The following is a 114,274-nucleotide window of genomic DNA, read 5'->3' as shown; positions in this document are numbered from 1 at the left end:
CCATGCAGCCTGAACCTGGGTCTGCCGACCTTCGGCGCGCTGCTCGAACGTCACTTCCTTGCCTGCGTCCACGCGATCCCACATGCGATCGACATTGGCCAGCAGAGTATCTCGCGCCGCGCGAATATCGGCTGTTGCCTGGCCGATGGCGAAGAGCGTGTACGGATCATCCTTGATCGCGGTGCCCTGGGCATTGATGCGATCGGCCTGGTATTCGTTGGCGTGGAACAGCATTCCCTCGCAGATGCCGATGGTCGCGGCTGTGATCCCGAGTGGGAACATGTTCGACCACGGCATCAGGTACAGCGTTTCGGTGCGTCCGTACTTGCGCACAGCGGTACCGTCGATGACCTCGTCGCAATCCATGACGCGGTAGTCGGGAACGTATGCGTCCTTGACCACAAGATCTTTCGACCCCGTGCCGCGCAAACCCATGACGTCCCACGAATCTTCGATGATTTCGTAGTCGGTGCGCGGAATGATCACGTGCAGCATGCGGGGCGGCATCTCCATGTTGCCGTCCTTGTCGCAGGCCATAGCGCCGAGGAACGCCCAATCACAATGGTCGGTGCCGGAGGAAAACTGCCAGCGGCCGGAGAACTTGTACCCACCGTCGGTGGGAATACACATGCCGCCGGGCATATAGGGAGAGGCCATCCAGGTATCAGGATCGGAACCCCAGATTTCCTGCTGAACCTTCGGATCGGCAAACGCCAACTGCCACGGGTGAACTCCGACGATCCCGTGGACCCAACCAGCCGACGGATTCAGCGACGCCATCCGCATTACGGTTTCCGCGAACTCGCGCGGATGTGCCTCCATGCCGCCGTATTCCTTGGGCTGCAACATCCGGATCGACCCGGCGGCCTTCATCTTCTTGGCGGTATCGTCTGCCAACCGTCCGATTTTCTCGGCCTCGATACCTTCTTGGAAGATGTCGTCGGCCATCAAGTTGATCTGTTCGAGCACTTCGTAACTCATGGTCACCCTATGTTGTGTTGTGTCGTGTGGTCTCGGTCAGCACGGGCTCTGATCAGGACGTGGTCTGAGGTGCCTGGGCTTCCCGGGCTGCGACGTTCTCGGCAACTTCCTGCTTCCAGCTCGCCACCGCTCGGGTGGTGTCGATCTCGAACTCGAAGCGCTTGGTCATGTCTTCGGTGACGTCCTCGACATCGGTGTAGAACTGGTTGTACCAACGCCGCAACTGATATACCGGGCCGTCTTCTTCGGAGAGAAGTGGATTGTCGATGGGGGCCTTGTTCTTCCAGATCTCCACGTCCTGAAGGAATCCCGTCTCGACGCCCTCGGTGAACTGCGCGGCCATGGCCGCAGTGTCCTCGTCGCTCATTCCGGGAAGCTTCTTCACCATGGCGCCGTACTGCAGCACGAAGGCGTTGTTCGAGATCGGGTAGTGGCAGTTGATCAGAACGGTCTCGATGATCTGACCGTTGGCCTCGCTCTTGAGCCAGTCGATCATGTACGACGGACCGAAATACGACGCGTCCGAACGAAGAACAGCGTTGGGATCGCCGTAGTTCGTGCCGCTGATGACATCCTCACGTCCCACCGACTCCATGTACTGGCTCGCGACATGACCTTCGAAGATGTTCTTGAAATACCGGGGGAAGGAGTAATGGATGTAGAAGAAGTGCGCCATGTCCACGACGTTGTCCACGATCTCGCGGCAATGCGAGCCTTCGATGGTGAGCGTGTTCCAGCTCCAGTCGCTCCACTCGCTGCTTCCGAACCCCTCGATCTCGGGGATGGTGACTTCTGCGGGCGGGGGATTGCCCTGGGGATCGTTCCAGACGAACAGCTGGCCGTTGCGCTCGAGTGTCGTCCATGCACGGGTCTTGGCCAGCGGCGGAACGCGTCGTGCGTACGGAATATCCGTACATTTTCCGTTACCGCCCCAACGCCAGTCGTGGAACGGGCACGCGATCGAATCGCCCTTGACCGTGCCCTGCGCCAGGTTGCCGCCCATGTGACGGCAGTAGGCGTCGAGGATCTTGATGTCGCCCTTACTGTCGGCGAAAACAACCAGGCTGGTGCCGAAGATTTCGATCTGGTGTGGCGTTCCGTCGCGATACGTCTTGCTGAGTCCGAGGCAATGCCACCCCCGAGCAAATCGCGCCGGGGGAGCCGCCGCCTCGATTTCGCGAATTTCCTCGTCTGCCGTTGTGGGTGAGTCCGTGCTGAGCGACATGTCTTCCTCCGAGCCGCGTCCGACGACGCTGTCAGTGATGTGATCCACCCCATAGAACCGTTGGCGTGGTTGCCTCGGATACGGGCATTCCCGCTGGATGGAACACTTACTCTCGGGACCGGAAACTCGCCCCGCGTCGCATGATGTGGGAGCGATCGAGTTCGGCGATGTCACGTACGCCCATGAGCGTCAGAGTCCGAGCGATCTCCTCGCGGAAAATCTCGAGAACGTGCGCGACGCCGTCCTCACCGCCAACCGCCAATCCATAGACGTACGGTCGGCCGATTCCGACCGCGGTCGCGCCGAGTGCAAGTGCCTTCACCACATCGCTGCCACGACGAATGCCGCCGTCCAGGTAGACGGGAACGCCGCCGGATCCGCCCACTCGATCAACCACCGCAGGCAGTGCTTCGATGCTCGAGAGCGCGCTGTCGAGTTGGCGTCCACCGTGATTCGACACGACAATTCCGTCGGCACCCAGTCGGACAGCAGCAGCGGCATCATCCGGATCGAGAATGCCTTTGACGTACATCGGACCGTCCCACAGATCGCGGATCTTCGCCAAGTCGTCCCAGCACAGTTCCGGTCGCAGGAGACTGACCTGCTTCTGCGCCGATCGCACTGCGGCGGCGGCGCCTCGCTCGTCGACCAACATGCGCGACGAGATTCGCTGGTGTTTCAGGAAGTTGTAGGCCCAGCGGGGTTTGCGGGCCGCGTCGAGGACGCGGGACGGCGAGAGAGTGGGCGGAATCCCCATGCCTCGCTTACGTTCTCCCTCCCGGTTTCCGGTCACCGGAACGTCAACCGTCACGAACAACGCGCTGTACCCGGCGTGGTGTGCGCGGTCGATGAATTTCTTCGCCAACGATTCCCCGGTGCGGACGCTGGTCCACGGGTAAAGCTGGAAGAAATGGTTCTCGGAGGTCGCGTCCGCGATCTCCTCCACTGTGTAACTGGATGCCGTGGAGATAACCGCGCGCGTGCCAACGCGTTCGGCTGCCCGAGCGGCAGCTCGTTCACCGGTCCACTGGATAAGTCCGGTCATTCCGGTGGGAGAGAGGAAAACCGGGAGATCGAGCGCTGTGTTCCCCACTTTGGCGGTCAGCCCTTGACCTTCGTTTCCGGTCAAAACCCGTGAGCGAAGCGCCCACTTGTCGAAATCATCGACGTTGGCGCGCAGCGTCAGCTCGTCCTCGGCGCCGCCGTCGACGTACGCCCAGATCATCGCGGGCAGTGCCTTGCGGGCACGTTCGCGGTAGTCAGCGACGGTTATCGGTGACGTACGTGAGGACAGAGTGAATGCAATGGCCGACATGGAGACACTCAATCACCGGAGAATCGCCCGGTTACTGCCTGATCCCGCTCGGTGGAACTTACCGATCCGAGTGAGCAGTCTCCGCCACGGTGACCCACGCCCTGCCCGCGGTTACGCCTGCATCATCGGTTGCACTCACGATGAAATCGGAAACATACTCCGAATCCTTGAGATACCGGGCGACGGCAGTGCGGGTAAACGTGAGACGCGAGGCATCCGAGACGAAGATCCGGGTGCGGAATCGACGGACGCTGTCGGCATCGAACGAGGCGTCGACGTGCGCGGCCAGCGCGGACGAAGTGCTCGCGGCGACAGGACCTTTGATGTCGCAGGCGATTCCCGACGCGTACACCTCGGCAACCAAGTGCCCGTACACGTCGCGGTAGTCGATGGTCCGGGCGATCCGCGACGGGCCGCCGTCGGTGGACGGGATTCGTTCGAGTGAACGGATACTTCCCACAACAGTGTCAGTCGGGCGTGGCGGGCCGAAGAACACCACATCCTGTTCGTCTGTCGACGCGTCGATCAAGCCGGCGGATGCGTCGTACAGCGTCGAAAATGTCGGCAGCACCGCGTGCGCCAAGGGATTCTCGTCGACAAGCATTGCAGTCACGATAACCTCCGTTTCCCCCGGCCAGTCGGCCGTTCGAGTGGGTGATGGCAACGCTAGTGACCATCGCGGCTACCACAGCATTTGCTCCCGCTGATCGGGAATATGTGCAGAAGTGCCCTGTAGTGCGGCTGGGACGTGGCCGTGGTTTCGGTGGGCGAGACATCAGTTTCTGGTGGTATTGCGCTCGTTCCACCGTGCGGGAGATCCTCTGTCGAGCGGGGTGTAGGCCGAATAGTGTCACCCGAAAATTCGACAGAGCAACGCGTCACTGCAGGTTGCGAAGGGAATGTGATGAAACTCGAAGAATTGCGCGACGGAACGGCAGTGATCACGGGAGCCGGAAGTGGAATCGGCGAGGGTCTGGCCCGCGAAGCTGTCAACCTCGGAATGAATGTCGTCCTGGCGGACATCTCCGCCGAGCGCCTCGAGGCTGTGGCGACCGATCTTCGGGCAGACGGAGCCCACGTGCTGACCGTCCCGACCGATGTCACCGTCGCCGCAGATGTGGACGCACTGGCCGACGCGGCCTTCGCGGAGTTCGGTGCCGTGACACTCCTGGCCAACAATGCAGGCCTCGAATCCGTCGGGTTCACGTGGGACATTCCGGCGGACGAATGGCGCCGCGTCATCGACGTCAACCTGACCGGGGTTTTTCACGGCATCCGCTCGTTCGTCCCCAGAATGGGAGCCGACCCGCGGCATTCCCACGTCGTCAACACCGTCTCGGTCGGCGGTGTGGCGATCACACCGAAGATGACTGCGTACGCGGCCTCGAAGCACGGTGTGCAGGCGCTCACCGAAAGCCTGTATCTCGAATGTGCCGAACAGTTTCCACAGATCCGCGTCTCGGTGTTCAGTCCGGGACAGGTTGCCACCAGGATTTTCGAGGACGTCGCGGTGCGCCCGCAGTCCGGGTCGGATACCGAGTTCTGGCGCGAGAACATCAGAGAAGGTATGTCGCCCGCGGCCGCAGCCAAAATCTACTTCGACGGTGTTGCGCAGGAAGAGTTCTGGATACTCACGCACCCCGATTCGTTCGACCGTCTGGCCGCAAAGCGGGCCCAGGTTCTGACCGGAAAACTACGTCCGGACGCACTTTTCGACGGCCGGAACTGAAAGGTATTGCTATGACGAACAAGGCACCTAACGTACTGATCGTCTTGGTCGATGACATGGGATTCGGCGCCACCTCGCCGTTCGGTGGGCCGATCGACATGCCCACGGCGCAGCGGCTCGCAGATGACGGCCTGAAGTACAACAGGTTTCACACCACCGCACTATGTTCGCCGACCAGAGCGTCGCTGCTGACCGGCCGAAATCCACACGCGGTGGGGTTCGGTACTGTCACCAACTTCGAGAGCACAGACCCCGGATACAACTGCACAAGGCCAGACAGTGCCGCAACGCTCGCGATGACTCTGCGTGAGAACGGATACAACACAGCAGCATTCGGAAAATGGCACCAAACTCCGGGTGTCGAGACGGGGCCGGCCGGACCGTTCGATCGTTGGCCAACTGGGGAGGGGTTCGAGCACTTCTACGGATTTCTCGGCGGATCCACCGACCAGTACTACCCGGCTCTCTACAACGGCATCACCCCGGTTGACGCCCCAGCAGGTCCGGAGGAGGGCTACCACCTCTCCGAAGATCTCGCCGATCGCCTGATCGACTGGGTGGGCCACCAGCAGGCGGCCGCGCCGGACAAACCCTTCTTCACGTATCTGGCTCTGGGAGCGACACATTCACCCCTTCAGGTCCCGGCGCAGTGGAGAGACAAATACGCCGGGAAGTTCGCGCACGGGTGGAACCGTCAGCGCGACATCACCGTGACACGCCAGCACGAGTTGGGCGTCGTACCGGAAGACGGACAGCTGACGGCGTGGCTGGATTTCATTCCCCAGTGGGATTCGATGAGCGACGAAGACCGTCGCGCGGCGGAATTGCTCATGGAACTGTACGCAGGTTTTGCCGAGCACACCGACGCTCAGGTCGGACGGGTGATCGACGCACTCGACGACATGGCCGCGCTCGAAAACACCTTGGTTTTCTACATTCTCGGCGACAACGGTGCGGCCGGTGAAGGCGGCATGCTCGGCACCGCCAACGAGGGCATCCTGTTCAACGGTCTGAAGGACACGTCGGCGCGGATCATCGACAAGCGTGCGGAATTGGGTGGACCGACCACAGCTCCGCAATATCCGATCGGGTGGGCGCTGGCGATGGATACGCCCTACCAGTGGGTGAAGCAGGTCGCGTCGCATTACGGCGGCACGCGAAACCCGTTGATCGTGCACTGGCCGTCCGGCATCGACTCGGGTGGCGAGATTCGCGAGCAATGGCACTTTGTGTCCGACGTCGTTCCCACAGTTCTCGAGGCTGCGGGAATTGCTCAGCCAGGGACTGTCGGCGGCGTGGCGCAGCAGCCGATGGACGGAGTGTCGATGCTCTACAGCTTGAACGACCCGTCGGCGCCCGATCGGCGAACCACGCAGTATTTCGAAGTATTCGGCAACCGCGGGATCTACCACGAGGGGTGGGTGGCGTGTACCGCTCACCGCGTCCCGATGCAGGCGGCATCCGGTGACAAGCCATTCGAAGACGATGTGTGGGAGCTGTACGACACGAATACCGACTGGACCGAGGCCGCCGACCTGGCGTCGACCCGGCCGGACAAACTTGCCGAGCTTCAAGCGGTGTTCGAACGCGAGGCGGTCCGAAACCAGGTCCTGCTCGACAACACTCGCATGCAGAGGATGCGCAAGGGGTCGGTGAAGCCGGCGCCGAGTTCGCACACCTATCCCGGGTCGATGCCACCCTTGCTGCCGGACGCGGCACCCAAACTGTTCAATCGTTCGCACGCGATCACGGCGAACGTCGAACTGTCGGAGGCGGGGCGGACCGGCGTTGTCGTGGCTCAGGGTGCGCGCGCCGACGGCGGATGGAGTCTCTATGTGCACGACGGTGCCCTGACGTACTGCAACAACGTCGCCGATCTGCATGTGCAGCACGTTCGTAGCCGGATGGTGATCGAACCCGGCCATCACGACCTGCGGATGGAACTGCACTACGAGGGCGACGGATTGGGCTCCGGCGCGCAGATCGTGCTTCTGGTGGACGGCGCCGTTGTTGCGTCGGAGCGGATCGAGCGGACGACACCGTTCTACATCGGCGGAACCGGCCTGCTGACAATCGGGCGATGCCACGGCGTCGCAATCAGTTCCGACTACACCGACCGAGATCGTTTTGTGGGGACGGTGCGATCCGTTCGGGTCGATCTGGATGACCTGCCGCCGCGCGAAACGGAAGCGGATCTCGCGCGGATTGCATTTGCGGTGCAGTAGGGCCTTCGGCCCTGTGCGCCTTTTTGGTAGTCGGGCCTACCAGAAAGGCGCACGGGAGACGGAGGCCCCTCTGGAACCTGTTCCAGTTTTGTGCGATTGTGGATAACGTATTCGTGACCGGGAGCACATCTCGATGACGGCAGGCCAAGCAGAAGGAAGACCAGATGACAGACGAGTTTGCTGACCTCCACCGACCGATTTACGGTCCGGACCTGCTCATCACCGCCCTCGAACGGAACCACGACAAGCCGGCGCTGTACATCGGCGACGTTGTTCTCACCGGCGGACAGATGCGCGATCAGATCAGCTGCTTCGCCCAGGCACTCGCGTCGCTCGGAATCACCCAGGGCACCAGCACGGCGATGCTCTCCAAGAATCGACCCGAAGTACTCATCAGCATGGGCGCCACCATGATCACCGGTTGTCGCGCCAGCGCTCTCAATCCGATGGGCTCCCTCGACGACCACAAGTACATCGTCGACGACGCCGAGATCGAGACCCTCATCTTCGACCCCAACGCTTTCGAGGACAGGGCCGCCGAGTTGAAGGCGTCGTCGCCGTCGTTGACCACGATCCTGTCGATGGGCCCGTCGGAGATCGGCATCGACATTCTGGCTCTCGCGGCAACTTTCGAGCCGAAGCCGCTCAAAGCCGCACACGTCGACGCCGAGGACGCCAGCAGCATGGTGTACACCGGCGGCACAACCGGAAAGCCGAAAGGTGTTATCGGGTCGTTCCGTTCGGGCGCGGCGCTCAACCAGATCCAGATGTCGGAATGGCAGTGGCCCGAGGAGAATCGCTTCCTCATCTGCACGCCGCTGTCCCATGCCGGCGCCGCGTTCTTCACTCCGACGCTCCTGCGGGGCGGCGCGCTGATCGTGCTGCCCGCCTTCGAGCCCGGAGCAGTTCTCGAAGCGATAGAAAAGTACAAGATCACGGCAACCATGTTGGTGCCCACCATGATCTACATGCTCATGGACCATCCGGATTTCGAGAAGCGGGACGTCTCGAGTCTGCAGACGCTCTTCTACGGCGCATCCGCGATGTCACCGGCCCGCTTGCAGGAAGGAATCAAGAAGTTCGGTCAGATCTTCTTCCAGTTCTACGGTCAGAGTGAGTGCGGCATGACCATCTCGGTGCTCCGCAAGGAAGAGCACCTCGCCGACGACCCGGTCCGACTTGCCACGTGTGGCCGCCCGGTGCCGTGGCTCGACGTCCGGCTGCTCGACGACGATCTGAACGAGGTGCCGCAGGGCGAACTCGGTGAGATCTGCGTCCGAGGTCCTTTGGTCATGAAGGGGTACTGGAACAAGCCCGCCGAGACTGCAGAAGCCTTCCGCGGTGGCTGGCTGCACACCGGCGACATCGCGCGCAAGGACGTCGACGGGTTCCTGTCCATCGTCGATCGCAAGAAGGACATGATTGTGACCGGCGGTTTCAACGTGTTCCCGCGCGAGATCGAGGACGTGATCTCCGCGCACCCGTCCGTCGCGTCCGTGGCCGTGGTGGGTGTACCGGACGACAAGTGGGGCGAAGCCGTCAAGGCGTGCGTGGTCTTGCGCGGCGGCCTCACCGTCAGTACCGAAGAGTTGGTCGAGCGGGTGAAGGCGGCCAAGGGATCAGTACACGCACCCAAGAGCATCGACTTCGTGGACAGCCTGCCGCTGACACCGCTCGGCAAGCTCGACAAGAAGGCTCTGCGTGCGCAGTACTGGGAGACCAGCGACCGCGCTGTGTAGTCGTAGGAGTGAGCTGGCAGTAGGAGTGAGCACAGTTTTCCTCGAGTGAGCAGCCCCTGTAGCAGGAGGCAAGGGCTGCTCACTTCGCAAAACCTGTGTCAGCTTCGAGTTGAACTGCACTCCGACACGCTGCACTCCGACACGCTGCACTCCGCCAGCGCTTTCCGGACGGCGCTTGGAATAGGTTCGATCACCGTGGCGTCGGTGCGCAGCGAGAGCACTTGTGCGGGTTCGCTCAACGGTCCGCCGCCGATCACCACGGCTCGCGCGCCCGCCGCGACTGCACCGTCGATCGCGCTCCCCAACTGGCTGACACTGGCCGTTGTGTCTTGCGCCAGGGTCAGGGGATCGCCTTCGGTCAACCACAGTCCGGCGTAATCCCCTGTCGGGCAATACCACTGGACAAGGTCGTTCATCGCGTCCGCGAGCAGTCCCGTGGTGGTGGCGATGGCGAATCGTCGACCGTCTTGCGCGGCTTCCAGTATCGAGGCCTGTCCGATGCCTATGACGGGGATCTCGACGCGAGAACGTAATTCGTCGGCGCCGGGATCGCCGAACGCGCTGACGATCACCGCGACCGGTTGATACCGATCGATACCCACCATCGCTGCGTCGACCGCCCACCGCGCAGAGTTTTCCAAAGCCTGCGGTTCGACGATCATCTTCGGACCGCGCGCCGCAGTGACACCGACCGTGCGGAAACCCGTGCCGGTCAATACCGTGTTGGCTTTGGCGACCATGCGATCGGTGGTGTCTGCGTTGGTGTTCGGATTGACGAGCAGGATGGTGCGACGGCGATCGGTATCGGTGGACATGATCAGTCATCCTCCGGCATGGGCTGACCCACGGTTTCCTTGGGGAACTGAACGGCGATGGCGCAGACTGCGAACAGGCCGGCGAGCATCGCGAACATGGCTCCGACACCGGATGAATCGAGAACCGCACCGGCGATCAACGGGAACAACCCGCCGGACAGTGAACCAAGGGCGAGGATGACCGACGTGGCCAGGCCGCGGATGCGGGTGGGGTACTGCTCCGGCGCAAACAGCCAGATGGTGGTGTTGAGGACGATGACGCAGAAGTTGAACAGTGCTCCGAAGATGAGGACCAGTGGCATATTGACTGCAAAGAACCCGAACCCCAGACCTGCGACGACACCGAAGATCGCCGCCGCGGTCAGCGTGACTTTACGAGGTAGCCGACGCGCGATCATGGCCGCTGTCAGCGCACCCACCAATGAACCGGTCTGCATGACCAGCGTGTACCAGAGGGCGCTGGTGATCGACATGCCGCGCTCGGTGAGAATGACGGGGATCAAGGTCAGCATCGAGATCTGAGCCGCGTAGGACATGCAGACTGCAGTGCCCAGTGAGAGTGTTGCGCGGCGGAACCGCTTCCCGAACATCTCGGTCCACCGCGTGGTCGTGGTCGTGGTGACTTCTGCAGCCGTCGACGCGTCGAGGTACTGGTCCTGAACCTCGATTTCGCCCCGAAGTTTGCCCTGCGCAAGGCGATTGATCACGATGTTCGCTTCGTCGATCCGTCCGGTCGCGGCAAGGTAGCGAGGTGTTTCCGGCAAAGCCCGCCGATAGACGACAACTGCTAGGGCCGGCAGGATCAGCACACCGAAGAGCCAGCGCCACGCGTTGTCGCCGGAGAAGATGGCAAAGACAATGACTCCGAACAATGGGGCAAGCATATTTCCCAAACCTGCTGCGGCAACGTTGATCAGGCCGACAGCGGTGCCGCGGTGCTTTGCCGAGAAGAACTCGGACAGCATGATCACAGCAGTGGCTATTTCGCCGCCCAGGCCCAGTCCGACCAAGAACCGCGCGCCAACGAGGACTTCGTAATTCGGTGCCAGCGCACACAGCAACGAACCGACGGCAAACACCAACAGGTTGGCTCCGAGCAGGGTTCGGCGTCCGAAGCGGTCCATCAACGCCCCGGCAAGCAGGCGGCCCAATGCGACTGCGGTGAATGTCGCGGTGTTCAGCAGACCGATCTGGGTTCCACCGATTCCCCACTGTTCCTTGAGAGCCGGACCAGCGATACCAACGGTGTTCTGCTCGATCGCGTCGAAGAAGACGCCGAACAAGACCATCGCGACGATGCCGATATGGGCGGAGGTGATGCCGATCCTGCTGTACGACGCCTCGATCTGGTTGCTGAGGCTGGTGCGTTCGATGGGTGTTTCGCCGTGCGGTTTCATGTGTGGATCAACAGTCACCATTGCGGTGCCTTTCGTTGTTCAAGGACGGTAAGAATGGGTTGATTGGTATACCTGAGCTCGTTCAGGAATCTATGTCCAGATTTCGGCGATGCGATTGCTTGGCGGTAAAGATTGTGTTTCCAAGTGCGTATATTCAACGAAACTGGACCGTCCGGCGGAGTTGGCCGCGGGTACCTATATGGAGCACAGAGAGGAATTGGTATACCAAGAACGCTGAGTTGGGGTGCTGGATATCGTGTGAGGGAACATCAACGAAAGAGGAGTCGTAACCACGTGGGCGCACCAGAGAGACCGGAAAGCCTGTCACGTGTTGTGTTCGACGAAATCCGGGCGCGGATTCTCGACGGTCGCTTGCGCGCTGGAGAGCCGCTACCTGAACGTGACATCAGCGCAGAACTCGACGTTTCCCGGGTTCCGATCCGTGAGGCGCTTCCATTACTGGAAGCCGCCGGTTTGGTGAAGCTGTCGAAGCGTCGTCCGGCAGTGGTCACCTTTGTCACGCGCAGCGGAGTCGACGAACTGTACGACATCCGATCGGCGCTCGAACCGTTGATCGCAAAAAAAGCGGCCGCAGCGGTGGTGCGTGGCGCGGACGCGTCGTTGTTGCTCGGGGCGCTCGAACGGGCAGGCGTCGCCTTGGACGTCGGTGATCTCGACGCATTCCATTTCTCGAGTGGGCAGGTGCACAAGGGAATCGAAGCGCTGGCAGGCAACACGCTCTACGTGACCATCACCGAACCCTTGCGAGAACGTAGCGAGCGACTGAACGTGGCAAACATGGAACGGGATCCAGCCAAGCGTCACGGCGAGCACGTCGCCTTGGTCGAAGCCATTGCCAACGCCGACGTCGAACTAGCTGCGGCAGTTGCTTACTCGCACGTGGAATGGGGGAGGGCGCGCACCTTCGAGACGTTATCCTCGGTACCGGGATACGATCCGAATCAGTAGCCCAGACCTCAGCTTGTCCAGACCTCAGCGTGTCCAGGTCTCAGCGTTTCCAGACGTAGCGTCGTTCCGGGCGGCCCACCACTCCGTACTTCAGGGACGTGGTGGACTGCCCGCTCGCGCACAGGTGCTCGAGGTAGCGACGCGCGCTTGCCCGCGAGATGCCGACGCGTTCGGAAATGTCTGTCGCCGAGGCAGGTTCCGCTTCTCCGCGCAGTGCGGTCTCGACCAACTGCAGGGTCTCGGGACTCAGGCCCTTCGGCAGGGGTGCTGCCACAACACCGGCTACACCGAACGCTTCGTCGACGGCGGTCTGCTCGGCTTCACCCGCGCTGTCGAGGTTCGCGTACGTCGATCGGTACCGCTCGAGACGGTCACGGAGAACGTCGAATGTGAACGGCTTCATCAGATAATGCACGACGCCGCTGCGTAGTGCCTTCTTCACCGAGCCTGCCTCGCGCTCGCTGGTGATCACCAGAACGTCGAGTTCGGGCACCAGTTCCCGGAACGGAGCGATCAGATCGAGCCCTGTTGTTCCGGGCAGGTGGACGTCGAGAAGCACCAGATCGGGAACCAGGTCTCCGACGGCAGCCAGCGCGGCCTCGGCGGAGTGCGCAACACCGCATACCTCGAAACCGTCTATCCGCGAGACAAATCCGCTGTGCACACGCGCGACCATGAAGTCGTCGTCGACTACCAGAACTCGGATCATTCGCTCTCTCCGTCATGTAGGACTGCGGTGAAGACGGTCCACTCGAGACCCTCCGCAGTGTGAGTGCTCACGGAGACGTCACCGCCGCGCCGCCGACATGTCAGGCGCACCAACGCCAACCCGAATCCGTGACCGTCGCTCGATTGTCCCTTGGTGCTCCAGCCCTGGCTGAACACCCGCTCTCGATTTTCGGGCGCGACACCGGGGCCGGCGTCCTCGACACGCACTTCGACGGCGGCGCCCAAACCGCGAATGGACAACCGAACCGTGCGCCGCTCCGTTTCCGACATTTCAGCGACGGCATCGACGGCATTGTCGACGAGGTTTCCGACCACCGTCGCCACATCGCGCCCGAGCGCGCGTTCGAGAGTGCCCAGATGCGAATCGGCAGACAAGTCGACGGTCACAAATCCCTGTGCCGCCGCGCCGATCTTGGCAATGACAAGCGCGGCGGTGCCCACATCGGCGATCTTGTCGGTGACCGCCGCGCTGATCTGCGCCCGCTCCATGGTCAAGCCTTCGACGTAGCCGACAACTTCGTCGTATTCGCCCAGTTGGATGAGGCCGGAGATGGTGTGCAGTTGATTGTCGAACTCGTGAATGTGAGCGCGCAGTGCGTCGGTGCTGGTTTTGGTGACGTCGAGTTCTTCCTCCACAGCCCGCAATTCGGTGCGATCACGGAACGTGGTGACCGACCCGATGGTGCGGCCTTTGGACTCGATGAGCACGGTGTTGAGAACTAGCAGCCGATCGCCGACCAGAACCAACTGATCGGATTCCGTTGTCCCGGAGGTCAGAACGCTCTGCAAGCGATCGTCGAGTCCTAGATCTCGGACGGATTTGCCCGCGCTGCCGTAGGCGATGTCGAGAAGTTGGTGGGCGCTCTCGCTCATCAGCACTACACGCCCCTGCGCGTCGAAGGCGATGACTCCCTCCTTGAGGCCGCGCAGCATTGCCTCGCGGTGGCGGACAAGATCGAGGATCTCGCCGGGTTCCATGCCGAGCGTCTGCCGTTTGACCCTGCGGGCCAACAGGATCGAGCCGACTGCGCCGATCACCGAAGCAACTGCGAGATACACCAGGAGGTTCGGCGCCGACTGCAGTAGGCGGGTCCAAATCGACGGGTACTCGATCCCGACTACGGCGCTGCCGATGATCGAACCCTCGTTGCCGAGAATCGGAACCTGCGCTTCGACGGCCTTGCCGGAGGACGTGTCGACCAGTCCCGTCTCGGACCGGCCCTGAGTCTGCGGCATGGCAGTGCCGACATCGCCGGGGCGGGTGGAAATGACAACGGTGCCCTCTCGATCGGCAAGAGACACGTACGTGACACCGGAGATTGCACGCACCGAATCGACAGATCCCTGCAGCCCCGAGCGGATACGGGTCTGAGCCCCGGGGAGTAGTTCTCGCACTGCCGGATTGGCGGCAAGCGACTCTGCTGCCGAGAGTGCGCGGCGCCCCTCCTCGCGCTGGAAACTCGCCGACGACTGCGCAAGCGAGAGTGCGGTCACGCAGAGAAGAACCGCCACGACGATCAGGAGTTGCAGTTCGAGTAGCTGTGTCGCCAATGTCTGTCGTCGACGACGGAAGCGAGCGCGCAGCGGTATGCGTTCGGCCTGCGCGTTTCCTGTGGACACCTGCCAGACCATAGCGCGGTAGTCGGGCGCCGGGAAAGTGGCTGTTTGTGAGCACAATGAGCACAAAGCACTTTGCGTTCCCAATGGTGACTCCAGTCACAAAGTGCGCCAGTATGAAATCTGTTCACACATCGAACCAGGCAGGAAAGGGCAACATCATGAGTGCATCGACGCGGCTGAGCAGGCGTATCGCCCTGCTGGCTGCTTGCGCGATGGCTCTCGCGGCGGCGATCGGATGCACTCCGGTCGAGTCCTTCCTCGCTGGTGGCCAGGCAGGAGCCAGTTCCGAGGAATTGCGCATCCTGGTGCCGTCGGTTGCCGGTGGTGGTTACGACCTGACCGCCCGAACCATGGTGCAAGCCCTTGCCGACGAGGGAACCGCCACCGCCGACGTCGTGGTTCTGCCCGGATCGGGTGGCATCGTCGGACTCAACCGACTGGTTCTCGAACGGGGTAACTCCGATCTCCTCATGGTGATGGGGCTCGGTGTGCTCGGATCCGTGGAAATTCTGCCGTCCCAGCACACGCTTGCCGACGCGACCCCGATCGCGCGGTTGATGGACGAACCGGAAGCTGTTCTGGTTCCGGCAGATTCGCCGTTCACAACCCTGGCGGATCTGACATCGGCGTGGACCCAAGACCCGTCGTCGATCTCGATAGGCGGGGGATCGAGCGAAGGTGGACCGGACGGGCTGTTCCGGCTTCTCCTGGCGCGGGCCGTCGGCGTCGATCCTGCGCTGTCCCCGTCGCTCACGTACGACGGCGGCGGTGAACTGCTACCAGCGCTATTGACCGGGCAGGTCGATGTCGCGGCAACCGGTCTCGGTGAATACCTGGATCAGATTGCGGCAGGAACGGTTCGGGTTCTTGCGGTCAGTTCACCGCAGCGCTCGCCGGCGGTGGACGCGCCCACCTTGGCTGAACTGGGCGTCGACGTCACCTTCACGAACTGGCGAGGCCTCATGGCGCCGCCGGGGCTGACCGACGATCAGCGACTGCGTCTGCAGACGCTGGTGACGGACTTGACGGCCAGCCCGCGATGGAACGAGCTTTCCCGCCGAAACGGTTGGAACAGTGCAGTTCTCACCGAACCCGAGTTCTCCGAGTTCCTGCAAGATCAATCCCGGTTTGTTGCTGCGACTTTGGACCGGTAGGGCGTCAACACAGAAGTTTCGTTTCACCCTCAGTAGGACATCAGCTGGATTTGCTGTGCCTTCTTCTCCTCGTTCCGTACGCAAAGGAGCTCACCATGCTCGTCACACTCGGCTTCCTCATGGTTGCGGTGTTCATGTTTCTCATCCTCACCAAACGTGCAACACCGGTGGTGGGACTGACACTGGTTCCCGTGGCCTTCGGATTACTTGCCGGAGCGGGCCTCGGGATCGGCGACATGATCACCGACGGCATCAAATCGCTTGCCCCCACCGCGGCGCTGTTGTTCTTCGCGATCATCTTCTTCGGCATCATGATCGACGTCGGGTTGTTCGATCCGCTCGTGAAGTTCATTCTCCGGTTGGTGCGTGACGATCCGATGCGCTTGGTGGTCGGCACCGCAGTTCTGGCGATGGTGGTCTCCCTCGACGGCGACGGTTCCACGACGTTCATCATCGTGACGTCCGCGATGTTGCCGCTCTACCTCAAACTCGGAGTCAGTCCGGTGGTGCTGACAGTGGTCGCCGGGCTGTCCAACGCGACGATGAACATCATTCCGTGGGGCGGTCCTACCGTCCGGGCCGCCAGCGCCTTGGGACTTTCGCCGTCCGACGTCTTTGTTCCGATGGTGCCGTCGCTGATCGTCGGATTGATCATGGTGCTCGGGTTTTCGGTTCATCTCGGGATCATGGAGCGTCGCCGGATCGGGACTTTGGTCCTCACTTCTGAACGCATCCTCGAAAAGGTCGGAAACGGAGGAACTTCCAGCGCCGACAGCGATAACAGTGGCAACGCCGACAACAGTGACGACGGCGGCGACACCGGACGCTTCATCGACGGCCTCGACCCCAAGCGGGATACTTTGCGGCCGAAGCTCCTGTGGTTCAACGCCGCGCTGACGACTGTCCTTCTGGTTGTTCTCGTCATGGATGTGCTGCCCATCCCGGTGCTGTTCATGATCGCGTCATCGATCGCTCTCGCGGTGAACTTCCCGGCCGTCAAGGATCAGGGTGAGGCGATTGCCCGGCACTCGGCGAGCATCGTGTCCGTTGTCGCGATGGTGTTAGCGGCAGCTGTGCTGACCGGCGTTTTTCAGGGCACCGGCATGGTCGAGGCAATGGCCGAATGGCTCCTGCAGGTCATTCCCGACGCGATGGGCTCCCACCTGGCCGTCATCACCGGCGTCCTGAGCATTCCGCTCACGTTCTTCATGACCAACGACGCCTTCTACTTCGGCGTACTGCCGGTGCTGTCGGAGACGGCGGCGCAGTACGGAATCGAGCCGGTGGAGATGGCTCGGGCGTCGATCACCGGGCAGGCAGTACACATGCAGAGCCCGCTGGTCCCGGCGATTCTGCTGCTCGTGACGTTAGCCGGTGTGTCTTTGGCGGATCACCACAAGAAGGTCCTGTGGCGAGCCGGCCTCATCTCGATCACGATGCTCGTGGTCGGAGTTGCGTTGGGGCAGATCCCGTTCTGAGCGTGATCACGTGTGGAAGGGGCATCGACCTTGGTCGGTGCCCTTTTTCTTCGTCACGAAGTTGGGGCGGATCGAGAGATCTGGCTCGTCGTAGAGGCGATGGAACGTCGGAGTGAGAGAACTGGACATCGGCGGGTTCACCCAGGACCAGTCCGTCGGGCACTTGCGTCCCGCCTTCTCTTCGCGCGCGATGTGGTCGATGAATTGTTTTGCGACAGTGTGGTGGTCGACCATGATGACGCCGGCCTTGCGATAGCTGTGAATAACTGCGCGGTTCAATTCGACCAGAGCACGGTCCTTCCACAGAGTGCGGTCGTGGCTCGTATCGAGTTCCAAATGCGATGCCACGGCGGGAAGCATGTTGTAGCGATCGGTGTCGCTGAAGTTGCGGGCGCCCACTTCGGTACTGACGTACCAACCGCTGAACGGAGTGCAGGGGTAGACGATTCCGCCGATATCGAGATTCATGTCCGAGACTGCCGGAACGGCGTGCCATTTAAGGCCCAGGTCAGCGAACCATGGGTAGTCGGGATGCTCGATGGGTACCTCGAGGACAAGGTCTGCAGGCACGTCGAAGTACTGCAGTGGTTCGTCCGGAACCGAAATGAGCAGGGGTAGAACGTCGAACGGCGTTCCGGCGCCCTTCCATCCCATCGACGTAACCTGTTCTGTCAGGTCGACGTGCCACGGGTCGCCCAGAATTGTGCCGTCCGGCTGCCGGTAGCCGGCGTAGCGGATCAGTTGCGGGCTGAGGATGCGGTACTCCTGCCCGTCCTCGCGGGGAAGTGGTCCGACGGTGACGACGGACTGGAGTGCGCCGCCGTTGGTCGAGAGTCGCAGGTGTTCCCAACAGGCTTCCGCCAGTGCGTATGCGGTGACGGCATCGCGGGCGTCTATGAGCTTGAGGGTGCGCCAATGTGCGCGTCCGACGCACCGTGCGTGGTTGCGCCACGCGAGTTTGGCTCCGACCAGAAGTTCTTCGGCGGTGTGGGTGTACGTTCCGGTCCGATGCAGTTCCCGCAGCGCTTCGTGTCTTCTCGACGTCGGCAGGTGGCTCAGTTCCGGAGAGTCGAAGAACTCCACGCACTCGAGTTCGCGGCGTTGAAGATCGGTAGGCACCGGAGGATGTGATGCGAGCGGAGTTGAAGGAGCGCTACCTGTTGGCAATGCATCCGGTCGAACAATATCCACGGCACGACTCCTGTTTGGCTGGTTCGGATTTCGCTGGACGTTAGCTCAACTGTCGAGCGTGTCGAAACCCTTGCTTATTTTGCACCCCCCGGCGAAAAAGGGACGGGCGTACCGAAAAAATCGACGTGACGTGTGACATATACGGCCAAACATTTACGAGTTGGACATTTGTGACATAAGCTCCCCTCGGAAAGTTTGCGGCTGGTCTGCCGCGAAAAATCGGGACGAGGATAAGCGTGGATTCGCAAGCAATTTCTCTGGTCCGGTCGAGCTTCAAGTCCATCGTCGCTGAAGAAGGCGGCCCGGAGCGGCTTGCCCGGACCTTCTATTCGCTGCTGTTCGCGCGCTCACCGGAGACACGCGAGTTCTTTCCGGCTGCAATGGACGTGCAGCGTGACCGTCTGTTCACGGCGATAGCTTACGTTGTCGAACGACTCGACGAGACCGATGAAATTCTTGAATATCTCGCGCAATTGGGCCGCGATCATCGCAAATACGGTGTAACGGACGAGCATTACCAAGCCGTCGGCAATTCGATGATCGAAGCCTTCGAGCTGTTCGGCGGCGCCGAGATGTGGACCGACGAGGTCGACAGCGCCTGGCGCAACGCCTTGGCTGTCATCTCCGCAGCCATGATGGACGCGGCAAACGCAGAAGACGGACCGCCCGCCTGGAGTGCCACGGTAATCGAGACGCGCACCGCGATCAGAGGAGTCGCGATCGTGCGACTCCAACTCGATCAGCCCATGGACTACCGACCCGGTCAATACGTCAGTGTGCAGGTTGGCGCGCGGCCCCGGATGTGGCGATACCTTTCCCCGGCCAATCCGCCGGACGGATCGGGAATCATCGAGTTCCACATCCGTCAGGTAACCGGCGGCTGGGTCAGCCCCGCAATGGTCACGCAGACCACCGTCGGAGACATCTGGGTGATCGGGTCACCGATCGGCGGCCTCGGAATTCCGGAGAACACCAAAGACCTCCTGATGATCGCGTCGGGAACCGGCGTTGCACCGCTGCGCGCACAGATCCTGGAACTGATCCGTCGCGGCAATACTCGCAAGGTTCACTTGTTCTACTCCGGTGCGCATCCGTGCGATCTGTACGACCTCCCACATCTGTGGGCCCTCGCCGAGCGACATCCCTGGCTCACCATCGTCCCGGTCTCGGAAGACGACACCAATCCGTGGTGGCACACCGAGACCGAACCGCTGTCACCGATCGGAATGCCGAAGCGGATGACCGGAAAAGTCGGCAAGGTCGTCACATCGTTCGGGAAATGGGCGGGATGCGACATTCAAGTCGTCGGAAACGAATCCGTCGTGAACAGCACCAAATTCCGGCTCCGGGCCGTCGGCATCGACGCCGCGACCGTCCGCAGTGATCCCACGTACTGACCGTCAGTAAGGGTCGAAGCTTATGGCCTCGGCCGGCGTTCCCGTCGCAATCAGCCGATCTCGCGTCGAACGCACCATCGCAGCCGACCCACACACCAACACCTGGTGCTCGGTGAAGGCCCCGTACGACGAGACGACGTCGGCAAGCGTTCCCTCTACCAGATGATCCTCGCCGAAACCGATGTCGACGCCGAGCCTGTCGGCCCAGCCGTCGGGTGGGCCGGCGTCCGTGAGATCTTCGACGACGGGAATCGGTTGCAGCCACGGCAGTTCGTGGGCGAGTATCCACAGCATGTCCGCCGCGTACAGATCGCGAAGCGTTCGACCGCCGAAAAACAGGTAGACCAGCGGCGGATTCGGCGACTGGGCCAGATCGAGGATGATCGACCGCATCGGCGCCAAACCGGTTCCGCCCGCGATCATGATGACGGGCGGACCGTTCTCGTCGACGGCAAGATTGCCGCGCGGATCGATGATCGTCCACATGTCGCCGGGTTGAGTGTCCTTGACTATCGCACCGCTCACCCAACCGCCGGGAACCGTCTTGACGTGGAACTCGAGCTTCCCGTCCTGCGACGGTGGCAGCGCGGGGGACAGCCGGCGAAGCAAGCGGGCATTCTGCGGCACGCTCACATCCACGTATTGACCCGGCCGGAACGGCACGACGTCGCCGATCAGGCGAACCACGGCCAGATCCTCACGCAGGCGGTGATGTTCGACGACAGTGCTGGTCCAGGATCGTGAAGTCATGGATGTCTCCTGAAAGTCAGTAGAGCGGGTCGTGCAGGATCTGGTCGATCGGAGTGCCACCGGCCCGCAACGCGTAGATCGTGGTCTTGATCATCGACGGTGACCCCGAGATCTGGATCTGACGGTCCGCCCACGAACCGAACCGCGCAACGACCCGACCGATAGGGCCGGTCAGGCGTGAATGCATACCGAATGGCGGCTCGAGTGCCGGCCCGCTGTGCCACCACGGATTCTCGGCTTCCTCGGACACCGGTACGACGGTCAGCCACGGGTTGCTGAGCGAAATGTGCCACAAGGTCTCGAGATCGTAGAGATCACACGGGTAGCGTCCGCCGACAAAAAGATGAACACGCGGATTCTGCGCTCGCTGAGACATTTCCATCACCTGAGCGCGCAGCGGCGCGATCCCGGTGCCCGAACCGATCATCAGGACGTCGCGGTCGTGTGTGAAGTCCACTTCCAGGCCGCCGAGCGGAGTGGACATGACCCATTGGTCGCCCACATTGGTCTCAGTGACGATTGCCGGGCTCACCCAGCCGCCCGAGACCTTGCGGACGTGGAACTCGAGTTGGCCGAAGGGATTGGTCGGAATGGCGGGGGAGTAGTACCGCCACATTCGGGGGCGTTGGGGTACCTGCACCCCGACGTACTGACCAGCGCCGTACGGAATGGGCGGGTCGGTTTCGAGGCGCACTATCGCAAGATCGTCGAGCACCCGTTCGTGACTGACGACGGTTCCGCCCCACAGCGCCGGGGTGGTATCGGACTCGGCGCCTTCCGCCATCGTGCTCACGACGAACTCGGTGAACTCGGACCAGGCCTCTTCGAGTTCGGGTGTCCACTTGTACCGACTGTGGGCGCTGGTCCCGTGCATCGACTTCACGGCGCGCCTCATCGCAACTCCGGCAGCCCGGTAGTGCTCGCGTTCGACACCGTAGCGACGATGGTCGAGGCCGAGTTGAGTCAGGAATTTCCGGATCCTGCGCTGCTGCGGCAGGTTCTTCACGACAAATTCGATAGCGGTCACAAACCTGTGGCCTTGGGATTCCATCCCGGCCGGGAACAATGAGCGGTACAGAGGATGTTCGGCAAAGAGGGCCGTGTAGAACAGAGCTGAAAAGTGGGCGCGAGAGTCGTCGTCGTCGGCCAGAGCGTCGAGGCTGGATTGCAGGCGGGCGATCACCGTCGGATCCAATCGACACCCCTTTCGCAACAGCTGCAACTCTCGTCCCAATTCTAGTACGGCTCGAATTGTTACAAACGATGGCGAACCCGCCTGGCCAAATCAAACTTGAGCGGAATAGACTCAAGTTTGTCCGCGTTGAGCATATTGACACGGCCGCACCACCACCCGGAGCGGCCCACAACTTCGACTTCGACGCGCTTGTGGCGACCGGAGCCCGGCCAGAAAGGTGACAAGTGGACTCGTTCACACCAACAACCAAGACCCAGGCTGCGATGACGGCTGCACTGCAGTCGGCGTCGTCGGCGGGTAACCCCGACATTCGACCGGCACACCTGCTGGTCGCACTCCTCGACCAAACCGACGGCATCGCCGGCCCGCTGCTCAAAGCAGTGGGCGTCGATCCCACCGTCGTGCATCGCGAAGCTCAGAGCATGGTGGATCGCCTGCCGAAAACCACCGGTGCGAGCTCGACGCCCCAGCTCGGGCGTGAAGCACTCGCGGCGCTGACCTCCGCGCAGCACCTCGCCACCGAGATGGACGACGAGTACGTCTCCACCGAGCATGTGCTGTACGGACTTGCCGACGGTGATTCCGACGTCGCGACCCTGCTGAAGAATCACGGTGCGACACCAATCGCGCTGCGTGAGGCGTTCACCACAGTTCGCGGGAGCGCGCGTGTCACCAGCCCGGAGCCGGAAGGCACCTACCAAGCGCTGGAAAAGTACTCCACCGACCTCACCGAAGCCGCACGCAGCGGCAAGCTCGACCCGGTGATCGGCCGCGACACCGAGATTCGACGCGTTGTGCAGGTGCTCTCGCGTCGCACCAAGAACAACCCGGTACTCATCGGTGAGCCAGGCGTCGGCAAAACCGCGATCGTGGAGGGCCTTGCCCAACGCATCGTCGCGGGTGACGTCCCGGAATCGCTGCGCGGAAAGACCGTCATCTCCCTGGACCTCGGGTCCATGGTGGCCGGTGCCAAGTATCGCGGTGAGTTCGAGGAGCGCCTCAAGGCAGTTCTCGACGACATCAAGAACAGCGCCGGACAGGTCATCACCTTCATCGACGAGCTGCACACCATCGTCGGCGCCGGAGCCACCGGTGAATCCGCGATGGACGCAGGCAACATGATCAAGCCGATGCTCGCCCGCGGTGAGCTGCGGCTGGTCGGTGCCACCACGCTCGAGGAATACCGCAAGTACATCGAGAAGGACGCCGCACTCGAGCGTCGCTTCCAGCAGGTACTCGTCGGTGAGCCCTCGGTCGAGGACACCGTAGGCATCCTGCGCGGCCTCAAGGAGCGCTACGAAGTGCACCACGGCGTGCGCATCACCGACTCCGCGCTGGTAGCAGCCGCTTCGCTGTCCGACCGCTACATCACGTCGCGGTTCCTGCCGGACAAGGCCATCGACCTCGTCGACGAAGCAGCGTCGCGTCTGCGCATGGAGATCGACTCGCGTCCCGTCGAGATCGACGAGGTGGAACGTACCGTCCGCCGACTCGAGATCGAGGAAGTGGCACTCGAGAAGGAAACCGACGACGCGTCGAAGGCGCGGCTCGAGAAGTTGCGCCAAGAACTTGCCGACGACCGCGAGAAGCTCAGTCAGCTCAGTACTCGCTGGCAGAACGAGAAGCAGGCCATCGACTCGGTGCGCGTGCTCAAGGAACAGCTCGAATCCCTGCGAGGAGAGTCCGAACGCGCTGAGCGTGACGGCGATCTGGGCAAGGCAGCCGAGCTGCGCTACGGCCGCATCCCCGCGTTGGAGAAGGAACTGGAAGCCGCAGCAGAGGCTTCCGGCGCCGCCTCCGACGGCGACGTGATGCTCAAGGAAGAGGTCGGTCCGGACGACGTCGCAGACGTGGTCGCAGCCTGGACCGGCATTCCGGCCGGCCGAATGCTGGAAGGCGAAACCGAGAAGCTGCTCCGAATGGAGTCCGAACTCGGCAAGCGCGTCGTCGGACAGACTGATGCCGTCGTCGCCGTCTCGGATGCGGTTCGCCGCGCCCGAGCAGGTGTCGCCGACCCCAATCGGCCCACCGGTTCGTTCCTGTTCCTCGGCCCGACCGGCGTCGGTAAGACGGAGCTCGCCAAAGCCTTGGCGGACTTCCTCTTCGACGACGAGCGCGCGATGATCCGCATCGACATGAGCGAATACGGTGAGAAGCACTCGGTGGCCCGACTCGTCGGTGCCCCTCCGGGATACGTCGGTTACGAAGCCGGCGGCCAGCTCACCGAAGCAGTTCGGCGACGCCCGTACTCGGTGGTCCTCTTCGACGAGGTCGAAAAGGCACACCCCGACGTGTTCGACGTCCTGCTCGCAGTGCTCGACGAAGGCCGACTCACCGACGGTCAAGGCCGCACGGTGGACTTCCGCAACACCATCCTGATCCTGACCTCCAACCTGGGATCCGGTGGAACACGCGAGCAGGTCATGGACGCGGTACGCCACGCGTTCAAGCCCGAGTTCATCAACCGTCTCGACGACGTGGTCATCTTCGACTCGCTCTCCGAAGAGCAGTTGGAGCACATCGTGGACATCCAGCTCGAGCAGCTGCAGAAGCGTCTGGCTGCGCGTCGACTCACCCTCGAGGTGAACGGGGCGGCTCGGATGTGGCTCGCGGTGCGCGGCTACGACCCGCTGTACGGCGCTCGGCCACTGCGTCGACTCGTCCAGCAGTCGATCGGCGACCAGCTCGCCAAACTGCTCCTGGCCGGCAAAGTCCAGGACGGAGACACCGTGAACGTGGGTGTCAGCGAGGACGCGGACCAGCTGGTTCTGTCCTGACCGTTCTGCCGCTGATGCGGTAACTGCAATGCCCCGTCGATCCATGCGGATCGGCGGGGCATTCGCGTTTTCTCTACCCTGGTTTTGTCGACGCTGGTTTTGTCGACGTTGTTTTTGTCTACGCTGAACGGCTGGATGCTCGTACGGCAGATGTGCGCACCCGTACGTCCGAAATGAAGGTGGCCAGGAATGACTGATCAGAACGATCCGCGTAAGTCGGACCAGCCGACCGAGCATTTCGAGATTCCCGAGCAGTACCAGAACCCCGAGCAGTACCAGAACCCACAGCAGTACCCCTACGGTGGGCCGGATCAGAACACCGAGTACCTGGGTCAGCCGAACCAGCAGGGCCAGCAGGGTCAGCCCAACCCGACGCAGGCGTTTCCGCCCTATAACCCGCAGTTCGATCCGCAAGCCCCACCGCCCGGCGCGACGCAGGCGTACCCGACATACAACGCGCAGCAGTACGGGCAGACGCAGCAGTACGGGCAGACGCAGCAGTACGGACAGACTCAGCAGTATCCGGTTGGCGGCGGAAGTGGCGGCGGGGTGCCGCCGGAGCAACCATTCTTGGACAGTGGGTCGCCGGATGGTGGGAAGCGACGCAAGCTCGGGACCTGGATCGCGGCGGGAGTTGTCGGCATCCTGGTTGCCGTCGTCGCGATCATCGGGATTTCGTTGTTCGGTTCCTCGGGTGAATCGGGAACGCAGACGGCATTTGTTCCGCCAACCAGCACGGTGGCGCCGACGACGCCCAAACCTACGACCACCGCACCTGCGCCGTCGCCTACATCCTCGCCGCTCGAAAACCTGCCTGGCGGACTCGGTGATGTCATCGGCCAAGCCGGCGGAGCTGTCGGCACAGTGGTGTCCAATGACGGCGGCACCCTGGTCATCAACTCGATCGGTGGATCTCAGACCACCATTCTCACCACACCTGAGACGACGCTGATCGCGTTCAACCGATCATCTGTTGCTGACCTGCAACCGGGTGACAACATCGTCGTCGACGGCACCCCGGTGGAGAACGGCACGATGACCGCAAAGACGATTCTCGATACTTCATTGCCGTCGTTCGGCAACTGAGCCAGCGTGTCGTCGCGCTTATGAGACTTGGATCGAGGGGTTTCGCAGCACCGAAGGTAACGCCGCCACACCGATCAGGTGACAGTTCTCGGGGTGTTGCGGGAGGTTGTCGTCGGAAGTCGCTAGGCTGGCTGTGATGACTGGAATGTGGTTCGGACTCGCATTAGTGGCACTCGCAGGCGCGGGTGCGCTTCTGTACGTCGATAGAACAAGACGTGATCAATCCGGCCGCGTACGTCAGATTTGGGCAAAAGCGCAGGGCTACACGTACACCGGTGCTGATGATCAGCTTGCCGGCGAGTGGCATCGCGCAGCGATGGCCAAGCAGGACTACCTGACCGCAACCGATGTTGTGCGTGGCACAAGACGTGGTGAGCAGTTTGTGCTCTTCGACCTCGAGGAAACAGCAACCATCGTGGCGGTTCGACGCGAAGTCGGGTCTGACGTCGACATTGATCTACGGCTCAAATCGACGGCACCGCCCAAGGACGGCGACCTCAATCTCCTGGGCGCAATCGGTCCGCGCGTCGTGTTTGCAACCGACCTCGAAATCGCTCGCCGGGTCTGTGACCAGCGCATGGTCGCCTTCACCGAATCAGTACCCCCGGCAATCAGCATGCTGTGGAGCGAAGGTCGCTGGACCCTCGGCTCCCTTCCGGTCTCGAGCACCGGCCGCGATTGGGATGCTGCCATCGAAGCTGTCGCACGGCTGTCCGGCATCCTGCACGTACTCCCTCCCGTCACGGATCCGCGTGAACTCGAAGTCGATCACGACCCGACCCGGCCCCGCCCCCGCAGCGACAAATCCGATGCACCGCTGAACCGCGAAGCGCCGCAGGCCGTTCGTAGTGCACCGCAGGCACCGCCGGTCGTTCGTGGCGCGCAGCAGGCACCACGCCGGGAGGCTCCGGAGTCGCAGCGTCGAGAGGCTCCAGAGTCGCAGCGTCGCGAGGAGTCGGACGTGCCCCGTCGAACCGCCCCGGAATTGCCCCGCCGGGAGTTTCCCGCCCCGTCGACCACGCCGAAACCCAACCCCGGCACACAGCGCTCGGGAACCGTACGCCCTGTCGATTGAGCCGCGTGTAAGCCCACCTTTCGAGGCCTGACGCACTAGCGTGGCCGGTATGTCGTCATCGAACTCGGATCGCCCTGCGCGTCCTGTAGCCCTGGTCACCGGTCCCACCTCAGGTCTGGGTGCCGGGTTTGCCAAGAAATATGCGTCGCTCGGCTACGACCTGGTGCTTGTCGCCCGAGACGAAGTGAGATTGCGTGATCTTGCCTCCGAGCTGTCCGCGATGTTCGGTACCGAATCCGAAATTCTGGTGTCCGACCTCGCCACGGAATCTGGCCGTGACGCGGTCGCCGACCGATTGGCCCGCGGCGTCGACGTTCTGGTCAACAACGCCGGGTTCGGTACCTCCGGTGAATTCTGGACCGCTGATCCAGCACTTCTGCAAGCTCAACTCGACGTCAACGTCACCGCCGTCATGCGCCTGACCCGTGCGGCGTTGCCCAGCATGATCGCGTCGGCGAACGGAACCATCGTCAATGTCGCAAGTGTGGCGGGATTGCTGTCCGGGCGCGGTTCGACGTATTCGGCCAGCAAGGCGTATGTGATCTCGTTCACCGAAGGTTTGTCCGGCGGCCTGGCCGGAACCGGCGTTCGGGTTCAAGCGCTGTGCCCGGGGTTCATCCGCACCGAGTTTCACGAGCGAGCCGGAATCGAAATGTCATCGATCCCGAAGCCGATGTGGTTGAGCGTCGATCAGGTGGTCGCGACGTCGATGAAGGATCTCGGCGACAACAAGGTCATCAGCATTCCCGGGATTCAGTACAAGATTCTCACCACTGCCGGGCGTCTGGTTCCGAAGGGCTTGGTACGTAAGATGACCAACCTTGTCGGACGTGGGCGGGGTAGGACGTAGATACAGGTCGCGCGGAGATTATTGCCTCGGCGCTGTGGTCGGTAGGCTGAGCACTCATGAGCGATCGTGAGGATTTGGCTGCGCTGGTGCGCGAACTGGCTGTTGTGCACGGAAAGGTGACGTTGTCTTCGGGCAAGGAAGCCGACTACTACGTGGATCTTCGCCGCGCGACGCTTCACCACAAGGCAGGGCCGTTGATCGGCTCGCTGCTGCGTGAACTTGTTGCAGACTGGGATTTCGACGCCGTTGGCGGTTTGACGATGGGTGCAGACCCGGTCGCGATGGCAGTGATGCACGCGCCCGGCCGTCCAATCGACGCGTTTGTCGTCCGCAAGGCTGCCAAGGCCCACGGAATGCAGCGTCAGATCGAGGGACCCGATGTGGTCGGCAAGCGTGTTCTGGTTGTCGAGGACACCACGACCACGGGCAACTCTCCGCTCACCGCGGTGAAGGCACTTCGTGAAGCGGGCGCCATCGTGGTCGGTGTGGCAACCGTGGTGGATCGCGCGACCGGCGCCGACGCCGTAATCGGTGCAGAGGGCGTGGAATACCGCTCGCTTCTGGGCCTGGACGATCTCAACTTGGGCTAGCGCCCCGTGCGCCTTTCTGGTAGTTCGCGCTACCGGAAAGGCTCACAGGGCCGAAGGCCTTGCCGACGTGATCATCGATCGCAGCTCGGCCAACCCCACGGTCAGGCGTTCGATCTGCTCGGGTTCGAGGTCCGCAAAATGCGGAATCAGGGCATCAGCGATGGCATGTCGACCGTCGGCTAGGGTCTTTCGTCCCACATCGGTCATCGCGACCAGTACGGCGCGGGCGTCGTCCGGATCCGGGCGCCGCTCGACCAACCCTCGCTCACCGAGTGTGCGCATCACCGCAGTTGCGGAGGGTTGTGAGCAGTGATCGATCTTGGCGAAGTCGCTGATCCGCATTTCGCCGTATTCCTCGAGCAACGCCAATGCGCGGAGCCAGGTCCGGGGGTAACGGTCGGCAGCAAGTGACGTCGCCATTTTTGTGAAGCGATGGGTATTGCTCACCAAGTCGACCAGTAGGTCGTGCAATCTCTGTTCCTGATCGGGCACGTTCGAATCCTTCCATAAGGTAATGATTGTGTAAACGAGTCTTTGGCGACAGTTGGTATTCGTTCAGGGGAGATGTGCAACCACAGTCGACCTGACCAATTCTTCGATGACGAGGCCAGGGGTCACGAGGCTCAGACTGCGGTTCGCGGCCAACACTGCAATTCCGTGCGTTCCCGTCCAGATCTTCAGTGCAGTCGCGTTCGGATCCGAGGCTTGGTCTGCTTCGGCCAGAGTCCGCAGAGCCTCGAAGAGTGGAAGCGACGTTGCCCGGAGGTTCGCGCCGGCGCCTTCGAGTAGATCGTGGCGGAACATCAGCTCGAACATCGCCGGTCGCTCCTGCGCAAAAGCGACGTATTCGATTGCGGCAGAGATCAATCGGTGTCGCGCAGGCGTGGGGGCGTCGAGTATCGGTGCGAGCCTTGCCCCCAAGTCACGTAGGCCCTGTGAGGCAATTGCCGCAAGTAGGCTGTTGTGTGTCGGGAAATAGCGTCTGGGCGCCCCGTGTGACACGCCGGCTCGACGGGTTATCTCTCGTAACGTCAGGGCGGCGAGGCCGTTGGTGTCGAGAATGTCGACGCCCGTGGCGACGAGGGTGTCGCGGAGTGTGGTGGCAGACATGGGAGACAGTGTCTACCATCTAGGTGCGTAGACAGTGTCTACTCTCACTGATTGGGGTGTTGGCGTGCTGTATCGACTGTTCAAGTACATCTTGATAGGACCGGTTCTGTGGGTCTTCGGACGCCCCACGATCGAGGGGCACCGCAACATCCCGCGAAAGGGGCCGGTGATACTTGCCGGTAATCACCGGGCTGTTGTCGACTCGTTCTTCCTGGTTCTGAAAGTGCGCCGACGGATCACCTTTGTCGCCAAGAGCGAGTACTTCACCGGTTCCGGCATCAAGGGCGCGTTGCAGCGCTGGTTCTTCGGCGGCGCAGGTCAAGTTCCCATCGACCGCAGTGGCGCCGACGCCTCGCGGGCCGCACTGGATACTGCCGTCGGAATCCTCGAACGGGGTGGTGTGTGGGCGATCTATCCCGAGGGAACACGATCGCCGGACGGTCGCCTGCACAAAGGCAAAACGGGGGTGATCCGGGTTGCGCTGGAAACGGGTGTCCCCGTTATCCCGGTTGTTGTTCACGGAGGCGACGCGGTGAACCCGCCTGGCACCAGGATGTGGCGATTCAGCAAGGTGCACGTCAGTGTTGGCAAGCCGATCGACTTCTCCCGCTACCGAGAACTGCGGACCCATCAGGCTGTTGTGCGCGCGGCAACCGACGAGTTGATGGCGGCACTGTGCGAGCGGTCCGGGCAGGAATACGTCGACCTGTACGGGGCTGACGTCAAATCTCGTGATTCCCTCTGAATTACCCAGTACGGTCGTCTTGGACGCGTAACCAACAGCGCGCAACCAACAGGAGGACTGGGCATGGCAGGCAAGTGGGGCATCGAGCACGCGGTTTTTGCGGCGGCAACGGCGGCAACGGTGGCTGGGGCGGTGCTCGGCAACGAGCGTGTTCAGCAGATTGCCAAGCCGTTGATTGCGCCGTCGCTCGCGGTCAGGGTGCTGCGCAAGCGATCCGAGACGGATACCGCCGATACTGCGCTGCTCTTGGCAGGTCTTGCTGCGGCAACGATCGGTGATGTGTTCATGATCGACCCGGATAACGATGCTCGCCTGGTGAAGGGTGCGTCTTCGTTTGCCGTCATGCAGTCGAGCTATTCGGCGCTTCTGTTGCGTCGTGGTGCCAGGCCGACGAGGGCTGCGCTCAAGCCTCGGATGAGCGGGTGGTCCACGGCTTCCGGGTTGCTGCGTGCAAAAGCTCCCGAGGTCTCGATGCCGTTGACCGCGTACGGATTGCTGCTGGGAACCACGTCGACGTTGTCCGCAGATCCGGCTTTGTCGCCGGGGGCGAAGACGGTGCTGGACGTGGTGGTGCCTGGCGAGGAGCGGCGATCCTGGCTGGGTGTGGGCGGCGTGCTGTTCACCGCATCCGACGGTCTGATTGTGGTGCGGCGCTTGTTCATTCGCGGCAAGGCCGGCCGCGCGGCCGCTGAGGGTGTGATACTGGCGTCGTATGCGGCAGCTCAGTTGATGCTTGTCGAAGGAATGCTTGCTCTCGGTCGCAAAAATGCCTGAGCGGAGCATCTTCATTACCGGGGCGGCGTCGGGAATCGGCCGTGAGGCCGCGTTGTTGTTTGCGCGCAACGGTTATCGGGTTGGCTGCTATGACATCGACGAGTCCGGGTTGACGACTCTGGCCGCCGAGATCAACAGGTTCGGGGGTGTGGCCGTGACCGGCGCACTCGACGTGACGGACCCGGAGCAGTGGTCGACGCAATTGGCTGACTTTGTCGGTGCCTCGGGTCGCCTCGACATCCTGGTCAACAACGCCGGTGTTCTGTCGTCGGGGAAGTTCGAGAGTATTTCCCTTGCTGCGCATCGCCGCATGGTCGATATCAACGTCACCGGCGTTCTCAATGGAACGCACACGGCGTTTTCGTATCTGCGTGAAACGCCGGGTGCTCAGGTTGTGAATATGTGCTCGGCGTCGGCCATTTACGGACAGCCTGAACTGGCGACATATGGGGCCACGAAGTTCGCGGTCCGAGGACTGACGGAGGCACTTGACCTCGAATGGGCCGAACACGACATCCGAGTGATTGCACTGTGGCCTCTCTTCGTGCAGACGGCCATGGTCACCGGAATGGATACCGGTTCGACGCGATCGCTTGGAATCAAGCTCACTGCAACGGAAGTCGCGCAGGAACTCTGGGATGCGACGCGCGGCGCCGGACGCATGCCCAAGGTTCACTATCCGGTGGGAGGGCAAGCGAAAGTGCTTCTTGCCGCGTCGCGATTCTCGCCTGCGTGGTTGTCGAGGTTGACGAACAAACGTTTAACCGGAACGTAATCGAACTCGCGATATAGTTCGGAATCGTTTTGTGGGCCGGGTTGAGGCAGAAGACATGGGTGGAGGTAGTCGCGGTGGTTCGTGTCCGGGTGGGATTGCTGTGTCTGAGTGTGGGTTCGGCGGTACTGCTCACTGGTTGTGGTGGTGACGCGCAGTCTGCGCCGACGCCGACCACGCAATCCAGTACGGCAGTCTCGACCACGCCCCAGGTGACGACGACCGTTCCGGTACCTATCACAACGACGACGATCCCGCCCACAACTGTGCCGCCGACAACCACATTGACGGACGTGCACTTCGAGCGCAACGAGTCCTACTACTTCACTACTCCGGACGGGAACTTCCAGTGCGGCATCATCAGATTGCCCACCCGCATCGAAGCCGGGTGTGAGGGAACGACAACTCCGGTGCCGCCGCGCCCGGACAGTTGCATGGTGAACTGGGGCAACGGAATTCGTGTTCAAGATGAGGGTGAAGGTGCCTTCATGTGCTCTGGTGGCCCGGTGTACATGTCCGGCGGACCCGAAGCTGATCCGGTGCTTCCGCCCGGAACGCCACTGTCTAAGCTGGGCTTCACATGTACTACCACGGCGACGGATGTCTCGTGTGTCAACGAGCAGACCACACACGGATTCACCGTGGCTGCCGATTCCAACGAGGTGTTCTGATGTCCGACGTGAGCGTAGAACCGGCCGACGAGGTCGGTCCGACAGAATGGGGCGAAAACCCGAACGGCGTCGGCCCGTGGGCGGAGTTTCACGGGACGGACCTCCCCACCGACGAGCGTTACGACCCGCTGCTTCTGCTGGAGGGTGACCGTCGAAACGTGTTGGACGAGTACAGGTACTGGACACGCGAGGCGATTGTCGATGACATCGACTCGCGGCGTCATCCGATGCACGTGGCCATCGAGAATTTTGCGCACGACGCCAACATCGGCACCGTGGTTCGTACTGCCAACGCGTTTGCCGCAGCGGCCGTGCATATCGTGGGCCGGCGACGGTGGAACCGCCGCGGCGCCATGGTCACCGATCGGTACCAACACATCGTTCACCATGCTGACATCGGCGAGTTGGTCGAGTACGCACGTGAGAATTCGCTCACTATCGTTGCCGTCGACAACACCCCCGGATCGGTACCACTCGAAACCGCGAGCCTGCCGAGAGACTGCATTCTGCTGTTCGGCCAGGAGGGTCCAGGAGTGACCGAACTGGCGAAAGAGGTTGCGTCCATGACGGTATCGATTGCACAATTCGGCTCGACCCGCAGCATCAACGCCGGCGTCGCGGCAGGTATCGCGATGCATGCCTGGGTACGGGAGCACGCGGATCTTCGTAACTCCCGCTGACCTCGCCGGAGTCTGTTAGCTGGGTAGGCGCTAGCGCCGCAGGCTCCGAGGGGACAGGATATGTCTTATGCAGCAAGTGTGGGCGGAACGCGCAGATGCGGCCGAAGGAGCCATTGTCAGTCGGCATCTGCGACGGTTGTGGGCAATGCCGAGAACAGCGCTGGGTGTCGTGGCGTGGCCGGCGGTGCGCCGCGAGCGCATGTTCCGCCCGTGGCATTACTGGTGGCAGGCGCATCTGCTCGATACTGCCGTCGACGCGCTCGAACGTGACCCGACGCCCAAGCGTCGTCGTCGGATTGCCAAGGTTGCCCGCAGCGTCCGGGTCCGCAACGTCAGGTCCTGGACCAACAGCTACTACGACGACATGGCCTGGCTGGGGTTGTCGCTCGAACGCGCCCAACGGCTGTTTGCACTGGACCATCGCAGCGCCGTACAAGCTCTCGAATCTCAACTCTTCGACTCGTGGTCGCCGGAGGACGGTGGCGGAATTCCCTGGTGCAAGGGTTCCGACTTCTACAACACCCCGGCCAACGGCCCGGCCGGGATCATGCTTGCTCGGACTGGCAAGCTGTGGCGAGCTCAGGCGCACGCCGACTGGATCGAGGAGACTCTGCGTGATCCCGAATCGGGCCTGATCTTCGACGGTATCCGCCGCGACGGAACGCTCGAACGGGCCATTTACTCGTATTGCCAAGGAGTCACTCTCGGCCTGGAGACGGAACTGGCGACACGGTTGGGTGAACCGAGGCACCGCGAGCGGGTTCACGCCCTCGTCAACGCGGTCTACGACGGTTTGACCGATCGCGGCGTCATCACCGGAGGCGGCGGCGGTGACGGTGGCCTGTTCAACGCGATCCTGGTGCGGTATCTGGCGTTTGTCGTGGTCAACCTGACCTGGGAGAGCAACGAGGACATTCGGGCGAAGGAGATCGCCGCGCAGATCGTGCTGGCGTCGGCGGAAGCCGCCTGGAAGAACCGCCTCGAGGTGGAGGGGTTACCGCTGTTCGGTCACGACTGGACCCGCGACGCCACGCTGCCGAGGCTTTCCGGGGAACTGGCGACATTCACGGGAGGTTCGGTGCGATCGTCGAGCGTCCCGGAGCGTGACCTGTCAGTGCAGTTGGGCGGCTGGATGCTCATGGAAGCCGCATACGTCGTCTCAGCGGCGGGGTATCCGCGTAAACGCTGAGCGCCAGAGCCTCAGCCGCGTAAACGCTGAGCGCCAGAGCCTCAGCCGGGCAAACGCTAAAGGCGTCAGTCCAGAACTTCCTCGACCTCGACGTCCTCGGCGGGCCGGGCCATTTCCTTGCGGTACTGCCAGATGCCGAGACCGGTGCCGACGACCAGGCTCACGGTCATCACGATCAGGACCGCCGGCAGGAGCCAGGGGACACGATCGAGGAACGAGCCGCCGTAGAAGCCGATCAGCAGCAGAACCGGCGCCCAGATGATTGCGCCGATGGTGCTGGCCACGGTGTACCGCGTGTGGTTCATCTTGGCTGCGCCCGCGACCATCGGGCACAGGGTGCGAATCCAGGGGATCCACCGGGCGATCAGGACAGCCCAGAAGCCGTGTCTCTCCAGCAGGATGTTGACCCGGTGCAGGTTCTTCTCGGTGAAGTATTTGCCACCTTTGCGGGCCTTGATGTGGTTACCCGTTCGGTGACCGATGACGTACCCGACCTGATTGCCGGCAATGGCGGCGATCATGGCGCCCACCGAGAGAGCCCACACATGTCCGGCACCGGATTCGTGGCCGGCCAGCACAATTCCTGCAGTGATGAGGAGAGAATCGCCGGGAAGGAACAACCCCAGAATGATCGCGCATTCGATGAAGACGAATGTCACGACGATGATCCACACCAGCGCAGGACCAGCGGTTTCGAGGGGACCGAAACTGCCGGACGCGAGTGTCATGGTGGTCAGTTTCTTGCCTCGGTTCTGGTGATCAGTGAGTCGGTTCCTCGGTCACGGATTCCGAATTGTCCGTAGTTGAAGTATTCGCCGTTTCACCGCGTCGTGACGCGAGAAGGCGCTTTCCGATTTCGAAAACGATCGGCAGGACAGACACCAGGACGATCAAGATGAAGATGTAGTCGACGTTGTCGCGGATGAATTCGATCTGGCCGAGGAGGTAGCCGAGCATCGTGACGCCGGCACCCCACAGAATGCCACCGACGATGTTGTAGGTGAGGAAGAGCGAGTACTTCATCTTCGATGCGCCGGCGACAACCGGAGCGAACGTGCGCACGATCGGCACGAAGCGGGCCAGGATGATGGTGATCGGGCCGTGCTTCTCGAAGAATGCGTGCGACTCGTCGATGTACTTCTTCTTGAAGAACTTCGCGTCGTCGTTCTTGAACAGCGCAGTTCCACCCTTGGCGCCGATGTAGAAACCGACCTGGTCACCGAGGATCGCGGCAATCGGAATGGTCACCAACAGCACCCACAACGGCGCGAACGGTTCGATCTCGGTGGACTTGGACGCCGCGATCAACCCTGCGGTGAAGAGGAGGGAATCGCCGGGCAGGAGCGGAAACAGTAGGCCGGATTCGATGAAGACCACCAGAAGCAATCCCACCAGAACCCACGTTCCGAAGGAGTTCAAGAGGTTCACGGGATCGAGGAAGCCGGGCAGCAAGGCCAGGTTCGTCACGGATTCAGTTGCTGCCTGCACATTCACGGAGGCCAGACTACCGGGAGCGTCTGAGTGTTTCCCACCGCTGCAGGTCACCGCGTCGTCCACGTCACGGCGAGACCGCAAAGAGACGTGGCGACCACGACTTGCCATACTGCTAGGACCACACGAAGCGCTTTATACATCGTCGAGCGCTCCGAACGACACGTAAATGGAGGACTCCCGCCGTGCCTATCGCAACTCCCGAGGTCTATGCCGAGATGCTGAGTCGGGCCAAGGAGCATTCCTTTGCCTTCCCCGCTATCAACTGTGTCGGCTCCGAATCCATCAACGCAGCCATCAAGGGCTTTGCAGACGCCGGCAGTGACGGCATCATCCAGTTCTCGACCGGCGGTGCCGAGTTCGGTTCCGGTCTGGGCATCAAGGACATGGTTACCGGTGCTGCTGCACTCGCCGAGTTCGCGCACGTGATTGCCGCCAAGTACGACGTCACCATCGCGCTGCACACCGATCACTGCCCGAAGGACAAGCTGGACACGTTTGTGCGTCCACTGCTCGCCATCTCGCAGGAACGCGTCAACGCCGGCCGTAACCCGCTCTTCCAGTCCCACATGTGGGACGGATCGGCTGTCCCGATCGACGAGAACCTGGCGATCGCCAAGGAACTGCTTGCACTGTCGAAAGCTGCAAACATCATCCTCGAGGTCGAGATCGGTGTTGTCGGCGGCGAAGAAGACGGCGTCGAAGCCGAGATCAACGACAAGCTGTACACCTCGAAGGAAGACTTCGAGAAGACGGTCGACGCTCTGGGCGTCGGCGAGCAGGGCAAGTACCTCCTCGCTGCCACCTTCGGCAACGTGCACGGTGTGTACAAGCCGGGCAACGTCAAGCTCAAGCCCGAGGTTCTCGACGAGGGCCAGCGCGTTGCCGCAGCGAAGCTCGGCCTCGCTGCCGGCTCGCAGCCGTTCGACTTCGTGTTCCACGGTGGATCGGGCTCGCTGAAGTCCGAGATCGAGGCTTCGCTGAACTTCGGCGTCGTGAAGATGAACGTCGACACCGACACGCAGTACGCGTTCTCGCGTCCGATCGCGGGTCACTTCTTCACCAACTACGACGGCGTCCTCAAGGTCGACGGTGAGGTCGGAAACAAGAAGGCTTACGACCCGCGCAGCTACCTCAAGAAGGCCGAAGCAGGCATGACTGCTCGTGTCATCGAGGCGTGCAACGACCTGAAGTCGGCCGGCCGCTCGGTGTCCGGAGGCTAGAACTGCTCGATCGAAAAACTGTGCGCGCCCACGAAGTCGAAGACTTCGTGGGCGCGCACAGTTGGTTATGGTTCGAGTGTTTAACCGGTCTGGCTCGGGTCGCAGACCTTCCAGGTTCCGTCCTGGCGTTCCAGATCGAAGGTTCGCCACGACCGTTCCCCGGTTGCCGGGATGCTCGCCTCAACTTGGGCGATAGCGGTGTCGTCGGTGATTCGGACGGCGTCGACGGCGCTGACCTGGGGAATCGTCTTCTGCGTTACCGCATTCTGGTGGACCTTGGCAAAAGCGTCGTCCGGGACGGACTGGTAGTAGTCGGCGAGAGAACCACACGTTGCGGTGCGCAGAGCGGCAATGTCACCGGACGCGAGAGCGTCGACGTACGTGCTGATCGCCGTTTGGACCTTAGCTTCCGGTGAGTTTTCCCCGCTGCTGCTCTCGGACGAGACATACAGAGCGACGCCGATCGCGGCCACGATGGCGACAGCGGCTGCTCCCGCGGCGATGTACCACCCCTTGCCACCGCGCTTCGTCTGCTCCGGCGCGGCCGGCTCGATTCGAGTGGGAAGAGGCTGCTGCGGCGGAATTCCGGCTGCTACTCCGACGCGTTGCGGCGCGGCGCGGACCGGCTGTGGTGCCTTGGGCTGCGGCGACGGACGTGGCGGCGACTGACGTTGCGGTGCCTGGGGCGGCGGCATCTGGGGCTGCTGTGCCTTGGGAATGGCTACGGTTGCGGGCTCAGGCGCCGGGGGCTTCGGAGACGCCTTGGGGATCGCGACGGTGGCGGGTTCAGTCGGCGTCGAACTTTCCGGCGCGCCCTGTTTTTCCGGCGCGCCCTTTGTCGAGTTGTCGTCTTTCGAGTCCGGCACCGGTCATCCTTCGGTCTGGGGCAATTGACGTCCCCAGCGTAACGATCGGTCGAATCCGGTCGTAACGGCGACCACGGGTGAGGCGGTCCGGTGCCCACGGACCGCAGCGGGCACAATAAGCCCATGACCCAATTCGGTGACCTGCTCGGACCCAAGCCCACTCTGCTTCCCGGCGACGACGACGCGGAATCGGCCCTGCTCAACCACGCTGATCCGGCTCAGGTAGCGGCTGATCATCCCACTGCGTCCATCGCGTGGGCTTATCTGGCCGAGGCCGCATTCGAGAGCGGCGCAACCATCACCGCGTACGCCTACGCGCGTACCGGCTACCACCGCGGACTCGATCAGCTTCGTCGCAATGGTTGGAAGGGCTTCGGGCCCGTCCCGTACAGCCATGAGCCCAATCGCGGTTTCCTCCGTTGTGTAGCAGTGCTGGCCAAGGCCGCGCAGTCGATCGGTGAGACAGACGAGTATGCCCGCTGCCTGGACCTGCTCGAGGATTGCGACCCCAACGCTGCCGAAGCGCTTGGCGTCGGTTAGCAGTTTCCGTCCGAGCGCGTCGAGCATCAAGGACCGCGCTCGCAAGTCGGGGCGCCGGCTGAGAACGTCGGCGCTACCGATTCTTCAATGCGCACTGGCCGCAGGGTTGGCGTGGTGGGTTGCCACCACGGTGATCGGGCACCACGCGCCGTTCTTTGCGCCCATTGCCGCTGTCGTGTCGCTCGGGCTGTCGTTGGGTGCTCGCCTGCGTCGCTCGTTCGAGTTGGTGGCCGGTGTGACGGTCGGCATCGGTATCGGCGATCTGATCATTTCCGGTATCGGCAGCGGCGCGTGGCAGATCAGCCTGGTGGTGGTGCTGGCGATGTCGGTGGCGGTCTTGCTGAACAGCGGCCCCATCTTCTCGATGCAGGCCGGTAACTCGGCTGTGCTGGTGGCGACGTTGATTCCGCCAGGGGGTACCGGCGGAATCGACCGCATGATCGACGCACTGGTCGGTGGTTTGGTGGGCATCGCGGTGGTCGCCATCATCCCCACACATCCCGTGCGACGCGCTCGTAAGGATGCAGCGGCGATTCTCGCGACGTCGTCGGAGGTGTTGGCGTTGGTGGCCGACGGATTGCGAGCCAACGATCCGGAGCCGATAGTGAAGGCTCTCCGTAAGGCCCGCGCGACGCAGTCGGCGATCGACGGATTGCGCACCAATCTCAAAGGCGGGCAGGAGATCAGTCGGATCTCGCCGCTGTACTGGAACACTCGCCCGCGGCTCGAACGACTCATGGCGACAGCCGATCCCATCGACAACGCGATGCGCAACATTCGAGTTCTGTCGCGGCGTTCCCTGACGTTGGTCAGGGACGACGAAATTCTTGATCCACGTCTGGTGACCCAGGTGGAGAAATTGTCCAAGGCCGTCGACGTCTTGAGGGAAATGATCCTGGCGGAACCGGGGGAGCAGCCTGATCAGGCGGAGGCCGCCCGGGTGCTACGTTCGGTGGCCAAGGAACTGAAGCCGGCAATTGTGGAGACTGCCGGCCTGTCTGCGACGGTGGTGTTCGCGCAGATCCGCTCGCTGGTTGTCGACTTACTGCAGGTGGCGGGGATGAAGCGTATTTCGGCAATCGCTACGTTGCCGCCCACTGTGGAGAAACCGGCGTACCAGCCTGAACACTGACCTTTGTCCCGCTCACCGAGCAACCCGTTGTATATATGCGAATGTATGCATATGATCGGGAGAACTCAGGAGGTAAGCGGTCATATGGGGTCAGGGCACGGTCATTCTCACGGTCACACGGCGGCAGATTCGGTCGGAGTAGGACCGAGTCCGACGCGCATCCGGAAGATGGTGATCGCACTCGCGATCCTGGTTGCCTTCCTCGTTCTCGAGGCGACCGTCGGCTTGCTCATCGGCTCACTGGCTCTGCTCGCCGACGCCGGCCACATGCTCACCGATGTTGTCGGCATGGCCATGGGGTTGACAGCGCTTCTGCTCGCCAAGAAGGGGAGCACCACCGCTGCACGGACTTTCGGCTGGCATCGCGCCGAGGTCCTCACAGCGATGGCCAACGCGGCCATGCTCTTGGCCGTTGCGGCGTGGGTGATGTACGAGGCAATCGGCCGCATCGGTGACGAACCCGAGATTCCCGGCGGTGCCCTCATCATCACAGCCGCCGCGGGTCTGCTCGCCAATATCGTGGTCATGCTCATGTTGCGTGGCGACTCCAAAGACAGCCTCGCCGTGCGCGGCGCTTACCTCGAAGTGCTCGCGGATGCCGTTGGCAGCGTCGGTGTTCTGATCGCCGGCGCCGTGGTTCTCCTGTTCGGCTGGACGTGGGCAGACATCGTTGTCGGTGTGCTCATCTCGCTGTGGGTGGTTCCCCGCGCACTCAAGTTGGCGGCCGCGTCGCTGCGCATTCTGACGCAGGCGTCGCCGGCCGATGTCGATGTCGAAACCGTCGAAGCCGATCTGGCCGCGCTACCCAATGTCAAGGGCGTGCACGATCTGCACATCTGGACCCTGACGACGGGAATGGACGTTGCGACAGTGCATTTGACCAGCGACGCCGATTCTTCCCACGTTCTCGAATCCGCCCGCGCGGTCTTGGAAAGTCACGGGCTTTCGCACGCGACAGTGCAGGTGGAATCGTGCGCCAACGGCGAGCATTGCGAGAAGAACGTCACTTGGTGAACCGGGTGATCTCCTTTCCCGGCTTCCAGAGGTCCACGTACATATGTTCGTCGTCGACGGTCGTATGGACTACCTCGTCGATGTCGAGGACAAAGAGGTGCAGGGGTTTCGGAACGTCGTAGGTGTAACTGGCAAGAACGGCCTCGAACTCCTCGCCGGTCACCTCTCGTGCGGTTCCGGCGATCTTCGCGTCGCCGCCCTCCATCGTGTGCTCGCCGGGATTGCTGTGGAGGGCGTAGCGCCCGTCGCGGATGAGGTCCTTTGCCTTGAGAGCGCCGAACATCGATCCGAGCACCAGACGCCCGTCGAGCATTTCCACCTCGGTGCCACTGACCCGCGGTGAACCGTCCTTGCGCAGGGTTGCGAGCACGTGATGCTTGTGGGCCTTGAATCGAGCTTCGACGGCTGTGGCTAGGGCGGGAACTTCTTCGGAGAACTGCTTCCAGGTGACCATGACGGTCATTCTGCACCCCTATTCCTGACAACTTCTGTCAGTGATTCTCGGTAATGTTCGCTCCATGAGATCCGCGCGCCTGCTTCAACTCATGTTGCGATTGCAGGGCAGTCGAGGAGTTGTAGCCGAGCAGTTGGCCGGCGAGTTCGGGGTGTCGGTACGGACGATCTACCGCGATGTGGCCTCGTTGTCCGCTGCCGGTGTGCCGATCTGGACCGAAAGTGGCCCGGGCGGCGGTATCCGCTTGCTCGACGGCTGGCAATCCAAGCTATCGGGAATGACAGACGACGAGACGTCGGCGCTGATGCTGCTGGGCGTGCCTTCCATCGCCGCCGATCTGGGCCGGACGGATTCCGCGGACGGCGCGGCCGCAAAACTGCTGGATACGATGCCGCCGAGCCTGCGGAAAGGCGCGCGGTTGTGGCAGGACCGCATTCTTGTGGACGTCCCCGGATGGTTCGGTGGCAGCGACGATATCTCGGCACTGCCGACTATTGCGTCCGCGGTGCTGGATTCACGCCGGGTACATTTCACTTACCGTGACAAACAACGGACGGTTGATCCGCTCGGTCTCGTGATCAAGGCCGGGGTCTGGTATCTGGTGGCACGTCTGGGCGGTCGAACTCTGTCGTTTCGGGTCGGCCGAATCACCGGCCCCGTGGTGTGTGACGAATTATCCGACAGGCCTGCGGATTTCGATTTGGCGACATGGTGGGCGGCATCCATGGCGGAGTTCGACCGTTCGCTGTTGCGTTTCAGCTGTCGGATTCGATTGTCGCCCAACGGTCGGCGAAGACTCCCCGATGCGGTGGGAGTCGAGGCGTCGCGAGTGGTGCCAGGTCCACCTGATTCGGCCGGATGGATGGACGTCGAATTGAGATTGGAAAGCCCTGAAGTTGCGCTCTCTCAGTTGATCGGTTTGGGTGCGGACGTCGAAGTGCTGGAACCGTTGTCGCTGCGCGATGCCCTGTGCGCGGTGGCGGAGCAGATGGCGGCGCGCCACCAGAGCACTGGGCGGTGACCGCGTCGTTCACTGGGGTGCGGAATGGACGGCCGGGGCGCGGTAGATGATGCCGAAACCGCGGATCTTTCGGTAGATCGTGGCCCGTGACATACCCAATGCCTGTGCAGCAGCCGTTTTGTCGCCGGCATGGAGTGCAAGAGCATCAACTATCGCATCGCGCTCGAGTGACTGCAGCTGAGTCAGGTTCCGGCGGGTGGTCGCTCGGCATTCCGAGGGCAAAGCGTCGGGTTCCACGACGCCCGAGCGACGGAGGCGATGGATCTCGTAGAGGACGCTTCGCAGGTGTGCGACGTTTCCTCGCCAGGCGAGTCGGCTGAGTTGGTTCAACGACGCGGCAGAGAGAGTGAGGTCCGGGGCGCCGAGCGTCCGCAGTAGCGCCGGTACCAACTCTGGGATGTCCTCGATGTGGTAGCGCAGGGGCGGCACACTGATCGACTTCGGAAAGAGTCGAAGCAGTGCGGATGTGGCGCTGGGCTCCTGTGGATACATGGTCAGTGCCACCCAAGGCTCGCGGGGGAGTGACCCTTGTTCGACTTCTTGCAGTAATTGGCTCAGTTCGCCGAGATCGTTGTCGCTCAAGGTGTGTGCGTGGAGAACGGCTAAGTCTGATCCGCCGGCCAGTTCGGCTGTGGCATGAGTGAGGAGGTCTTCGGCGCCGAGTGTGGCCGCGTCGAGCACCGCTAGTTGGTGTGTGCCCGAAACATGTTCGTGCGCTGCCCGAATCAGCGTCGTCTTGCCGACGCCGGGTTCGCCCTCGAGAACAAGCCATTCTCGCCTCCGGCAACTCTCGACGACGCCGTGAACCGTGCGGCGCCACACGGCACTGCTGCCGGTTACTGTGCGCAGGATCGGGGTGCTCACCATGTGCGCGGTGCGGGTGGCGAGTTGTTCCGTGATCCGCACGATGCCGCCCGCCAACTTGTCGCCCACAAACGTCGGCTGGTACGACAGCCGTGCGGTGGCTCCGCTCGGCAGGTCGGTGAGCATCGTGAAGGATTTGGCCTGTCCGCGAGCGTCACGGATGCGGTCGATGATCGCGGCCTGATCGTGTGAGTCGAATTGCTGTTGTGTCAGCGCGTTGATCATCAGGACTTCGTCACCGAGTGCGATCACAGGCTGGCCGGTATGGCTGACTGCGTGGTAGTCGCTCAGCACGGCTCGGTCGTGCTCGTTGGCGTCGTCGAGAATCCGCTCTTTGATGCGCGCCGCGGCGAGTTTGGCAAACGAGAGCAGCAGTGCGTTCATGTGTTCCGACTTGGTGGTCAGGTCGACGACACCCAGGACGGCTCCAGTGAGGGGATGGGTGACAAGCGCGCCGGCGCAGGAGAACGAGCGGAGCAGTCCACTGAAATGTTCGCTTCCATCGATGACAACGGGAGCGCCGACTTCGAGCGCGGTGCCGATTCCGTTGGTTCCGACTTGTGATTCCGCGTACCGAAACCCGGGCGCGAGGTCGACGCGGTCGAGAGCGGCAAGCAAACTGCGGTCACCGCCGTGGCGGCTGAGCACGGTACCCGAGGCGTCCGTGAGTATCAGGGACACCGGTTCGTTGTCGATCTCGGCCGAGAGAGCGGATAAAACGGGATACGCGGCGCGGGTCAGAACGGTGTCGACCGGAACCTGCTCGACGTAGGCAGCCGTCGGTTCGTCCGTCTCGCCGAGTGCGTCGCGTGAGCGCGACCATGAAACGCGAAGCCAGTGGCGTAGTTCGAGCTCGGCGGGTTCAGTGGAATTGATCGAAGGAAAGTGCGGGGGCACAGCTACTTTCGAGGTCCCGAGATTGTGGGCCATCGTCGATCTCCTGGGGTCGGCTTTGCGTGCGTTAAGCGTGCTGTTTGTGGCTCGGCCAGCGTAAAAAGCGATATGTGTGACTTCAATCTCAAACTGAGACGTCTGAGATGTATGCCACAAGGTTGAGTGAATTACACAACGTCCCCCCAAGCCGGCACAAGGCCGGCACTCGATCTAGGAGGCGCACATTGAGTAAGCAGAGCCTGACAAAGGCCCACGCGAAGATCAGCGAGTTGACCTGGGATCCGACATTTGCAACCCCGGCTACCCGATTCGGCACCGATTACACGTTCGAGAAGGCTCCGAAGAAGGACCCTCTCAAACAGATCATGCGGTCATACTTCCCGATGGAGGAAGAGAAGGACAACAGGGTCTACGGCGCTATGGACGGCGCGATCCGCGGCAATATGTTCCGCCAGGTCCAACAGCGTTGGATGGAGTGGCAGAAGCTGTTCCTGTCGATCATTCCGTTCCCGGAGATCTCCGCCGCCAGGGCTATGCCGATGGCCATCGACGCCGTGCCGAACCCGGAAATTCACAACGGTTTGGCGGTCCAGATGATCGACGAGGTACGGCACTCGACGATTCAGATGAATCTCAAGAAGCTCTACATGAACAACTACATCGACCCGGCCGGGTTCGACATGACCGAGAAGGCGTTCGCGAACAACTACGCGGGCACGATCGGCCGGCAGTTCGGTGAAGGTTTCATCACCGGCGACGCGATCACGGCGGCCAATATCTATCTGACGGTTGTCGCGGAGACGGCGTTCACGAACACACTGTTCGTCGCGATGCCAGACGAAGCCGCCGCAAACGGTGATTACCTGCTGCCCACCGTGTTTCACTCGGTGCAGTCTGACGAGTCGCGGCACATCTCCAACGGTTATTCGATTCTGTTGATGGCCCTGGCCGACGAGCGTAACCGTCCGCTGCTCGAGCGAGACCTGCGCTACGCGTGGTGGAACAACCACTGTGTCGTGGACGCCGCGATTGGCACGTTCATCGAATACGGCACCAAGGACCGCCGCAAGGACCGCGAGAGCTACGCCGAGATGTGGCGTCGGTGGATCTACGACGACTACTACCGCAGCTACCTGATTCCGTTGGAGAAGTACGGCCTGACCATCCCGCACGATCTGGTCGAGGAAGCCTGGAATCGCATCACGAACAAGGGATACGTGCACGAGGTTGCGCGCTTCTTCGCAACAGGATGGCCGGTCAACTACTGGCGGATCGACACGATGACCGACAAGGACTTCGAGTGGTTCGAGCACAAGTATCCCGGTTGGTACTCGAAGTACGGCAAGTGGTGGGAGGAGTACAACCGCCTCGCTTACCCCGGCCGGAACAAGCCGATCGCATTCGAGGAAGTGGGATACCAGTACCCGCATCGGTGCTGGACCTGCATGGTGCCTGCGCTCATTCGTGAAGACATGGTTGTGGAGAAGGTCGACAACCAGTGGCGAACCTACTGCTCGGAAACGTGCTACTGGACCGACGCGGTGGCCTTCCGTGAGGAGTATCAGGGCAGGCCGACGCCGAACATGGGTCGGCTCACCGGATTTCGTGAGTGGGAAACCCTGCACCACGACAAGGATCTCGCGGACATCGTCAAAGACCTCGGTTACGTCCGAGACGACGGGAAGACCCTGGTCGGCCAGCCGCATCTGCACCTGGACGACCCGAAGAAGCTGTGGACTCTCGACGACGTTCGTGGCAACACGTTCATGAGCCCGAATGTGCTCTTGAACCAGATGTCCGACGCCGAACGCATCGCCCATATCGCGGAATACCGCGCCGGGGCGACTCCGGCCTGAGCGCCGTATCCAGTTTCGTCAGGCGGCGTGTGGCATGATTCCGCGCCGCCTGGCGCAACCATCACTCGATCAGCCCAGGAGACACCCGTGGCCGACATTCACCGGATCAACTTCGAGCCCGTAGACATCGAGATGGAAGTAGGCGAGGACGAGAACATCCTCGATGCAGCCTTTCGGCAGGGCATTCATCTGATGCACGGCTGCCGCGAAGGTCGGTGCTCGGCGTGCAAGTCCTACCTTCTCGACGGCGAGATTCAGATGGAGAACTACTCGACCTTCGCCTGCAACGACGCCGAGGAAGAGGAAGGGTACGTATTGCTCTGTCGTTCATACGCATACAGCGATTGCACGATCGAGCTGCTCAACTTCGACGAGGACGAACTCCTCGGGGGCATACCTATCCAGACGGTGCGCACCGAAGTGGTTGCACTGGAACCGATGACACCGGACATCGTGTCGCTGCGACTGCGAGCCGTCGAACCCGAAACTTTCGAATTCAAACCGGGGCAGTACGCCGACCTGCATATCCCGGGTGGCGACGAACATCGCTCGTTCTCCATGGCCACAACACAATCGACGCCCGGTCAAGTGGAGTTCCTGATCAAGAAGTACCCCGGGGGAAAGTTCGCCGGCTTGTTGGACAGCACGATGAAAGTCGGCGACGCACTGTCGTTGACCGGACCGTACGGGTCCTTCACGATCAAGGACGGACACGTCCTTCCGGTGGTGTGCATCGGCGGTGGGGCCGGAATGGCTCCCATTCTTTCGCTGCTGCGCCACATGAGCGAGACCGCAAACACCCGGCCGGTGCACTTCTACTACGGGGCTCGAACGGCTCGAGATCTGTTCTACGTGAACGAAATCCTCGAACTCGGAACACAGTTGAAGGACTTCACGTTTGTGGCGTGCCTATCGGCAGCGACGGATGATGCAGTGCTCGACGACGCGGTGTCCGGTTCGATTCTGCCGGAGTCCGTGACCGTGGAACAGGGCAATGTCACCGACGTCGTCGACCGTCGCGAGAGTGAATTGGGCAAGTCCGAGGTCTACCTGTGCGGACCGCCGCCGATGGTTGATGCCGCCCTTGCCTTGCTCGACGCCAATGGGGTTCCGAAAGACCAAGTCTTCTACGACAAGTTCACCAGCCCGGCTTTCGATTGACCACAGCCACCGAAAGGAACTGAACCGACATGACCGTCACCAGCGGGACCAAGCAACGGAGCTTCCCCTCGATCGAATTCACGGATTCCGAGGCAGGCGCACTCGAGTTCCCGAGTTCGAAGAGCAGAACCTACAACTACTACACGCCGGCAAAACGACGGGCAACGATGTACGAGGACGTCACCGTCGACGTGCAACCGGACCCCGAGCGGCATTTGTCGCAGGGCTGGATTTACGGCTTCGGTGACGGTCCCGGCGGATACCCGAAGGAATGGACGGCCGCGACATCGTCGAACTGGCACGCATTTCTCGACCCGAACGAGGAATGGGATCAGACGATCTTCCGGAACAACTCCAAAGTTGTCCACCAGGTGGAGCTGTGTCTGTCCAACGCCAAGCGGGCACGGGTGTACGAAAGCTGGAATGCGCCGTGGCTGAAGTTCATCGAGCGCAATCTGGGTGCGTGGATGCACGCGGAGAACGGCTTGGCGCTGCACGTGTTCACAGCGGTTCAGCGCTCCGGACCGACAAACATGATCAACACCGCCGTCGCAGTCAATGCGGTCCACAAGATGCGATTCGCGCAGGATCTTGCGCTGTTCAACCTGGACCTGTCCGAGGCGGTCGACACGTTCGACGGGGGAGCGCACAAAGACGTCTGGCAGTCCGCGCCGGAGTGGCAGCCCACCCGCGAAGTAGTCGAGCGTTTGACCGCGGTGCCGGACTGGTGCGAGCTGCTGTTCGCGACCAACATCGTATTCGAGCAATTGGTGGGATCGTTGTTCCGCAGCGAACTTGTCATGCAGATCGCCGCTCGCAACGGCGATTACATCACTCCGACGATCGTCGGCACCGGCGAACACGACTACGACCGCGACCTTGCCTACACGCGGAATCTCTTCCAGTTGTTGACACGCGACCCCGAGACCGGGGAGTCCAACAAGGAACTCTTCGGCGCCTGGCTGGCGACGTGGGTGCCGCGGTGCCTCGACGCGGCGCGCGCTCTGCAACCGATCTGGTCGCAGCCGGCCGACAAGGCCGTCACGTTTGCCGACAGTCTCGACGCCGCTACTGCGAAGTTCAGTTCACTGCTCGAGGATCTCGGGCTCGATATCCCCAAGGAGTTGGAAAAATGAGCATGCACTTCGGATCTGACACGGAGTTCTCGAACATGTGTGGTGTGACCCTGATGAATACTCCGACGGGCCGCATCGTCGCGGAGGTGATGGGAGCCAAGGACGGTGTCGAACTCACCGAGTATCCCTCGATGATTCGCGTGGACGGCAAACGCCTTCTCAACTTCGACTACGAAGAGCTCACCGACGCACTGGGTTCGGAATTCGACGGCTCCATTTTCGAGGAGATCAGCTCCACCCACTACGGACGCATGGTTCATCTCGACGACAAGACAATGCTGTTCGCCAGTCCGGAAGACGCCGCCGAGTACATCGGTTTCGATCTCACGGCGAGCTGACCGTCACCCACCTGTACGACCTGAAAAGTGAAGCGAGGGAAGCGATGTATCAGAAGGACGGGCAAAAGTATTTCATCGTCGACGGGCACGTGCACCTCTGGGACGGGCGCGAGTCGAACCACAAGAACGTGCACGGCAAGCAGTTCATCGACTGTTTCTACGATTACCACAAGAACCTCAGCCCTGCGGACGAGGTGTGGGACTACGACACCTACACCTACTACGGTTCGGATCGGTTGATGAAGGACCTTTTTGTGGACGGCTACGTCGATCACGCGATCTTCCAGGCCACGCTGCTGAGCGACTTCTACGTCAACGGATTCGGGCAGACCGAGGAGGCCTTTGCCCTGACGCAGAAGCATCCGGACAAGCTCACGTACAACCACGCCTACGATCCTCGCTACGAGGAGGCAGGCCTGGAACAACTTCGCCGGGACGCCGAGCGGATGAACCTCCAGGGCGTCAAGCTCTACACGGCCGAGTGGCATGGCGATTCCCGCGGATACAAACTCGACGATCCGTGGTCGCGGCGGTACCTCGAGGAGTGCATCGCGTTGGGTATCAAGAATGTTCACGTGCACAAGGGGCCGACGATTCGTCCGTTGGACCGTGACGCGTTCGACGTGGCGGACGTCGACAAGGTCGCGACCGACTACCTCGACCTACGATTTGTCGTCGAGCACGTGGGTCTGCCTCGGTTGGAGGACTTCTGCTGGATTGCAACGCAGGAGTCCAACGTGTACGGCGGGTTGGCGGTTGCGTTGCCGTTCATCCACACTCGCCCAAGGTACTTTGCCCAGATCATCGGGGAGCTCCTCTACTGGATCGGCGAGGACAAGATCCTGTTCAGTAGCGACTACGGAATCTGGACTCCGAAATGGCTGATCGAGAAGTTCGTCGACTTCCAGATTCCGGAGGACATGCAGTCCGAATACGCTCCGATCACCGTGGAACAGAAGAAGAAAATCCTCGGGCTCAACGCGGCGGCTCTCTACGACATAGACGTTCCCGCAGAACTGCGGCTGGCCGAGCCGGCCGGGCAGGAAGGTGTCGATGTCGCAGCTGGAGCGCGAGAGGCTGTGTCGCCGTGACCACGCTTGCGGTCTCCGTGGAGCAGAACGTCCTCGAGGCCCTCGCGACCGTCACAGATCCGGAACTCGACGAGCCGATCACCGAGTTGGGATTCGTGCGTTCGGTGACGATCGACAACGACGGAGTCACCGTGCACCTGCGGTTACCCACGGCATTTTGTTCGCCGAACTTCGCTTACCTCATGGCATCCGACGCTCAGGACGCCCTACGTTTGGTGGATGGCGTCGGCGAGGTGCGGATCATGCTCGACGATCACCACGACAGCACCAAGATCAATGACGGATTGGCTGCGGATGCCGGTTATGTCGGCACTTTCGGCGTCGAGGCGGAGGAAAGTCTGAGTGAGCTTCGCAGAATTTTCCTCCGCAAGGCCCATACCGCAGCGATGGAGCGATGCGTCGAATCTCTCTTGAAGAAAACCTCTTTGGAAGTCGACAAGATCAGCGCGTTGACGTTGCGCGACCTCCCAGCGGGGAAAGACAAGGCGGCGTTGATGCGTCGCCGCATCGCCATCGGTCTGAGTACGTGCCCGAACAGCCGAGTCCTCGTAGACGAGGAGGGGCGTGGCATTGCACGTGAGGAAGTACCCATGCGTTTGCGATTTGCCAAGTCGGTCCGAATCTCGATGGAAGGCAACGCACATTTCTGTCGGGGTCTCCTCGCTACCCGCTACGCCGACGAAGAACCAGTCGGCGCCGTACCCTCGATCACCAACCTCAGGAGCTCGCAATGAAGGCCGTACAAGTTGTGGGGTATCACACCAAGTTGCAGCTCACCGACATTCCGCAGCCCAAGATCGAGAGCCCACTCGATGTCATAGTGCGGATCGGGGGAGCCGGAGTGTGCCGCACCGATATTCACGTTCTGGAGGGGCAGTGGAAGGAAAAGAGCGGGGTCGAGTTGCCGTATACGATCGGCCACGAGAACGCCGGCTGGGTCCACGCTGTCGGCGATGCCGTCACCAACGTCTCGGTGGGTGACACGGTGATTCTGCACCCTCTCATCACCTGCGGATTGTGTCGTGCTTGCCGGTTCGGCGACGACGTGCACTGCGAGAACAGTGAATTCCCCGGGATCGACACCAATGGAGGCTACGCGGAATACCTTCGCACCACAGCTCGTAGCGTCGTGCGGATCGACGACTCACTCAACCCCGCCGACGTCGCCGCCCTCGCAGACGCCGGACTCACGGCGTACCACGCAGTCGCGAAGGTTGCGGCCGCGACCAGGCCAGGCGACGTGTGTGTGGTGATCGGTGCGGGCGGGCTCGGTCACATCGGAATCCAAGTGCTCAAAGCGATCTCGGGGGTGACGGTGGTGGTTCTCGACCGTAATCCCGAGGCAGTAAAGCTGGCCGTGGACATCGGCGCCGACCGCGGCATCGTCGCTGACGGCACGCATGTGCAGCAGGTGCTGGACTTGACGGGAGGCCACGGCGCGGAGGCCGTCGTCGATTTTGTCGGTGAGGGCGGCGCCACCGCGGAGGGGATCGCCATGCTTCGCCGTGCGGGCAACTACTACGTCGTCGGATACGGCGAGAACATCGACGTTCCCACAATCGACGTGATCTCAACTGAGATCAACTTCATCGGCAATCTTGTTGGTTCCTACAACGACTTGCAGGAGCTCATGATCCTTGCAGCCCAAGGCAAAGTGACTCTGCATACAACTAAATACCCACTCGAGGAGTTCCAGAGCGCACTCGACGATCTGGATTCGGGGCGGGTGCGTGGGCGGGCGATCCTCGTTCCGTAGCAGGCGCTATTCACATCTGTCAGCTCGTCATATCCGTCAGATCGAAAAGGACACAGACATGGCCAAGGAACTGCGGTACAACAAGGAAGCACGCCTTCTGCTCGAGCACGGTGTCAATGCTCTGGCCGACGCGGTCAAGGTGACACTCGGCCCGAAGGGGCGGAACGCGGTACTTGAAAAGCTCACGGGGCCACCGACGATCACCAATGACGGGGTCACGATCGCCCGGGAAATCCAATTGCGCGACCCTTTTGCCAACATGGGCGCTCAGTTGGTCAAGGAAGTTGCCATGAAGACCAACGGCGCTGTGGGTGACGGCACCACCACGGCGACGGTGCTGGCTCAGGCGATGGTGCGCGAGGGGATGCGCGCGGTCGAGGCGGGCGCAAACCCGATGCGGGTGCGACGCGGTATCGAACGGACCATTCCTGTTGTCGTGGATTCGCTTCGTGCGCAATCGGTTCAGGTCTCCGGTCCGGGCGATCTCCAGAGAGTGGCGAGCCTGGCGGCAAGTGATGACGAGGTCATCGGGCAAGCCATTGCTCAGGCTGTCGATTACGTGGGGAAGAACGGCGTCGTGACCACCGAGGAAAGTGACACGCTTGGCATGTCGGTCGACATCGTCGACGGGATCGAATTCGACCACGGATACATCTCTGGCTACATGGTCACCGACCCCGAACGGATGGAAGCGGTGCACGAGCGTCCGCTGATTCTGTTGACCAACAAGAAGATCGACAAAGTGCAGGACATCATGCCGAGCATCGAGGTGGCCAAACGAGCCGATCGGCCCCTTGTCGTTCTGGCTGAGGACGTCGACGGTCCGGCGCTTCAGCTACTGGTCGGTGGGAACATGCACCGGACCATGGCGTCGGTGGTCGTCCGAGCACCAGGCTTCGGTCATCGCCGGGTCGCGGAACTGCAGGATCTCGCGGTGGCGCTCGGTGGACATGTCATCGCCAAGGACACGGGAATCGAACTGTCCGAGATCACTCTCGAGCACCTTGGTTCGTGTGACCGCATCACCGTCACCGAGAACGAGACGACGATCGTCGGCGGGCACGGCGATCCGAATCTGGTTGATGCGAGAGTCGCGCAAATTGCCGCTCAGCTCGAGCGGGCGAAGATCGACGCCGACCGCGACAGCCTCGAGTTGCGCGTCGCCAGGCTCACCGGGCGGGTTGCCGTGATCAAGGTCGGCGGCGCGACAAGCGTCGAGCTCAAGGAACGGATGTTGCGAGTCGAAGACGCCTTGGCCGCAACCCGGGCCGCGCTCGAGGAGGGTCTCGTATCCGGTGGCGGCACTGCCCTTACCCAGGCTCATCGCGCACTAACTGAACTCGATCTTCCCGGAGACGAGGGGATTGGATGCGAGATCGTTCGGCGGGCGCTGGCCGAACCGTTGCGATGGATAGCGATCAACGCCGGATTCGACGGCGACGAGGTAGTCGACACCGTTGCGGTGCTGCCATTGGGCCACGGGTTCAATGCGCTCACCGGCGAGTACGGGGATCTGTTCGAAGACGGCGTCGTCGATCCGTTCAAGGTCACCCGCGCGGCGCTCGAGAGCGCCGCGTCGATTGCCGCGCTACTCATCACGACGGAGACAGCAGTGGTCGAGGAGGTCTTCGGTAATCCAGGCGCCATCATGGCTCCGGGATTCGGCGACTTGGCCGAGGGCATGATCCGCCCCTCGAACATCTACTGAACTTTTCATCGGACACGGGCCGCGGTCTGCCACTCTTGAATAGGAGAGTGGCAGACCGCGCGCCGGGACAATTCACAGATTGGGACAGTGATGATTTTTATCGTGGTGAAGTTCGACGTACTCGAAGAGCATCGGGACACATGGCTGGAGCTGACAAAGGAATTCACCGATGCCACGCGAGCGGAGCCGGGCAACCTTTGGTTCGACTGGTTCCGCAGCGCCGAAAACCCCGGAGAGTACCTCCTGGTGGAGGCATTCCGGGATCCTGAAGCAGGTTCCCAACACGTCAACGGCGATCATTTTCGCCGCGGACTCGAATCGATGCGCCCGGCGCTGAGCGAGACCCCGCGGATCATCAACGCCGATATTCCCGGCGTCGACTGGTCGCGGATGGGGGAGCTGGAGATCAGCTAGTTACGCAGTGGCCGAGTTACGCAGTGGCCGAGCGCTTTGCCAGCACGCTCGTAATACCCAACTGCGCTGCGACGATCACCGCACCGACCACCAGGCCGAGAGCTGCAGATGCAAGAGTGTTGACGATCCATGCCAGGACTCCGCCGACACCGGCAATATCCTTGACCGCTTCTTCGCCGTGATGAACGGCGTCGTAGAGGGGATGGAAGCCGAGTTCGTCGATGCCGACCAGAAGAATGTGGCCACCCACCCACAGCATTGCGGCGGTGCCCACCACGGAGAGCACCGACATCACGTGCGGCATGCCGCGAACGAGCCCGCGCCCGACCTTGTGAGTGAAACCGGACGACGACTCGGCGATGCGCAAACCGATGTCGTCCATCTTCACGATCAATCCGACAACGCCGTAGACGACAACGGTGATCACCACAGCGACGACGGCAAGAATGATCAGTCGGCTCCAGAAACCTTCACCCGCGATGGTGTTGAGTGCGATCACCATGATCTCGGCCGACAGAATCAGATCGGTACGCACGGCGCCGGAGACAACGGCCTCTTCGTCACGAGGATGCTCGTCTGCGCTCTCGTGATGGTCGCCGTGGCCGAAAATCGCTCCCCAGATTTTGTGGACAGCTTCGTAGCTGAGGTAACAGCCACCCACCATCAGCAGGGGAGTCAGTAGCCCGGGGAGGAACTGGCTGAGCAGCAGCGCGATCGGCAGAATGATCAGCAGCTTGTTGCGCAACGACCCGATCGCGATGCGCTTGATGATCGGCAGTTCGCGTTCAGCCGCCAAGCCGCGCACGTACTGCGGAGTGACAGCCGCGTCGTCGATCACCACGCCGGCAGCCTTGGCCGTTGCCTTACCGGTCGCGGCAGCTACGTCGTCGATCGACGCTGCTGCCATCCGAGCCAGAGCGGCGACGTCGTCGAGCAGGGCAAACAGTCCGCCGGCCATCACAGACCTCCAGTGGAATCAGTGGAAAGGGGTGGCCGGACGGATCCGGTAACGCAGTTGCTTGATCGCACGAAGTCTCTATCCCATGAACGTCGGAGGCGGCGGCAGGTCACCTCGAACGATACCGGCGACTTCATAGCGTGAGTAGCGCAGACCCGACGTCAACTCTGCAGACATCGTTGCGTTAAGGGCTTCCGGGCTAGTTGTTCGCGTGCGAGACTGCACAGGGGATCGACCGAATGGGATCGACCGAATGGGGCATCATGCGCGAACCGGACACAGCACAGGTCGCCAAGAGTTTCGACGCGATGGCGACTCACTACGACCGACAGATCGGACGCTTCGAGCGCTTTGCACTCGGTGACGCACGTAGATGGGCAGTCGACAAAGCGCGCGGCCGCGTCGTCGAGATTGCCGTCGGTACCGGCCTGAACTTGCCGCTCTACGGTAAGGACGTCGACTACGTCATCGGAGTGGACATCTCGAAAGCGATGCTCGATCAGGCCCGCGCCAGGGTCTCCGAGGGTGTGAGCACCAGCGTCGACCTTCGGTACGGAGACGTGCAGGAACTGGATATCCCCGACGAGTGCGTCGATACGCTGCTGTCCACCTACGCGTTCTGCACGATTCCTGATCCGGGCCGAGCTGCAGTCGAGGCCTTCCGCGTTTTGGTGCCCGGCGGTCGATTTGTACTGGCGGAACACGGGCCGAGCACCAATGTTTTTGCGCGGGCCGTGATGAAGGTGGTCGAACCGCTTTTTGTGCGTTTCGGTTCCGACCACCTCACTCGCGATCCCATCGGATACCTCGAGGACGCGGGTTTCCTGATCGACGAAGTGCAGCGCAGCGGACGGGGCGGGGTCGTGTTTCGAGTAGTGGCGAGCAAGCCGGATCCCGAATGGACGGCGTTGGGTCACTGACTGACGGGCCGGACCTTGCCGGACTACTCGACGGGTATGCCTTGCCGCGGCACCGACTTCGTGCCGGCGGTCTCCGAGCTGGCGGTATCCGTGCTGGAGGTGGGAGTCATCCCGAGTGATGCGACTGCGGATGCAACAGCAATTGCGACGATGACCCACCAGGCTTGTCGGAAGGTGCTGTAGTCGACCGCGCTTCCGAGGACTGCGATCAGGATGCTCACGCCAAGCACAGTTCCGATCTGCCGGCTCATGCTGATGACGGCGCTGCCGGTGGCCGATCGCGCAGCGGGTAGGTCGGCGGTTGCCTGCGAGAGGATGGTGGGCAGAGCGAGGCCGACGCCGATCCCGGTGACGATCCACCCCGGCAGCAGTTGGGTGGCGTAGTGCGGTGTCGTGTCCACCGACAGCAGGACAAAAAGCGTGCCCGCAGCCCAGAGCGCGCTGCCCAGAGCGGCTACTCGGCCGGCGGAGTATTTGCGGGTGAGGGCTCCGCCCACGATGGCAAACAACGGAACCATCATCGGACCGGGAGCGACGGCAAATCCGGTTCGCAGTGCCGAGTATCCCCAGACTTCTTGCAACCAAAGGATATTCGCGAGAAGTCCGGCCGCGAATGTGGCGCTGAACAAGATGGCGGTGATATTCGACCAGGCAAACGAGCGGACTTTCAGGAGATCCGGCGCGATCAGCGGAGCGGAGTGGCGGGAGTTGCTCCACCAGAAGGCAATCAGAGTGACCGCGGCGAGCGCACAGGCAGTAACGATGCGCGGGTCTGTCCATCCCCAGTCAGGACCCTGAACCAGTGCGAGAGCAAGAGCACCGATGCCGACGGTGAGGAGTGCGGCGCCGGCCAGGTCCATTCCTGCATCGGGGTCCTTCTCCGCGGCATCCGGGACAAGTCGAACGGCGAAGTAGAGCAGCACAATCCCGATGGGAACGTTGATCAGGAACACCCAGTGCCACGACGCCTCCACGAGCATGCCGCCGACAACGGGGCCGAATGCCGCTGCCGCAGCGCCGGAAGCGGCCCAGATGCGAACGCCGGATTGGCGTTTAGCGGCCGGGAGTGCGTTGATCAGAAGTCCGAGGCTGGCCGGGGTGAGTGCTGCCGCGCCCACGGCCTGGACGATGCGGAATGCCACGAGCATCCACAGTGACGGGCTGAAAGCGCAAGCGGCACTGGCGAGAGTGAAGAGTGCGAGACCGGCGATGAACGCTCGTTTGGGGCCGATGCGGTCAGCCCAACGCCCGAGTGGGATGAGCAGTGCGGCGTAGACGATTGCGTATCCGTTGAGGATCCAGCTGAACTCGCCGAGTGAATGTCCGGGAAAGCTCTTCGCGATGTCGCCGAAGGCCACATTGACGACAAAGAGATCGAGGCTCGCAACAAATGGTGCTCCCGACAGGATTGCCAGAAGTGGGCCCGTCCTGACGGGCTGACTGTTGAGTTCCATAGTCAGGAACCTAAACCCTGGCTAGGGCAATGGCAAGTCAGGGAGTAAGGTGATGAGCATGGACGCAGTGCGACTGACCGGAGTCTTGGCAGACCGGGGCGCGTGGCAAGCCACGCATTGCTCGATCGGCCGCGCAATGGAAGTGGTCGGCACGAGGTCGGCGATGCTGATCCTGCGTGAGGCTTATTACGGCACAACTCGTTTCGACGATTTTGCGTCGCGGGTCGGTATCACCGAAGCAGTGGCGTCGGCGCGCCTGAAGGATCTCACTGCTGCCGGCATCTTCGAGCGTCAGCCATATAAGGAGCCGGGGAAGCGTACTCGGCATGAGTACGTGCTCACCGAGATGGGCCGGGATTTACTGCCGGCGGTGCTGGCGCTCATGCAGTGGGGCGACAAGTACCTGCACGGGGGCAGGGGTGGGCCGCTCAACGTTGCCGACGACAGCACTGGTGAACCCGTGACGGTCGACGTGCGCAACCAATCCGGCCACGTCGTGCCACTGGGGGAGTTGCGGGTGTCCGTGAACGGCGCTCGGGTGCGCGGCAACAGCTAATCGTCGAATATCGATTGGCGATCCTGTTGAGCAAGGTGGTCATCGGAGGATTCGGTCGAGATACGCGCGGCGCTGGGTGTCGTCGTAATCCCCGGGTGGCCGGTTGCGGGTGACGACACGCTTAGCGACTTGCAAGAGACGTTCAGGTGCAGCTTCCTCGAGCGTTCCTATCGGTGCCAGCCAGCGCGGGACTGTGACCTCGCGACCTGGTCGGCGTGCAGTGTCGGCGATGGCGCGACCTACCTGTTCGGGTTGCAGCGTGGGTTGCAGATCGAGCGAAACACCAGAGGTGAGTTCGGTGTTGACTGCCGCAGGCATGATCGTAGTGACCGTGACTGCGGTGTGGGCAATTTCGGCGCGCACAGCCCGCGACAGGGCGGCAACGGCGAACTTGGTGGCGCAGTACACCGCGATTCCTGGTGTGGTCACCTTGGCGGCCATTGATGCGACGTTGACGATGTGGCCGCAGTTGCGGGCCAACATGTCGGGGAGGAAGACGTGCATGCCGTTGATGACGCCGCCGAGGTTGACCGCCACCTCCTGATGATGGCCTTCGAGGCTTTGGTCCACGAACGGACCTAGCCGCATGATTCCGGCATTGTTGACGAGCATCCGAACCGGGCCGTCGGCGCTGGCGGCAGCCCAGAACTTTCGCAGACTTTCCCCTTTGGTGACATCGAGATGCATTGACTTGGCATCGATTTCAGCAGCGGTGCGGGCGGCCTCCTCAGTGTCGAGGTCACCGATCCACACTAGTGCTCCTCTGCGAGAAAGTTCAGCAGCAGTGGCACGTCCGATGCCGCGGGCTGCGCCGGTGACACAGACGACGGCCCCGTCGAGTTCGATCATGACCGCACCTCCTCGTTCTCGAAGTGGCGCAACGCAAAGTGGGCGATAGTACGAATCTCACCGGTGTGCATCGTGAGCAACGCTCTACCGAGGTGCAGCCCTGGTAGCAACTCGACGATCTCGTCACGGGTGCGTTTGATCGGGAAGGTCCGCACACTCGGATTGCAGTACTCCTCGATGCCGTAGTCCAGCGCGATCACGGGAATCTTGGGAGTGACCAGTCCGACATCGGCGCTGTAGCGAAAGTCGAAGCCCACAATCTCCGGGCCGGCCCGACGCAGGCCGCGATAGAGCGGCGCGATCACCCGCATCGCATAGCGCGCCAACGGGATCAGTCGATTGAACCCCGTACCTGACTCGGCGTTGAACGTCTTGCCCTGCCACGTCGGGTTGATCGCGAGCAGCGGATTGGCCAACGCGGCCTCGGGAACATTGAAGAGTTTGCCCACGATCAAACCTTCGTAGGCACCGTCGAGCTGCGCGGGCCGTGTTCCGGCGGCAAACAACGCGCCGATCTGGTCGCGGCGGTCGGCCCTACTCAGCTCACGCAGGTACCGCCATCCCTCTACTCGCGCTCGACCCGGCGCGTGTTTGGAGAGCTCACGCAACTCGGCCAGTATCGGCCCGATCACCGCTGTGACGGTGGAGGGAAGTTGGGTGGCACCGGTAGCAGCAGGCGGTGTGGGTGACATCGATGAACGTCCTCTCGGTAGCCGATGAACTATTCTGGTACCAAACTGTGCCAAATATGGTCGACAGGTGTCAAGGGCCCTACGCAGCGAACGAGACGAGGTGAATGCCACTATGGCTGTCATGAGTGCCCAGCCTGCGCGGAGCTACGGCGGAATCGATGCCGGCGAGCGGGTGCGGGTTCGCCGCAACCAGCTCATCGACGCCGCGCTGGGAATCATGGCCACTGACCAGTGGCGCACCGCGACGGTCGCCAGGGTGTGCTCCACCGCTGGGCTGAACAAACGCTATTTCTACGAAAGCTTCGACACCCTCGATGCACTGGCGGCGGCCGTCGTCGAGGAAACCGCACGTCACGTAAGCGAGAGTGCCGTCCTCGCGTTCGCAATGTCAGCAAAGAAGTCCCTGCAGGAGAGGGCCTTTCAGAGCATCGACGCTGCGGTGCGAGCCCTGGTCGAGGACCCTCGTCGCGCCAGGGTGCTCTTCGACGCGGTTTCCGCGTCCCCTGCGGTGTTGGCCCACCGGGCCGCGGTCGTTCAAGGCCTCGCGACGATCCTGGTTCAACACGCCCGCGAAGTTCACGATGTAAAACTCGAACGAGACAGCCTGGCCCGAGTTACGCCGGCGTTCCTCGTCGGCGGCACCGCCGAGGCGATCATGAGCTGGCTCAACGGCACTGTCGATATCACCCTTGAGCAACTGGTCGATGACCTGAGCACGCTGTGGCTGATCACCGGCAACGGCGCCGCCGACCACGCCCGCCGGCGACTGCCCGAGGAAAAGCCGTGAGCATTGTAGAGGCGATCCGCGTCATTTTCTTACCCAAGGGTGGTTTGCCTGTGATGTGACGGTTGATCCGGCCACCTACGGTGTCCCAAATTGAACTCCGCTGCGCTCCGCTCTGGAAAAGCACTGATTTGTTTAAGGGATGGCCGCCGCGGCGTTCTCGACAGTCGACTGCTTATCGAGAAGTGTGACTTGATCGCTGTTTAAGGACACGACGGAGAGGTCGCCTACCCAGGTGTCAGCCCGATCCGTGCCGAAGCGAGTGCGCCTTCTGTCACGGAAACGTAAGTGCCGAAACGTATCCGATGAATGAACCGTGCAGCCTGCATTGTGCTGAGGCTCGATCAAAAGTTCCATGACCACCCGAAAATTCAGGTGGAGGATGACCGCTCGAGGCAATCTTGTTTGTAAATGGCTGCCGCGCCGCCGCTTCGCGCTGGCTTGCCAGCGGATATGCACTCGACTGTCTCGACGACCGAGTTCGCGTTCGCGCTCAATACCACCGAAAACCCTTGACGCTGGTGGTTAGCCCCATTGGGTGTTCATCTTGTTCGCGAGCCATTCTGCGTCCGTCTGGACCATCGGTCCGTGCAGGCAGTAGTGGCCGCCGTTGTCTTGGACGTAATGGGTGTAGCACTTGTTTTCGTATCCACCGTGTCCTGCGATGCGGGGCACTGTAATGAATCAGGCGGTGTTGGTCTCGGTCATGGTGGTTCCTTCCGGAGAGTCCGTAGAGTCGCTCCCCTCGACACGGTGTTCGGGGCGACTTGTGCGACGACTTTCTTGGCCGCTCGGGGAGTGAAACACCCCTGAAACACCTTAAGCAGTTTGGGGAGGAACCTGGCTTGATCAGTTCGTGGCGGCGAGTTGGTCGGTGTCGAATCTTTCGTGGCGGCGCTATCCGGTCGAGGTGACGACGGGTGGCGTCGAGTTTTGGGCGATCGTTTCCCAGCTGAGGGTGGGGTCGGCGAGTTTGCGTCGGGCGGTGTCTTTGACGTTGTGGGGGAGATCGGAGGTTGCGATGAACTGTTCGAGTTCGGCAAAGAGGTCCGGCTCGAGTGAATATTCTTGGAACCTGTCCGAAATGCCTCTTGAATCGAACGAACGTTCGAGTATCATTGTGGTCAAGGGTGGGGAGGCTCTGATGACCACGGTCAGCGATTTTGTTTCGGTGGGGGATGTTGTAGCTGGCTCGGCTGCGGGTGTGCGTGGCAGGTTGTGGCGGTTGCGTCCGGCCGAGGTTCGGGACGTTGCCGTCTGTGCATCGGCGGAAATTCTTCGGCTGGAAGCGATTCGGGTTGCCGCAGTCGACGAGTTGGCGCTCAATCCGGACGAGCAGGTGCTCTGCTACCGCGGCGTGGGGCGGTGGTTGGCAGCGAACACGATGCTGCAGAACGCGGCCGGCAACAGAATCGCCGCCCTCGGTGCCGCACTGCGGGCGTTCCCGGACATTGCTGCCCAATTCGAGGCCGGTGACCTTTCGCTCGACCATGCGGCAATAATTGCCGCGTTCTGTGAATCCCCACCAAAAGGTATGCCGGAGAACGCTCTACCGTCCTGCATGGCAACACTGCTCGCTGCCGCATCCGGGGTGGAGGCGACCACCATCAAACTCCGCTACGCGATTGCGGTCCTGGAGCGGATCTTCGAATCCGACAACACCCCGCCCGGTGAGGACGACGACCTCAACGTCTTGCGGATTTCGCCGACGCTCAACGGGCGGGTCGCGATCAAGGGCGATTTCGACGCACTCACAGGCGAAATGCTGTTGTCGGCTCTCTCGGGTTTGTCGATGCCGAAACCGGCCGCGGACGGAACCCCGGATCAGCGATCAGCTGCCAAACGCACCGCCGACGCCTTCACCGAACTGATCCGCCGCTACCTCGACAACGCCATGACCGGTGTCGACGGCGGTCAGCGTCCGCATGTGAACGTGCACATCACCGCGAAAGATCTTGCCGAGCATCGGGAATGCGCCACCATGCGCAGCGATGTCGCAGCGGATTTCGATGAGCCTGATGTCGAGGATCTTGATGTCGGGTACATGCCCTGGATGGGACCACTGAGTGTGAGCCTGACGCGCATGCTTGCGTGCGATTGCATGCTCTCCACCGTGTTGATGGACGGCAACGGTGCGCCGTTGGATGCGACCCCGCACAAACGCCTCGTCACACCCGAACAGCGCACCGCGTTGATCGCTCGGGACAAAGGCTGTGCCTTCCCGAACTGTGATGCCGTACCGGCTTGGTGCGACGCCCACCACATAAAACCGTGGTCGGTCGGTGGACTGACGGTGATGGACAACCTCACCCTCCTCTGCCGTAGTCACCACCGGTTGATCCATAGCACCAGTGGGTTCCGCGGCATCTGGGAAATCAAGATGGGCGACGATCACAAACCCTGGTTCATCCCGCCGGCCGCGATCGACCCGAAACAACGTCGCCGTCGCTCCACCACCCGCCAAGGGCCAGTGCATCGAGACTGAATCCGGCCCTGCCGGAATTGAACACTGCGCGTTTGCTTCGCATCACCAGTAAGACGATGCGAAGCCAACAGGCATGCGCAGGTTCGGAAATTCCGTGGCGATCTTCAGCCGTGCGTTAGCTCAAGGACTTCTTGAACCCGATGTGTGAGGCGACAAATCCGAGGCGTTCGTAGAACTCGTGGGCTTCTGTCCTCGTCTGGTCGGAGGTGAGCTGAGCGAGGAATGCGCCGCGGCGTGCCCCCTCGTCGCATGCCCAACGCAGCATTGCGCTCCCGATTCCCTGGCTGCGGTGATCCTCGTGCACCCGAACGGCCTCGATCTGCATCCGGGTTGCACCCATCCGGCTCAGTCCGGGGATGAAGGTGAGTTGCACGGTGCCGATCACGTTGTCGTCGGCGGTGGTGACAACAACAAGCAGGTGTGCGTCGTCGGCGTCGATCTTCTCGAAAGCCTTCTCGTAGATCGTCCGGGCGTCGGGATTTGTGGTTTCACGAGTGGACCCGATGGGGTCGTCGGCTAGAAGGTCCACCAGGGTGCCTACGTCGTGAAGCTCTGCCTTTCGGATGGTGTACACCGAATTGCCGCACTCTATCGACGCCGAAATCATCAGTGGTGCTCCTGTTGAAAAGTTAATAGACCGAAATGTCAGGTTCTCATGTCGGCGTTCAGCGTTGTTCGGAAGGGTGCGATCTCCGTCACGTCCAGAAGCGCATCAACGAATTGCCGGCCGCCGCGTAGTTCCCGGGTACCCCACTGAGTTCGAAGATCCAATAGATCGCGTCGAAAAAGATCACGTTGACCTGAGGGACAAAGAGAACTGCGACCAGAAGGAGTAATCCATACGGTTTGAACTGGTCGAGTTGCGCTCGGGTCGTTGGCTTCAGGAACGGTTCGAGCGCGCCGTAGCCGTCTAGTCCTGGAACCGGCAACAGGTTGAGGACGGTCGCCATCACCTGCAGGAACGCGAGGAAACTCAACCCCGCCCAGAACGTCACATGCTCTGGTCCGGATCCGTAAATGCGTATGACGACAAGCAAGACTATGGCGGCGATGGCGTTGGTTGCCGGACCGGCCAGGGAGATGCGGGCCTGGACTTTGGGCGAGAACATCCCGGTGCGGAGATAAACCGCACCGCCGGGCAAGCCGATACCGCCAAGAGCTATGAACAGCACCGGGAGCCCGATCGAGAGCAAAGGATGGCTGTATTTCAACGGGTTGAGCGTCAGATATCCTCGGGCTGCGACGTCGGTGTCGCCGTGTCGCCACGCAATAAAAGCGTGCGCAAACTCGTGGAGACAGAGAGTCACCACCCAACCGGCGACAACAAGAACAAAAACCCCGGCCCGACCGGACACGGAACCCCATTCGGAACCCCAGGCAACAACGCCGCCGAGGACAGCGACGGCCACGACCCCGAGGAAGACGGGGCTAGGCCGCACGGCTGACCTCGCAGCGCCCGTTCTCACCGGACCAACAGCCAGGTCTTGTCGTGGCGGTAGAACGTCGAGCGTTTGAGGTCTCGGGGGTTCGGAACACCGTCGCGCACGAGGTGGGCTGCGGGCGCTCCCAGTTGGACGGCTCGACCTTCCAGCCACCGTCGCCCAGCCCAGCGACTGCGGCGATCAACGGACGCCCGGATGCCTGGCAGCTTGGGGCTCGGAACAATCCGGACACCCTGCACAGTGCCCGAGAAGAGTTTGTTGTCGTCGACGTACGCCTCACCGATCAATTCCTCGGTTCCGCCTGGCCCGGTGACCGTGGCAGCGCCGACCAGCGCTATTCCGGCGTCGTCGCGAATCAGTGGCACGACGTGCGCGGTGCCTTTGAGTGCTGCGCGGGCAGCTTTTGCGCCCGTGGACAGTTTGTACGCATCGGTGGCGTCCGACCGATCCTCCGTGACGTAGGCGAGTTCGACGTCCAATAGCCCGAGACGCATCAGTCGCGTCAGCACAGCGGCAAACGCCGCGTCCGTGCCGACGACAATCAAGCGGGGTTCGGAGACGACCTTCAGTTGTGCCAGGGCCTCACTGAAGTCGTCTTTCTCGGGCACCTCCGGCAGCGCGAACGACGTGACCTCGCCCAACGGGAGAGGCACGGGTGAATCGCCACATCTGAGTACCACTGGGGTCAACGCGCGCTCCTAGCTCGATCATGACTTTGTCGGCGGTGGTTGCACCACCGACACCGCTCACCTGGCTGGGGAACAGTCGTCGGAATTGCAGACCACGATCCTAATGCGACGTCGGGTACAGACCGACAACTGCGACAACAACGAGTCGATTTCTGGACCGAAGGGTTTGATCGTGTGCTCTGGGCTAGACTTCTCCTTCGGTCACTGCAACAGCTCGGCTGCACAAGAGTGCGCGGATTCAGGCAGTACCAATGCGGCGGGACAACTGCTGCACGTCGACCGTAGGAGACAACGTCATGCCGGCAATCGTCCTGATCGGCGCCCAGTGGGGCGACGAAGGTAAGGGCAAAGCTACAGATCTACTGGGCGAGCAGCTTCAGTGGGTCGTGCGATACCAGGGCGGCAACAATGCCGGACACACCGTAGTTCTGCCGAACGGTGAAAAATTCGCACTGCACCTCATCCCGTCCGGAATCCTCACACCGGCCGTCACCAATGTCATCGGAAACGGCGTCGTGGTGGACCCCGGAGTGCTGCTCACCGAACTCGCGGGCCTCGAATCGCGCGGCGTGGACACGTCCCGCCTGCTGCTTTCCGCCGATGCGCACCTGATCATGCCGTACCACGTGGCCATCGACAAGGTCACCGAACGCTTCCTCGGTGCCAAGAAGATCGGCACCACCGGTCGCGGAATCGGCCCGTGCTACCAGGACAAGATCGCTCGCGTCGGCGTACGCGCAGCGGATGTCCTGGACGAGAAGATCCTGACCCAGAAGGTCGAGGCGGCACTCGAATTCAAGAACCAGGTGCTGGTCAAGATCTACAACCGCAAGGCTCTTGATCCCCAGCAGGTTGTCGAAGAAGTTCTGACGCAGGCGGAGGGCTTCAAGCACCGCATCTCGGATACGCGACTCGAACTCAACCTCGCTCTCGAGCGCGGCGAGACCGTCCTGCTCGAGGGTTCACAGGGAACGCTGCTCGACGTCGACCACGGCACGTACCCGTACGTGACGTCGTCCAACCCCACTTCCGGTGGCGCAGCGGTTGGTTCGGGCATCGGCCCCACCAAGATCACCACTGTTCTCGGAATCCTGAAGGCGTACACCACACGCGTCGGCTCGGGCCCGTTCCCGACGGAACTGTTCGACGAGTTCGGTGTGTACCTGGCCGACAAGGGCGGTGAGGTCGGTGTCACCACCGGTCGTGGCCGCCGCACCGGTTGGTTCGACGCCGTAATCGCCCGCTACGCAACGCGGGTCAACGGCATCACCGATTACTTCCTGACCAAGCTCGACGTGCTCAGCAGCCTCGAGACGGTACCGATTTGTGTTGCATACGACGTCGACGGTGTGCGTCACGACGAAATGCCGATGTCGCAGACCGACATTCACCACGCCAAGCCTATCTACGAAGAGATGCCGGGTTGGTCCGAGGACATCTCGAAGGCTCGCACGTTCGAGGAGCTTCCGCAGGCTGCGCAGAATTACGTGCTTCGACTCGAAGAACTGTCGGGTGCGTTCATGTCCTGCATCGGTGTCGGCCCCGGCCGTGACGAGACGATCGTCCGCCGCGAGGTCATCCGCTAGGAATTGTTTGTCGAAATCCCCGTTCCTTTCAAGTAGGAGCGGGGATTTCGTGTTTCAGGCTCGCGTCGACAAGTATTCGGTGACCTTCGTCCAATCGGGAAACTTGGTGGTGCCGAACTTGATCCACTCGCCCTCGAACCTGTCTGCGCCGTTGGCTCCGCGATCGTCGACGAGGAAGTCGCCTCGGTTGAGGTGCTTGTGGTGCGAGAGGATCAACCGCTTGTACGCGACGCTGCCTTCTTCCAATCCGAGGTGTTCCTGGACCCACAGGACCTTGTCGTGCCACGCGGTTGCGTTCTTCCAGGGCGCAGTCGACAGGATGTAGGTGTCGAACTGCCGCGCTAGTTGGTGGTACGCGTCGATCGCGCCGTCGAGGGGATCCATACGCGAGAAGATGTGTGGGGCTTCGTCGAGGTCGTTTTCGAATTTTCTTCGCACATTGTCGGTCAGGCGATCGATACCGGACTGGAAGTTGACCAGGGTGTTGTCGAGGTCGATGTAAAGAATCTTCTTGGATTCGGACTTCTTGGATTCAGGCATCTGCGCCTTTCTTCGAGCAGAAAGAGTCCAGTTTTATCGAACTGGACTGAGATCAGTGAATTCTTCCCCCTCATCACAGTGGCACGGGGGTCCGACAGAGTTGTTCCCGGACCGTTCGCCGACCTCGCCGAAGATGCCGCCGAGCGGTGCTGCCAGGCGAAACTGTTCCACTCGAATGTATGTACCTTCACCTTCTGCGGGCGCGAAAAAGTACACGACGGCCACAAAGAGTCCGATGCCGATAAGCGTTGCGAAGGTAGTCATAAGCCCATCATCAGGTCCACTGGTATTGAATTACATAGCCAAGTGCTCGATACTGGACCGCATGATGACTCGAGTTCTCGGTGCCCGTTCCCTTGCGCGTGATCTCGGGTCCTGGCAGGAGGAATCGGGACGACGGCCCGCCTACCGCGCACTGGCCGACGGTATTCGCTTACTCGTGCACGACGGGCGCGTTCCGCTGGGCGTGGCTCTGCCGAGCGAGCGTGAACTCTCAACCGTGCTCGAACTGAGCCGCACCACGATCACGTCGTCGTACTCGGTTCTGCGGGACGAGGGCTATCTGATCAGCCGTCAGGGTTCGCGCAGCACCGTGGCGTTGCCTGCCGGTGCGCGGCCGAACGGCTTGATGTTCCGCCAGCACCAACCCGGCCCGAGCGGTGCCGTCGTAGATCTCAGTTATGCCGCGATGGCCGCCCCGGCCGAGCAGGTGCAACAGGCGTATGCGTCTGCGCTGGAGTCACTTCCACAGTTCCTGCCCACGCACGGCATGGAGCCGATCGGTATCGCAGAACTGCGGGACGTCATCGCGCGTCGTTACACCGCACGCGGCTTGCCCACGACACCCGAGCAGATCATGGTGACCTCCGGCGCCCAGCACGCTTTGCGGTTGTTGTTGTCGGTGCTCACCTCTCCCGGCGAACGGGTGCTGGTGGATCACCCCACGTATCCCAATGCACTGGAAGCGATTCGGCGCAACGGGGCCAGACCCGTTCCGGTTCCGGTGCGTCCGGAGTTTGCCGCAGCCGGAGCCTGGGACCTCGACGGAATCCGAAGTGCTGCAAGGCAAACCGCAGCTCGCATGGCCTACCTGATTCCGGACTTCCACAATCCGACGGGTCTGTGCCTGGATTCCGCCGGGCGCGCGGAGCTTGCCAAGATCGCCCACGAGACCCGGATGACGCTTGTCGTCGACGAGACCATGGTGGACCTGTGGCTCGATGCGCCGCCGCCCGCTCCGGTGGCAGCGCACGGACGCGGCGCCGCCAAGACGGATGTCGTAACCCTCGGTTCCACCGCGAAGTCACTGTGGGGCGGCTTGCGCGTCGGCTGGATTCGGGCCGACCCCGCACTGATCACCCAGCTGGTGGGCGCTCGCGCGGCTGTCGACCTCGGTACCCCGGTCATGGATCAGCTTGCCGCCGCGTACCTCCTTGCCGACGACCACTCGCTGCTCGACGAGCGTCGCGCGGTCCTGCGCGAGCAACGATCGGTTCTGCTCGACGCGGTAGCCGAGCGACTCCCGGACTGGAGCCCCATGATCGGCTCGGGCGGAATGTCGGTATGGATGCGCATGTCGGCGCCCGTGTCGACTGCCTTGGCGGCGGTGGCGCCCAACTTCGGAGTGCTCCTCGCAGCCGGCCCGAGATTTGGCGTCGAAGGTGCTTTCGAGCGGTTCATCCGTGTGCCCTACGCACGTTCGTCGGAAGATCTGATCCGCGGAGTCGCGTCCATCGCCGCTGCATACGACACCCTTGCGACCGATCGGGACGCTGCAGACCAACGCCTCGTCGTCGTCTGAGCGGCTAGCCTGCGCTCGCGCGGGTACCCACCTGGAAACCAAGGTGAATCCAGGAGGTTTCGATGGCAACCGTCGAAGGGGTCAGTGCAGAGGGAGCTGGGGCAGAAGGCGTCAGCGAATCGGAGGCATTGGCGGAACGGATGTTCGCGGCCGCGATCGGCGCGGCAGAACTGCAAGCGGTCTACCTCGGAGATCGGCTGGGCTGGTATCGCGCGTTGGCTGACTTCGGGCCCCTCACGTCGACGGAACTGGCCGATCGGACGGCAACCGTGGAACGGTATGCCCGCGAATGGCTGGAACAGCAGGCTGTGGCCGGGTACCTGGACGTCAATACGGATGCCGACCGTCGATATACGTTGTCCGCAGCACACGCCGCAGTACTCGTAGATTCGGACAGTCTGCTGTATGTGGCGCCGATGGCCCGATTGTTCGTGGCGACGACAACGTCGATGCCCAGACTGCTCGACGCGTATCGCCACGGCGGCGGGGTGACCTGGGAGTCCATGGGCGTTGACGCGCGCGAGGGGCAGGCGTTGCTGAACCGCCCGATGTTCCTGCGCCAGTTGTGCCAGGAGTTCTTGCCGATCATTCCGGATCTGCACACCACGTTGACCGACGGGGCGAAGGTCGCGGATCTCGGAATGGGGGAGGGATGGTCTTCGGTGGCACTGGCTATCGGATACCCGAAAGTCGAGGTTCACGGCTTCGACGTGGACGCGGCGTCTGTGGCTGCGGCGCGCCGGCATGCGAGCGACTACGGCGTCGACGACCGTGTGCATTTCTCGTTGGTCGATGTGGCCGGCCAAGCCCCTGAGCAGGAGCGGGTGGAATCGGGTACCTACGACGCTGTTTTTGCGTTCGAATGTCTGCACGACGTGCCGGACCCGGTCGGGTTTTTGTCCACCGCCCGGTCGATCGCGCGGCCCGGCGCACCGGTGATCGTCATGGACGAGCGCACAGCGAGTTCTTTCGATCCCAATGCCGGGCAGGTGGAGCAACTGCTCTACGGGTATTCGCTGACTTGCTGCCTGCCGGACAGTCTCTCCCACCCCGGAAGCGTCGGGACGGGAACGGTCATGCGTAAGTCGACACTCGAAAGTTTTTCCCTGGCAGCAGGTTTCGAGCGAGTGGATGTGCTGCCGATCGAGCACGAGTTCTTGCGGTTCTACCGATTGGGCTGACGCCCTGTGCGCCTTTGTGGTAGCCGGAACTACCAGAAAGGCGCACGGGGCCGAAGGCCCTAGGTCAACACAGGGCCGAAGGCCCTAGGTCCAGACCGTGTCGATATCCGTCGCCTCGCGCGCCGGCGGCGACGGAACGCTCGCCGGGGTGCGGGAGAAACGCGGCGCCGGAGCGTGCTGGGTGACGCCGTCGAGTTCGATGAGCGAGCCGCGCGCTGCGATGTGCTCGTTCGACGGTGCTTCCGCGAAGGTCAGTACCGGCGAGACGCACGCGTCGGTGCCGAGGAAGATCTTGGCCCACTCGTCGCGAGTCTTGGACAGGAACTTCTCCGTGAAGAGTGCCGTCATGTCGTCCCACTTGCTGGAATCCATCTGATGCGGAAGCGTCGACGGATCCAGTTCGAGGCCTTCGAGCAGCAGGGCGTAGAACTGCGGCTCGATGGAACCGACGGCCATGTACTTGCCGTCGGAGGTCTCGTAGGTGTCGTAGAACGGCGCACCGGTGTCGAGGAGGTTGACACCACGCTCGTCGGACCAGACGCCGCGGCCACGGAACGCCCACATCATGTGTGAGAGGGCGAGGGTGCCGTCGACCATGGCCGCGTCGACTACCTGGCCTTTACCGGAGATCGAACGCTCGACCAGGGCGGACAGGATGCCGAAGATCAGGAACATGGAACCGCCACCGAAGTCGCCGACCATGTTGAGCGGCGGAACGGGACGCTCACCCTTGCGACCGATGGCGTTGAGGACGCCGGTCAAAGAGATGTAGTTGATGTCGTGGCCGGCGGCGCTCGCGAGGGGGCCTTCCTGGCCCCAGCCCGTCATACGCCCGAAGACGAGACGAGGGTTGCGCTCCAACAGCACGTCGGGTCCGAGCCCCATACGTTCCATGACGCCGGGACGGAAGCCTTCGATGACAACGTCGGCGCGATCGACCAGGTTCAGGACCTTCGCGACATCCTCGGGATCCTTGAGGTTGGCTTCGACGACACGACGGCCTCGCTTGATCTGGTCGGAGGCGTTGGCGTCCTGAGGAATCTGGCCTGCGCGTTGCACGATGACGATGTCGGCGCCCATGTCGGCGAGCAGAGTCGCTGCGTGCGGTCCCGGTCCCAATCCAGCGAATTCCACGATCCGAATGCCCGCGAGCGGGCCCTTCTTCTCCACAGTTTCTGCAGACACACGAACTCCCAATTCAGACGGCGACAACACTTCTGACCCGACGGTAACCTGTCGGACCGATCAGGTGTGCTCCGGGGCACGGTGTCTACGCAGGGAGGCGTCGGTCACTAGACGGCGGCGCCTTCGAACTGAGCGTTGTAGAGGCGGAAGTAGGCTCCGCCGTGGGCGATGAGTTGATCGTGTGTGCCTTGCTCGACGATCTGGCCGGCCTCCATGACCACGATCAGATCCGCATTGCGAATCGTGGACAGACGGTGCGCGATGATGAAGCTCGTGCGACCGGCTCGCAGTGCCGACATAGCGTGCTGGACAAGCTGTTCGGTGCGAGTGTCGACCGAGCTGGTCGCCTCGTCGAGAATCAGCAGCGACGGTTCGGACAGGAAGGCGCGGGCGATGGTGATGAGCTGCTTCTCGCCCGAACTGATGTTGGACGCTTCCTCGTCGAGCACGGTGTCGTAGCCGTCGGGCAGGGTGTGGATGAAGCGGTCCGCGAACGCCGCCCGGGCTGCCGCTTGGATCTCGGCTTCGCTGGCACCGATGCGTCCGTATGCGATGTTTTCGAGGATGGTGCCGCCGAACAACCACGTGTCCTGCAGGACCATGCCGACGTGCGAGCGGAGGTCGGCGCGCCGCATGTGTGCGATGTCGACGTCGTCGATGGTGATCCGGCCGGAGTCGACTTCGTAGAACCTCATGATGAGGTTCACCAACGTGGTCTTGCCTGCGCCGGTGGGACCGACGATGGCGACGGTCTGTCCGGACTCGGCAGTGAGGTTGACGTTCTCGATGAGCGGGACGTCCTTGTCGTACCGGAACGAGACGTTCTCGAACACGACGGTGCCGACGGTGCGGTGACGGCCGGCCTGCTCGGGGAGGACGGGGTTCGCGATGTCCGGAGTCTGCTCGGGTTCGTCGAGCAGTTCGAAGACGCGTTCCGCCGACGCGGCCCCGGACTGCAGACTCGACGACATCGAGGCGATCTGGGTGAGCGGTGAGCTGAACTGGCGGGAGTAGACGATGAACGCCTGGACGTCGCCGAGGGACATGTTGCCACTGGCCACCTTCAGGGCACCCACTACGGCGAGCAGCACGTAGGTGATGTTTCCGACGAAGTTCATGACGGGCATGATCAGGCTGGACAGGAACTGTGCGCCGAACGATGCGTCGAGAAGTTTCTTGTTCTGTACCGCGAATTCGCGCTCGGCCTCGATCTGATGCCCGTAGACGCGCACCAGATCGCGGCCGCTGTAGGTCTCTTCGATCTGCGCGTTGATCTTGCCGGTTTCTTCCCATTGCGCTTTGAACAGAACCTGCGCGCGCTTGGCGACACGGGCAACCAACACGACCGACACGGGAACGGCGATGAGTGCGATCAGTGAGAGCATCGGCGAGATGACGAACATCATGGTGAGGACGCCGACGACCGTCAGCACCGAGGTCAGCAGCGACGTCAGAGTTTGGGACAGGGTCGACGAGACGTTGTCGATGTCGTTGGTGACGCGGCTGAGAACTTCACCGCGAGGCGTCCTGTCGAAGTACGGCAACGGAAGTCGGTGAATCTTCGCTTCGACCTCCGCACGCAACTTGTAGATCGTTTTCTGCACGATGATGTTGAGCAGGAACGCCTCCACCCAGGCGAGCAGCGACGCCATCACGTACACACCGATGGCGATGAGGATGACCTTGCCGATGGCGTCGAAGTTCAGCCCGACGCCAGGGACGACGTCGGCAGAGTTCTGAACCAGGTCGGCGAACGTCGAATTACCGGATGCACGAATGGCTTCCGCGGCCTCGTCACGGCTGATGCCGGCCGGCAAACTCTTGCCGATGAATCCGGCGAAGATGAGGTCGGTGACGTGACCGAGGATCTTGGGTACCGCGACGGACAGCGAGATACTGCCGATCGTCGAGAGCACCACGACGAATACCGCGATCTTGTGCGGCTTCAACAGGCCCAACAGCCGTTTCATCGTGGCTTTGAACTGCTTGGGTTTGGTCGCGGGTGTGGTGGACGCGGGCTTCGGCGCCGGGGCATCGGGCTTGGGCTCGTCGCCGGGTGGCGGTTCGACAGGCGGTGGTCCGGATTGTTGCGGATCGTCCTGGGGTGGACCGTACAGGGGCTGACCGTACTGAGGCGCAGGTTCGGCAGGCGGCGCTGTGTCCGGCTCCGCGGGGATCTTGGCAAATACGACGGTAGGAGCGTCGTCGAAATACTGACGATTGCCAGGACCGAAATTTGGGCCTTGCGGAATGGTCATGCGCTCATCTCCGCGGGAATCTGGGAGGCCACGATCTCTTGGTACGTCGGGCAGTTGGCCAGCAGGAAGTTGTGGTCGCCGAGTCCGACGGGAGCGCCGTCCTCGAGGACCATGATCTGGTCGGCGTCGATGATCGAAGACACGCGTTGCGCGACGACGATGACGGTGCTGTTCGTCGTAATCGCGCGCAGCGCTGCGCGAACGGCCGCGTCGGTGTGCATGTCCAGGGCGGAGAAGGAATCGTCGAAAATGTAGATCCGCGGTCGGCGGACGACGGCTCGGGCGATGGCCAGGCGCTGCCGCTGGCCACCGGAGAGATTCGATCCACCTTGCGCTATCGGGGATTCCAGGCCCTGCGGAAGTTCCCGGACGAAGCCGTCGGCTTGCGCGACGGCGAGTGCAGCCCAGATGTCGTCGTCGGTGGCTGACGGATTTCCGTACCGGATGTTGGTGGCGACCGTGCCGGCGAACAGGTAGGTCTTTTGTGGGACGTACCCGAAGTTGGTGAACAGTTCGTCCTGATCCCAGCCGCGGACGTCGAGCCCGTCGATCAGAACCGCGCCGGCTGTGACGTCGAAGAGCCGGGGGATGAGGGAGACGAGGGTGGATTTTCCGCTGCCGGTGCTGCCGACGATCGCAGTGACGGTCCCAGGTAGACAGCGCATCGTCACACCGCTCAGAACCGGAGTCTCGGCACCGGGGTAGCTGAATCCGGCTCCGCCGAACTCCACGACGCCGTAAGGGTTGGTGGGGCGCAGCGGTTGGGACGGTGCCGGGACCGATGGCTTCGTGTCGATCACTTCGGTGATGCGGTCGGCGCAGACGGCGGCCCGTGGAATCACGACGGCCAACATTGTTGCCATCACGACGGACATCAGAATTTGCATGACGTACGCGAGGAACGCGCTGATCTGACCGATCTGCATGTCACCGGTGTTCACGAGGTGGGCACCGAACCACATGACCGCAACGCCGGTCAGGTTCGCGATCAGCATGACCGTCGGCAGGAGAACGGCTTGGTATCGACCGATGAGCAGGGCCGTGTCCGCAAGTTCCTTGTTGGCCTGATCGAAGCGCATGGTTTCGTCGGGTTCGCGAACGAACGCGCGAATCACGCGCATACCGGTGAGCTGTTCACGCAGTGCGCGGTTGATCTTGTCGATGCGGGCCTGCATGGTCCGGAAGTGCGGAATGAGGCGGGCGACGACCACTGCGACGGTGATGCCGAGTAGTGGCACCGAAATGGTCAGGAGCCACGACATCTGCAGATTCTCGCGTAGCGCCATGACTATGCCGCCGATGCACATGAGTGGTGCGCTGACGAGCATCGACGACGTCAACATCACCAGCGTCTGGATCTGGAGGACGTCGTTGGTATTTCTGGTGATCAGTGTCGGGGCGCCGAAACCGGAGAATTCACGGTCGGAGAAACTGCCGACGGCCTTGTAGACGGCGGCCCGGACGTCGTGACCGAATCCCATCGAGGACTTTGCCGCCAGATACGTCGACGCGACCGAGGCGATGATCGACGCCAACGAGACCATCAGCATGATTCCGCCGGTCGACATGATGAATCCGGTATCACCGCGGGCGACGCCGTCGTCGATGATTCGGGCATTCAGGGTCGGCAGGATCAGCGACGCAATGGCACCGAAAAGTTGCAGCGCCAATACTCCTGCGAGCAACCAGCGGTACGGCGGCAGGTACGCCTTGAGCAGTTTTGCTAACACGGCGATCCCGATCTGGTTGCCACGCGTTCAGGATTGATCACATGCACACGGTATGACAGATCGCGGTCGGAGCGGGCACCGACTCTTACCTTTGTGGCCTTTTGTCGCAATCGATTGTGATGTCGATCACATTTGAATTTGAAGTTGAGTTCGAGTCACATGTCTTGATCTGGGGCTTTACAGATCACCACGAACTGTCACGCGAGTCTTTGTCCTTAAACAAACTGGACGTATGTATTTCTCCTGACTACAAAGGCTCTCGGCGGACCAAACGTGCGCCACGTCATACATCTCACGCAAGGAGTTCAGTTATGGGTTCGGTCGAAAACCTTCTCGAGGCAAACGGTATGGGCTGGAGTCTGCTCAAGCTCCTTCCACTGGTGAACATGCTCAAGACCATCCAGGGCCTCGATTCCGCCAGCTCGAACTCCTGACGTTCGCGCGCACGGCAATCTTTCGTAACGACACAGGAGTAGTCACATGACCTCGATCCAGAATCTCGACGCCTTCCTCAAAAGCGTTCTCGCTTTGGTAACCAAGCTGAACGCCGGATCGGCAGATTCTTCGGGTTCGACCGGTTCGGCTGCCGAGTAATTTCTCCAGCCTTTCCGATTCATCAACTGCATTTCTGAGAAAAGAGGAACCGACATGGGTTCGCAAGAAGAATTCAGCGCCGTTATCAAGAACCTTTTCCCGGTTCTCAAGGACTTGCTCACGGCCATCGGCGGCGGCTCGCTCACTCCGGGAACCGGCTCGGCCGCTGAGAAGTAGGTCTGAGAAGTAAGTCCTGTTTGCCCGAAAGTGTGGCTCGCAATTGACTGCGAGTCGCACTTTCTGCATTTCTGCTGTGATGCACATCACAATTTGTACTCTAATTGACATTGAATTACCGTCTTGATCTGCAGTTTTGACGACAGGTGTTACTTCGAGTCTTTGGTAGTAGCCACACGGTAGCTAGACAAGTACGTTTCTGCGGTCTATAAATGCTGTCAGCGCTAATTAGTGCGCTGCATCACAGCACGGGATGTCGCAGGGGGGCGACCGCATATTTCACCCCTGTGGCATGAGTTCCCAGACTGTTCGGTCACCGCCTGCGGCCGAAACGTCGCTGAACATTTCACATCACCTCTACGCACCAGGAGAACTCCTATGTTCGGATCACTCAGCGCACTCGGACCTCTGCTCACAGCACTCGGCGTTTTCCTCAAGTCGGTAGACACCTCTTCGCTCGAGGGCGACTCGGGATCCTCGGGATCCAGCGGATCTGCTGAATAAGACCAACCGCTAACAAGACCTATCAGGTGCCGAGTCCTCGGTACTGTGATGGTCGGTCACTTCGCATTGCCCTCTGACCGCGTCATCGGTCAGGGGGCAATGTGGTCTGAACGTGACGATAAGATTTGGCAGTCGCCCGATACGCCTTTTCTGGAGCGACGGTGAGGTGACGAATGACAAGAATGGGCCGAATAACGCGGCTGCTGGTTGTCTTTGTCGTTGTCCTGCTTGCCGCGCTCATCGGAATTCTCACGCGGCCGCCCGGACTGCTCGCGACGTTCTGGTGCGCCAATGCGTTGCTGCTGGGAATGATGGTGCGGTGGCCGATTCTGATCGAGTGGCCCACGTGGATTGCCGCCGCCGTCGCTTATGTGAGCGCTGATCTGCTGACCGGCAACACTTTCTCGATGGCAATTCAGTTGAACGGTGCAAACCTGGTCGGGGTCACCGTTGGTGTGTTGTTGCTCGACTACCTCAAACGCACCCCGTTCCGCTTGGTCGACTCAACGTCTCTGATGTGGATGGTTGTCGTCGCCGGACTCAGTGCCTGCGCTACCGCGGCAACAGCTGGGCTGATGGATTGGGTCTTTCGAGGTGAGTCGTTTGCCGACACGCTTGTCCACTGGGGCAGTACGGAGTTCATGGCCTATCTGCTGGTGTTGCCTCTGATTCTGTCCATGACCATTCCGTCCAGCATTGCCGAGATCCGCAGCAAGACGACTGTACGGGCAGTTCTCGCCATGACAGTCCCGTTGCTCGCTACCGCCGCCTGCATGCCGATCGCGCTCAGCATCGAGGGACCGATTGCCCTTCTCCTGCCTATCCCCGCGCTGTTGTGGTGCGCTACCCGGATTTCGGTTCCGAGTACTGCGTTGGTTTCGGCAGTGTGGTCGGTGTGGTCGCTCATGATGGCCGACGCCGGCAGGCTGGCTCTCGGGGAACAGAGTGGCGCAAATGTGAACGAGGCGGTGATCACGTCGATAGCGGTCACTCTGGTTGCGTTGGGCCCCATCGCTGTGGCGTGTGCGACGCAGGAGCGTCGGGCTGCCGAGCGTGAGCTGTTCCGCGCAGTCGAATACGACTCTCTCACCGGAGTCCTCTCGCGCGGGCCTTTCCTGCGTCAGGCCGAAGAACGACTCCAACAGGCAACGCAGACGGCGTTGCCTATCGGATTGCTGATGCTCGATCTTGACCACTTCAAAGCCGTCAACGACACATACGGGCACATGGTCGGCGACAGTGTTCTCGCCGATTTCGGTGCCCGGATGGCAGAACGCGTCTCCGATACCGATCTGGTCGGTCGACTCGGCGGTGAGGAGTTCGCGGTCTTGCTCACCGGTTCCAGTTTCGCCCGTGCGACCGAAGTCGCCGAAGAGATCCGACATGCTCAGGTCCACGACTCGGCACGATCCGGGCATGACAGCACCGTCAGTGTCGGACTCGCTTGGACAAACGACTCGACGCCTACCTTGGCGTCGCTGATGGTCGCTGCCGACGCAGCCCTGTACGAAGCCAAGCACGCAGGCCGAAATGTCGTGAAAGCCGAGAACGTTAGTGACATCGTGAGTGGCGTCGTGCCTGAGCGGATCACCAGAACTGCATGAGATCCGTCATCGCGTCCTCTGGATGCGCTGACCTGCATCGGGATTGGCATATAGTCGCAGCCATGCAGCCTGATTCAACGCCGTCGGACCTTTCGGCGCCCTCGGACCCTTCCTCGCTTCCACTCCGATTCGGCACTCCGCTCGCCGAGAACGCGATCAGAGTGATGATGTTGGGATCGGGTGAACTGGGCAAGGAAGTTGTCATCGCGTTGCAGCGATTGGGCGTCGAGGTTATTGCAGTGGATCGGTACCCGGACGCACCCGGGCACCAGGTTGCGCACCGGGCTCACACCGTCGACATGACCGATCCCGATGCACTGCTGGCCGTGATCGAACTGGAGAAGCCGCATTTTGTGGTGCCCGAGATCGAGGCAATCGCGACCGACGCGCTGGCCGTCGTCGAAGCGCGGGGTGAGACCGTCGTCATTCCGACGGCCAGGGCAACACAGCTGACCATGAACCGCGAAGGTATCCGGCGGCTTGCAGCCGAGGAACTGGGCTTGCCCACCTCGCCGTATGCATTTGCGAATTCACTCGACGAGGTTCGGGCTGCCACCGAACTCACCGGATTTCCGTGCGTGATCAAGCCCGTCATGTCGTCCTCCGGCAAAGGGCAGTCGACAGTGCGCACTGCCGACGAACTCGAGTCAGCGTGGGATTACGCGATGGCCGGTGGGCGCGTCAATCACGGCCGGGTCATCGTAGAGGGCTTTGTCGATTTCGATTACGAGATAACACAATTGACGGTCCGGGCCGTGGGCAGTGGCGGCGAGGTCGAGACGTCGTTCTGTGAACCGATCGGTCACCTGCAGCAGTCGGGCGATTACGTCGAATCCTGGCAACCGCAGCAGATGTCGGCGCTCGCCCTCGCGGCCGCTCGCGAGGTCTCCGAGAAGGTCACGTCCGCGCTTGGCGGTCGCGGAATCTTCGGTGTCGAGTTGTTCGTCAAGGGCGACAACGTGTACTTCTCCGAGGTGAGCCCACGTCCACATGACACCGGACTGGTCACGCTGCGCACACAGCGGCTCTCCGAATTCGAATTGCACGCCCGCGCCATCCTGGGGCTCCCCGTCGACACGACGCTCACCTCACCTGGTGCTTCAGCCGTCATCTACGGCGGCGTCGAAGCGCAGGCAATCGGATTCGACGGCGTCGCAGAGGCTTTCGCGGTGCCCGAGACCGACATTCGGTTGTTCGGCAAGCCGGAAAGTTTCACGCGTCGACGGATGGGCGTTGCCGTCTCCACTGCCGCAGATGTCGAGACGGCTCGCTCCCGTGCACGCGAGGCGGCGTCGAAGGTTCGCCCCGTCGGATGAGTCCGGCTGCGGAAGTTGTTGTCGGGCTGGCAATTCTGATCGGCCTGATCGGGGTGGTTGTGCCGATCATTCCGGGAACGCTGCTCATCTTGGCAGCAATTCTGGTGTGGGCCTTGATGACCGGTGGTGCGACCGCGTGGACGGTGTTCGCGCTGGCCGCGCTGGCTCTCGTGATCACGGGCGTCGTGAAGTACACGTGGCCCGGTCAGCGAATGCGCGCCGGGGGAGTGCCAAACCGCTCAGTCATGGTGGGCGGGCTTGTCGGCATCATCGGATTCTTTGTCGTTCCGGTGGTGGGGCTGTTTCTGGGATTCATCGTGGGAACGTATGTCGCAGAACTCGTGCGCTTGCGCAACGTCAACATCGCGTGGGCGTCGACGCTTCACGCGGTGAAAGCTGTGGGGTTGTCGATGGTGGTGGAGTTGTTCGGTGCGTTGATCGCGGCCGGGCTCTGGTTGGGCGCAGTCGTTTTCGTGTGAGCAGATTTCAGGAGTGAGCAGCTTTTCGGGCGTGAGCACTGGCTCGTTCACACCGATACCAGGCGCGGGCGTTGCCACCCATCACCGCTGGAAGATCGTCCCCGACGGCGTCGGCGATCACGTCGAGATCGTGGATCTCGAAGGCCCGGCGGGCGCGGGTGCCTGGCAGGTCGGTGCCGAACATCAGTGCCTGGGGATTGACAGCGTGGATCTGACGGAGCACGTCGCCGACGTCGGAGATGGTGGTGCGTCCGAATCCGGTGGCTTTGACTCGGACTCCGCGGTCCACGAGGTTGAGGAGATACGGCAGGCCGCGCGTCGACATGCCCAGGTGGTCGATCGACACGGCCGGAAGCTTCGCGAAAACTGGTTCGAGCGAGAGAAGTAGCGTCGCGTCGACGTAGAACTCGGCGTGCCAGCCGGCCAAATCGAAAGCCCGGTTTGCCAGGTCCGCGAGTTGACGCAGATCTGTTGCGCCGCGTCGGAGATTGAATCGGACTGCGCGAACACCGAGTGCGTCGAGGTCGACTATCTCTTTGTCGGTGACGTCGTCACCGAGTGCCGTGACGCCAACCCAGCCGGGGCCGAGTTCCGCGAGTGCCGTTTTGAGGTACTCCTGATCAGTGCCCTGATACGACGCCGTCACCACTGCTCCACCGTCCACACTCAGCCCCTCGAGAGTCGCCACCCTGGACCGGTAATCGGGGACGGTGAACGGCTCGGGCAGGTAACCGTGATTCTCGACCAGCGGAAAGCGCGGGTCGATGATGTGAACATGGGCGTCAAACACGTCATTCATTTTGCACGCTGTCAATATGACCTCGAACAGAAGACCGGCCCGATGTGACCTGAATCGCTACGTGGCGAATTTCGGTCATATCGGGCCGGTCTGTCTGTGATGCCTGTGGTTATGCCTTCTCGGGCTCCGAGGCTTTCAGCATGTCGTGACGTTCGACGACCTTGATGCGCTCGCGGCCTTCGGGTTCGCCGAGGCTGCGCTCGTGTGCGTCGAGGCGGTACCAGCCCTGCCACGTCGTGTACGGCACCTGCTTGCCTTCGAGGAATTCGATGACGGCGTTCTCGTCGGGGTGTGCGGCGCCGGTGAAGTTGGCCGAGTCCTCGAGGAGGTTCGCGACGGTTTCGTTGGCGTCACCCTTGGTGTGGCCGATGAGGCCGACGGGGCCGCGCTTGATCCAGCCGGTGACGTAGGTGGCCGGCATGAACCGGGCTGCGCCTTCGGCGGTGTCGTCGGCGACGACGCGTCCGGCGTCGTTGGGGACGGTGCCGGCCTGGTCGTCGAACGGCAGCTGCGTGACGTTCTGTGACAGGTAGCCGACGGCGCGGTACACGGCCTGAACATCCCAGTCCTTGTATGTACCGGTGCCCTTGACGTTGCCGGTGCCGTCGAGTGCGGTGCGCTCGGTGCGCAGGCCCACTACCTTGCCGTCTTCACCGAGAACCTCGGTGGGGGATTCGAAGAAGTGCAGGAACAGCTTGTGCGGGCGGTTTCCGACGTCGCGGATTGCCCAGTCCTGCAGCGTGTTCGCGACCATGTCGACCTGCTTGGAGTTGCGGCGAGCCTGCTCGGAGCCCTCGTCGTAGTCGATGTCCTCGGGGTCGACGATGACCTCGATGGTCGGGGAATGGTCGAGCTCACGCAGTTCGAGAGGGGTGAACTTGGCCTGCGCGGGGCCGCGTCGTCCGAAGACGTGAACCTCGATGGCCTTGTTGTTCTTGAGGCCCTCGTAGACGTTGGCGGGGATCTCCGTTGGGAGCAGTTCGTCGCCGGTCTTCGCGAGGACGCGGGCGATGTCGAGGGCGACGTTGCCGACGCCGAGGACAGCGACCTTCTCTGCGGTGAGGGGCCATTCGCGGGGGACGTCGGGGTGGCCGTCGTACCAGGAGACGAAGTCGGCGGCGCCGTAGCTGCCGTCGAGGTCGATGCCCGGGATGCCGAGGGCGCGGTCGGCATTGGCGCCGGTGGAGAAGATGACGGCGTCGTAGAACGACTGGAGGTCGTCGAGGGTGATGTCGGTGCCGTAGTCGATGTTGCCGAGGAGGCGGACCTGCGGCTTGTCGAGGACCTTGTGCAGGGCGGTGATGATGCCCTTGATGCGCGGGTGATCAGGTGCGACGCCGTAGCGGATGAGACCGAAGGGCGCTGGCATGCGCTCGAAGAGGTCGATGCTGACACCGCGGCCGGAGACTGCGGTATCGGACTTCATGAGGGCATCGGCGGCGTAGATGCCGGCGGGGCCGGCGCCGACGATCGCGACCCGGAGTGGGCGGTTGGAGTCAGTCATCGTAAAGACAGCTACCTTCTTCGAAGTTCGGACAACGTATCGACAAGTATCCAATTTAGCCGAACCTAAGCACCGTGGAGTGTTTGCGGTTCGACCCGGTTCACACTTTCACCCCAACGGGCGTCGGTAAACCGTTTCTTTCTTTCAATTCTCCTGCAAGTGCGGTTCGAAGCGGTAGGGGTCCACTACTTGACGGGCCACAAGCTGAGCTTGTGGGGGAGTATTGGTTTCATGAATGACCAGCGCGACGATTCCGGCAATTCCGAAAGCAAGACAGCATCGGCCGGGCCGTTCATCCTGGCAGTGGCAATTGTCGCGCTGATCCTCGGCGGAATCTTCATTTCGTCCTGGATGTCCCCGGCTGAGGAAAACGTCAGCGAAGAGGACCGCATCAGCCGTGTGGTCGCGGACTACGTCGCAGCTCACAACGAGAACGACACCAAGACGCTCCCGAGCCTTACCTGCACAAACTTCGATCCGGAGACCGGACCACTCGCCGATACCGAAGGTGACGTCGAGATGCAGGGCATCAACGAATCTGTGGTCAGCGGCGACCGCGCGACTGTCGATGTTCGGCTCTCCGGTGGCGGCCAGGATCAGCGCGTCGAGGTCTGGACACTCACCCGCGACGGCGAAGGCTGGGATATCTGCACCTGATCGCCCGCACAATCCGGTCTTGTGAAAACATGGACAACGTGAGTTACGCAGGCGATCTGACGCCGGAGCAAGCCTGGGAGCTGCTCCGCGAAAACCCCGAGGCAGTGCTCGTCGACGTGCGCACCGACGCAGAGTGGAAGTACGTCGGTATCCCCGACGTCACGTCCCTCGGCAACTCGGCTGTGCAGATCGAATGGGTGAGCTACCCCAACGGCGCACGCAACGACAACTTCGTCGACGAGTTGAAGGAATCCGGTGTTGTTCCCGGCTCCGGGAAACCCGTGATCTTCCTGTGTCGATCCGGTCAGCGATCGATCGGGGCCGCAGAAAGTGCGACAGCGGCGGGCATCGGTCCGTCGTACAACGTGCTCGACGGGTTCGAAGGCGGTTTGGATGCCGACGGACATCGTGGAGTTGTAGGTTGGCGGGCCATCGGCCTGCCGTGGAGGCAGCAGTGAGCGGAATTCCCCAGGGCGGCGCATTTCAACGAGCGTTGCCGGACGACGTAGGTCTTGGCACGCTCGGTGTCCGCGGCGGATTGATGCGAACGGGCTTCGAGGAAACCTCCGAAGCACTGTTCCTCAACTCCGGATTTGTCTACGAGAGTGCAGAAGCCGCCGAACAGGCCTTTACCGGCGAAGTAGACCATTTTGTCTACTCCCGCTACGGCAATCCGACGGTCAAGATGTTCGAAGAGCGTCTGCGCCTCATCGAAGGCGCGGAAGCGTGCTTTGCGACGGCCAGCGGAATGTCCGCCGTATTCACGGCGTTGGGCGCACTGCTGGGCAACGGTGACCGATTGGTCGCTGCTCGCAGCCTCTTCGGTTCCTGCTTTGTCGTATGCAACGAAATCCTCCCGCGCTGGGGAGTCGAGGTTGTTTTTGTCGACGGTGAAGACAATGCGCAGTGGGAAGAAGCGCTGTCGGTACCGACCACGGCAGTATTCTTCGAGACGCCGTCCAACCCCATGCAGTCCTTGGTCGACGTACGACGCGTATCCGAACTCGCTCATGCCGCTGGTGCAAAGGTAGTCCTGGACAACGTCTTTGCGACGCCGCTCCTGCAGCGAAGCTTGGACTTGGGCGCCGACGTCGTCGTGTACTCCGGCACCAAGCACATCGACGGTCAGGGCCGCGTCCTCGGTGGTGCGATCCTCGGAACCGAGGAGTACATCAGCGGTCCCGTTCGGGAACTGATGCGGCACACCGGACCTGCGCTCAGTCCGTTCAATGCGTGGACTCTGCTCAAGGGCCTCGAGACCATGCCGGTTCGTATTCGGCACTCCGTGGCGTCGGCCCTCGAGATCGCCGAATTCCTCGAAGCGCACCCGGGCGTCAAGTGGGTCAAGTATCCGTACCTGACTTCGCACCCGCAGCATGAACTCGCGAAGGCTCAAATGAGCGGCGGCGGAACAGTTGTCACGTTCGAGCTCAATGCGCCTGGCGGTGAGGGCAAGAAGCGGGCGTTCGAGGTTCTCAACGGCCTGCGCGTCATCGACATCTCCAACAACTTGGGTGACTCCAAGTCGTTGATCACCCACCCCGCGACCACGACGCACCGGGCCATGGGTCCGGAAGGCCGTGCAGCAGTGGGTCTTACAGACGGCGTTGTGCGTCTGTCCGTCGGGCTCGAAGACACTGTCGATTTGTTGGCTGATCTGAAGCGAGCCCTCGGCTAGTTGTCGACGCAAGACCAAATCGCTCTGTTCGTGCACTCAGACGAACAGAGCGATTTTGTGTTATCCGATCGGTTGTTGTTGCGTGACCAGCTTGAACGACGGAATCGAAACGCTCTGATTCTGACCACCGTTGTCATTGCTCCGCATGAACTGGAACAGAACGATGACGTTGATGACCTGTCCGTTGTAGTCGCTCGTGAAGTCTGTGATGTCCGCGTTGGCGCTGTCGGACAGGAAGACGTTCACGTCCAAGTACGGCGCCAGGGCGCCGCCGATTGTTCCGGTCTGTGCGACTACGTCGGCCCGCAGGCGAGGACCGGTGGCGGATACTTTCGAATTGCAGGAGTAATAGACGTCCTGGCCGGGAAAGGTTCGGAAGGTCGAGATGTCTGGGATCGCTGTATAGGGGGCAGTATCGTAGTTGCGATAGAACCACCCCGTTGCAGTGGGTCCGCCAGGTCCCACGGTGCATGGTCCGAGGGAAAGGGTGCCGGCAGTAACCGTCTTGGAGAGCACAGTTGCGGAATCGTTCCACGAAGCGAGCGTGCCACTTCCGCCGAGAAGAACCGCAATCGCCGCGGTGGCCGCCAGGGCGCCTTTCCACTGTTTCTTCATTTGCTCACCAGCGCAGCAATTTCAGCGGGGAGTTCACCTGTGGGCGAGGTGGACGTCCACTGCCCTGCGATCTTACTGACCTTACGAGGTCCGCTGGATCCGAGTATCCACAATTCGTCAGCGCCAGTGAGCCAATGCAATTCGTCGTCGAGGCCAACTGCGGTGCGGAAGATCTCGGTTCCCGACGAGTCGGTGATCGAAGCAAACCGGCCTGATTCGCCAGTCACTATTGCAGCGAAATAGGTGCCCGAGTCACTGGGATCCCCAACTGGGACAACCGCAGTCGTTGTCGAAGTAGTTGGCAGGGTGGTTGTGGTTGTGGTTGTGGTCGGCAAGGTCGTGGTTTGTGTTGCTGTTGTTTCGTTGGTTGTGGTTGCGGTAGTTGTCGTTTCAGGAGGGGTCGTCGGTGTCGGAGATGATTCTGTTGCCGAGGTCGACGTGCTTGTTGTCGTCTCGCCGGCAGACGACGTTGTGGGTGCGGCCGTAGTCGTCGACGTTGTTTCGGGAGCCGTGGCGGGTGCCAGGCGGGCGGCAAACCCGGCCGGAACGGTCTGTGCGCCCTCTTTGACACATTTGGTTCCGAGGGCGGAAGCCACGGTGAGGGGAACGGGGAAGAACGCTGTCGAAACCACCGCGCCGACTTTGGTGTAGATCTCGGCCGTGTACGGGCCGTCTACTAGAAGGCCTGCAAGACCGACAGCCACCGTCACGGTCCGGGCGCTGAGATTGTCATAAGTGGTAATCGAGGTTGGATCGACGTTTTTCCGCACAATGACTTTGTAGGTGAAGGGACCTGTGCCGGCCGGTGCAGGCCATGCGAGTGTGGCGTTGGACAGTAGCCCAAGATTTAGGACCGAGCCGGTGACACAGGTTGCGCTCGGGACCCGCGGAGCTATGACGCTTGCGGCGGTGAAAGTCGACTGGGCGCCTGCCGTGTCCTGAAATGCCGCAGCTGTTCCCGTCGTCTGTGCAATGCCCAGCGACACGGATGCCAGAGTTGCTCCGGCAATCGCGGTTTTCACGAGCGTGCTGGATCGGGTTGTGCCGGAAGAAGTATTGGACGGTGTGGAGAAAGCGTGTCTGTTTGTTGTCTCGAGGCTCTCGCCAGTCGGAGGCTCAGGCCGGTTCGGTCGAGGCCCACCGGGCCTGAATGCGATCATCAACAGTATTCCAGCGAGAACACCGCCGAGGAAGACGCCGATCGGTCCGGATGCCCAGGACACGAGGTAGCCAAGTTTGTTCATGCTGAACAGAACTCGATCAACGGTTGTGACGTAGTACGTCTCGATGTCAGCCTCGGCGTTCGCGTCACCTTTCAGAGTCAGTACTACGCCCGCAGCCTGCGGAGCAATGCTGTCGACGCGGTGGGTAATCCGAGTGCCCTGAGTATTGATCACGCTGACAACGTCACCGACGGCGATCTCATCGGCAGGTGTTGATCGAGAGAAAGCCAGTGCACCTGTGCTGATTTCAGGTTCCATGGAGCCCGATCGGAAGACGAGCGGCTTGATCCCTAGAAACAGGCCCGCCGCCGCGATCACGATGCACAGAACTCCGGCGCATGCGCCGATCGTGAGCGCGAGATCCCGAACGCGACCGCGTCGATGTGAATGCTTCTCTCGGGTCATGGCGCGCTCACACCGACGTTGCAGTGAAGTTGAATGTAACTGTCACAGTGGTGCCTTGGACTGTCGTCGGCGCTGCCGCGTCCAAAGTCACGAGAAAGCAGATGTCGTCGACGCCGGAGGTGGCGGGCAGTGAACGAGTGCCGATGATGTTTGCGCTTGTACCCCCGTTCACGAGGGACGTATTTGCGATGATCGACGTTCCACTGCAGGTTCCGACATTGCTGGCATTGGCTGCGGTCCCTCCCGAGTACGTCGAGACTTTCAGGTACGGAGCGAGGGTAGACGTCGTCGATGTTGTATTGGCGGTGTAGGTGAAGGCTACAGACCCTTTGTTCTGAACTGGCAGCATGGCTGCAATGCTCTGTCCCGGAGACATATTGGCTTTGGTGAGCGCTGTGAATGCGTATGCGGTGGGGTTTCCTTGGTTTCCGTTCAGTTGGAGATCGATGGTTCCCGTACTGAAAGCGCCCGAGGTTGCCGTGGCTGTGTCGGTCCACGCAGCCATGGTTCCGACCGCACCTGTTCCCAGAACCATCCCGAGTGCGAGTAGTGCGCGAACCCGCGCACTACTGAGCATCATTCGAACTCTGCTGGGCGTGTTTTCAGAGTGTCGTGACATGTCCGGCGCTTTCGTTGTGTGACGCGGTGGCTGTTTCGGATAGCTGGATATCGTCAGACATCTGAACGTCGTCGACATTCGCGGCGCGATTGCGTCGGTCTCTGCGGCCCTCACGCGTTCCACTGACAAACATATAGACGGCATAAGCGGCGAGAGCGGTGACAACAATGCTCAGGATGATCTTGCGTTGCTCCCCGGTCAGCCAGCTGTGCACGTATCCGAGATACGGAAAGCTGTACCAGACCTTCCCTCTGATCTGTTCCGGGATTACCGGTTTTTCATCCGGAATGGAGTTGGCGTCTCCCTGCGTGGTGAAAACTCGTTCGCCGCGGGTGTTCTCACTGATGGCGACGATGCGATGTGTCACGACAGTCGGCTTTCCGGACTCCAACTGAAACGTGATGGGAGTTCCGATCGCGAGATCGTTTGCGTCTGCTTCCTTGACGACAATCAGGGAACCAGGCTTGTAGGTCGGCGACATCGAGCCTGTCAGAACCGTATATCGCTGCGCCCCAGCAAGGTACGGCACCACGATTGTTGCAATGATCAGCGCGCTGAGGACAAGCAGAAGCAGCCAGCTGGCAATGGAAGTGATCCACCAGATAGGTCCGCTTCGTTGTGCGCGGTGCTGTGCGTCCATCAAAATCCTCACTACGGCTGCGTGCGTGGGGGAACGAATTGTGTGCCCTTGAAGTTCAAGGTTGCGGTAGTCGACTGACCTTGTGCGGCACTTGCATTGACGGTCGCTCGCAGACACCACGTTGACGACGTGTTCGGTGAAAGAGTGGGCCTGGGTGTCGGTAGCGGAGTCGCAGGGTACTTGGCCGCAGTCAGGGGCCCGGTGTAGAGCTGCGTGCCGGTGGGCGTTCCTGTTGTGGGGCAATCGGCATTGCTGCCTACCTGCCACACCGTGAGATTGAGTTTCGGTTCCGCCTGCGACTGGGTTGCCGAGGTCAATTCGTATTGCACGATCATCGGAGTGCGGTTCGCGATGGTGATGGGTTTCTGGGAGTAGGCGCCAAGACTCATGGCGGTACCTCCGAAACCAGTCATCGTGTAACTCTCGGTAGCACTCGCGTAATCTGCGCCCAGGCGTAGGACCAACGTGTCTGCTGTCATTTGCAGCCCGGACACTGGAGTCTCGGCACGCCACAGGGCGCCGGTCTGTTGTGCTGATGCAAACATCACCACGATGACCGACGCACCTGCGAGTGCCCCCCAGGCTTTAGCTCTCACGGTTTCGCAGCCTCAGGGATTGATGGCGGTTTGCTCGATCTTGAGCGCGAGATCCGTCAAGTTGATCGACGCACCCTGAGCAACAAGGTCGTTCACGTTGGCGAATGTGATGACAACCGTGACGGCCACCGCGTCGCCGTTGTTGGCTTCTGTCAGGGGGCTCGCAGCGGTCACGACATTGCCGTCGACGGTGACAGTGGTCTCGACATCGATGTTGGCGAGGAGCTCCCCGGCAGTGGCGCCGGTTGCCGCTGTCGTGCCAGCTGTGATCGAAGCGGGATCCGCCTCGATGACGGCGTTCAATCGATCGCCGATTGCGGTGATCGATGTGGTGCAGTTGTACTCGAGCACCTCGGTCGGGACGATTCTGTATGCGGCAAGGTCTGCGGTGGGAATGGCAATGGTCGTCGGGTTCGTCGACGCCCATCCACTGGTGCCTGCAGCTGCGACGCAATCTGCGATTTGCAGCTCGCCGGCGGTGATGGTGTTTCCGCCGATCGTCGAACTGTCGCTCCAGTATGCGAGTGAACCTGCGCCGCCGAGGAGTAGTGCGCCCGCGGCTGCTGCCGCAATTGCACCCTTTGTCTGTTTCTTCATGGAGAGCTCATTTCTGGGGAGTCCGAATTGGGTCGTTCAGAAATGAGTATCAGCCATGGCAAACGATTCGTTACCGGTTTTGAAAAGAATATTTCGCCCAAATTGAAAATTTAGGTTTGAGCTGGGAAAAGCCGCCTACCTGCGACTAGTCACCAATCCGTTAGTTCAACCTTGAAGAATTCTCCCGTTTGTCCAACTCGACAAAGGTTTTGCGTTTCCTTTGTTTTGCGTTATTCATTCGTCTGGTTAACTACCCGTTCTGTTTAGGCGATATGTCCGAATTGTCTTTACTTAGTGCTACGAAAAGGGTCCGTTGTATTTCCGACAAGGGAGGCGACGGATTCCAGAACAATGGTGGGGCGGTAGGGATACAGCTCCACGGACGCCGGTGTCGAGATCCCGGTCATGACAAGGATGGTCTGCAAGCCCGCCTCCAGGCCGCACACGATGTCGGTGTCCATCCGGTCGCCGATCATCAAGGTGTTGGCGGAATGAGCGCCGATGGACCGCAATGCTGATCGCATCATGAGGGCATTCGGCTTGCCGACGTAGTACGGGTCGCGTCCCGTGGCTTTGGTGATCAAGGCGGCAACGGAACCGGTGGCAGGTAGCGAGCCGTCTCGCGACGGTCCGGTGGCGTCGGGGTTGGTCGCGATGAACCGCGAGCCTCGCTCGACCAATCTGATCGCGGTGGTGATGGCCTCGAACGAGTAGGTGCGGGTCTCTCCCAGGACGACGTAATCGGGATCGCTGTCCGTCAGGACGTATCCGATGTCGTGCAGTGCCGTGGTCAGGCCGGATTCGCCGACCACATACGCGCTGCCTCCCGGTCGCTGATTTGCGAGGAAGGTGGCGGTCGCCAGCGCTGAGGTCCAGATGGACTTCTCCGGAATGTCGAGACCGGAGTTGAGTAGGCGTGCCCGCAAGTCTCGCGGAGTTCTGATCGAGTTGTTGGTCAGCACCATGTACGGGATGTTGTTCGATGCCAGTTCGGCGAGGAACGTGTCCGCTCCCGGCACCAAGTGCTCTTCGTGAACGAGGACTCCGTCCATGTCCATGAGGTAGGTCCACTGGGGTTCATTCGCGGTTGTGGTCATGTCTCAAGTATGTGGGAACCGCGTCCGACGTGGGCGATCAAGCGAGCAGACGCCACAGTCCGATCAGGCCGACGACGACAATCGTGTACCGCAGCGCGGTGGGGGACAGGCGTCGCCCGTAGCGGGCACCGAGTACACCTCCGCCGAGCGAGCCGACTGCGATCAAACCGGCTGCTGCCCAATTGATCTGGTCGAAGGCCAAGCTGATGTACATCACCGCTGCGACGATGTTGACGAGCAGTGAGAGGAGGTTCTTCGCACCGTTCATACGCTGCAGGGTTTCGGGAAGGATGGCACCCATCACACCGATCAGGAGAATGCCCTGAGCGGCGGTGAAATAGCCGCCGTAAATGCCGACTGCAAACGTGCCGGCGGTCAGGAGCATCAACCTCGAGGTCGACAACGTTGTCTCTTCGGTGGAGCGCTTCTTCGCCCACGCCTGGATGCGTGGTTGGAGAAGGACAAGAGCGAGCGCCAGGATCAGCAATACCGGAACGATCGTCTCGAATAACTTCTCAGGTAGGTGCATCAGCAACCACGAGCCGAGTAGCGCCCCGGACAGCGACGCCGGAATCTGCCACCGAAGCCGGTCCCATTGCCCTGACAATTCGCGTCGGTAACCCCAGGTGCCCGAAACGCCGCCGGCGACCAGGCCGACAGCATTGGACATCGTCGCAGTGACCGGAGGCATACCGAAAGCCACGAGGGTGGGGAACGTGATCAGGGTTCCACTGCCCACCACGGCGTTGATCGCCCCGGCACCGATACCTGCCACGAGAATAAAAAATGCGTCCAGTCCGCTCACTCCGCAGACGGTACTGCAGGGTGATTCGGGGATGAGCGGTGGCTCGGGGCATCGGATACGGCTCATCCATCCAACACTGCATTCGCCGCTTTCGGGAGGCTTGTGATCAGCCTGATTTCAACGCACATAGATCCCTATTTCCCTTGTCTCGCAGGGAAATACAACATTTGACGACCGTTGATTCAGCGTCTAGTCTTTGCTCACCATCTCGAGCGACCGAGAGACCTGGCTCATCGACGTCGCAGCAACCCCCCGAGTGATCGGGAGCGGGTGCTTTCTGCCAGGACCGATGGAAGGCATCACATGGGTATCACTCGCTGCGCCGGTATTGCTTCGTGCGCCGGTTCGAACGCGTACGCACCGCACCGTCGACGTCACATCGACCTGCGTCGTACCGCGTCGTGTCACTGTCGCTGACCGAAATTCTCGGCACCAGCAATTCGTCGCGCAGTAATCCCATTTTCCGAAAGGTCTATTTTGTGATGTCCACTCCGTCAGACAGTGCGCCGTGAGCGCGCCTACCGAGGTCCGCCCCGAGAAGCCAGTGGCCGAGCCGCAGCTTCCCGACTCGGAGCTTGTTGTTGCCCGCACCTGGCATCCGTTCCAATGGGTGGTCAGTGCGATAGTGCTGATCTTGCTGGCCCAGTTCATCCACGGTCTTGTGGTGAATCCCGGCTGGGACTGGCCGACGTTCGCGCAGTACTTCACCGCGAAATCGGTGCTTGCCGCCTTGTGGGTGACGATCAAACTGACCTTGTGGGGAACGATCCTCGGGTTCGGTCTCGGAGTCGTGCTGGCACTTGGCCGACTGTCGAATAATCCGGTTCTGCAGGTGATCGCCTGGACCTATATCTGGGCGTTCCGCTCGATCCCACTGATCGTGCAGTTGCTCTTCTGGTTCAACATTACCTACCTCTACCAAACGCTCTCTCTCGGAATACCGTTCGGGCCAGAATTCTTCACGTTCCAGACCAGTGGCGTCATCGGCGGATTCACCGCAGCTGTCATCGGTTTGGCGCTGCATCAGGCTGCGTACTCCGCGGAGATCATCCGCTCGGGCATCATCTCGGTGGATCACGGTCAGATCGAAGCCGCTCATTCGCTGGGGATTCCGCGCCGGCGCCAGTTCTTCAAGATCATTCTGCCGCAGGCAATGCGGGCAATACTTCCCAACGCCGCGAACGAGGTGATCGGACTGTTCAAGGGAACGTCCATCGTCTCGACCATGGCAATCGCCGAACTGTTCTACCAAGTACAGGTCATCTTCGGGCGCAACGGACGAGTGGTGCCGCTCCTGATGGTTGCAACACTGTGGTACATCATTCTCACGACGTTGCTCTCCATCGGCCAGTACTACGTCGAACGTCATTACGCTCGCGGCTCCGCTAGGGCTCTCCCGCTGACGCCTCTGCAGAAGGCGCGCAACAAATTCAACGAGATTCGTGATGCGCGTCTCGACATTCCGAGAGGCGCGACCCGATGACCGCGGAATTGCTCGAAGACAACGTCTATGCCGTCGAGGCGCGTGGCATCCACAAGTCGTTCGGCGCGCTGGAAGTACTTGCCGGCGTTGATCTCCTGGTCCGCAAGGGTGAGGTGACCGTTATTCTCGGGCCGTCAGGTTCGGGAAAGTCCACGCTGCTGCGCACCCTCAATCATCTCGAGAAGGTCGACCGGGGAACCGTACGGATCGACGGGGAACTGATCGGATACCGGCGCAAGGGAAATCGGCTACACGAACTGCGCGATCGCGAAATCCTGAAGCAGCGCTCGCACATCGGTTTTGTGTTCCAGAACTTCAACCTGTTTCCCCATCTCACTGCTCTGGAAAATGTAGTGGAAGCCCCGCTGTCGGCACAGAAGCGTGATCGCGACGACGTGTACCGAGAGGCAAGGGCCCTACTCGAACGAGTGGGTGTGGGAGACAAAGCCGATCAGTATCCGCGTCAACTTTCCGGTGGCCAACAGCAGCGCGTTGCCATTGCCCGAGCCCTGGCACTGCGGCCGGCTGTGATTCTCTTCGACGAACCGACCTCGGCACTGGACCCGGAACTGGTTGGTGAAGTTCTCGAAGTTCTTGCCCAGCTTGCCCGTGACGGTGCGACGTTGATCATCGTCACGCATGAAGTCGGCTTCGCCCGCGAGGTGGCGGACACCGCAGTCTTCATGGACGGCGGCGTCATCGTCGAACAGGGCCCGCCCTCGCAGGTGATCGACAATCCCGTCCACGAACGGACCAAAGCTTTTCTCTCCCGCGTCCTCTGACGCTCCCAGACACATTTTCCGAAAGGCACACACTGATGTTCTCCCGATCCCGCCGCGCGACTTTCCTGATCTCGGCTCTCGCCACAGTCGGACTGCTCAGCGCTGCGTGCAGCAGTGCGGACGCAGAGTCCGAGGGTAGCCAGGGCACCGCCGCCGCGGGTTACAACCTCACCGCCGAGCAGAATCGCATCACCACAGCGAAAGTCGATTCCATCGCTGCCGAGCTTCCTGCGGAAATCCGTGACAGCGGCACGCTGCGAGTGACCGGTAGCGCCGGATCCGCTCCGCCGCTTCGCTTCTACGCCGATGATGACAAAACCCTCATCGGTTCCGAAACGGACTTCGCCTATCTGATCGGTGATGTACTCGGGTTGAAGATAGACCTGCAGACGGCTGACTGGGCACAGAACTTCGTCCGGATCGACTCCGGTGAAGCCGACGCGTTCCTCTCCAATGTGACTGTCACAGAGGAGCGTAAGGAGAAGTACGACTTTGCCACCTATCGCCTGGACACCCTCGCATTCGAGGCCAAGAAGGGCGCCGGGGTATCCATCACCGAGCCCAAGGACATTGCCGGGCTGAAGATCGCGGTGGGTTCCGGCACCAATCAGGAAGCGCTGCTGGTCAAGTGGAACGAGCAGAATGTTGCGGCCGGCCTGGCACCAACCGACATCTCGTACTACCAGAACACAACCGACTACTACCTCCCGCTGCAGTCCGGCCGCATCGACGCCTACTTCGGACCGAACCCGTCGTCGCAGTTCCATGCCAAGCAGTCGGGTGAAACCGAGGTGGTCGGGGAGTTCTCCGGTGCGGGTGACACCCTGCAAGGTCAGATCGCTGTGCTGGTGAAGAAGGACAACGGACTGATCAAGGCTATTAACGACGCCATCAACCACACCATCGAGAACGGCACGTACCAGCAGATTCTCGAGCGCTGGAACATCACCGGTGAAGCCGTCGACACGTCGCTGATCAACCCGCCCGGTCTCCCGAAGACCAAGTGAGTATCCGTCGATGAGTGAGATAGTCGATGTGATCGTCATCGGCGGAGGGCTTGTCGGGTCCTCCGTCGCGTGGCGGCTCGCGGCGCGCGGGCACAGTGTCGTACAGCTCGAGCAGTACACGCCGGGGCACAAGCACGGTGCGTCACACGGCACGTCACGTATCTACCGGCAGGCCTACGACAATCACCTGTACACCGGGCTGGCAGCGTCGGCTCTACCGCTGTGGCGGGAGTTGGAAACCACAACGGACATCGGGTTTCTGGAACTGACGGGCGCCGTTGATCACGGGCTGCCCGCTGCGGTACTGACCAAGTCGCGTGTACTTGTCGAAGCGGGCATCAAGGGTGAGATCCTCACTCCTGCACAAGCGTCGGCCCGCTGGCCGGGGCTGCGATTCGACACGACAGTCCTCCATCACCCCGACGCGGGCAGGCTGCACGCGGACCGCGCTGTCGTCGCCCTCGAAGCGGGTTCGCGACTCGAGGGAGCTGACGTCCGCCACGACACGCGCGTCCTGGCAGTTGCCGAGGCGTCGTACGGCGTCGACGTGATCACGGAGGGCGGGACGCTGCGAGGGCGGCACGTCGTTATTGCCGCCGGCGCGTGGACCGCGGAATTGATCGGGCGAAGCGAACTCGGCGCATCGGTCGTGTTGCCGACTTTGCGCACGACGCACGAACAACCGGCACACTTTGCGCCACTCGATCCGGGAACGGCGTGGCCGAGCTTTGTCCATCATCCCGGTGCAGAGCTGGACACAGCCGGGATCTACGGGCTCGGTTCCGAAGACGGCATCAAGATCGGCGAGCATGCGACGGGGCCGGAGGTGACTCCGCAGACTCGCAGCTACACGCCCGACATCGCAGGCGAACAGCGTCTGGTCGACTATGCCGAAGCCTGGTTGCCGGGTGTCGATTCGACGCAGGTCGAGTCCCTGACCTGCCTGTACACCAGCACACCTGACAGCAATTTTGTGATCGACAGGGTCGGTGCGATCACCGTCGCCGCAGGTTTCTCCGGACACGGATTCAAATTCGGGCCGGCGTTGGGTGAGCTGGTGGCTGATCTGGTGGAAGGAAATGCTCTGTCGCCGCAGCAATTCCAGTTAGGGGTGCGGTGAATGCGGCGCAAGGAAACCGAAAGGAAGATCACATGAGTGTCGAGATTGCGGGAATCGGCGGCGTAGAGGTGCGGTCGGTGTCGCAGAACGATCCGCTGGCAGCGCCGCTCATCGCGGAATTGGCGCTGGAATACAGTTCGCGATACGGCGGTACGCGTGACGAGATATTCGAAGATCTCACCACCTATCCGGCCGAGGAATTTGCGCCTCCGCACGGAGCGCTGCTGGTTCTCACGCTCGGTGATCAAGCCATCGCCGGTGGTGCGTTTCGTCAATTCGATTCCACCACTGCCGAACTGAAAAGAATCTGGACGTCAGCGTCCTTTCGTCAGCGTGGCCTCGGAAAGATCGTTGTCCGGGAGTTGGAGTCCGAGATCGCAGCTCGGGGATACCGCAGGGTCTATCTCACAACCGGTCCGCGCCAACCCGAAGCGGTCGCGCTCTACTTGTCCTGTGGCTACGCACCGCTGTACGACACTGCACTATCACCGCTCGAGGTGGGGATTCATCCATTCGAGAAGAAGCTGCAGGTACGGCATGACTACGACCGGCGGGTATCGGCATGAGCGCGTCGGGGTCCCCGAAAATGTGGCGTAGCCTGCAATTCCTACTGAACGAGTTGACAACTCGCGATCATCTCGTAGACTTGCGAAAGACCATCTCGAGCGACAGAGAGACCTGGCTCAATGAAGTCGCAGCAACCCTTCGTGTCATCGCGTGAGGGTGCTACCGCCAGGATCGATGGAGGAATGAAGTAATGAAGGCAGTTGAAGGCGGTTTCGATACCGCGTGGTCGCGTCGTCACGTAGACCTGTGCCGCACAGCAGGATCGTTCTGTACTCACTGACCATGGCCGCGATGTTTGCCGTCGTAGTTGACCCTGGTCAGTCTCTCGAGGCTCCCGCACGTGGGTAAGCCTGTTTTCTCTTCTCTTCGTAGCTGATTCGTGCTTGCTTGCCCCGTTCTCCGGTGGTGACAAGCGCGCTTTTCCGCATGCCTCTTTAGGAGTTCTTGGTGTCTTCACGCTCAATCGGTGCGCGCTCACGCGTCACCGTCGCCGCTGGTATCGGCGCTATCTCGGTTCTCGGCACCGTACTTGCCGGTTGCAGCACCAGTAGTGGCGACACCAGCGCCGACGCCGGGCCGGCCCAGTCAGGTGGAACCCTGCGCTACGGACTCTCGACGGCGCCTACCTGCGCCGACCCCGCACAGGCAGGCACGAATCAGACCGTGTATGTCACTCGTACGGTGGTTGATTCGCTGACCGACCAGGATCCGGAGACGGGTGAGATCACACCGTGGCTGGCAAAGAGTTGGGACATCAGCCCCGATGCAGCAAGCTTCACGTTCACGTTGCGCGACGATGTCACGTTCAGTGACGGTACGCCGGTGACGGCCGAGTCGGTCAAGAAGAACTTTGACGTGGTTAAGGATCTGGGCCCGAACGCCTCACTGGCAAAGAGCTACCTGTCCTCGTACACGGGCACCGAGGTCGTCGACGCCCACACCGCCAAGATCAATTTCTCCGGTCCCAATGTTCAGTTCCTGCAGGCAACTTCGACCCCGCAGCTCGGCATTCTGGCGGACTCGACCACGGCACTACCGTCGGAGCAGCGTTGCGCCGGGACAGCCGTTGTCGGATCCGGCCCGTTTGTCTACACGGATTGGCAGCAGGATCGCTCGGTCGCGATCGAGAAGCGCGCCGGGTACAACTGGGCCTCGGATGTGACCGGCCGTCAGGGGGAGGCGTATCTGGACGGCGTCAACTTCACGGTTGTGCCGGAGTCGGGAGTGCGTGCGGGCAGCGTCGCATCCGGCCAACTGGACGCGGTCAGTGACGCGTTGACGCAGGACGCTCCGCAGATCGAAGCGGCAGGCGGGCGAATTCTCACCCGGCCCAATCCTGGTGTGAGCTTCTTCTTCCAGCCCAACGTGAGCCGCGGTGTTCTTGCCGATCAGGCTGTGCGCCAGGCGATCATCCCCGCTATCAATCGGCAGGAACTTGTCGACACGGTGCTGGATCCGTCGTTCTTCCCGGCGACGAGCCCACTGGCGCACACCACTCCGCTCTATGCCGATCAATCAGGTGTCGTGACCTATGACGCTGACAAAGCGGAAAGGCTACTCGATGCGGCAGGGTGGAAGGCCGGTTCAGACGGAGTGCGTGAGAAGGACGGCCAGAAACTGACTTTCGCGATTTCCTTCAGCCCGGCGTTCGCCGGCAACCAGGCAATCCTCGAGCTGGTTCAGCAGCAGCTGCGGAAGGTGGGTGTGGATGCGAAGCTCAACCTGCTGTCCAACGGGGAACTCACCGAGAAGCAGACTTCGGGTGACTACGATGCTGTGTACTACAACGCCACCCGTGCCGATGCGGACATTCTTCGGGCGTCATTCGGCATCGACGGTCGAAACCTCAACAAGCGCACCGCCGATCCGGAACTCGACAAGGTATTGACGGAGCAGCTCGCAACCACCGACACAACGGCACGCGGTGAATTGGTCGCTCAGGCACAGGAACTGATCATCGATCGTGGACTCTCGATTCCGACGATCGAACTGTCGCAGGCAGTCGGCGCCGGAGCATCGGTGCAGGATCTGAAGTTCGAGGCCTCCTCACGTCTGCAGTTCTACGACGCATGGTTGTCGGGTAAGTAAGTCATGACGCGATATGTACTCGCCCGACTGGGGCAGGCCGCGCTGGTCCTCTGGGCAGCGTTCACCATCTCGTTCGTTATTCTGTTCCTCCTGCCGAGTGATCCGGTCAGCATGGCTGCGGAGTCGGCAGGGCAGGGTGTGGCGGTGGATCAGGCTGCACTCGAACAGCTTCGAGCGCGATACGGCCTGGACCAGTCGGTGTGGGCGCAGTACTGGACTTCGTTGACCAATGCGCTGCGCGGTGATTTCGGCACGTCGATCTCCACCGGTCAGTCGGTGACGGATGCGATCTTCTCGGCGCTGCCGAGCACGTTGGTGCTGGCAACCACGGGTTTGGTTCTTGCTGTGTTGTTCGGAGTGTCGATCGCGTTCTTTGCTACTTACACCCGTAAGCGCTGGCTCGCGAACCTGCTGTTCTCGCTGCCTCCTCTCGGGGTGGCGGTGCCTACCTTCTGGGTGGGTCTGATTCTGCTGCAGCTTTTCTCGTTCCGGTTGCACATCTTCCCCGCATTCGGAGACAAGGGATTCGCGACGGTTATTCTCCCGGCGATCACCCTGGCGATCCCGACTGGCGCCGTGATCGCGCAGGTGCTCACGACCAGCCTGCAGTCGACGCTGCGTTCGCCACACGTGGAGACCGCGTACGCCAAGGGTGCAAGCCGGTGGCGCGTGCAGACCCGTCATGCGTTGCGACTCGCGAGCATTCCGGCATTCACCATTGCCGGTGTGCTGGTCGGAACTCTGCTGGCCGGTTCGGTGGTCGTCGAGACGGTGTTCTCCCGCGCCGGAGTCGGGCGTCTGACTCAGACGTCGGTGATGGCGCAGGACACTCCGGTAGTCCAAGGCGTGGTTGTCTTTGCATCCTTGGCATTTGTGCTCGTCAACCTGGCGGTCGATCTCTTCTATCCGTTGATCGATCCACGCATTATCTCGGCCAAGACGTCCGACACCGGGAAGTCACAGTCCGAAAGCTCGACAGATCTGGAGCCGGCGCATGTCTGACACGTTGATCGAACCACTCTTGCTCGATCCGATACCGGAGGAGAAGTCACCGGCTACCACGCGTCGGACAACTTCGGTGATCCGACGGATCAGTAAGCCGGGTCTGCTGATTCCGGTGCTGATCGTGGCTCTGGCCATAGGCTTTGCCGTGGCCCCTGGTGTATTTGCCAGTGGCGACCCGTTATCCGGCGTGCCGGCCGACAAGTTGCAGGGACCGAGCCTGGCGCACTGGTTCGGAACGGACAACCTGGGACGAGATCTCTATACACGATTTGTGCACGGCGCTGCGCTGTCCCTGACCGCGACTCTCGTGGCCGTCGGTCTCGCGTTGATCGTCGGATCGTTGATCGGGCTGATTGCAGGATTTGTCGGTGGGGTTGTCGACGCAGTGCTGATGCGCATCGTCGATGTTCTGCTCTCGATTCCAGCCTTGCTGTTGTCGCTGGCACTGGTCACGGCGCTGGGTTTCGGCACCATCAACGTCGCGATCGCAGTGGGTGTGGCGATGGTCGCGAACTTTGCCAGGGTGATGCGTGCCGAGGTGATGCGGGTACGCAGCGCCCAGTACGTCGAGGCGGCTTTCGGCTCGGGAGTGCAGTGGCTCGGAGTTCTGCGCCGCCATATCCTGCCCAATTCGTATGCGCCCGTGATCGCATTGTCTGCGGTCGAATTCGGGCAGGCAGTACTTGCGGTGTCCGCGTTGAGTTTCCTTGGCTTCGGAGCCGTACCGCCCACCCCGGAATGGGGATCGCTGGTATCCGAGGGACGGAACTTCCTCGCCAATGCCTGGTGGATGACAACACTTCCCGGCCTCGCCATTGTTGCCGTGGTCATCTCGGCGCATCGCATCGGACACGAGATCGAAAGGAGCAACCGGCGATGAGCACAACGCAGGATCAGTTGCTTTCCGTCACCGACCTACAGATCTCCTACGGAGCCGCACCCGCGGTACGCGGCGTGAGTTTCACGGTCGGCCGTGGTGAAGTTGTTGCAGTGGTGGGCGAATCGGGCTCCGGAAAGTCCACAACAGCGCACGCGATTCTCGGACTGCTCTCCGGCAGCGGACACGTCACCGGGGGCAACGTCGAGTTCGAGGGCGAACGTATCGACGACTACTCGGACCGGGCCTGGCAGAAAATCCGCGGTGCGCGTATCGGTTTGGTGCCGCAGGACCCCACAACGTCGCTCAATCCGGTAACCCGGATCGGTGATCAGGTTGCCGAAGTCCTCCGTATTCACGGCCTGGCCGACCGACGGAAAGCGCGGTTCGACGCCATCGAGGTGCTCGAGCGAGCAGGAATCGATCGCCCGGAGATCCGAGCACGGCAGTACCCACACGAACTCTCCGGCGGTATGCGGCAACGAGTTCTGATCGGTATCGCGCTGGTCGCGAACCCGGCACTGATCATCGCCGACGAGCCCACAAGCGCCCTGGACGTCACGGTCCAACGACGGATCCTCGACCACTTGGACGAGCGGATCGCCGAATCCGGTGCCGCAGTTCTCCTCATCACACACGACCTGGGAGTGGCCGCCGATCGCGCGGATCGGATTCTGGTGATGCACGACGGTCGGATCGTCGAATCCGGGCCCACCGAAACGATTCTGGGAAATCCTCGACACGACTACACGAAGAAATTGCTGAGCTCGGCGCCGAGCCTGTCATCGGGGTCCGTCGATCGCCCGGTCCGAGCGCAGACGACTCCGTTGCTGACTCTGGCGGGAATCACCAAGCGCTTCACCGTCGGACGAGGCAGTGCTATCACCGCGGTCAACGATGTGTCGCTGACCGTACCGCGTGGACAGACAGTGTCGTTGGTGGGGGAGTCCGGGTCAGGGAAATCCACGACGGCGCGCATCGCAGTGCGGTTGGAGCAGGCGGATTCGGGAACCATCACCTTCGACGGCGCGGATATCAGCAGGGTCAAGGGCAGCGATCTGCGTGAACTACGCCGCAAGATCCAACTCGTCTACCAGAACCCGTACGCATCCCTCGATCCCAAGCTCTCGATAGTCGACATCGTGGCGGAACCGTTGCGTGCCTTCAAAGTCGGCACTCGAATTCAGCAGCAGGCCCGCGCCGCGGAACTACTCGACCAGGTTGCCCTGCCAGGGCAGTTCGGTAGCCGCAGACCTGCCGAACTGTCCGGCGGGCAGCGGCAGCGTGTGGCGATTGCGCGAGCACTCGCACTGAAGCCCGATCTGCTTGTCCTCGACGAACCGGTATCCGCCCTGGATGTTTCGGTGCAGGCACAGATTCTGGCGCTCCTCGACGAGTTGCAACGCGAACTCGGATTGACGTACCTCTTCATCTCGCACGATCTGGCAGTAGTGCGGCAGATCAGCGACATCGTCGGTGTCATGCAATCCGGCCAGCTGGTCGAAATCGGAACTACCGCAGAAATATTCGACAATCCCCGCCACGACTACACCCGAACACTGCTCGGTGCCATCCCCGGGCGGGACCACGCAGCCGGAAAGGCCGAACATGTCCGAGCATAATTCCGCAGCATTTCTGATCGGCCTCGAATTCGAGGGCACCGGTGTGCACCCTTATTCGTGGCGCCGCGAGGATTCGCGGGCCGAAGAAGTGTTCACCTCGTCGTACTGGGTGGACCTGGTGACCGCCGCCGACCGGGCCGGTGTAGACCTGGCCTTCTTCCCGGATTCGTTTGCCCTGCAGACCCAGGGGCAGCATGCAACGCGTGGTCGACTGGAAGCAGTTGCCACAGCTGCCCGATTAAGCGGCGTGACCTCGCGGATCGGGTTGGTTCCCACCGCGACCGTCACCCACACCGAACCGTTCCACATCTCGAAAGCGATCGCGAGTATCGACTTCTCGTCTTCGGGCCGGGCGGGTTGGCAGGTAGATGTATCCGACACTGACGCGGCTGCATCGCTGTTCGGCCGAAAGGCCGTGCAGAGCGAACACTCGCTGTGGGAGGAAGCATCGGAGGCCGTCGAGGTGGTCAGCCGGCTGTGGGACAGCTGGGAGGACGACGCCGAGATCAGAGATGTGCCGACCGGACGATTCATCGACCGGGACAAGCTGCACTACATAGATTTCGAGGGCAAGAATTTTTCGGTCAAGGGGCCGTCCATCACGCCGCGCTCACCGCAGGGGCAACCGCTGATCGTGGTGGACGCGAGCAAGCCGCAGGCGCGGCAGTTGGCAACCGAGCGAGCCGATCTCATCCGCATCTCCGCCGCCGACCTGGGTGAGGCGCAGGCTACCGCCCGGCTGGTCCACGACAAAGCCGCGAAGAACGGCCGTACCGTTCGTGTTCTGCTCGACGTCGATGTTCTGCTCGGTGCCGATCGCGGGGCAGCGGACGACGCCCTCGCCGAACTCGAAGAGTGGGCAGGAGTGCCGTACACGCCGCACTCGGTGTTCTACCGCGGCGACGCCGGCGGACTGACCACGCTGCTTCGCGAGATCAGTGGTTCGGCCGGGCTGGACGGAGTGGTGCTGCGACCGTTGGCCCTGGCAGCCGGGGCAGCGAAGATCACCGCCGATGTACTGCCCGCGTTCAATCCGAGGCCGAACCTCGCCCCGACGCTGCGGGAGCGGCTGGGTCTGGGACTCCCCGTCAATCAGTTTGCGTAGCGGCGAGAAAAGAACAGGAAATTCGATGACACAGAACAAGATTCGTAAGCAAGTTCATCTGGGTGCTCACTTCCCTGGTGTGAACAACACCACCGTATGGGCTGATCCGGCCTCGAAGAGTCAGATCGAGTTCAGCTCGTTCGAGCATCTTGCACGCAGTGCCGAACGCGGCCTGTTCGACTTCTTCTTCCTCGCCGAGGGGCTGCGACTGCGCGAACATCAGGGCAAAATTCACGATCTCGACGTGGTCGGCCGCCCGGACACCTTCAGCATTCTCAATGCGATTGCCGGTGTGACAACACATCTCGGACTTGCCGGAACAATCAACACCACCTTCAACGAACCGTACGAGTTGGCTAAACAGTTCTCCACGCTCGATCATCTCTCGGACGGCCGGGCAGCCTGGAATCTGGTCACCTCGTCGGACGCTTTCACCGGTGAGAACTTCCGCCGCGGTGGATATCTGGAACACTCGCAGCGATACGCCCGCGCCAACGAATTGGTCGACGCGGTGCGGACACTGTGGGACAGTTGGAGTGTCACTCGCCCGCTCGTCGACCGTGAGCGCGGAATCTTTGCCACCGACCAGCAGGTCGGCCAGTTCTCGCACACCGGCGAACAATTCGACATCTCCGGACGATTCGAAGTACCTCGAAGCCCGCAAGGTCACCCAGTTCTCCTGCAGGCAGGTGACTCCGACGAAGGCCGAGAATTCGGGGCAGCCAAAGCCGACGCCATCTTCACCGGCCACGGAACGCTCGAAGCCGGAAAGGCTTTCTACGCGGACGTGAAGGGGCGCCTCGCCAAGTACGGACGGACGCACGCCGACCTCAAAATTCTCCCCGCCGCCACCTTTGTCCTCGGTGACAACGCGGCTGACGCCCAGGAGAAGGCGTATCATATTCGGAGGCAGCAGGTCGGACCGCAGACCGCTATCGCCTTCCTCGAACAAGTCTGGGGCCGAGACCTTTCCGAGTACGACGCCGACGGCCCGCTGCCGAAGGAAGACCCGACGGACGACGTCAACATCACCCGTGGACGCGTCCGTCACGTCAAGGATCCCCGCGCCGTTGCGGACCAGTGGCGAGCAAAGGCCGAAGCGGAAAACCTCAGCATCCGTGAACTGATCATCGATGTGACTGCCCGTCAACAGTTTGTGGGCAGCGCAGCGGAGGTGGCTGCCGAGATCGACAGCTACGTCCAGGGTGACGCGAGTGACGGATTCATCCTCGTCCCTCATCTCACGCCGGCGGGTCTCGACGAGTTCATCGACACCGTTGTACCCGAGTTGCAGGACCGCGGCAGTTTCCGCACGGAGTACGAAGGAACAACTTTGCGCAGCCACCTCGGGTTGCGTCATCCCCACGAGCAGGCCGAAGGAGTTCGCGCATCATGACCGTCACCGAGACCAGAGACACTACCTTTGTCGACGAATGGACTGCGTGGCATGCGTTGCGCGACGCCACCTTTGCCGAGCCGCTCGGTTGGCTGAGCCTGACCGCCCTGCACTGGCTGGTGGACACCGATTCCACTTTCTCGGACCTACCGGGTGCATGGCGGGCCGACGCAGATGCTGTTGTCGTCACCGCGAGGCCGGCAGACGACCTCTCGATCGACGGTGTTGCCGTGGACGGTTCGGTCACCCTGACACCCGTCGAAGGCGCGCCGGGATTGATCGTGAATCAGGGGCCGCGTCGAGTCGAGGTCATCCGCCGCACCGGTGAGGTCGCTCTGCGCATTCACGATCCGCTTGCACCGGCTCTGGCGCAGTTCAGCGGTATCCCAACCTTCGATCCGAATCCGCAGTGGCGCATCGACGCTGTCTTCACCGCTTTCAACGAGGCTCGAACAGTGACGACGGGCGCCGTCGTCGAGAGGCTCGAACATCACCACGATGCGCGCGGAACAATCAGTTTCGAGTACGACGGTGAAACTCGGACTCTGATTGCCTTCGCCGGCAAAGACGACGGTTTTCACATTCTGTTCACCGATGCGACCAGCGGGGTGACCACCTATCCGGCAGCGCGTTCGCTGCACGTAAGCCCACCAGTGCCCGGTGGTGCGGTAGTCCTCGATTTCAATCGTGCGTCGAATCTGCCGTGTGCCTTCACCGATTACGCGACGTGCCCCGTAGCCCCCGCGGAGAATCGCCTTCCGTTTGCGGTCGAAGCCGGCGAGAAGATTCCGGAAGTGCATTGACATGACGGTGCCGCTGTCAGTTCTGGACCTGTCGCCGATCAGCGAGGGCAGTACGGCGCGAGACGCGCTGCGAAACTCGCTGGACCTCGCGCGATCTGCCGAATCCTGGGGGTACAAGAGGTACTGGGTTGCCGAGCACCATTTTGTCGGCGTCGCGAGCTCGTCCCCGGCAGTACTCGTCGGGCTGATTGCTGCTGCCACCAACACTATTCGCGTCGGGTCCGCTGCCGTGCTGCTGGGTAACAACACGGCAGCCGAGGTGGTGGAGGCATTCGGTACCGTCGACGCGTTGTACCCGGGCCGGATCGATCTGGGTATCGGCCGCAGCGGGCAACGCCGGGTGGAAGCGCTTCGAGCCGTTGCCGCCGGCAAGACCGTGCCTGGTGCACCCAGGGAGACAGTGGTGCGTGAGGGTGTTGTGATCCCGGCGCCGTTCGATATTTCCGGGCTGCTCACGTCGCCGCGTCTGCAGGCGTCGCTGGAGGCCTTGGCATTTCCCGGCGCACAGGCCCCCGAGTTCGAGGAGCACGTCGGCGAGATCCTGGCCCTGTTGAACGGCACCCACCGCACCCGTGACGGCATCGAATTGCACGCGAGTCCTGGCGAAGGCGCCGACGTCGAGGTGTGGGTGTTCGGCAGCAGTGCCGGGCCGAGTGCGGAGCTCGCGGGAAAGCTCGGGTTGCCGTTCGGTGCGAATTACCATGTGGCGCCGTCGAGCACACTCGAAGCGGTGCAGGCTTACCGCGCCGCGTTCCGTCCCTCGGACACGCTGGCGGAGCCGTATGTCGTGGTCTCTGCGGATGTCGTTGCGGCGGAGGACGACGCCACAGCGCGAGAGTTGGCGTCCACCTTCGGGCATTGGGCACACAGTATTCGCAGCGGTGCCGGAGCAATTCCGTACCCGGATCCCGCGACTGCGCTCCCGTTGCCCGAGCGCGAGCGCGCCTTGGTGGAGGACAGGCTGATCACTCAGTTCGTCGGCTCGCCCAGCACTGTTGCGGACCGGCTCGAGCATCTGCAGAAGCTGACCGGTGCAGACGAATTGGTGATCACCGGCGTTACTCATAGTCATGAGGACCGACTGCGCTCGTACCAGTTGTTGGCCAGGGAGTGGGGACTGCCCGCGCTGCTGGCGGCGTGAGTGCGGCGAGTGAGCATAGGTTTCGGCAAGTGAGCAGCCCCTCCTGCAGACGGGAAGGGTTGCTCACTGCGCAGAACCTATGTCAGCTCTTCAGCAAACCCGACTCCTACGCTCCGATCGCCCCCGCGATCATCGGCCAGGACGCGCGCATGTCCGCTTCGAAGAGCCCCCACGTGTGGGTGCCCTCGGGGCGGTAGCTGAATGTGGCCGGTATGCCGAGTTGTGCGAACCGCCCCTGCAGCGCAGCGGTACACAGTTGAGTGATCCCTTCGAGCACGCTGCCGGGAATGACTCCGGCGATCGCGGGGATCGAGTTGATGCCGTCCACCGGTCCGGGGATACCGTTACCCGTGGCGATGAAGAGCTGTGTGCCGCGGAGCTTTTCGGCGTTGACCAACGGGTCGTGGGCAGCCCACTGCGGTCCGCCCGGCCGGCCCCACATGTTGTGGACGTTGCCGCGTCCGAGAACTTCCACCATGGATCGAACCGCCATCTGTCCCAGCCCGTCGACGGTTCGAGGGCAACCACTGTACGAACCGACAGCGCGGTACAGTCCCGGCGCTTGAATGGCGAGGTCCAGTACCGGCCCGCCGGCCATCGACACTCCGCCGAGAGCGTTCACCCCGGTTGTGTTGTAGCGAGAGTTTACTGCCGCGGGGAGTTCCTGCGTCAGGTACGTCTGCCATTTGTTGCGGCCGAGCGCCGGGTCGTCGGCATTCCAGTCGGTGTACATGCTGTACTTGCCGCCGATCGGCATCACCACGTTGACGTGTTTGTCGTCGAAGAAATCGCGAACCCCGGTGTTGTTGAACCACGAGATCCCGTCTTCGCCGCCGCCGACCCCGGTCAAGAGGTAGAACGTGGGCGCTGGGCCACCGCCGGCGGGGGAGATGACGTCGTTGCTGATCCACCGGTCCATGGACGGTGAATAGACGTCGAACCTCGTGACCGTGGACTGTGCCGACGCAGTAGGGGCGGTCAGGCTCAGAAAGCCTGCGACCATTACCGCCGCCATCGTGAGATGGATACCGAAGTGTTTCCCGAATCGCGTCACGATCACGTCTCCCCACGTTTGATGCTGACGGTTGCTGCTCGTCCCGGCGAATTGTGTATACCAACAGTGGCACAATGCGAAGCAGAGTAACGAATGTCCGTTATTCAGCTGGATGAGTGGTGGAGGGCGGTCTCGTGGGTGCACAACCGGATCGACCTGCGCCCGATCTTGTGCGTCTGGGCTTCGGATTGGCGTCGATCACGCTTGCCGCGGCCCGGCGAGCGGCGACTGTCGTGTTGGACTCCGTTCCGCGGATTCCGATCGTCGGAGAGCCATTGGACCACGCAATTGTTCAGGTGAGTGCCCTCGGCAACGACGCAATCGCCTCTACCGCCGCGTTTGCCGACACAACCTTGCGGACGGTGATCAAGGCCGTGGTGGCAGCGGCGCTGGACGAAGTCGACATCACCAAGATCGTCATCGACAACGTCGACCTCGACACTATTGCCGAAACCATCGACGTCGACAGGATCGCCGAACGTGTGTCGCTGGAACCGATCATCGATCGCATCGACGTGGACGACATTGCGCGGCGATTGGATGTCGAAGCAGTGATCAATCGGCTCGACCTCGACGGCATCGTCGATTCCGTCGACATCGAACGGCAGATCTACCGGGTTGATCTGGTGAAGATCGCGGACCAGGTCATCGAGGGCGTGGATCTGCCACAGATCATCCGCGAGTCCACTGGGTCGTTGTCCACCGAAGCGGTCCAGGGTGCCCGCGTGCAGGGGATGCAGGCAGACGACGCCGTTGCTGATTTTGTCGGTCGACTCTTCGGACGCGACAAGACCGACAAGACCGACAAGACCGACAAGACCGACAAGAACAACGAGAACGCAGGGCAGGAGTAGTGGCGACATCCCAGAATTCGGGTCCCGCCGGAATTGTGACCCGCGGTATCGCCGGAGCGATCGACCTGGGTGTTGTACTCGTTCTGATGGGCGGTGGATACCTCGCGGTGGCCTTTGTGCGACTGCTGTTCTCGCCGCAGACGTTCACGTTCTCTCAGCCCGGGATCTTCCTGTCCACGACGGCATTCATCACGGTCTCGACTGTGTATCTGACGGTGTGCTGGGCGACCACCGGCCGAACTGTCGGCAATGTGGTCATGGGCTTGCGGGTCATCACGTCGGGGCATCGGCTGGTTCGCTGGCCGCTGGCACTTGTCCGGGCCGTTTTGTGTGTGCTTTTTGCCTTCGGCCTCGGCTGGGCGGTCATCGATCGGCGTCGACGCTCGTTGCAGGACATCGTGCTGCGGACGACGGTGGTGTACGACTGGCGTCAAGATCCGGACATCGTCGTTACCCACGGAGTGGAGCACTCGTGACCGAACCCAATAGACCGGACGAACGATTCACCCTCGCCAGCGAGCGAACCTTCCTGGCGTGGATGCGAAGTTCGTTGGCGCTGTTGGCCGGTGGGATCGCGATAGTGCAGTTGGTTCCGGGGTGGAGTACCGGGTGGGTGCGCACCACGCTCGGTCTTGTCCTGATTGTGTTGGCGGCGGCAGCCGCACTGGTGGGGATGCGTCGGTGGTTGCAGGTGAAGAAGGCGCTCGAAGACGGAGCCCCGATGCCGGAACCGCACGCGCTCTGGCTGTTTGCCCTGGCACTGGCCGCCGTGGCGGTTGCGGCCGGAGTGGCAACGGTGGTTACGAGCCTCGCCCGCTGATCCACACGTAGAAGTCCTGGAGTGGCCTGGATAGTGTGCAGAGAAGGCGATTTACACGTCATAGCAAAACAAAGACGAAGAGGAGCACACAGTGGCGCAGGAGCTCAAGCTCGGATACAAGGCCTCGGCGGAGCAGTTCGGGCCTCGGGAGCTGGTGGAGCTGGCAGTTCTCGCCGAACAGCACGGCATGGATTCCGTTGCGGTCAGTGACCATTTCCAGCCGTGGCGACACAACGGCGGCCACGCACCGTTCTCACTGGCCTGGATGACGGCAGTGGGCGAGCGGACCGAGCGCGTGCAGATCGGCACGTCGGTGATGACTCCGACGTTCCGCTACAACCCGGCCGTTATCGCGCAGGCTTTTGCGACCATGGGTTGCCTGTACCCGGGACGCATCATGCTCGGTGTGGGCAGTGGTGAGGCGCTCAACGAGATCGCCACCGGATTCCAGGGCGAGTGGCCGGAGTTCAAGGAACGCTTTGCGCGGCTGCGCGAGTCGGTTCGGCTGATGCGCGAACTGTGGCTCGGTGACCGCGTCGACTTCGAGGGTGAGTACTTCACGACTCGCGGCGCCTCGATCTACGACGTTCCCGAGGGTGGTATCCCCGTGTACATCGCAGCCGGTGGACCGGTTGTGGCTCGGTACGCGGGCCGCGCCGGTGACGGCTTCATCTGCACGTCCGGCAAGGGCATGGATCTCTACACCGAGAAGCTGCTGCCCGCAGTGGCGGAAGGCGCTGCCAAGGCCGAGCGTGACGTCGCCGAGATCGACAAGATGATCGAGATCAAGATCAGCTACGACACCGATCCCGAAGCCGCGCTCGAGAACACCCGTTTCTGGGCGCCGCTCTCGCTCACCCCTGAGCAGAAGCACAGCATCGAAGACCCCATCGAAATGGAAGCAGCAGCCGACGCGCTGCCCATCGAGCAGGTCGCGAAGCGCTGGATCGTCGCGTCCGATCCCGACGACGCCGTCGAACAGGTAAAGGCCTATGTCGACGCCGGACTCAACCACCTCGTGTTCCACGCACCCGGACACGATCAGCGCCGGTTCCTCGAACTGTTCGAGCGCGATCTCGCACCGCGGTTGCGCGCACTGGGCTGACGGACAAGCACATCCTTGACGGTGCCTGCCACTCGCCGCGTGGCAGGCACCGTTCGTCTGTCTCGGTGCCACCGGTGGGCTGATTCTCGGTGACGGTCACCACTCATTCGAGCAAGCTGGATGGGTGGCCCCACTAAGCTGTGGGGCATGTCCAGCGCGCCTGCACCCGTGTCGAGTGTCTACATTGCTTCTCCCGAAGGTGATACCGGGAAGTCCACCATTGCATTGGGCGTGATGCAGATGTTGTGCGCGACGGTCGCCCGCGTCGGCGTCTTTCGCCCCATCGCCCGGTCGACTGCCGAGACCGACTACATCCTCGAATTGTTGCTCGAGCACACCACAGCCGATTTGTCGTACGAGGATGCTCTCGGTGTCACGTACGAGCAGGTGCACGAAGATCCGGAGGCGGCGCTCGCGGACATTGTCGCGAAATACCATGAGGTGGCCGAGCGCAGCGACGCCGTGGTGATCATCGGCAGCGATTACACGGATGTCGCGAGTCCCAGCGAGTTGGGTTTCAACGCCCGAATTGCCGCGAATCTGGGTGCCCCGGTGTTGTTGGCGCTGAAGGGCGCTCGTCGCACCACACCGGAAATACTTCAGCTGGCGCAACTGTGCGCGTCCGAATTGTCCTCGAACCACGCGCATTTGCTGGCGGTGGTTGCCAATCGCTGTGATCCCGCCACGCTCGACGACGTGAATGCCGCATTGGCCGGATTGGGTGTTCCGACCTGGAGCCTGCCGGAGATTCCGCTTCTCATCTCGCCCACGATGGCAGAGTTGATGGAGGCCACCGGTGGTGAATTCTATTCGGGCGATTCCGAATTGCTGCACCGCGAGGCATTGAAGGTGATGGTGGGCGGGATGACCGCCGAGCACATTCTGGAACGGCTCACCGAGGGAATGGTGGTGATCGCTCCCGGTGATCGCTCCGACGTTCTGTTGGCATTGATGAATGCGCATGAAGCAGAAGGATTTCCCTCGCTGGCCGGCATCATCATGAACGGTGGAATTACCCCGCACCCGGCGATCGCCGCACTGATGGCCGGGCTCAAGCAGCGTCTGCCGATCCTGACGACAAAGCTCGGAACCTTCGACACCGCCAGTGCCGCAGCGCAAACGCGCGGCCGCGTCGCCGTCGGATCGCAGCGTAAGGTCGACACCGCGTTGAGTTTGATGGAACAGCACGTCGACGCCGCAACCTTGTTGGGCCGGATGGCATTACCGATTCCGTCGGTCATGACGCCGCAGATGTTCGAGTACAAGCTGATCGACCGCGCTCGCGAGAACCGCAAGCACATCGTCCTGCCGGAAGGTGGCGACGACCGTATCCTGCGGGCCGCCGGCCGAGTTCTGCAGCGTCAGGTTGCCGATCTGACCATTCTCGGTGACGAGGCAAGCGTGCGCCGACGGGCCGGTGAACTGGGCGTCGACATCAGTGCCGCTCGGATCCTGGCGCCGGCGCAGTCCGAGTACACGGAACGATTTGCGCAGGAGTACGCCGCGATTCGCGCCCACAAGGGCATGACCGTCGAACGGGCCCGCGACGTGATCGCGGACATCTCGTACTTCGGAACCATGATGGTGCACTTGGGAATTGCCGACGGGATGGTCTCCGGTGCCGCGCACACCACCGCGCATACGATCCGGCCGTCGTTCGAAATCATCAAGACGGCGCCGGGTGTGTCGACGGTGTCCAGCATCTTCCTGATGTGCCTGGCGGATCGTGTTCTCGCATACGGCGATTGCGCTGTCGTCCCGGATCCGAGTGCGCAGCAGTTGGCGGACATCGCTATCTCGTCCGCGCAGACTGCGAGCCAGTTCGGTATCGATCCGCGCGTTGCGATGCTCTCGTACTCCACCGGGGATTCGGGCTCCGGCGCCGACGTCGACAAGGTTCGTGCCGCAACCGCCCTGGTGCGCGAGCGACGCCCTGACCTGCTGGTGGAAGGACCCATTCAGTACGACGCCGCGGTCGAGCAAAGCGTCGCCGACCAGAAGTTGCCGGATTCACTGGTGGCAGGCAAGGCGACCGTGTTCATATTCCCCGACCTCAACACGGGCAACAACACGTACAAGGCTGTGCAACGCAGTGCCGGGGCGATTGCCGTCGGCCCCGTTCTGCAGGGGTTGAACAAACCTGTCAACGATCTTTCGCGCGGCGCGCTGGTTCAGGACATTGTCAACACGGTGGCCATCACGGCCATTCAGGCGCAGGGAGCGTAAGCATGAGCGACGGCACCGTACTGGTCATCAATTCCGGCTCCTCGTCCATCAAATTTCAACTCGTACACCCGGATACGGCGGAGTTGGTGGCACACGGACTCATCGAGCGCATCGGTGAATCCGACGGCCACATCGTCTACAACCACCGCACCGGAACCTCGGACCGCAACCTTCTCATTGCCGATCATCGCGCTGGACTGAAGATGGTTCTCGAGATTGTCGCCGAAGTGGGGCGGCCACTGAGCGAGGCCGGCGTCATCGCTGTCGGGCACCGGGTAGTACACGGCGGGAACGTCTTCTACGCGCCGACGCTGATCGATGATTCTGTTGTCAAGGCCATCTCCGACCTGTCGACCCTTGCGCCACTGCACAATCCGGCAAACGTGATCGGCATCGAGGTGGCCCGCGAGGAATTGCCCGACGTACCGCACGTCGCCGTATTCGACACTGCCTTCTTCCACACACTGCCGGCGGCCGCGTCGACGTACGCGATCGATCGGGACGTCGCCGAAGCCAACCAGATTCGTCGATACGGATTCCACGGCACGTCCCACGAGTACGTATCCGGCCGGGTCGCCGCATTCCTGGGCAAGGATCCGGCAGACTTGAATCAGATTGTCCTGCACCTGGGCAACGGTGCGTCGGCGTCGGCGATCAAGGGTGGCAAGGCAATCGACACCACGATGGGCCTCACTCCGCTCGAGGGCCTGGTCATGGGAACCCGCAGCGGAGATATCGACCCCGGCATCATTTTGCACCTCAACCGGAACTCGGGCATGAAGGTAGACGAGATCGACGACCTTCTCAACCGCCGCTCCGGGCTGAAGGGACTCTCGGGTGTCAACGACTTCCGGGCACTGCTCGAGCTGATCGCAGCCGGAGACCAGCACGCGATGCTCGCCTACGACGTCTACATCCACATGCTGCGAAAGTACATCGGCGCCTTCATCGTTCAACTGGGCGGCGTCGACGTCATCACTTTCACCGGAGGAGTTGGGGAGAACAACATCGACGTCCGCCGTGACAGCCTCGCGGGCCTGAGGCGTCTGGGCATCGAGGTCGACGCAGTACTCAACGAGACGAAGAGTCGCGACGAGCGTCGTATCTCTGCATCCTCGTCGGCCGTGGAGGTGCTGGTGATCCCCACCAACGAGGAATTGGCGATCGCGCGCGCGGCGCAGGCGCTGGTTTCCGAACTCCGGTAAATCTCGCACTGCCCGCTTCGTGATCAGAAATTACTGTGCGGCCGAACGCTGTTCGCGAGGTCGACCAGAGCATAGCGATGCGTTCGGGAGACGGTGGTACGGGCCAGCGTCCGAAGACACATTTCGGCACCCGTGCGCAAACCGCGCTCGGTGAAGGGCAGATCGAGGATGGGTTCGAGTTCGTCGTGCGCTCGGTTTCCGGCCCTGATCCAGTCCAGTGCCGTGCCCAGTACCAGGGTCCGCATCTGCAGGCAGCGACCCTCGTCGGCCGGCAGGGCGCGGACGCGTCTGGCAGCCTCTCGGAGAGTTGCCTCGTCGAGGTTTGCTATCTCGGTGCGCGAGAGCATCGTCAGCACGCTGGTCATGCGGGCAACGTTGTAATGGCGTGAGCTGGTGGGGACCTCGTCCAGCGCCGTGACCGCGGCACCGGTGTCGCCGCGTTCGGCAAGTTGGCGTGCCAACCCGAATGCCGCGCTGACGTAGTTGTGGTCGGTCCGCCACACCGTGCGGTAGTACTTACCGGCGAAGCGGCACCATTGATCAGGATCCTCGGAATCCCATTGTTGCAGTACTAATTCGGCGGTTGCGGCCAGCGCGAGTTTAGGCGCCAACTCGCCGGGCAAAGCCGTGAGAACCGATTCGAAATGGGTGAAAGCCGATTCGAATGCGCTCTGCTGCAATCCCACCAGTCCGCGGTACCACTCGATCTTCCAATGGTCGCCGATGGTGGAATGCAGGTCGTCGAGTATCTTCTGCGCGGCTTCGGGATCACTCAGGTCCAGGTGCGCTTTGGCTTCGGCCAGTCGGAACTCCCCGGAAAACGCCGCCTCGGTTGCTGAGGCAACCCGATCGATCCCACCCTCACGGGCGCGTCGGAGTGCGTCGAGGGTCTGGGACGGCTCACTGTGGACGGCCGCGGCCAGCAACGGTGCACTCGGATCGGTGGGGTCGACCAAGGGGATGGGGAGTGCATGCGCAACCTCGAGTGGATCGAGACCGCTGTCGCGGGAATTGCCGTCGACGTACACGTCGGTCTGCGCAACCAGATCGTCGGTGCCGAAAGAGGTTCGTTGTCTACTGAATACGAGTGAGAGTCCCGGGTTTTCCTGGCCGCTCTGGTGCGCCAGTACCTCATGGAGAACACCGACGAGTTGGCCGCCGATCTCGTCCGCAGACTGGAATCGTTTCTTCGGATCCGGATCGGTGGCGCGCAGAAGCAACCGGTGGAAGAACTCGTACTCGCTCAGCACCGGCTCGTCGGCAGGATCGGGAAGACCGTCGAGGTAACGGCCGTGTTTGGAGGGCATGTCGAGAGTGAGCACGGCAAGTGTACGGCCGACGGTGTAGATGTCGGACGCAACCGTCGGCCCGGTCTCGATGATCTCGGGGGCCTGGTAACCCGCTGTGCCGTACAGGTATCCGAAATCTTCGATTCCCGACACGGCGCCAAGGTCGATGAGTTTCAACTGGTCCTCGGTGACCATGACGTTCTCGGGTTTGAGGTCGTTGTACGCCAAGCCGGTGGAGTGCAGATAACTCAGGGCGGGAAGAATTTCCAATACATACCCGATGGCCTGCTCGATCGGCATGTGACGGCCGTCGGGGAACGTAGCGAGTACTTCTCGGAGCGATCGCCCACCGACGTATTCCATGACGATGTAGCCCATGGGGGTGCCGTCGGGGCGAGGGTGCTCGACGAAGTTGAAGATCTTGACGATGCTGGGATGCGCTACTTCTGCGAGGAACTGCCGTTCGGCAACCGCGACGGCCTGTGCCTCGGAATCACCGAAGTGTAAGAGTCCCTTCAG

At 61.9% G+C, this 114,274-nt stretch carries 111 protein-coding genes and 1 riboswitch (2 of these 112 cut by a window edge); of the genes, 67 read left to right on the top strand and 44 right to left on the bottom strand.

Annotated elements, in window-relative coordinates; translation table 11 throughout:
- The 4 genes from FEZ60_RS15260 to FEZ60_RS15245 form a co-directional block, all read right to left on the bottom strand.
- Positions 1-981: the 5' portion of an acyl-CoA dehydrogenase family protein gene (locus FEZ60_RS15260; RefSeq protein ID WP_033235689.1), read on the bottom strand. 201 nt of this gene lie to the left of the window's left edge; 981 of the gene's 1,182 nt are visible here — the first part of the coding sequence; its start codon is at positions 979-981; its stop codon lies off the left edge, out of view.
- A 52-nt stretch (positions 982-1,033) separates the two neighbouring features.
- A complete protein-coding gene (locus tag FEZ60_RS15255) occupies positions 1,034-2,206 on the bottom strand; it encodes a Rieske 2Fe-2S domain-containing protein (RefSeq protein WP_033235827.1) in 1,173 nt (390 codons plus the stop codon).
- Positions 2,207-2,312: 106 nt separating this feature from the next.
- Positions 2,313-3,521 (bottom strand): alpha-hydroxy acid oxidase, encoded by a 1,209-nt coding sequence (locus FEZ60_RS15250; RefSeq protein ID WP_172936399.1) that lies wholly within the window; start codon positions 3,519-3,521, stop codon positions 2,313-2,315.
- Positions 3,522-3,579: 58 nt separating this feature from the next.
- Entirely contained in the window at positions 3,580-4,134 is a 555-nt protein-coding gene (locus FEZ60_RS15245) for a hypothetical protein (RefSeq protein ID WP_106939692.1), read from the bottom strand.
- Positions 4,135-4,425: 291 nt separating this feature from the next.
- Here FEZ60_RS15245 and FEZ60_RS15240 point away from each other — a divergent pair, with 291 nt between their 5' ends.
- From FEZ60_RS15240 to FEZ60_RS15230, 3 genes are all read left to right on the top strand, one after another.
- Entirely contained in the window at positions 4,426-5,250 is an 825-nt protein-coding gene (locus tag FEZ60_RS15240) for an SDR family NAD(P)-dependent oxidoreductase (RefSeq protein WP_172936398.1), read from the top strand.
- Positions 5,251-5,261: 11 nt separating this feature from the next.
- Complete coding sequence (locus FEZ60_RS15235) at positions 5,262-7,475, top strand: arylsulfatase (RefSeq protein ID WP_172936397.1); 2,214 nt, start codon at positions 5,262-5,264, stop codon at positions 7,473-7,475.
- Between the two features lie 164 nt (positions 7,476-7,639).
- Complete coding sequence (locus FEZ60_RS15230) at positions 7,640-9,214, top strand: AMP-binding protein (RefSeq protein ID WP_172936396.1); 1,575 nt, start codon at positions 7,640-7,642, stop codon at positions 9,212-9,214.
- 98 nt (positions 9,215-9,312) lie between these two features.
- On the opposite strand, the gene FEZ60_RS15225 is transcribed toward FEZ60_RS15230, so the two are convergent.
- Both FEZ60_RS15225 and FEZ60_RS15220 read right to left on the bottom strand, forming a co-directional pair.
- Complete coding sequence (locus tag FEZ60_RS15225; RefSeq protein WP_172936395.1) at positions 9,313-10,029, bottom strand: aspartate/glutamate racemase family protein; 717 nt, start codon at positions 10,027-10,029, stop codon at positions 9,313-9,315.
- 2 nt (positions 10,030-10,031) lie between these two features.
- Entirely contained in the window at positions 10,032-11,447 is a 1,416-nt protein-coding gene (locus FEZ60_RS15220) for an MFS transporter (protein WP_202026114.1), read from the bottom strand.
- Between the two features lie 273 nt (positions 11,448-11,720).
- Here FEZ60_RS15220 and FEZ60_RS15215 point away from each other — a divergent pair, with 273 nt between their 5' ends.
- Entirely contained in the window at positions 11,721-12,395 is a 675-nt protein-coding gene (locus FEZ60_RS15215; RefSeq protein ID WP_172936394.1) for a GntR family transcriptional regulator, read from the top strand.
- Between the two features lie 40 nt (positions 12,396-12,435).
- On the opposite strand, the gene FEZ60_RS15210 is transcribed toward FEZ60_RS15215, so the two are convergent.
- Positions 12,436-13,104, bottom strand: a complete 669-nt coding sequence (locus tag FEZ60_RS15210) for a response regulator (RefSeq protein WP_033235681.1) — start codon at positions 13,102-13,104, stop codon at positions 12,436-12,438.
- On the bottom strand, positions 13,101-14,744 hold the full coding sequence (locus FEZ60_RS15205; RefSeq protein ID WP_346343361.1) for a sensor histidine kinase: 1,644 nt from the start codon (positions 14,742-14,744) through the stop codon (positions 13,101-13,103). Before FEZ60_RS15205 ends, FEZ60_RS15210 begins: the two co-directional genes overlap by 4 nt.
- 158 nt (positions 14,745-14,902) lie before the next feature.
- Between FEZ60_RS15205 and FEZ60_RS15200 the strand changes: the two genes are divergently transcribed.
- Entirely contained in the window at positions 14,903-15,898 is a 996-nt protein-coding gene (locus tag FEZ60_RS15200) for a tripartite tricarboxylate transporter substrate-binding protein (protein WP_242484609.1), read from the top strand.
- Positions 15,899-15,993: 95 nt separating this feature from the next.
- Entirely contained in the window at positions 15,994-17,376 is a 1,383-nt protein-coding gene (locus FEZ60_RS15195) for a citrate:proton symporter (protein ID WP_172936392.1), read from the top strand.
- A gap of 6 nt (positions 17,377-17,382) precedes the next feature.
- On the opposite strand, the gene FEZ60_RS15190 is transcribed toward FEZ60_RS15195, so the two are convergent.
- Positions 17,383-18,495: a nitric oxide synthase oxygenase gene (locus FEZ60_RS15190; protein ID WP_245006080.1), complete on the bottom strand. Its 1,113-nt coding sequence runs from the start codon at positions 18,493-18,495 to the stop codon at positions 17,383-17,385.
- 308 nt (positions 18,496-18,803) lie between these two features.
- Here FEZ60_RS15190 and FEZ60_RS15185 point away from each other — a divergent pair, with 308 nt between their 5' ends.
- Complete coding sequence (locus FEZ60_RS15185; protein ID WP_116101851.1) at positions 18,804-19,964, top strand: globin domain-containing protein; 1,161 nt, start codon at positions 18,804-18,806, stop codon at positions 19,962-19,964.
- 3 nt (positions 19,965-19,967) lie between these two features.
- Here FEZ60_RS15185 and FEZ60_RS15180 read toward each other — a convergent pair whose 3' ends face one another.
- Both FEZ60_RS15180 and FEZ60_RS15175 read right to left on the bottom strand, forming a co-directional pair.
- Entirely contained in the window at positions 19,968-20,714 is a 747-nt protein-coding gene (locus FEZ60_RS15180; protein WP_033235678.1) for an FAD-binding oxidoreductase, read from the bottom strand.
- 16 nt (positions 20,715-20,730) lie between these two features.
- Positions 20,731-21,909 carry an FAD-binding oxidoreductase gene (locus tag FEZ60_RS15175; RefSeq protein ID WP_233364085.1) on the bottom strand — a complete coding sequence of 393 codons (1,179 nt, stop codon included), beginning with the start codon at positions 21,907-21,909 and terminating at the stop codon, positions 20,731-20,733.
- A 224-nt stretch (positions 21,910-22,133) separates the two neighbouring features.
- Here FEZ60_RS15175 and clpB point away from each other — a divergent pair, with 224 nt between their 5' ends.
- The 5 genes from clpB to pyrE all read left to right on the top strand — a co-directional run bounded on the left by clpB (position 22,134) and on the right by pyrE (position 28,287).
- Positions 22,134-24,686 carry an ATP-dependent chaperone ClpB gene (gene clpB / locus FEZ60_RS15170; protein WP_033235677.1) on the top strand — a complete coding sequence of 851 codons (2,553 nt, stop codon included), beginning with the start codon at positions 22,134-22,136 and terminating at the stop codon, positions 24,684-24,686.
- A gap of 189 nt (positions 24,687-24,875) precedes the next feature.
- Complete coding sequence (locus FEZ60_RS15165; RefSeq protein ID WP_242484608.1) at positions 24,876-25,772, top strand: hypothetical protein; 897 nt, start codon at positions 24,876-24,878, stop codon at positions 25,770-25,772.
- 145 nt (positions 25,773-25,917) lie between these two features.
- Complete coding sequence (locus FEZ60_RS15160) at positions 25,918-26,847, top strand: hypothetical protein (RefSeq protein WP_242484653.1); 930 nt, start codon at positions 25,918-25,920, stop codon at positions 26,845-26,847.
- Positions 26,848-26,896: 49 nt separating this feature from the next.
- A complete protein-coding gene (locus FEZ60_RS15155) occupies positions 26,897-27,697 on the top strand; it encodes an SDR family oxidoreductase (protein ID WP_172936390.1) in 801 nt (266 codons plus the stop codon).
- Positions 27,698-27,753: 56 nt separating this feature from the next.
- A complete protein-coding gene (gene pyrE / locus FEZ60_RS15150) occupies positions 27,754-28,287 on the top strand; it encodes an orotate phosphoribosyltransferase (RefSeq protein WP_033235674.1) in 534 nt (177 codons plus the stop codon).
- Between the two features lie 42 nt (positions 28,288-28,329).
- Here pyrE and FEZ60_RS15145 read toward each other — a convergent pair whose 3' ends face one another.
- Complete coding sequence (locus FEZ60_RS15145) at positions 28,330-28,779, bottom strand: MarR family transcriptional regulator (protein WP_033235673.1); 450 nt, start codon at positions 28,777-28,779, stop codon at positions 28,330-28,332.
- Positions 28,780-28,842: 63 nt separating this feature from the next.
- Positions 28,843-29,397: a TetR/AcrR family transcriptional regulator gene (locus FEZ60_RS15140; protein WP_172936389.1), complete on the bottom strand. Its 555-nt coding sequence runs from the start codon at positions 29,395-29,397 to the stop codon at positions 28,843-28,845.
- Between the two features lie 64 nt (positions 29,398-29,461).
- On the opposite strand from FEZ60_RS15140, the gene FEZ60_RS15135 reads away from it, so the two are divergent.
- The 6 genes from FEZ60_RS15135 (at position 29,462) to FEZ60_RS15110 (ending at position 34,228) form a co-directional block, all read left to right on the top strand.
- Complete coding sequence (locus FEZ60_RS15135; protein WP_172936646.1) at positions 29,462-30,142, top strand: 1-acyl-sn-glycerol-3-phosphate acyltransferase; 681 nt, start codon at positions 29,462-29,464, stop codon at positions 30,140-30,142.
- 63 nt (positions 30,143-30,205) lie between these two features.
- A complete protein-coding gene (locus FEZ60_RS15130; RefSeq protein WP_033235670.1) occupies positions 30,206-30,916 on the top strand; it encodes a lysoplasmalogenase family protein in 711 nt (236 codons plus the stop codon).
- The gene (locus tag FEZ60_RS15125; RefSeq protein WP_172936388.1) at positions 30,909-31,691 is read left to right on the top strand and encodes an SDR family oxidoreductase; all 783 of its coding nucleotides are present in this window, start codon (positions 30,909-30,911) and stop codon (positions 31,689-31,691) included. Before FEZ60_RS15130 ends, FEZ60_RS15125 begins: the two co-directional genes overlap by 8 nt.
- Positions 31,692-31,765: 74 nt before the next feature.
- Positions 31,766-32,359, top strand: coding sequence for a DUF6636 domain-containing protein (locus tag FEZ60_RS15120; protein WP_172936645.1), 594 nt, complete (start codon positions 31,766-31,768; stop codon positions 32,357-32,359).
- Positions 32,359-33,039 carry a TrmH family RNA methyltransferase gene (locus tag FEZ60_RS15115; RefSeq protein WP_172936387.1) on the top strand — a complete coding sequence of 227 codons (681 nt, stop codon included), beginning with the start codon at positions 32,359-32,361 and terminating at the stop codon, positions 33,037-33,039. Before FEZ60_RS15120 ends, FEZ60_RS15115 begins: the two co-directional genes overlap by 1 nt.
- 67 nt (positions 33,040-33,106) lie before the next feature.
- Positions 33,107-34,228, top strand: a complete 1,122-nt coding sequence (locus FEZ60_RS15110) for a glycoside hydrolase family 76 protein (protein ID WP_095886821.1) — start codon at positions 33,107-33,109, stop codon at positions 34,226-34,228.
- 65 nt (positions 34,229-34,293) lie between these two features.
- On the opposite strand, the gene FEZ60_RS15105 is transcribed toward FEZ60_RS15110, so the two are convergent.
- Together FEZ60_RS15105 and FEZ60_RS15100 are read right to left on the bottom strand one after the other, a co-directional pair.
- Positions 34,294-34,956, bottom strand: coding sequence for a DedA family protein (locus FEZ60_RS15105; RefSeq protein WP_033235666.1), 663 nt, complete (start codon positions 34,954-34,956; stop codon positions 34,294-34,296).
- Between the two features lie 31 nt (positions 34,957-34,987).
- Positions 34,988-35,722 carry a VTT domain-containing protein gene (locus FEZ60_RS15100; protein WP_033235665.1) on the bottom strand — a complete coding sequence of 245 codons (735 nt, stop codon included), beginning with the start codon at positions 35,720-35,722 and terminating at the stop codon, positions 34,988-34,990.
- Positions 35,723-35,904: 182 nt separating this feature from the next.
- On the opposite strand from FEZ60_RS15100, the gene fbaA reads away from it, so the two are divergent.
- On the top strand, positions 35,905-36,942 hold the full coding sequence (fbaA, locus tag FEZ60_RS15095; protein WP_033235664.1) for a class II fructose-bisphosphate aldolase: 1,038 nt from the start codon (positions 35,905-35,907) through the stop codon (positions 36,940-36,942).
- A gap of 80 nt (positions 36,943-37,022) precedes the next feature.
- Here the strand turns inward: fbaA and FEZ60_RS15090 are convergent, their stop codons facing one another.
- On the bottom strand, positions 37,023-37,808 hold the full coding sequence (locus FEZ60_RS15090; protein ID WP_172936386.1) for a nuclear transport factor 2 family protein: 786 nt from the start codon (positions 37,806-37,808) through the stop codon (positions 37,023-37,025).
- 123 nt (positions 37,809-37,931) lie between these two features.
- Between FEZ60_RS15090 and FEZ60_RS15085 the strand changes: the two genes are divergently transcribed.
- The 3 genes from FEZ60_RS15085 (at position 37,932) to FEZ60_RS15075 (ending at position 40,494) form a co-directional block, all read left to right on the top strand.
- Positions 37,932-38,348, top strand: coding sequence for a DUF3151 domain-containing protein (locus FEZ60_RS15085; protein WP_033235662.1), 417 nt, complete (start codon positions 37,932-37,934; stop codon positions 38,346-38,348).
- The gene (locus tag FEZ60_RS15080) at positions 38,335-39,480 is read left to right on the top strand and encodes an FUSC family protein (RefSeq protein WP_033235661.1); all 1,146 of its coding nucleotides are present in this window, start codon (positions 38,335-38,337) and stop codon (positions 39,478-39,480) included. Before FEZ60_RS15085 ends, FEZ60_RS15080 begins: the two co-directional genes overlap by 14 nt.
- An 84-nt stretch (positions 39,481-39,564) precedes the next feature.
- On the top strand, positions 39,565-40,494 hold the full coding sequence (locus tag FEZ60_RS15075; protein WP_095886820.1) for a cation diffusion facilitator family transporter: 930 nt from the start codon (positions 39,565-39,567) through the stop codon (positions 40,492-40,494).
- On the opposite strand, the gene FEZ60_RS15070 is transcribed toward FEZ60_RS15075, so the two are convergent.
- Positions 40,484-40,948, bottom strand: a complete 465-nt coding sequence (locus tag FEZ60_RS15070) for a pyridoxamine 5'-phosphate oxidase family protein (protein WP_172936644.1) — start codon at positions 40,946-40,948, stop codon at positions 40,484-40,486. The genes FEZ60_RS15075 and FEZ60_RS15070 overlap by 11 nt on opposite strands.
- A 64-nt stretch (positions 40,949-41,012) precedes the next feature.
- On the opposite strand from FEZ60_RS15070, the gene FEZ60_RS15065 reads away from it, so the two are divergent.
- Positions 41,013-41,969 carry a YafY family protein gene (locus FEZ60_RS15065; protein ID WP_172936385.1) on the top strand — a complete coding sequence of 319 codons (957 nt, stop codon included), beginning with the start codon at positions 41,013-41,015 and terminating at the stop codon, positions 41,967-41,969.
- Positions 41,970-41,978: 9 nt separating this feature from the next.
- Here FEZ60_RS15065 and FEZ60_RS15060 read toward each other — a convergent pair whose 3' ends face one another.
- Positions 41,979-43,763, bottom strand: a complete 1,785-nt coding sequence (locus FEZ60_RS15060; RefSeq protein ID WP_172936384.1) for a helix-turn-helix domain-containing protein — start codon at positions 43,761-43,763, stop codon at positions 41,979-41,981.
- 188 nt (positions 43,764-43,951) lie between these two features.
- Here FEZ60_RS15060 and FEZ60_RS15055 point away from each other — a divergent pair, with 188 nt between their 5' ends.
- The 9 genes from FEZ60_RS15055 (at position 43,952) to FEZ60_RS15015 (ending at position 53,187) form a co-directional block, all read left to right on the top strand.
- Positions 43,952-45,583: a methane monooxygenase gene (locus tag FEZ60_RS15055; protein WP_138869958.1), complete on the top strand. Its 1,632-nt coding sequence runs from the start codon at positions 43,952-43,954 to the stop codon at positions 45,581-45,583.
- An 87-nt stretch (positions 45,584-45,670) separates the two neighbouring features.
- Positions 45,671-46,744: an FAD-binding oxidoreductase gene (locus FEZ60_RS15050; protein WP_172936383.1), complete on the top strand. Its 1,074-nt coding sequence runs from the start codon at positions 45,671-45,673 to the stop codon at positions 46,742-46,744.
- 29 nt (positions 46,745-46,773) lie between these two features.
- The gene (locus FEZ60_RS15045; protein WP_172936382.1) at positions 46,774-47,880 is read left to right on the top strand and encodes an aromatic/alkene monooxygenase hydroxylase subunit beta; all 1,107 of its coding nucleotides are present in this window, start codon (positions 46,774-46,776) and stop codon (positions 47,878-47,880) included.
- Positions 47,877-48,218 (top strand): propane 2-monooxygenase effector subunit MimD, encoded by a 342-nt coding sequence (locus FEZ60_RS15040; RefSeq protein ID WP_172936381.1) that lies wholly within the window; start codon positions 47,877-47,879, stop codon positions 48,216-48,218. Before FEZ60_RS15045 ends, FEZ60_RS15040 begins: the two co-directional genes overlap by 4 nt.
- Before the next feature lie 44 nt (positions 48,219-48,262).
- Positions 48,263-49,309 (top strand): amidohydrolase family protein, encoded by a 1,047-nt coding sequence (locus tag FEZ60_RS15035; protein WP_172936380.1) that lies wholly within the window; start codon positions 48,263-48,265, stop codon positions 49,307-49,309.
- Positions 49,306-50,043, top strand: coding sequence for an iron-sulfur cluster assembly protein (locus FEZ60_RS15030; protein WP_172936379.1), 738 nt, complete (start codon positions 49,306-49,308; stop codon positions 50,041-50,043). The genes FEZ60_RS15035 and FEZ60_RS15030 overlap by 4 nt, the downstream gene beginning before the upstream one ends.
- Entirely contained in the window at positions 50,040-51,065 is a 1,026-nt protein-coding gene (locus tag FEZ60_RS15025; RefSeq protein WP_172936378.1) for an NAD(P)-dependent alcohol dehydrogenase, read from the top strand. The genes FEZ60_RS15030 and FEZ60_RS15025 overlap by 4 nt, the downstream gene beginning before the upstream one ends.
- Before the next feature lie 58 nt (positions 51,066-51,123).
- Positions 51,124-52,773, top strand: coding sequence for a chaperonin GroEL (groL, locus tag FEZ60_RS15020; protein WP_172936377.1), 1,650 nt, complete (start codon positions 51,124-51,126; stop codon positions 52,771-52,773).
- 90 nt (positions 52,774-52,863) lie between these two features.
- The gene (locus tag FEZ60_RS15015; protein WP_172936643.1) at positions 52,864-53,187 is read left to right on the top strand and encodes a putative quinol monooxygenase; all 324 of its coding nucleotides are present in this window, start codon (positions 52,864-52,866) and stop codon (positions 53,185-53,187) included.
- A gap of 16 nt (positions 53,188-53,203) precedes the next feature.
- Here the strand turns inward: FEZ60_RS15015 and FEZ60_RS15010 are convergent, their stop codons facing one another.
- A complete protein-coding gene (locus tag FEZ60_RS15010) occupies positions 53,204-54,145 on the bottom strand; it encodes a DUF808 domain-containing protein (protein ID WP_033235659.1) in 942 nt (313 codons plus the stop codon).
- A 239-nt stretch (positions 54,146-54,384) separates the two neighbouring features.
- Between FEZ60_RS15010 and FEZ60_RS15005 the strand changes: the two genes are divergently transcribed.
- Positions 54,385-55,065 carry a methyltransferase domain-containing protein gene (locus tag FEZ60_RS15005; protein WP_033235658.1) on the top strand — a complete coding sequence of 227 codons (681 nt, stop codon included), beginning with the start codon at positions 54,385-54,387 and terminating at the stop codon, positions 55,063-55,065.
- 23 nt (positions 55,066-55,088) lie between these two features.
- On the opposite strand, the gene FEZ60_RS15000 is transcribed toward FEZ60_RS15005, so the two are convergent.
- Positions 55,089-56,519 carry an MFS transporter gene (locus tag FEZ60_RS15000; protein WP_172936376.1) on the bottom strand — a complete coding sequence of 477 codons (1,431 nt, stop codon included), beginning with the start codon at positions 56,517-56,519 and terminating at the stop codon, positions 55,089-55,091.
- 58 nt (positions 56,520-56,577) lie between these two features.
- Between FEZ60_RS15000 and FEZ60_RS14995 the strand changes: the two genes are divergently transcribed.
- Complete coding sequence (locus FEZ60_RS14995) at positions 56,578-57,075, top strand: helix-turn-helix domain-containing protein (RefSeq protein WP_141485553.1); 498 nt, start codon at positions 56,578-56,580, stop codon at positions 57,073-57,075.
- 39 nt (positions 57,076-57,114) lie between these two features.
- On the opposite strand, the gene FEZ60_RS14990 is transcribed toward FEZ60_RS14995, so the two are convergent.
- Entirely contained in the window at positions 57,115-57,924 is an 810-nt protein-coding gene (locus FEZ60_RS14990) for an SDR family oxidoreductase (protein WP_033235656.1), read from the bottom strand.
- Positions 57,921-58,616 (bottom strand): hypothetical protein, encoded by a 696-nt coding sequence (locus FEZ60_RS14985; protein WP_242484607.1) that lies wholly within the window; start codon positions 58,614-58,616, stop codon positions 57,921-57,923. Before FEZ60_RS14985 ends, FEZ60_RS14990 begins: the two co-directional genes overlap by 4 nt.
- Before the next feature lie 121 nt (positions 58,617-58,737).
- Here FEZ60_RS14985 and FEZ60_RS14980 point away from each other — a divergent pair, with 121 nt between their 5' ends.
- Positions 58,738-59,403 carry a TetR/AcrR family transcriptional regulator gene (locus tag FEZ60_RS14980; protein WP_172936375.1) on the top strand — a complete coding sequence of 222 codons (666 nt, stop codon included), beginning with the start codon at positions 58,738-58,740 and terminating at the stop codon, positions 59,401-59,403.
- A 522-nt stretch (positions 59,404-59,925) separates the two neighbouring features.
- Here FEZ60_RS14980 and FEZ60_RS14975 read toward each other — a convergent pair.
- Positions 59,926-60,075, bottom strand: coding sequence for a hypothetical protein (locus FEZ60_RS14975; protein WP_172936374.1), 150 nt, complete (start codon positions 60,073-60,075; stop codon positions 59,926-59,928).
- 222 nt (positions 60,076-60,297) lie between these two features.
- Positions 60,298-60,528, bottom strand: coding sequence for a hypothetical protein (locus FEZ60_RS14970; RefSeq protein WP_172936244.1), 231 nt, complete (start codon positions 60,526-60,528; stop codon positions 60,298-60,300).
- A gap of 16 nt (positions 60,529-60,544) precedes the next feature.
- On the opposite strand from FEZ60_RS14970, the gene FEZ60_RS14965 reads away from it, so the two are divergent.
- On the top strand, positions 60,545-61,885 hold the full coding sequence (locus tag FEZ60_RS14965) for an HNH endonuclease signature motif containing protein (RefSeq protein ID WP_172936373.1): 1,341 nt from the start codon (positions 60,545-60,547) through the stop codon (positions 61,883-61,885).
- A 115-nt stretch (positions 61,886-62,000) separates the two neighbouring features.
- On the opposite strand, the gene FEZ60_RS14960 is transcribed toward FEZ60_RS14965, so the two are convergent.
- From FEZ60_RS14960 to FEZ60_RS14950, 3 genes are all read right to left on the bottom strand, one after another.
- Positions 62,001-62,492: a GNAT family N-acetyltransferase gene (locus FEZ60_RS14960; protein ID WP_033235653.1), complete on the bottom strand. Its 492-nt coding sequence runs from the start codon at positions 62,490-62,492 to the stop codon at positions 62,001-62,003.
- 88 nt (positions 62,493-62,580) lie between these two features.
- Complete coding sequence (locus tag FEZ60_RS14955) at positions 62,581-63,351, bottom strand: site-2 protease family protein (RefSeq protein WP_172936372.1); 771 nt, start codon at positions 63,349-63,351, stop codon at positions 62,581-62,583.
- On the bottom strand, positions 63,348-64,007 hold the full coding sequence (locus FEZ60_RS14950) for a hypothetical protein (RefSeq protein WP_172936642.1): 660 nt from the start codon (positions 64,005-64,007) through the stop codon (positions 63,348-63,350). The genes FEZ60_RS14955 and FEZ60_RS14950 overlap by 4 nt, the downstream gene beginning before the upstream one ends.
- Positions 64,008-64,312: 305 nt before the next feature.
- Between FEZ60_RS14950 and FEZ60_RS14945 the strand changes: the two genes are divergently transcribed.
- Entirely contained in the window at positions 64,313-65,602 is a 1,290-nt protein-coding gene (locus FEZ60_RS14945; protein ID WP_033235650.1) for an adenylosuccinate synthase, read from the top strand.
- Between the two features lie 54 nt (positions 65,603-65,656).
- Here FEZ60_RS14945 and FEZ60_RS14940 read toward each other — a convergent pair whose 3' ends face one another.
- Both FEZ60_RS14940 and FEZ60_RS14935 read right to left on the bottom strand, forming a co-directional pair.
- Positions 65,657-66,142 carry a hypothetical protein gene (locus FEZ60_RS14940; protein ID WP_172936371.1) on the bottom strand — a complete coding sequence of 162 codons (486 nt, stop codon included), beginning with the start codon at positions 66,140-66,142 and terminating at the stop codon, positions 65,657-65,659.
- Positions 66,143-66,175: 33 nt separating this feature from the next.
- A complete protein-coding gene (locus tag FEZ60_RS14935; RefSeq protein ID WP_092802420.1) occupies positions 66,176-66,406 on the bottom strand; it encodes a hypothetical protein in 231 nt (76 codons plus the stop codon).
- Positions 66,407-66,467: 61 nt separating this feature from the next.
- Between FEZ60_RS14935 and FEZ60_RS14930 the strand changes: the two genes are divergently transcribed.
- Complete coding sequence (locus FEZ60_RS14930; RefSeq protein ID WP_172936370.1) at positions 66,468-67,943, top strand: PLP-dependent aminotransferase family protein; 1,476 nt, start codon at positions 66,468-66,470, stop codon at positions 67,941-67,943.
- Between the two features lie 62 nt (positions 67,944-68,005).
- Positions 68,006-69,124: a methyltransferase domain-containing protein gene (locus tag FEZ60_RS14925; protein WP_172936369.1), complete on the top strand. Its 1,119-nt coding sequence runs from the start codon at positions 68,006-68,008 to the stop codon at positions 69,122-69,124.
- Between the two features lie 84 nt (positions 69,125-69,208).
- Here FEZ60_RS14925 and FEZ60_RS14920 read toward each other — a convergent pair whose 3' ends face one another.
- The 3 genes from FEZ60_RS14920 to FEZ60_RS14910 form a co-directional block, all read right to left on the bottom strand.
- Positions 69,209-70,309: a CoA transferase gene (locus FEZ60_RS14920; RefSeq protein ID WP_172936368.1), complete on the bottom strand. Its 1,101-nt coding sequence runs from the start codon at positions 70,307-70,309 to the stop codon at positions 69,209-69,211.
- 107 nt (positions 70,310-70,416) lie between these two features.
- The gene (locus FEZ60_RS14915) at positions 70,417-72,567 is read right to left on the bottom strand and encodes an ABC transporter ATP-binding protein (protein WP_202026111.1); all 2,151 of its coding nucleotides are present in this window, start codon (positions 72,565-72,567) and stop codon (positions 70,417-70,419) included.
- Positions 72,564-74,297: an ABC transporter ATP-binding protein gene (locus tag FEZ60_RS14910; RefSeq protein WP_033235645.1), complete on the bottom strand. Its 1,734-nt coding sequence runs from the start codon at positions 74,295-74,297 to the stop codon at positions 72,564-72,566. The genes FEZ60_RS14915 and FEZ60_RS14910 overlap by 4 nt, the downstream gene beginning before the upstream one ends.
- A 311-nt stretch (positions 74,298-74,608) precedes the next feature.
- Here FEZ60_RS14910 and FEZ60_RS32925 point away from each other — a divergent pair, with 311 nt between their 5' ends.
- The 6 genes from FEZ60_RS32925 (at position 74,609) to FEZ60_RS14895 (ending at position 78,971) form a co-directional block, all read left to right on the top strand.
- Positions 74,609-74,731, top strand: coding sequence for a hypothetical protein (locus FEZ60_RS32925; RefSeq protein ID WP_255285212.1), 123 nt, complete (start codon positions 74,609-74,611; stop codon positions 74,729-74,731).
- Positions 74,732-74,945: 214 nt separating this feature from the next.
- Entirely contained in the window at positions 74,946-75,068 is a 123-nt protein-coding gene (locus FEZ60_RS32920) for a hypothetical protein (RefSeq protein ID WP_255285213.1), read from the top strand.
- Positions 75,069-75,446: 378 nt separating this feature from the next.
- Complete coding sequence (locus FEZ60_RS32915) at positions 75,447-75,572, top strand: hypothetical protein (RefSeq protein WP_257013114.1); 126 nt, start codon at positions 75,447-75,449, stop codon at positions 75,570-75,572.
- Positions 75,573-75,745: 173 nt separating this feature from the next.
- Positions 75,746-77,176 carry a sensor domain-containing diguanylate cyclase gene (locus tag FEZ60_RS14905; protein WP_242484606.1) on the top strand — a complete coding sequence of 477 codons (1,431 nt, stop codon included), beginning with the start codon at positions 75,746-75,748 and terminating at the stop codon, positions 77,174-77,176.
- 62 nt (positions 77,177-77,238) lie between these two features.
- Positions 77,239-78,492, top strand: coding sequence for a formate-dependent phosphoribosylglycinamide formyltransferase (purT, locus tag FEZ60_RS14900; RefSeq protein WP_172936367.1), 1,254 nt, complete (start codon positions 77,239-77,241; stop codon positions 78,490-78,492).
- Positions 78,489-78,971 (top strand): DUF456 domain-containing protein, encoded by a 483-nt coding sequence (locus FEZ60_RS14895; RefSeq protein WP_045064067.1) that lies wholly within the window; start codon positions 78,489-78,491, stop codon positions 78,969-78,971. The genes purT and FEZ60_RS14895 overlap by 4 nt, the downstream gene beginning before the upstream one ends.
- Before the next feature lie 7 nt (positions 78,972-78,978).
- Here the strand turns inward: FEZ60_RS14895 and FEZ60_RS14890 are convergent, their stop codons facing one another.
- Both FEZ60_RS14890 and FEZ60_RS14885 read right to left on the bottom strand, forming a co-directional pair.
- The gene (locus FEZ60_RS14890) at positions 78,979-79,761 is read right to left on the bottom strand and encodes an amidohydrolase family protein (RefSeq protein WP_172936366.1); all 783 of its coding nucleotides are present in this window, start codon (positions 79,759-79,761) and stop codon (positions 78,979-78,981) included.
- A 118-nt stretch (positions 79,762-79,879) separates the two neighbouring features.
- A complete protein-coding gene (locus FEZ60_RS14885; protein WP_033235643.1) occupies positions 79,880-81,274 on the bottom strand; it encodes an FAD-dependent oxidoreductase in 1,395 nt (464 codons plus the stop codon).
- Positions 81,275-81,505: 231 nt separating this feature from the next.
- Between FEZ60_RS14885 and FEZ60_RS14880 the strand changes: the two genes are divergently transcribed.
- From FEZ60_RS14880 to FEZ60_RS14870, 3 genes are read left to right on the top strand one after another with little or no spacing between them, the layout of a single operon-like run.
- A complete protein-coding gene (locus FEZ60_RS14880; RefSeq protein WP_172936365.1) occupies positions 81,506-81,931 on the top strand; it encodes a hypothetical protein in 426 nt (141 codons plus the stop codon).
- 38 nt (positions 81,932-81,969) lie between these two features.
- A complete protein-coding gene (locus FEZ60_RS14875; RefSeq protein WP_033235808.1) occupies positions 81,970-82,389 on the top strand; it encodes a rhodanese-like domain-containing protein in 420 nt (139 codons plus the stop codon).
- Complete coding sequence (locus FEZ60_RS14870) at positions 82,386-83,609, top strand: O-succinylhomoserine sulfhydrylase (RefSeq protein WP_172936364.1); 1,224 nt, start codon at positions 82,386-82,388, stop codon at positions 83,607-83,609. Before FEZ60_RS14875 ends, FEZ60_RS14870 begins: the two co-directional genes overlap by 4 nt.
- 60 nt (positions 83,610-83,669) lie before the next feature.
- Here the strand turns inward: FEZ60_RS14870 and FEZ60_RS14865 are convergent, their stop codons facing one another.
- The 8 genes from FEZ60_RS14865 to FEZ60_RS14830 all read right to left on the bottom strand — a co-directional run bounded on the left by FEZ60_RS14865 (position 83,670) and on the right by FEZ60_RS14830 (position 90,206).
- The gene (locus FEZ60_RS14865; RefSeq protein WP_052683305.1) at positions 83,670-84,224 is read right to left on the bottom strand and encodes an alternate-type signal peptide domain-containing protein; all 555 of its coding nucleotides are present in this window, start codon (positions 84,222-84,224) and stop codon (positions 83,670-83,672) included.
- Positions 84,221-85,852 carry a signal peptidase I gene (locus FEZ60_RS14860; protein ID WP_172936363.1) on the bottom strand — a complete coding sequence of 544 codons (1,632 nt, stop codon included), beginning with the start codon at positions 85,850-85,852 and terminating at the stop codon, positions 84,221-84,223. Before FEZ60_RS14860 ends, FEZ60_RS14865 begins: the two co-directional genes overlap by 4 nt.
- 7 nt (positions 85,853-85,859) lie before the next feature.
- Positions 85,860-86,429 carry a SipW-dependent-type signal peptide-containing protein gene (locus FEZ60_RS14855; protein WP_242484605.1) on the bottom strand — a complete coding sequence of 190 codons (570 nt, stop codon included), beginning with the start codon at positions 86,427-86,429 and terminating at the stop codon, positions 85,860-85,862.
- A 25-nt stretch (positions 86,430-86,454) separates the two neighbouring features.
- Positions 86,455-87,111 (bottom strand): signal peptidase I, encoded by a 657-nt coding sequence (locus tag FEZ60_RS14850; RefSeq protein ID WP_084702398.1) that lies wholly within the window; start codon positions 87,109-87,111, stop codon positions 86,455-86,457.
- Between the two features lie 11 nt (positions 87,112-87,122).
- Positions 87,123-87,707 carry a hypothetical protein gene (locus FEZ60_RS14845; protein ID WP_172936362.1) on the bottom strand — a complete coding sequence of 195 codons (585 nt, stop codon included), beginning with the start codon at positions 87,705-87,707 and terminating at the stop codon, positions 87,123-87,125.
- A 12-nt stretch (positions 87,708-87,719) separates the two neighbouring features.
- Positions 87,720-88,304: an alternate-type signal peptide domain-containing protein gene (locus FEZ60_RS14840; RefSeq protein WP_033235638.1), complete on the bottom strand. Its 585-nt coding sequence runs from the start codon at positions 88,302-88,304 to the stop codon at positions 87,720-87,722.
- Between the two features lie 287 nt (positions 88,305-88,591).
- Positions 88,592-89,401, bottom strand: coding sequence for an HAD-IIA family hydrolase (locus FEZ60_RS14835; RefSeq protein ID WP_033235637.1), 810 nt, complete (start codon positions 89,399-89,401; stop codon positions 88,592-88,594).
- Between the two features lie 37 nt (positions 89,402-89,438).
- Entirely contained in the window at positions 89,439-90,206 is a 768-nt protein-coding gene (locus tag FEZ60_RS14830) for a sulfite exporter TauE/SafE family protein (RefSeq protein ID WP_033235636.1), read from the bottom strand.
- A gap of 508 nt (positions 90,207-90,714) precedes the next feature.
- On the opposite strand from FEZ60_RS14830, the gene FEZ60_RS14825 reads away from it, so the two are divergent.
- From FEZ60_RS14825 to FEZ60_RS14765, 13 genes are all read left to right on the top strand, one after another.
- Entirely contained in the window at positions 90,715-91,689 is a 975-nt protein-coding gene (locus tag FEZ60_RS14825; RefSeq protein ID WP_095886802.1) for an amino acid ABC transporter permease, read from the top strand.
- On the top strand, positions 91,686-92,471 hold the full coding sequence (locus FEZ60_RS14820; RefSeq protein ID WP_033235633.1) for an amino acid ABC transporter ATP-binding protein: 786 nt from the start codon (positions 91,686-91,688) through the stop codon (positions 92,469-92,471). Before FEZ60_RS14825 ends, FEZ60_RS14820 begins: the two co-directional genes overlap by 4 nt.
- Before the next feature lie 35 nt (positions 92,472-92,506).
- Positions 92,507-93,478 carry an ABC transporter substrate-binding protein gene (locus FEZ60_RS14815; protein ID WP_033235632.1) on the top strand — a complete coding sequence of 324 codons (972 nt, stop codon included), beginning with the start codon at positions 92,507-92,509 and terminating at the stop codon, positions 93,476-93,478.
- A 10-nt stretch (positions 93,479-93,488) separates the two neighbouring features.
- Positions 93,489-94,598, top strand: a complete 1,110-nt coding sequence (locus tag FEZ60_RS14810; protein ID WP_172936361.1) for an FAD-dependent oxidoreductase — start codon at positions 93,489-93,491, stop codon at positions 94,596-94,598.
- Between the two features lie 32 nt (positions 94,599-94,630).
- On the top strand, positions 94,631-95,164 hold the full coding sequence (locus FEZ60_RS14805) for a GNAT family N-acetyltransferase (RefSeq protein ID WP_033235630.1): 534 nt from the start codon (positions 94,631-94,633) through the stop codon (positions 95,162-95,164).
- An 87-nt stretch (positions 95,165-95,251) separates the two neighbouring features.
- Positions 95,252-95,346: riboswitch (SAM riboswitch) on the top strand.
- 266 nt (positions 95,347-95,612) lie between these two features.
- Positions 95,613-97,253 (top strand): ABC transporter substrate-binding protein, encoded by a 1,641-nt coding sequence (locus FEZ60_RS14800; RefSeq protein ID WP_172936360.1) that lies wholly within the window; start codon positions 95,613-95,615, stop codon positions 97,251-97,253.
- A 3-nt stretch (positions 97,254-97,256) separates the two neighbouring features.
- Positions 97,257-98,255, top strand: coding sequence for an ABC transporter permease (locus FEZ60_RS14795; RefSeq protein ID WP_033235628.1), 999 nt, complete (start codon positions 97,257-97,259; stop codon positions 98,253-98,255).
- A complete protein-coding gene (locus FEZ60_RS14790; protein WP_116101823.1) occupies positions 98,248-99,138 on the top strand; it encodes an ABC transporter permease in 891 nt (296 codons plus the stop codon). The genes FEZ60_RS14795 and FEZ60_RS14790 overlap by 8 nt, the downstream gene beginning before the upstream one ends.
- Positions 99,135-100,757: an ABC transporter ATP-binding protein gene (locus tag FEZ60_RS14785; protein WP_172936359.1), complete on the top strand. Its 1,623-nt coding sequence runs from the start codon at positions 99,135-99,137 to the stop codon at positions 100,755-100,757. The genes FEZ60_RS14790 and FEZ60_RS14785 overlap by 4 nt, the downstream gene beginning before the upstream one ends.
- Positions 100,744-101,862 carry an LLM class flavin-dependent oxidoreductase gene (locus FEZ60_RS14780; protein ID WP_172936358.1) on the top strand — a complete coding sequence of 373 codons (1,119 nt, stop codon included), beginning with the start codon at positions 100,744-100,746 and terminating at the stop codon, positions 101,860-101,862. Before FEZ60_RS14785 ends, FEZ60_RS14780 begins: the two co-directional genes overlap by 14 nt.
- Positions 101,863-101,887: 25 nt before the next feature.
- The gene (locus tag FEZ60_RS14775) at positions 101,888-103,258 is read left to right on the top strand and encodes an NtaA/DmoA family FMN-dependent monooxygenase (protein WP_045064039.1); all 1,371 of its coding nucleotides are present in this window, start codon (positions 101,888-101,890) and stop codon (positions 103,256-103,258) included.
- The gene (locus tag FEZ60_RS14770; protein WP_095886795.1) at positions 103,255-104,061 is read left to right on the top strand and encodes a DUF1684 domain-containing protein; all 807 of its coding nucleotides are present in this window, start codon (positions 103,255-103,257) and stop codon (positions 104,059-104,061) included. The genes FEZ60_RS14775 and FEZ60_RS14770 overlap by 4 nt, the downstream gene beginning before the upstream one ends.
- 1 nt (position 104,062) lies before the next feature.
- Positions 104,063-105,202, top strand: coding sequence for an LLM class flavin-dependent oxidoreductase (locus tag FEZ60_RS14765; protein ID WP_172936357.1), 1,140 nt, complete (start codon positions 104,063-104,065; stop codon positions 105,200-105,202).
- Between the two features lie 106 nt (positions 105,203-105,308).
- On the opposite strand, the gene FEZ60_RS14760 is transcribed toward FEZ60_RS14765, so the two are convergent.
- Positions 105,309-106,217: an alpha/beta hydrolase family protein gene (locus tag FEZ60_RS14760; RefSeq protein WP_045066596.1), complete on the bottom strand. Its 909-nt coding sequence runs from the start codon at positions 106,215-106,217 to the stop codon at positions 105,309-105,311.
- A 173-nt stretch (positions 106,218-106,390) separates the two neighbouring features.
- On the opposite strand from FEZ60_RS14760, the gene FEZ60_RS14755 reads away from it, so the two are divergent.
- The 6 genes from FEZ60_RS14755 to FEZ60_RS14730 all read left to right on the top strand — a co-directional run bounded on the left by FEZ60_RS14755 (position 106,391) and on the right by FEZ60_RS14730 (position 112,466).
- Positions 106,391-107,110 carry a hypothetical protein gene (locus FEZ60_RS14755; RefSeq protein ID WP_346343360.1) on the top strand — a complete coding sequence of 240 codons (720 nt, stop codon included), beginning with the start codon at positions 106,391-106,393 and terminating at the stop codon, positions 107,108-107,110.
- Positions 107,110-107,586 (top strand): RDD family protein, encoded by a 477-nt coding sequence (locus FEZ60_RS14750; RefSeq protein WP_033235621.1) that lies wholly within the window; start codon positions 107,110-107,112, stop codon positions 107,584-107,586. Before FEZ60_RS14755 ends, FEZ60_RS14750 begins: the two co-directional genes overlap by 1 nt.
- Positions 107,583-107,930 (top strand): DUF202 domain-containing protein, encoded by a 348-nt coding sequence (locus FEZ60_RS14745; protein WP_033235620.1) that lies wholly within the window; start codon positions 107,583-107,585, stop codon positions 107,928-107,930. Before FEZ60_RS14750 ends, FEZ60_RS14745 begins: the two co-directional genes overlap by 4 nt.
- A 91-nt stretch (positions 107,931-108,021) precedes the next feature.
- Positions 108,022-109,035, top strand: coding sequence for a glucose-6-phosphate dehydrogenase (coenzyme-F420) (gene fgd / locus FEZ60_RS14740; protein ID WP_033235619.1), 1,014 nt, complete (start codon positions 108,022-108,024; stop codon positions 109,033-109,035).
- A 147-nt stretch (positions 109,036-109,182) separates the two neighbouring features.
- On the top strand, positions 109,183-111,261 hold the full coding sequence (gene pta / locus FEZ60_RS14735) for a phosphate acetyltransferase (RefSeq protein WP_045064032.1): 2,079 nt from the start codon (positions 109,183-109,185) through the stop codon (positions 111,259-111,261).
- 2 nt (positions 111,262-111,263) lie between these two features.
- Entirely contained in the window at positions 111,264-112,466 is a 1,203-nt protein-coding gene (locus FEZ60_RS14730) for an acetate kinase (protein ID WP_033235617.1), read from the top strand.
- A gap of 23 nt (positions 112,467-112,489) precedes the next feature.
- On the opposite strand, the gene FEZ60_RS14725 is transcribed toward FEZ60_RS14730, so the two are convergent.
- On the bottom strand, positions 112,490-114,274 hold the 3' portion of the coding sequence (locus FEZ60_RS14725; protein WP_172936356.1) for a serine/threonine-protein kinase. Its footprint extends 552 nt past the window's final position; the window shows 1,785 of its 2,337 coding nt (coding positions 553-2,337); its start codon lies beyond the right edge, outside the window — the gene reads right to left on this strand; it ends in the stop codon at positions 112,490-112,492.

The sequence above is a fragment of the Rhodococcus sp. MS16 genome (genome assembly GCF_013277795.1).
In the GTDB taxonomy this organism is placed as follows: domain Bacteria; phylum Actinomycetota; class Actinomycetes; order Mycobacteriales; family Mycobacteriaceae; genus Rhodococcus_F; species Rhodococcus_F globerula.
Note: the sequence above shows the minus strand (reverse complement) of the source record. Positions and strands in the feature narration are given on the sequence as shown.

What these genes read in the sequence shown, in the direction of transcription:
- FEZ60_RS15255 (WP_033235827.1), bottom strand. Translation starts at nt 2,206, where the DNA reads ATGTCGCTCAGCACGGACTCACCCACAACGGCAGACGAGGAAATTCGC.
- FEZ60_RS15250 (WP_172936399.1), bottom strand. Translation starts at nt 3,521, where the DNA reads ATGTCGGCCATTGCATTCACTCTGTCCTCACGTACGTCACCGATAACC.
- FEZ60_RS15240 (WP_172936398.1), top strand. Translation starts at nt 4,426, where the DNA reads ATGAAACTCGAAGAATTGCGCGACGGAACGGCAGTGATCACGGGAGCC.
- FEZ60_RS15235 (WP_172936397.1), top strand. Translation starts at nt 5,262, where the DNA reads ATGACGAACAAGGCACCTAACGTACTGATCGTCTTGGTCGATGACATG.
- FEZ60_RS15230 (WP_172936396.1), top strand. Translation starts at nt 7,640, where the DNA reads ATGACAGACGAGTTTGCTGACCTCCACCGACCGATTTACGGTCCGGAC.
- FEZ60_RS15225 (WP_172936395.1), bottom strand. Translation starts at nt 10,029, where the DNA reads ATGTCCACCGATACCGATCGCCGTCGCACCATCCTGCTCGTCAATCCG.
- FEZ60_RS15220 (WP_202026114.1), bottom strand. Translation starts at nt 11,447, where the DNA reads ATGGTGACTGTTGATCCACACATGAAACCGCACGGCGAAACACCCATC.
- FEZ60_RS15210 (WP_033235681.1), bottom strand. Translation starts at nt 13,104, where the DNA reads ATGATCCGAGTTCTGGTAGTCGACGACGACTTCATGGTCGCGCGTGTG.
- FEZ60_RS15200 (WP_242484609.1), top strand. Translation starts at nt 14,903, where the DNA reads ATGAGTGCATCGACGCGGCTGAGCAGGCGTATCGCCCTGCTGGCTGCT.
- FEZ60_RS15195 (WP_172936392.1), top strand. Translation starts at nt 15,994, where the DNA reads ATGCTCGTCACACTCGGCTTCCTCATGGTTGCGGTGTTCATGTTTCTC.
- FEZ60_RS15180 (WP_033235678.1), bottom strand. Translation starts at nt 20,714, where the DNA reads ATGACTTCACGATCCTGGACCAGCACTGTCGTCGAACATCACCGCCTG.
- FEZ60_RS15165 (WP_242484608.1), top strand. Translation starts at nt 24,876, where the DNA reads ATGACTGATCAGAACGATCCGCGTAAGTCGGACCAGCCGACCGAGCAT.
- FEZ60_RS15160 (WP_242484653.1), top strand. Translation starts at nt 25,918, where the DNA reads ATGTGGTTCGGACTCGCATTAGTGGCACTCGCAGGCGCGGGTGCGCTT.
- FEZ60_RS15155 (WP_172936390.1), top strand. Translation starts at nt 26,897, where the DNA reads ATGTCGTCATCGAACTCGGATCGCCCTGCGCGTCCTGTAGCCCTGGTC.
- pyrE (WP_033235674.1), top strand. Translation starts at nt 27,754, where the DNA reads ATGAGCGATCGTGAGGATTTGGCTGCGCTGGTGCGCGAACTGGCTGTT.
- FEZ60_RS15140 (WP_172936389.1), bottom strand. Translation starts at nt 29,397, where the DNA reads ATGTCTGCCACCACACTCCGCGACACCCTCGTCGCCACGGGCGTCGAC.
- FEZ60_RS15130 (WP_033235670.1), top strand. Translation starts at nt 30,206, where the DNA reads ATGGCAGGCAAGTGGGGCATCGAGCACGCGGTTTTTGCGGCGGCAACG.
- FEZ60_RS15125 (WP_172936388.1), top strand. Translation starts at nt 30,909, where the DNA reads ATGCCTGAGCGGAGCATCTTCATTACCGGGGCGGCGTCGGGAATCGGC.
- FEZ60_RS15115 (WP_172936387.1), top strand. Translation starts at nt 32,359, where the DNA reads ATGTCCGACGTGAGCGTAGAACCGGCCGACGAGGTCGGTCCGACAGAA.
- FEZ60_RS15110 (WP_095886821.1), top strand. Translation starts at nt 33,107, where the DNA reads ATGCAGCAAGTGTGGGCGGAACGCGCAGATGCGGCCGAAGGAGCCATT.
- FEZ60_RS15105 (WP_033235666.1), bottom strand. Translation starts at nt 34,956, where the DNA reads ATGACACTCGCGTCCGGCAGTTTCGGTCCCCTCGAAACCGCTGGTCCT.
- FEZ60_RS15085 (WP_033235662.1), top strand. Translation starts at nt 37,932, where the DNA reads ATGACCCAATTCGGTGACCTGCTCGGACCCAAGCCCACTCTGCTTCCC.
- FEZ60_RS15075 (WP_095886820.1), top strand. Translation starts at nt 39,565, where the DNA reads ATGGGGTCAGGGCACGGTCATTCTCACGGTCACACGGCGGCAGATTCG.
- FEZ60_RS15070 (WP_172936644.1), bottom strand. Translation starts at nt 40,948, where the DNA reads ATGGTCACCTGGAAGCAGTTCTCCGAAGAAGTTCCCGCCCTAGCCACA.
- FEZ60_RS15065 (WP_172936385.1), top strand. Translation starts at nt 41,013, where the DNA reads ATGAGATCCGCGCGCCTGCTTCAACTCATGTTGCGATTGCAGGGCAGT.
- FEZ60_RS15060 (WP_172936384.1), bottom strand. Translation starts at nt 43,763, where the DNA reads ATGGCCCACAATCTCGGGACCTCGAAAGTAGCTGTGCCCCCGCACTTT.
- FEZ60_RS15045 (WP_172936382.1), top strand. Translation starts at nt 46,774, where the DNA reads ATGACCGTCACCAGCGGGACCAAGCAACGGAGCTTCCCCTCGATCGAA.
- FEZ60_RS15040 (WP_172936381.1), top strand. Translation starts at nt 47,877, where the DNA reads ATGAGCATGCACTTCGGATCTGACACGGAGTTCTCGAACATGTGTGGT.
- FEZ60_RS15035 (WP_172936380.1), top strand. Translation starts at nt 48,263, where the DNA reads ATGTATCAGAAGGACGGGCAAAAGTATTTCATCGTCGACGGGCACGTG.
- FEZ60_RS15025 (WP_172936378.1), top strand. Translation starts at nt 50,040, where the DNA reads ATGAAGGCCGTACAAGTTGTGGGGTATCACACCAAGTTGCAGCTCACC.
- groL (WP_172936377.1), top strand. Translation starts at nt 51,124, where the DNA reads ATGGCCAAGGAACTGCGGTACAACAAGGAAGCACGCCTTCTGCTCGAG.
- FEZ60_RS15015 (WP_172936643.1), top strand. Translation starts at nt 52,864, where the DNA reads ATGATTTTTATCGTGGTGAAGTTCGACGTACTCGAAGAGCATCGGGAC.
- FEZ60_RS15010 (WP_033235659.1), bottom strand. Translation starts at nt 54,145, where the DNA reads ATGGCCGGCGGACTGTTTGCCCTGCTCGACGACGTCGCCGCTCTGGCT.
- FEZ60_RS15005 (WP_033235658.1), top strand. Translation starts at nt 54,385, where the DNA reads ATGGGATCGACCGAATGGGGCATCATGCGCGAACCGGACACAGCACAG.
- FEZ60_RS15000 (WP_172936376.1), bottom strand. Translation starts at nt 56,519, where the DNA reads ATGGAACTCAACAGTCAGCCCGTCAGGACGGGCCCACTTCTGGCAATC.
- FEZ60_RS14995 (WP_141485553.1), top strand. Translation starts at nt 56,578, where the DNA reads ATGGACGCAGTGCGACTGACCGGAGTCTTGGCAGACCGGGGCGCGTGG.
- FEZ60_RS14990 (WP_033235656.1), bottom strand. Translation starts at nt 57,924, where the DNA reads ATGATCGAACTCGACGGGGCCGTCGTCTGTGTCACCGGCGCAGCCCGC.
- FEZ60_RS14985 (WP_242484607.1), bottom strand. Translation starts at nt 58,616, where the DNA reads ATGTCACCCACACCGCCTGCTGCTACCGGTGCCACCCAACTTCCCTCC.
- FEZ60_RS14980 (WP_172936375.1), top strand. Translation starts at nt 58,738, where the DNA reads ATGAGTGCCCAGCCTGCGCGGAGCTACGGCGGAATCGATGCCGGCGAG.
- FEZ60_RS14965 (WP_172936373.1), top strand. Translation starts at nt 60,545, where the DNA reads ATGACCACGGTCAGCGATTTTGTTTCGGTGGGGGATGTTGTAGCTGGC.
- FEZ60_RS14960 (WP_033235653.1), bottom strand. Translation starts at nt 62,492, where the DNA reads ATGATTTCGGCGTCGATAGAGTGCGGCAATTCGGTGTACACCATCCGA.
- FEZ60_RS14945 (WP_033235650.1), top strand. Translation starts at nt 64,313, where the DNA reads ATGCCGGCAATCGTCCTGATCGGCGCCCAGTGGGGCGACGAAGGTAAG.
- FEZ60_RS14940 (WP_172936371.1), bottom strand. Translation starts at nt 66,142, where the DNA reads ATGCCTGAATCCAAGAAGTCCGAATCCAAGAAGATTCTTTACATCGAC.
- FEZ60_RS14935 (WP_092802420.1), bottom strand. Translation starts at nt 66,406, where the DNA reads ATGACTACCTTCGCAACGCTTATCGGCATCGGACTCTTTGTGGCCGTC.
- FEZ60_RS14930 (WP_172936370.1), top strand. Translation starts at nt 66,468, where the DNA reads ATGATGACTCGAGTTCTCGGTGCCCGTTCCCTTGCGCGTGATCTCGGG.
- FEZ60_RS14925 (WP_172936369.1), top strand. Translation starts at nt 68,006, where the DNA reads ATGGCAACCGTCGAAGGGGTCAGTGCAGAGGGAGCTGGGGCAGAAGGC.
- FEZ60_RS14915 (WP_202026111.1), bottom strand. Translation starts at nt 72,567, where the DNA reads ATGACCATTCCGCAAGGCCCAAATTTCGGTCCTGGCAATCGTCAGTAT.
- FEZ60_RS32925 (WP_255285212.1), top strand. Translation starts at nt 74,609, where the DNA reads ATGGGTTCGGTCGAAAACCTTCTCGAGGCAAACGGTATGGGCTGGAGT.
- FEZ60_RS32920 (WP_255285213.1), top strand. Translation starts at nt 74,946, where the DNA reads ATGGGTTCGCAAGAAGAATTCAGCGCCGTTATCAAGAACCTTTTCCCG.
- FEZ60_RS32915 (WP_257013114.1), top strand. Translation starts at nt 75,447, where the DNA reads ATGTTCGGATCACTCAGCGCACTCGGACCTCTGCTCACAGCACTCGGC.
- FEZ60_RS14905 (WP_242484606.1), top strand. Translation starts at nt 75,746, where the DNA reads ATGACAAGAATGGGCCGAATAACGCGGCTGCTGGTTGTCTTTGTCGTT.
- purT (WP_172936367.1), top strand. Translation starts at nt 77,239, where the DNA reads ATGCAGCCTGATTCAACGCCGTCGGACCTTTCGGCGCCCTCGGACCCT.
- FEZ60_RS14895 (WP_045064067.1), top strand. Translation starts at nt 78,489, where the DNA reads ATGAGTCCGGCTGCGGAAGTTGTTGTCGGGCTGGCAATTCTGATCGGC.
- FEZ60_RS14885 (WP_033235643.1), bottom strand. Translation starts at nt 81,274, where the DNA reads ATGACTGACTCCAACCGCCCACTCCGGGTCGCGATCGTCGGCGCCGGC.
- FEZ60_RS14880 (WP_172936365.1), top strand. Translation starts at nt 81,506, where the DNA reads ATGAATGACCAGCGCGACGATTCCGGCAATTCCGAAAGCAAGACAGCA.
- FEZ60_RS14865 (WP_052683305.1), bottom strand. Translation starts at nt 84,224, where the DNA reads ATGAAGAAACAGTGGAAAGGCGCCCTGGCGGCCACCGCGGCGATTGCG.
- FEZ60_RS14860 (WP_172936363.1), bottom strand. Translation starts at nt 85,852, where the DNA reads ATGACCCGAGAGAAGCATTCACATCGACGCGGTCGCGTTCGGGATCTC.
- FEZ60_RS14855 (WP_242484605.1), bottom strand. Translation starts at nt 86,429, where the DNA reads ATGCTCAGTAGTGCGCGGGTTCGCGCACTACTCGCACTCGGGATGGTT.
- FEZ60_RS14850 (WP_084702398.1), bottom strand. Translation starts at nt 87,111, where the DNA reads ATGGACGCACAGCACCGCGCACAACGAAGCGGACCTATCTGGTGGATC.
- FEZ60_RS14840 (WP_033235638.1), bottom strand. Translation starts at nt 88,304, where the DNA reads ATGAAGAAACAGACAAAGGGTGCAATTGCGGCAGCAGCCGCGGGCGCA.
- FEZ60_RS14835 (WP_033235637.1), bottom strand. Translation starts at nt 89,401, where the DNA reads ATGACCACAACCGCGAATGAACCCCAGTGGACCTACCTCATGGACATG.
- FEZ60_RS14820 (WP_033235633.1), top strand. Translation starts at nt 91,686, where the DNA reads ATGACCGCGGAATTGCTCGAAGACAACGTCTATGCCGTCGAGGCGCGT.
- FEZ60_RS14815 (WP_033235632.1), top strand. Translation starts at nt 92,507, where the DNA reads ATGTTCTCCCGATCCCGCCGCGCGACTTTCCTGATCTCGGCTCTCGCC.
- FEZ60_RS14810 (WP_172936361.1), top strand. Translation starts at nt 93,489, where the DNA reads ATGAGTGAGATAGTCGATGTGATCGTCATCGGCGGAGGGCTTGTCGGG.
- FEZ60_RS14805 (WP_033235630.1), top strand. Translation starts at nt 94,631, where the DNA reads ATGAGTGTCGAGATTGCGGGAATCGGCGGCGTAGAGGTGCGGTCGGTG.
- FEZ60_RS14795 (WP_033235628.1), top strand. Translation starts at nt 97,257, where the DNA reads ATGACGCGATATGTACTCGCCCGACTGGGGCAGGCCGCGCTGGTCCTC.
- FEZ60_RS14790 (WP_116101823.1), top strand. Translation starts at nt 98,248, where the DNA reads ATGTCTGACACGTTGATCGAACCACTCTTGCTCGATCCGATACCGGAG.
- FEZ60_RS14785 (WP_172936359.1), top strand. Translation starts at nt 99,135, where the DNA reads ATGAGCACAACGCAGGATCAGTTGCTTTCCGTCACCGACCTACAGATC.
- FEZ60_RS14780 (WP_172936358.1), top strand. Translation starts at nt 100,744, where the DNA reads ATGTCCGAGCATAATTCCGCAGCATTTCTGATCGGCCTCGAATTCGAG.
- FEZ60_RS14775 (WP_045064039.1), top strand. Translation starts at nt 101,888, where the DNA reads ATGACACAGAACAAGATTCGTAAGCAAGTTCATCTGGGTGCTCACTTC.
- FEZ60_RS14770 (WP_095886795.1), top strand. Translation starts at nt 103,255, where the DNA reads ATGACCGTCACCGAGACCAGAGACACTACCTTTGTCGACGAATGGACT.
- FEZ60_RS14765 (WP_172936357.1), top strand. Translation starts at nt 104,063, where the DNA reads ATGACGGTGCCGCTGTCAGTTCTGGACCTGTCGCCGATCAGCGAGGGC.
- FEZ60_RS14760 (WP_045066596.1), bottom strand. Translation starts at nt 106,217, where the DNA reads ATGGCGGCGGTAATGGTCGCAGGCTTTCTGAGCCTGACCGCCCCTACT.
- pta (WP_045064032.1), top strand. Translation starts at nt 109,183, where the DNA reads ATGTCCAGCGCGCCTGCACCCGTGTCGAGTGTCTACATTGCTTCTCCC.
- FEZ60_RS14730 (WP_033235617.1), top strand. Translation starts at nt 111,264, where the DNA reads ATGAGCGACGGCACCGTACTGGTCATCAATTCCGGCTCCTCGTCCATC.